At 44.8% G+C, this 93009-nt stretch carries 85 protein-coding genes, 1 tRNA gene and 1 pseudogene; 48 read left to right on the forward strand and 39 right to left on the reverse strand.

Annotated elements, in window-relative coordinates:
• Positions 1-92: 92 nt before the first annotated feature.
• A tRNA-Lys gene (locus GL182_RS15590) sits at positions 93-165 on the reverse strand.
• Between the two features lie 108 nt (positions 166-273).
• On the opposite strand from GL182_RS15590, the gene GL182_RS15595 reads away from it, so the two are divergent.
• Positions 274-999 (forward strand): hypothetical protein, encoded by a 726-nt coding sequence (locus tag GL182_RS15595; protein WP_163380702.1) that lies wholly within the window; start codon positions 274-276, stop codon positions 997-999.
• Here GL182_RS15595 and GL182_RS15600 read toward each other — a convergent pair.
• From GL182_RS15600 to GL182_RS15610, 3 genes are all read right to left on the reverse strand, one after another.
• A complete protein-coding gene (locus tag GL182_RS15600; RefSeq protein WP_163380703.1) occupies positions 988-1617 on the reverse strand; it encodes an LON peptidase substrate-binding domain-containing protein in 630 nt (209 codons plus the stop codon). The genes GL182_RS15595 and GL182_RS15600 overlap by 12 nt on opposite strands.
• Positions 1618-1751: 134 nt before the next feature.
• Positions 1752-2390 carry a hypothetical protein gene (locus tag GL182_RS15605; protein WP_240469852.1) on the reverse strand — a complete coding sequence of 213 codons (639 nt, stop codon included), beginning with the start codon at positions 2388-2390 and terminating at the stop codon, positions 1752-1754.
• Positions 2391-2610: 220 nt separating this feature from the next.
• Complete coding sequence (locus GL182_RS15610) at positions 2611-3327, reverse strand: HAD hydrolase-like protein (protein ID WP_163380705.1); 717 nt, start codon at positions 3325-3327, stop codon at positions 2611-2613.
• A 155-nt stretch (positions 3328-3482) separates the two neighbouring features.
• On the opposite strand from GL182_RS15610, the gene GL182_RS15615 reads away from it, so the two are divergent.
• Positions 3483-4061 (forward strand): HD domain-containing protein, encoded by a 579-nt coding sequence (locus tag GL182_RS15615; protein ID WP_163380706.1) that lies wholly within the window; start codon positions 3483-3485, stop codon positions 4059-4061.
• 35 nt (positions 4062-4096) lie between these two features.
• Here GL182_RS15615 and hemH read toward each other — a convergent pair whose 3' ends face one another.
• Complete coding sequence (hemH, locus tag GL182_RS15620) at positions 4097-5128, reverse strand: ferrochelatase (protein WP_163380707.1); 1032 nt, start codon at positions 5126-5128, stop codon at positions 4097-4099.
• 320 nt (positions 5129-5448) lie between these two features.
• On the opposite strand from hemH, the gene GL182_RS15625 reads away from it, so the two are divergent.
• Together GL182_RS15625 and GL182_RS15630 are read left to right on the forward strand one after the other, a co-directional pair.
• Complete coding sequence (locus GL182_RS15625) at positions 5449-5673, forward strand: hypothetical protein (protein ID WP_163380708.1); 225 nt, start codon at positions 5449-5451, stop codon at positions 5671-5673.
• Positions 5674-5697: 24 nt separating this feature from the next.
• A complete protein-coding gene (locus tag GL182_RS15630) occupies positions 5698-6282 on the forward strand; it encodes a flavodoxin family protein (protein ID WP_163380709.1) in 585 nt (194 codons plus the stop codon).
• Positions 6283-6466: 184 nt separating this feature from the next.
• Here GL182_RS15630 and GL182_RS15635 read toward each other — a convergent pair whose 3' ends face one another.
• The 12 genes from GL182_RS15635 to GL182_RS15690 all read right to left on the reverse strand — a co-directional run bounded on the left by GL182_RS15635 (position 6467) and on the right by GL182_RS15690 (position 16482).
• Positions 6467-7063: a hypothetical protein gene (locus GL182_RS15635; RefSeq protein ID WP_163380710.1), complete on the reverse strand. Its 597-nt coding sequence runs from the start codon at positions 7061-7063 to the stop codon at positions 6467-6469.
• Positions 7064-7172: 109 nt separating this feature from the next.
• On the reverse strand, positions 7173-7556 hold the full coding sequence (locus GL182_RS15640; RefSeq protein ID WP_163380711.1) for a hypothetical protein: 384 nt from the start codon (positions 7554-7556) through the stop codon (positions 7173-7175).
• A gap of 87 nt (positions 7557-7643) precedes the next feature.
• Positions 7644-8222: an OmpH family outer membrane protein gene (locus tag GL182_RS15645; RefSeq protein WP_163380712.1), complete on the reverse strand. Its 579-nt coding sequence runs from the start codon at positions 8220-8222 to the stop codon at positions 7644-7646.
• 21 nt (positions 8223-8243) lie between these two features.
• Positions 8244-8768: an OmpH family outer membrane protein gene (locus GL182_RS15650; protein WP_163380713.1), complete on the reverse strand. Its 525-nt coding sequence runs from the start codon at positions 8766-8768 to the stop codon at positions 8244-8246.
• A gap of 2 nt (positions 8769-8770) precedes the next feature.
• A complete protein-coding gene (locus GL182_RS15655) occupies positions 8771-11482 on the reverse strand; it encodes an outer membrane protein assembly factor (RefSeq protein ID WP_163380714.1) in 2712 nt (903 codons plus the stop codon).
• 84 nt (positions 11483-11566) lie between these two features.
• Entirely contained in the window at positions 11567-12310 is a 744-nt protein-coding gene (locus GL182_RS15660; protein WP_163380715.1) for an isoprenyl transferase, read from the reverse strand.
• 71 nt (positions 12311-12381) lie between these two features.
• Positions 12382-13146 carry a DUF6089 family protein gene (locus GL182_RS15665; protein WP_163380716.1) on the reverse strand — a complete coding sequence of 255 codons (765 nt, stop codon included), beginning with the start codon at positions 13144-13146 and terminating at the stop codon, positions 12382-12384.
• Positions 13147-13220: 74 nt separating this feature from the next.
• Positions 13221-14096, reverse strand: a complete 876-nt coding sequence (locus GL182_RS15670) for an NAD kinase (RefSeq protein WP_163380717.1) — start codon at positions 14094-14096, stop codon at positions 13221-13223.
• 6 nt (positions 14097-14102) lie between these two features.
• Positions 14103-14768 (reverse strand): CBS domain-containing protein, encoded by a 666-nt coding sequence (locus GL182_RS15675; RefSeq protein ID WP_163380718.1) that lies wholly within the window; start codon positions 14766-14768, stop codon positions 14103-14105.
• 129 nt (positions 14769-14897) lie between these two features.
• Positions 14898-15491, reverse strand: coding sequence for an anthranilate synthase component II (locus tag GL182_RS15680; protein WP_163380719.1), 594 nt, complete (start codon positions 15489-15491; stop codon positions 14898-14900).
• A complete protein-coding gene (locus tag GL182_RS15685; RefSeq protein WP_163380720.1) occupies positions 15475-16020 on the reverse strand; it encodes a CvpA family protein in 546 nt (181 codons plus the stop codon). Before GL182_RS15685 ends, GL182_RS15680 begins: the two co-directional genes overlap by 17 nt.
• 12 nt (positions 16021-16032) lie before the next feature.
• The gene (locus tag GL182_RS15690; protein WP_163380721.1) at positions 16033-16482 is read right to left on the reverse strand and encodes a GatB/YqeY domain-containing protein; all 450 of its coding nucleotides are present in this window, start codon (positions 16480-16482) and stop codon (positions 16033-16035) included.
• Between the two features lie 136 nt (positions 16483-16618).
• On the opposite strand from GL182_RS15690, the gene GL182_RS15695 reads away from it, so the two are divergent.
• The 3 genes from GL182_RS15695 (at position 16619) to GL182_RS15705 (ending at position 18857) form a co-directional block, all read left to right on the forward strand.
• Positions 16619-17341, forward strand: a complete 723-nt coding sequence (locus GL182_RS15695) for a pyridoxine 5'-phosphate synthase (protein ID WP_163380722.1) — start codon at positions 16619-16621, stop codon at positions 17339-17341.
• A 6-nt stretch (positions 17342-17347) separates the two neighbouring features.
• Complete coding sequence (locus GL182_RS15700; RefSeq protein WP_163380723.1) at positions 17348-18109, forward strand: alpha/beta fold hydrolase; 762 nt, start codon at positions 17348-17350, stop codon at positions 18107-18109.
• Between the two features lie 448 nt (positions 18110-18557).
• Positions 18558-18857 carry a hypothetical protein gene (locus GL182_RS15705; protein ID WP_163380724.1) on the forward strand — a complete coding sequence of 100 codons (300 nt, stop codon included), beginning with the start codon at positions 18558-18560 and terminating at the stop codon, positions 18855-18857.
• 699 nt (positions 18858-19556) lie between these two features.
• On the opposite strand, the gene GL182_RS15710 is transcribed toward GL182_RS15705, so the two are convergent.
• Positions 19557-19778: a DUF2905 domain-containing protein gene (locus GL182_RS15710; RefSeq protein ID WP_163380725.1), complete on the reverse strand. Its 222-nt coding sequence runs from the start codon at positions 19776-19778 to the stop codon at positions 19557-19559.
• A gap of 23 nt (positions 19779-19801) precedes the next feature.
• On the opposite strand from GL182_RS15710, the gene GL182_RS15715 reads away from it, so the two are divergent.
• Positions 19802-20515 (forward strand): SAM-dependent methyltransferase, encoded by a 714-nt coding sequence (locus GL182_RS15715; RefSeq protein ID WP_163380726.1) that lies wholly within the window; start codon positions 19802-19804, stop codon positions 20513-20515.
• A 49-nt stretch (positions 20516-20564) separates the two neighbouring features.
• On the opposite strand, the pseudogene GL182_RS24510 reads toward GL182_RS15715, so the two are convergent.
• The 9 genes and pseudogenes from GL182_RS24510 to GL182_RS15760 all read right to left on the reverse strand — a co-directional run.
• Positions 20565-20888: pseudogene (locus GL182_RS24510) on the reverse strand (type II toxin-antitoxin system VapC family toxin); the annotation flags it as partial.
• On the reverse strand, positions 20878-21045 hold the full coding sequence (locus GL182_RS15725; RefSeq protein ID WP_163380728.1) for a hypothetical protein: 168 nt from the start codon (positions 21043-21045) through the stop codon (positions 20878-20880). The gene GL182_RS15725 and the pseudogene GL182_RS24510, both read right to left, overlap by 11 nt.
• Positions 21046-21668: 623 nt before the next feature.
• On the reverse strand, positions 21669-22169 hold the full coding sequence (locus GL182_RS15730) for a hypothetical protein (protein ID WP_163380729.1): 501 nt from the start codon (positions 22167-22169) through the stop codon (positions 21669-21671).
• On the reverse strand, positions 22166-23305 hold the full coding sequence (locus tag GL182_RS15735) for a 6-bladed beta-propeller (RefSeq protein WP_163380730.1): 1140 nt from the start codon (positions 23303-23305) through the stop codon (positions 22166-22168). Before GL182_RS15735 ends, GL182_RS15730 begins: the two co-directional genes overlap by 4 nt.
• 488 nt (positions 23306-23793) lie before the next feature.
• A complete protein-coding gene (locus GL182_RS15740; protein ID WP_163380731.1) occupies positions 23794-24354 on the reverse strand; it encodes a hypothetical protein in 561 nt (186 codons plus the stop codon).
• A 420-nt stretch (positions 24355-24774) separates the two neighbouring features.
• Positions 24775-25926 (reverse strand): ATP-binding protein, encoded by a 1152-nt coding sequence (locus tag GL182_RS15745; protein WP_163380732.1) that lies wholly within the window; start codon positions 25924-25926, stop codon positions 24775-24777.
• A 198-nt stretch (positions 25927-26124) separates the two neighbouring features.
• On the reverse strand, positions 26125-27147 hold the full coding sequence (locus GL182_RS15750) for a BF3164 family lipoprotein (protein ID WP_163380733.1): 1023 nt from the start codon (positions 27145-27147) through the stop codon (positions 26125-26127).
• Positions 27148-27288: 141 nt separating this feature from the next.
• A complete protein-coding gene (locus GL182_RS15755; protein WP_163380734.1) occupies positions 27289-28002 on the reverse strand; it encodes a hypothetical protein in 714 nt (237 codons plus the stop codon).
• On the reverse strand, positions 28003-29100 hold the full coding sequence (locus GL182_RS15760) for a BF3164 family lipoprotein (protein ID WP_163380735.1): 1098 nt from the start codon (positions 29098-29100) through the stop codon (positions 28003-28005).
• A 399-nt stretch (positions 29101-29499) separates the two neighbouring features.
• Between GL182_RS15760 and GL182_RS15765 the strand changes: the two genes are divergently transcribed.
• The 4 genes from GL182_RS15765 (at position 29500) to GL182_RS15780 (ending at position 33688) form a co-directional block, all read left to right on the forward strand.
• On the forward strand, positions 29500-30612 hold the full coding sequence (locus tag GL182_RS15765; protein ID WP_205603667.1) for a Fic family protein: 1113 nt from the start codon (positions 29500-29502) through the stop codon (positions 30610-30612).
• A gap of 382 nt (positions 30613-30994) precedes the next feature.
• Positions 30995-31723: a (Fe-S)-binding protein gene (locus GL182_RS15770; RefSeq protein WP_163380736.1), complete on the forward strand. Its 729-nt coding sequence runs from the start codon at positions 30995-30997 to the stop codon at positions 31721-31723.
• Positions 31724-31736: 13 nt separating this feature from the next.
• Positions 31737-33113: a lactate utilization protein B gene (locus tag GL182_RS15775; protein WP_163380737.1), complete on the forward strand. Its 1377-nt coding sequence runs from the start codon at positions 31737-31739 to the stop codon at positions 33111-33113.
• The gene (locus tag GL182_RS15780; protein ID WP_163380738.1) at positions 33110-33688 is read left to right on the forward strand and encodes a lactate utilization protein C; all 579 of its coding nucleotides are present in this window, start codon (positions 33110-33112) and stop codon (positions 33686-33688) included. Before GL182_RS15775 ends, GL182_RS15780 begins: the two co-directional genes overlap by 4 nt.
• On the opposite strand, the gene GL182_RS15785 is transcribed toward GL182_RS15780, so the two are convergent.
• The 5 genes from GL182_RS15785 to GL182_RS15805 all read right to left on the reverse strand — a co-directional run bounded on the left by GL182_RS15785 (position 33685) and on the right by GL182_RS15805 (position 38753).
• Positions 33685-34638 (reverse strand): sugar phosphate isomerase/epimerase family protein, encoded by a 954-nt coding sequence (locus tag GL182_RS15785; RefSeq protein WP_163380739.1) that lies wholly within the window; start codon positions 34636-34638, stop codon positions 33685-33687. The genes GL182_RS15780 and GL182_RS15785 overlap by 4 nt on opposite strands.
• Positions 34639-34725: 87 nt before the next feature.
• Positions 34726-35298, reverse strand: coding sequence for a pyridoxamine 5'-phosphate oxidase family protein (locus GL182_RS15790; RefSeq protein ID WP_163380740.1), 573 nt, complete (start codon positions 35296-35298; stop codon positions 34726-34728).
• A 12-nt stretch (positions 35299-35310) separates the two neighbouring features.
• On the reverse strand, positions 35311-37245 hold the full coding sequence (locus GL182_RS15795; RefSeq protein ID WP_163380741.1) for a heavy metal translocating P-type ATPase: 1935 nt from the start codon (positions 37243-37245) through the stop codon (positions 35311-35313).
• A gap of 90 nt (positions 37246-37335) precedes the next feature.
• Positions 37336-38004 carry a glycosyltransferase family 2 protein gene (locus GL182_RS15800; RefSeq protein ID WP_163380742.1) on the reverse strand — a complete coding sequence of 223 codons (669 nt, stop codon included), beginning with the start codon at positions 38002-38004 and terminating at the stop codon, positions 37336-37338.
• A gap of 119 nt (positions 38005-38123) precedes the next feature.
• Positions 38124-38753 (reverse strand): peroxiredoxin, encoded by a 630-nt coding sequence (locus GL182_RS15805; RefSeq protein ID WP_163380743.1) that lies wholly within the window; start codon positions 38751-38753, stop codon positions 38124-38126.
• A 271-nt stretch (positions 38754-39024) separates the two neighbouring features.
• Here GL182_RS15805 and GL182_RS15810 point away from each other — a divergent pair, with 271 nt between their 5' ends.
• Positions 39025-39516 carry a low molecular weight protein-tyrosine-phosphatase gene (locus tag GL182_RS15810; protein ID WP_163380744.1) on the forward strand — a complete coding sequence of 164 codons (492 nt, stop codon included), beginning with the start codon at positions 39025-39027 and terminating at the stop codon, positions 39514-39516.
• A complete protein-coding gene (locus GL182_RS15815) occupies positions 39503-40378 on the forward strand; it encodes a fructosamine kinase family protein (protein WP_163380745.1) in 876 nt (291 codons plus the stop codon). The genes GL182_RS15810 and GL182_RS15815 overlap by 14 nt, the downstream gene beginning before the upstream one ends.
• Here the strand turns inward: GL182_RS15815 and GL182_RS15820 are convergent.
• On the reverse strand, positions 40375-41658 hold the full coding sequence (locus GL182_RS15820) for an aspartate kinase (protein WP_163380746.1): 1284 nt from the start codon (positions 41656-41658) through the stop codon (positions 40375-40377). The two genes, GL182_RS15815 and GL182_RS15820, sit on opposite strands and share 4 nt — an antisense overlap.
• A 55-nt stretch (positions 41659-41713) precedes the next feature.
• Here GL182_RS15820 and fbp point away from each other — a divergent pair, with 55 nt between their 5' ends.
• Positions 41714-42730: a class 1 fructose-bisphosphatase gene (gene fbp, locus GL182_RS15825; RefSeq protein ID WP_163380747.1), complete on the forward strand. Its 1017-nt coding sequence runs from the start codon at positions 41714-41716 to the stop codon at positions 42728-42730.
• A 6-nt stretch (positions 42731-42736) separates the two neighbouring features.
• Here the strand turns inward: fbp and GL182_RS15830 are convergent, their stop codons facing one another.
• The 3 genes from GL182_RS15830 to yihA are packed head-to-tail and all read right to left on the reverse strand — an operon-like array spanning position 42737 to position 44169.
• Positions 42737-43060: a hypothetical protein gene (locus GL182_RS15830; RefSeq protein WP_240469853.1), complete on the reverse strand. Its 324-nt coding sequence runs from the start codon at positions 43058-43060 to the stop codon at positions 42737-42739.
• Positions 43057-43503 (reverse strand): DUF5606 domain-containing protein, encoded by a 447-nt coding sequence (locus GL182_RS15835; RefSeq protein ID WP_163380748.1) that lies wholly within the window; start codon positions 43501-43503, stop codon positions 43057-43059. Before GL182_RS15835 ends, GL182_RS15830 begins: the two co-directional genes overlap by 4 nt.
• Before the next feature lie 60 nt (positions 43504-43563).
• Complete coding sequence (gene yihA / locus GL182_RS15840; protein ID WP_163380749.1) at positions 43564-44169, reverse strand: ribosome biogenesis GTP-binding protein YihA/YsxC; 606 nt, start codon at positions 44167-44169, stop codon at positions 43564-43566.
• Between the two features lie 116 nt (positions 44170-44285).
• On the opposite strand from yihA, the gene ubiE reads away from it, so the two are divergent.
• Genes ubiE through GL182_RS15865 form a run of 5 tightly spaced genes read left to right on the forward strand, consistent with a single transcriptional unit; the run spans position 44286 to position 48132 of the window.
• Positions 44286-45008: a bifunctional demethylmenaquinone methyltransferase/2-methoxy-6-polyprenyl-1,4-benzoquinol methylase UbiE gene (gene ubiE, locus GL182_RS15845; protein ID WP_163380750.1), complete on the forward strand. Its 723-nt coding sequence runs from the start codon at positions 44286-44288 to the stop codon at positions 45006-45008.
• On the forward strand, positions 44957-45736 hold the full coding sequence (locus GL182_RS15850) for an outer membrane beta-barrel protein (RefSeq protein WP_163380751.1): 780 nt from the start codon (positions 44957-44959) through the stop codon (positions 45734-45736). Before ubiE ends, GL182_RS15850 begins: the two co-directional genes overlap by 52 nt.
• Before the next feature lie 60 nt (positions 45737-45796).
• Complete coding sequence (locus GL182_RS15855; RefSeq protein ID WP_163380752.1) at positions 45797-46558, forward strand: SDR family NAD(P)-dependent oxidoreductase; 762 nt, start codon at positions 45797-45799, stop codon at positions 46556-46558.
• A complete protein-coding gene (locus GL182_RS15860) occupies positions 46555-47322 on the forward strand; it encodes a M15 family metallopeptidase (protein ID WP_163380753.1) in 768 nt (255 codons plus the stop codon). Before GL182_RS15855 ends, GL182_RS15860 begins: the two co-directional genes overlap by 4 nt.
• Positions 47323-47361: 39 nt before the next feature.
• On the forward strand, positions 47362-48132 hold the full coding sequence (locus GL182_RS15865; RefSeq protein WP_163380754.1) for a ThuA domain-containing protein: 771 nt from the start codon (positions 47362-47364) through the stop codon (positions 48130-48132).
• A gap of 218 nt (positions 48133-48350) precedes the next feature.
• On the opposite strand, the gene GL182_RS15870 is transcribed toward GL182_RS15865, so the two are convergent.
• Complete coding sequence (locus GL182_RS15870) at positions 48351-49490, reverse strand: amidohydrolase family protein (RefSeq protein WP_410492716.1); 1140 nt, start codon at positions 49488-49490, stop codon at positions 48351-48353.
• 229 nt (positions 49491-49719) lie between these two features.
• On the opposite strand from GL182_RS15870, the gene rnhA reads away from it, so the two are divergent.
• From rnhA to GL182_RS15985, 23 genes are all read left to right on the forward strand, one after another.
• Positions 49720-50181 carry a ribonuclease HI gene (gene rnhA, locus GL182_RS15875; RefSeq protein ID WP_163380755.1) on the forward strand — a complete coding sequence of 154 codons (462 nt, stop codon included), beginning with the start codon at positions 49720-49722 and terminating at the stop codon, positions 50179-50181.
• A 1-nt stretch (position 50182) separates the two neighbouring features.
• The gene (locus tag GL182_RS15880) at positions 50183-50902 is read left to right on the forward strand and encodes a tRNA1(Val) (adenine(37)-N6)-methyltransferase (RefSeq protein WP_163380756.1); all 720 of its coding nucleotides are present in this window, start codon (positions 50183-50185) and stop codon (positions 50900-50902) included.
• Positions 50903-51152: 250 nt separating this feature from the next.
• Positions 51153-53435: a glycosyltransferase family 4 protein gene (locus GL182_RS15885; protein WP_163380757.1), complete on the forward strand. Its 2283-nt coding sequence runs from the start codon at positions 51153-51155 to the stop codon at positions 53433-53435.
• Positions 53436-53464: 29 nt separating this feature from the next.
• Positions 53465-54484, forward strand: a complete 1020-nt coding sequence (locus GL182_RS15890) for a glycosyltransferase family 4 protein (RefSeq protein ID WP_163380758.1) — start codon at positions 53465-53467, stop codon at positions 54482-54484.
• Positions 54485-54530: 46 nt separating this feature from the next.
• Positions 54531-56000 (forward strand): glycoside hydrolase family 130 protein, encoded by a 1470-nt coding sequence (locus GL182_RS15895; protein WP_163380759.1) that lies wholly within the window; start codon positions 54531-54533, stop codon positions 55998-56000.
• Positions 56001-56207: 207 nt separating this feature from the next.
• Positions 56208-57173 carry a bestrophin family protein gene (locus GL182_RS15900; protein ID WP_163380760.1) on the forward strand — a complete coding sequence of 322 codons (966 nt, stop codon included), beginning with the start codon at positions 56208-56210 and terminating at the stop codon, positions 57171-57173.
• 132 nt (positions 57174-57305) lie between these two features.
• Complete coding sequence (locus GL182_RS15905; protein WP_163380761.1) at positions 57306-57875, forward strand: hypothetical protein; 570 nt, start codon at positions 57306-57308, stop codon at positions 57873-57875.
• 32 nt (positions 57876-57907) lie between these two features.
• The gene (gene pncA / locus GL182_RS15910; RefSeq protein ID WP_163380762.1) at positions 57908-58528 is read left to right on the forward strand and encodes a bifunctional nicotinamidase/pyrazinamidase; all 621 of its coding nucleotides are present in this window, start codon (positions 57908-57910) and stop codon (positions 58526-58528) included.
• A gap of 160 nt (positions 58529-58688) precedes the next feature.
• On the forward strand, positions 58689-62045 hold the full coding sequence (locus GL182_RS15915) for a BTAD domain-containing putative transcriptional regulator (protein ID WP_163380763.1): 3357 nt from the start codon (positions 58689-58691) through the stop codon (positions 62043-62045).
• A 112-nt stretch (positions 62046-62157) separates the two neighbouring features.
• Positions 62158-62943, forward strand: coding sequence for a methyltransferase domain-containing protein (locus tag GL182_RS15920; protein WP_163380764.1), 786 nt, complete (start codon positions 62158-62160; stop codon positions 62941-62943).
• A gap of 87 nt (positions 62944-63030) precedes the next feature.
• Positions 63031-63420, forward strand: a complete 390-nt coding sequence (locus GL182_RS15925; RefSeq protein ID WP_163380765.1) for a group I truncated hemoglobin — start codon at positions 63031-63033, stop codon at positions 63418-63420.
• A gap of 39 nt (positions 63421-63459) precedes the next feature.
• On the forward strand, positions 63460-64863 hold the full coding sequence (locus tag GL182_RS15930; protein ID WP_163380766.1) for an FAD-binding oxidoreductase: 1404 nt from the start codon (positions 63460-63462) through the stop codon (positions 64861-64863).
• A gap of 148 nt (positions 64864-65011) precedes the next feature.
• On the forward strand, positions 65012-67753 hold the full coding sequence (locus GL182_RS15935; RefSeq protein ID WP_163380767.1) for a hypothetical protein: 2742 nt from the start codon (positions 65012-65014) through the stop codon (positions 67751-67753).
• Positions 67754-67777: 24 nt separating this feature from the next.
• Positions 67778-68746: a hypothetical protein gene (locus tag GL182_RS15940; RefSeq protein ID WP_163380768.1), complete on the forward strand. Its 969-nt coding sequence runs from the start codon at positions 67778-67780 to the stop codon at positions 68744-68746.
• Positions 68747-68861: 115 nt separating this feature from the next.
• A complete protein-coding gene (locus GL182_RS15945) occupies positions 68862-69437 on the forward strand; it encodes a peroxiredoxin family protein (protein WP_163380769.1) in 576 nt (191 codons plus the stop codon).
• Between the two features lie 19 nt (positions 69438-69456).
• Positions 69457-69903: a protein-disulfide reductase DsbD domain-containing protein gene (locus tag GL182_RS15950; RefSeq protein ID WP_163380770.1), complete on the forward strand. Its 447-nt coding sequence runs from the start codon at positions 69457-69459 to the stop codon at positions 69901-69903.
• Positions 69904-70006: 103 nt separating this feature from the next.
• The gene (locus tag GL182_RS15955) at positions 70007-71074 is read left to right on the forward strand and encodes a hypothetical protein (protein ID WP_163380771.1); all 1068 of its coding nucleotides are present in this window, start codon (positions 70007-70009) and stop codon (positions 71072-71074) included.
• A 289-nt stretch (positions 71075-71363) separates the two neighbouring features.
• Positions 71364-76169, forward strand: coding sequence for a RecQ family ATP-dependent DNA helicase (locus GL182_RS15960; protein WP_163380772.1), 4806 nt, complete (start codon positions 71364-71366; stop codon positions 76167-76169).
• Positions 76170-76205: 36 nt separating this feature from the next.
• Positions 76206-77291 carry a nickel-binding protein gene (locus GL182_RS15965; protein ID WP_163380773.1) on the forward strand — a complete coding sequence of 362 codons (1086 nt, stop codon included), beginning with the start codon at positions 76206-76208 and terminating at the stop codon, positions 77289-77291.
• Between the two features lie 116 nt (positions 77292-77407).
• Positions 77408-77794, forward strand: coding sequence for a group I truncated hemoglobin (locus tag GL182_RS15970; protein ID WP_163380774.1), 387 nt, complete (start codon positions 77408-77410; stop codon positions 77792-77794).
• A 259-nt stretch (positions 77795-78053) separates the two neighbouring features.
• Positions 78054-79481, forward strand: a complete 1428-nt coding sequence (locus GL182_RS15975; RefSeq protein WP_163380775.1) for an SDR family oxidoreductase — start codon at positions 78054-78056, stop codon at positions 79479-79481.
• Positions 79482-79665: 184 nt separating this feature from the next.
• The gene (locus GL182_RS15980) at positions 79666-80445 is read left to right on the forward strand and encodes an SDR family NAD(P)-dependent oxidoreductase (protein WP_163380776.1); all 780 of its coding nucleotides are present in this window, start codon (positions 79666-79668) and stop codon (positions 80443-80445) included.
• 211 nt (positions 80446-80656) lie between these two features.
• Positions 80657-82582 (forward strand): methyltransferase domain-containing protein, encoded by a 1926-nt coding sequence (locus GL182_RS15985; protein WP_163380777.1) that lies wholly within the window; start codon positions 80657-80659, stop codon positions 82580-82582.
• A gap of 3 nt (positions 82583-82585) precedes the next feature.
• Here the strand turns inward: GL182_RS15985 and GL182_RS15990 are convergent, their stop codons facing one another.
• A complete protein-coding gene (locus GL182_RS15990; protein ID WP_240469854.1) occupies positions 82586-84685 on the reverse strand; it encodes a S9 family peptidase in 2100 nt (699 codons plus the stop codon).
• A gap of 11 nt (positions 84686-84696) precedes the next feature.
• A complete protein-coding gene (locus GL182_RS15995) occupies positions 84697-86004 on the reverse strand; it encodes a D-alanyl-D-alanine carboxypeptidase (protein ID WP_163380778.1) in 1308 nt (435 codons plus the stop codon).
• Between the two features lie 391 nt (positions 86005-86395).
• Between GL182_RS15995 and GL182_RS16000 the strand changes: the two genes are divergently transcribed.
• The 5 genes from GL182_RS16000 to GL182_RS16020 all read left to right on the forward strand — a co-directional run.
• Positions 86396-88333 carry a pyrroloquinoline quinone-dependent dehydrogenase gene (locus GL182_RS16000; protein ID WP_240469855.1) on the forward strand — a complete coding sequence of 646 codons (1938 nt, stop codon included), beginning with the start codon at positions 86396-86398 and terminating at the stop codon, positions 88331-88333.
• 558 nt (positions 88334-88891) lie between these two features.
• Complete coding sequence (locus GL182_RS16005) at positions 88892-89857, forward strand: DUF4249 family protein (RefSeq protein ID WP_163380779.1); 966 nt, start codon at positions 88892-88894, stop codon at positions 89855-89857.
• Positions 89844-92240 (forward strand): TonB-dependent receptor, encoded by a 2397-nt coding sequence (locus GL182_RS16010; protein ID WP_163380780.1) that lies wholly within the window; start codon positions 89844-89846, stop codon positions 92238-92240. Before GL182_RS16005 ends, GL182_RS16010 begins: the two co-directional genes overlap by 14 nt.
• Positions 92241-92244: 4 nt before the next feature.
• Positions 92245-92688, forward strand: coding sequence for a hypothetical protein (locus GL182_RS16015; RefSeq protein ID WP_163380781.1), 444 nt, complete (start codon positions 92245-92247; stop codon positions 92686-92688).
• Positions 92689-92884: 196 nt separating this feature from the next.
• Positions 92885-93009 (forward strand): DUF2281 domain-containing protein (locus GL182_RS16020; protein ID WP_163380782.1); only part of this gene is annotated, 125 nt, incomplete at its 3' end.

Raw genomic sequence — 93009 nt, forward strand, 5'->3', positions numbered from 1 at the left:
ACAGGCAGCGCTGCTTCGGGATAAACTTCTCGCCCATTAAAGTGCATAAACCAAGAAAACCTTGCTCCAAAGAACAAGGTTTCTCTTTTTTGTGATCCCGCTGGGGCTCGAACCCAGGACCCTAACATTAAAAGTGTTATGCTCTACCAGCTGAGCTACGGAATCAGAACTTAAACTTAACAAGTAAAACCTGCTGATTATTTCCAAAGAAAACTTGGTTTTGCGCCTCGCTTTCCCGTAATTGGACTGCAAATTTAACGGACTAGATTGATAATGCCAAATCTTAGATGGATCTTTATTGTTTTTTTGTTGCCTTTTTCCCTGCTTTCGTCTTATCAAGCTGAATGTCAGGCTCAAGAGCCCATGACCCTTCAAAATGCGGATAGCCTGTTTTCTCAAAAGAAATACCAGGAAGCCTTGGGAATCTATGAACATATACTTTATGAAGAAGGTACCTATTCTCCAGCCATGCTCCTGAAAATGGGGTTTATAGCCGACGGAATTGGTGATTTCGGGCAAGCATCCCTTTATTTGTCCAAATACTACGAACACAACCCCAACCCAGCTGTCATCGAAAAAATCAAATCCCTGACCAATCAATCCAGGCTGGAAGGTTATGAAGTATCAGATCAGGACCGGTTTTTAAGCATTTTGGTGGCCTATAAAACCGAGATTACGGCTTCCTTTGCCTTATTGCTTGTGTTTTCCCTAATCATGGTCTTTGTCATGCCACAAAAAAGATCTGTATTCTATATTCCCGCCCTGATTTTTATGGTCCTGGCTTTTATCAGCAATAATTTTATTGAAAAGCCCGAAACGGCCATCATTACGGGAACCACGGTGCTGATCATGGACCAACCATCCGCTGCCGGCAAACTGGTAAAAAGGGTACAAGCCGGTCACCGCATTACCATTGCTTCCTCGCAAGACATGTGGTACCAGATCGAATGGAACAAGCGCAAAGCCTTTATCAGAAAAACAGACGTTTCAAAAATTTAGCGGATCCAGGTATTTAAAATGCCCGTTCATCTTGATTTTGTGTTTGGAAGATGCTATTTCTTTCAAAAGCGGAATGATTTTTTGGAAGTGCTCCAATAAGAAATCCAGACGGTCCTCTTCTTTGGCTATGGTCAAAAGTGTATATTCTTCAACGGGCTTCAATCCGATTTTATGGGCAAAGGTAAATGAGTTCAAGCCGTTTAGTTCTTCTGGCTTCATTGGCTGCTCCATGAGGTTAAAAAGAATTTCCAGGTTTTTGCTAAACGCTGTCTTTTTTTCGATAGAAGCCCTATTGTCCAAAGCCATAAATTCCACCTTGCCCCCAGCGTAGAGCTTTCCCTGCATGGGATTGTAGAAATCCAGAATTTTAAACGTTTTCAGTCCTTTTGATTTGATATCCATCCTGCCGTCCTCATACTTTTTGCTCACTTCCACCAGCCTCATTTCCGTTCCCAGAGGCATCAGTTTATCCAAATAGGTAGATATACCAAAAGTCTGCCCTTTTTCCAGACAATCATTGATAAGTTGCTTGTAGCGTGGCTCAAATATATGGAGGTGCAGGTCTTCTTTAGGAAAAGCAACTAATTTCAGGGGAAAAAGAGCCAATTCTTGCATCATTATCAAATCGGTTAATACTGCCATTCATGTGATTATTCGATTAAATAACCCGGGATTCTCGGGATGGTTTATGAATAGCCTAAATTTGCCTGGGGATTAACCGATAAAGCAAAAAGTAATTCAAATGGTTACATTTACTCACTACCTTCCTCTTCTTCCGCATCTACCATAGAAAGTATCTCTCCGGGAGACATATACAAGGTTTCTATTTTTCTTTTATAATCTTCAGGCAGTTTTTCGTGATTTAAGACAAAGTTTTTGGTAGCAATGATCTTTTCTCCCAGACCAAAAGCTACGGCATAGCTGTCAGCGGCAATTTCGGCTTCGCTGACAAAAGTTTTTGAAAGGTAATATTTGACTCCGAAACCCAGCATATCCAGGGTATTTCGCTCCAGGTAATCCTGTATGTGCCCGAGCTCATGCCCTATCCAGCCCAATAAGACTTCCTTTGGGAGGTTTTCTATGGGAATGGCCTCATCCTCCAAAGCGAGGTAGCGGCTGATCTTGATCCGGTAGCCGCGTTTCGCCTTACCTGAAAATAGCAGGGAACCGATTTTTGGTTGTGCCTGCATGACAGATCCATGAATATTTTTCTTGAATTGGAAGTCTATTTCCGTTTGAAATAGATCCGGAAAATGGGACAATGCTTCCAGGGTAATGTCCCGTATTTCAAGCGGAATGCTTTTATTGGTAGCAAAACGTTCTAAATCATCATTAGAAGCCGCATCAGCTACTGCTTTGACCACAGGTTCTTTTTTGCTGAATACTTCCATAGAATTGTAAATCAACAAAAAGTTTATAGAAAAAAGCGCATTAAATATTAAATATGTCATGTTATTTCCTTCTTTATTCTTCTTAAAATACATATATGACGAATCATATCCAAAAATGTTAGTAAAAAAATAGTCGTTTTGGTTGCAAGCACCTGCGTAAAGCGTAGTATAGAACCCAAACCTACTTCAAATTTCTTGCATCAACTTATTGATTACATGGTTAATCCTGCTTTGCGGCCATCTCCTGCTCCACCAATGGCAGGATTTCACTTAGTCGCTGTACAATTTGGGTGGGGCTATGGGACTTTAGTTGCTCCTCGGTATGAGCCCCGGTGGTCACGGCAATGCTCATCAGGCAGCCTGAATTCAAACCTTCCTGTATATCCAAAGCTGTATCTCCAACTTTTATTACTTCAAGTGGGCTCCCTATTCCCAGTGCGGCCATCATTTTTAATATCATGTCAGGATAGGGACGTCCCTTTTTAACCTCATCGCTACAAACGGTAATGTCGATCAGGGGATGTCCGTTCCAGCCAATCCTATCGAGAATCGCCTCGGTGATATCTCTGCTGAAACTGGTATCCAGGCCTACCTTTATGCCCATTTGTTGCAAGGATTCAAACACTTCCAGGGCATCCTCCATAGGTCTGATGTCAGGATTTTGCTGGTAAAATTGTATCATTTCGGCCACAAAACTCTTATGAATCTTATCTAACATCGCCGCTGTAACCGCTACGCCAGGGCTACTATGGTTTTGCAGCATCTCCCGAATGGCCTGTGGTTTGGGATAACCCATTCTTTCATTGGCCTCTTCCAGGCTAACATTTTCATAGCCTTGCTTAGAAAAAGCCTTTTGAAAAGCCTGTGCCACATAGCTTTGGTCCTTAATGGTGGTTCCGGCCATGTCAAAGACGGCCAGCTTGATGGGATTCTTCATAAATAATACAGTGGTATGGCTACAATTTTGTGGTCAAAATACCTAAAAATTACCGGATTATAAAGCTCCGGAACATCAAGCTTCCGTTAATTTTTTACTCACCCGCAATAGGCTTTCATGTAGAAACTGATTATTTTCAGGAAAAATATGTTACCATGACCCAGTTCTCCTCTCAGGCCAAAATTGATGCCGTATTTGGCTTGTATGAATCTTATGGCAATGCCGATTATATCGGCGAACCGGTATCCCAAATGGAACACATGTGTCAGGCCGCCCAGTTGGCGGAGCAAGAAGGATATGGGGTGGAGGTAATTTTGGCGGCTTTTTTCCATGATTTGGGGCACCTGTTTGCCCAGCAGCAGGAGTTGGATGAAATGGATGGTTTTGGGGTACTGAACCACGAAAAACTGGGGGCGGAGTATTTAAGGGAGCTCGGATTTCCTGAACTGATCGCCTTTCTGGTGGAAAGCCATGTGGCGGCCAAACGCTACCTGACTTACAAAGACCCGGCATATTATAGCAAATTATCTGAAGCCAGCAAACAAACCCTCAAGTTTCAGGGGGGTGTCATGACAGCAGCCGAGGCAAAGGCTTTTGAAACGGATACCAACCACAAACTCGTTTTGAAATTGCGGGAATGGGATGAAAAGGCCAAAATCACGGGCCTTCCCCTGCCTGACCTGGAAAAATACAGGGAAATGGCAAGAGTCCTTTTGGAGAGGTATGCAGGCTGATTTGTTTCCGGAATAAGGAAAGATTCTGCTTTGGATTATTTATTGCTACTGACCATATCCTTGACACATTGCACCCAGGTATCCCGGGAGTTTAAGCTTGGTACCAGATCCCATTGCTCCCCTCCCAACTCCATAAACTGCTCCTTGTACTCTTCTCCGACTTCTACGGTGGTCTCCAGGCAATCTGCTACAAAGGCCGGAGAAAAAACCAACACTTTTTTTACTCCCTTGCGGGCCATTTCCTTTACTAAATCTTCCGTGTAGGGCTTGATCCAGGGATCCTTACCCAGGCGGGACTGGAAGCAGGTGACAACTTTTTCGGGAGGAAGGTTCAATTTTTCCGTGATCAGCCGGGTAGTATAAAAACACTGAGCCCGGTAGCAAAATTGGTTCTTCTTCGTGTAATTGGCACAGCAATCACCCAATTGACAATATCCATCTACAGATCCTTTTTTAATCTGCCTTTCGGGCAAACCGTGATAGGAGAAAAGGAAACGGTCGTATTCGCCCTTTGCGATCATTTCCCTGCCAAGTTCGGCCCATGCTTCCAGGAATAAGGGATGATCTACAAAATTGCTGATAAAACGAATATTGGGTATGATCTGCCATTCTCTGGCAAGCTCCATTACCCTGTCGATTACTGAGCCATTGGTGGCTGAGGCATACTGGGGAAAAAGGGGCAAGACGATAATCTCTTTGACGTTGGCCTTGTTTAGTGCTTTTAATCCATCCGCTATGGATGGTGACTGATAGCGCATGGCCATTTCCACCTGGTATTGGCTACTGTCCAGCATGGGGATCAATTTTTCCTTTAAATCTACGGTATGAAACAAGAGGGGTGATCCCCTTTCCGTCCACAATTTGCGGTATTCCCCCGCCGACTTGGGTGCCCGGAAGGGGGCAATGATCAGGTTTACCAGCATCCAGCGGGGTATCAGGGGAATATCGATCACCCTGCCATCCATTAAAAATTCCCTGAGGTACTTGCGAACATCAGCGGTGGCCGTGCTATCTGGTGTACCCAAATTGACTAATAAAATACCTGTTTTGGCTTTATTTTTATTCATGAGTTGTTGCTAACCATAATTGTAAATCTCTAAACCGAAATTACAAGCTTATGTTAGAAAAAACCAGTAGAAGTTGGCATTTTAGGATATTTCCGCCGTTCCGCTCCGCGGGATTTGCAATCCCGTGGTCCAGATATAAGGGGATTTGCAATCCCCATAACGTTTGCGTTCCAGCAGGATTGCAAATCCTGCATTATCTGTGGTCCGACATTGCAAATGTCGAACAGCACAGCTCCTCGGGATTTGAAATCTCCATAACGTGAACTTACATCATCCAGAACATTTTTTATTCCTATATTGCTTAAGTGTAAGACTTTTAAATGATGAAACTAGACAAAAAAGCTTTTGCCATCCAAAGTTTCGGGGAAGCTGCGGATCATCAAAAACATTATAAAAACCTTTCGGAAGAAGAAAAGAGGAATGTCTTTCTTCACCTGATGCAAGCTGCCTATGGATTTGTTGGCAATGACTGGCCTAAGGTGGTTAAGGATCATTTTGAGGTAAGAAACCTGATCAAAGCTGGAAAAAAACATACTTTAAATTAGATGATCTTGAAAATTTAATTGGCCATGAAGAATAAAAACCTCGGGCATCACCTGATTTTATTTTTTTTAATGATCCTTGGCGGAGATGTAATGGCACAGGAGTTTCCAAGCGTCCTTATTGCTTATTACTCCGGTTCGGGCAATACCCAAGCCATGGCGGAGGCTGTGGCGATGGGAGTGGAACAGGTCGAAAATGTCAACTACGTCATCAAATCCGTTGAGGAGGTGAGCGAGGAGGAGGTCTTGAATGCCTCCGCCATCATTTTGGGTTCCCCGGTGTACAATGCCAATATGGCCCCTCAGGTGCAGGAGTTTATCAACAGCTGGCCATTTGAAGGCAGGCCCTTAAAGAATAAGATCGGTGCTGTATTTGTCACGGGTGGCGGCTTTTCCCTTGGGGAAGAATCGGTGATGTTCGGCATGATACGTGCCATGCTGGTTCACGGGATGCTGATCACAGGTGGAGCCGAAACAGAGGCAGCATTTGGAGCTTCGGCCATTACCGGGGAAGGTGATTATACGGGGAAAGAAGTGGATACCTTGTTTTTGAAGAAAGCAGAAGGACTGGGAAGAAGAGTGGCAGAAGTGGTATTGAAAATGCAAATGTAGTCCCGAATGGATTCAGCTCCGGTGGATTTTCATTAGCCGTGGCGTGGACGTCAGCAGGATTACAAACCCTGCATTATCTGTCGTCCGACATGGCAAATGTCTAACAGCACAGCTCCTCGGGATTTGTAATCCGGTGGCCCAGATAAAGGGGATTTGTAATCCCCGGAAACTGAATTACCCTCCCTTATGGCAGATCAACGATCAGCTTCATGCGAAATGATCCTTCTGTAATCTTTAACTCGGTATCGCCTCGACCCGTGGTAGGGGTAATGGGACCATAGAGGGTAGCTTCAAATGTACCTTCAATCAGATCATTCCCTATATGGGTCAAAGTCAGACTGCCATTGTCAGGAATACTTATGGTTGGATAATTTTGCTGCAGCAGAGCTGCATTGTACATGTTGCCTTGCAAATCAGACCGGGTAAAAATCAGGCTGGGCAAATACGAGTTTTCGTAAGCCCTGACCCCTTCCTGCATCTGATAGGTTTTTTCTTCAAACACTTCTTCGCTCCACAGGGTAATGCTGAAAAAATCGCTGGTGCCGGTACTTCCTTCTCCCAGTGCCTGGATCAGTGAAGCGTATATTCCTCCATTGGCATCATAACTGAAAACCACGGAATGATAATCCATCACTTTGTATTCTACCCAGTCCCCATTGATTTTAAATTTCATAAAAAATTCCCTGGATGGGCTGGGTGCTTCACTTTTACTGCAGGAGCAGAGCAGGGAGAATGTGGCCAGAAAGAAGGCGAAATAAATTTTTCTTGAAATCCTGTGCATCGTTTTTCAGGAAAAATAGACAGGATTTATCAGTGGAAAAAGTAATAATGATTGAATGAGGGTTTCTATTGATTATTCGCTTCCCATCCACCATTAGCTGTGAAATGGTTTAAAGAATAATTTCCCCCTTCAGCTGATTATTGCTTTTATCGGCATCTTTGGTATGGATGATCAACCTGTATTTGAGTTTCTTTCCGGGTTGGTTGGCAGGGATTTTTTCACCTGAAGTATAGATCAGGGATTTTCCTGCTTCGAGTGCAGAGGTCTCTATTTCAAAACTCTGCATCTTGCCATTGACTTTAAAAAACACCCGGTAGCTTCCCGCTGGTGCTGTACTTTTCCCCAGGTTTTTAATGGTAAATTTAAATTCCCTGAACCCTTCTTTTTCGGCATCCAGGTACACTTCAGAGGCGCTTATGTCGAAATTTGGATCTTCTTGCGCATGAGCAGCAAATAGGGTAAAAAACGAAAAAACAAATGACCTTAAAAACATAACTTTTGACATTAATTGGCTTAAATATAGAAAAAGCCCGGCTGTTAAAACAACCGGGCTTAAAATTTTTTAAAGGAATTTAACCACTTACTGTCCGGATGGCGGAGTAGCACTTGGCATGGAAGGTTCTGGTTGCCCTGCGGCAGGTGCTTCCAGCCCCAACTTGCTCAATACCAAATCTGTGAACGGATCATCGTCTTTGGTGTAAAGCAGTACAGGAGCCTGTCCGGCCGACTCAGAGAAAACGTGGGTATAGTTGTTTTCCGCTGCTACAGTGTTGATGGCATTGTACACCTTGGTCTGTACTGGCTCCAACAATTCCTGTAGCTTCCGCTGATAGGAAGATTCCGCATCTTGCTGAAACTTTTGCATCTCCTGCTGCAATTGCTGCAGTTCTTGTTCCTTGGTGGCACGGGCCTCTTCTGTCATGGTTTGGGCCGACTGTTGGTAAGTTTGTACCTGCTGTTGGAAACTCTGATTTTTGGTCTGGATTTGCTGCCCCAACTGATTACTATAATCTTGGATATCAGCATCTATTTGCTCCATCTCCGGCATCAGGCTCATGATGTATTCTACATTGGTATAACCGATCTTGACGTCTTGTGCATTGCCTACAAAACCAAAGCATAAGATGGCTATTGCTGATAGGATGATTCTTGCTTTCATAATTGTTAAACTTTGTTAATTTTAATTGTTTTCTTCTAAACCTAATTCTTCTATAATAAAATCCGAGTAATCATGTCTTGGGTCTGTGTAAATGATTGACGTAGGACTTGATGCCTTGTCAAACAAAATAGCCAGCCCGTTTCTTTTGGAAACCCGGTCAATTGCATCATATATGGTCGATTGCAGGGGTTGAAGCAATTCGGATTGTTTTTGATAAAGCTGCCCGTTTTCTCCAAAAATCCTGTTGTTGAAGGCCCTGGCCTCTTTTTGCTTCTCTCTGATCAATTCCAGTCTTTCCTGGTACATTTCATCGGTCAGCAATACCTGCTCTCCCTGAAGGTCGCTATACATCTGCTGTATTTCTTCTTCCAAATTTTGTGCCTCTTTTCTCCACTCCAGACTAAGGGCTTCCATTTCATCCTGTATCTTCTTGTAGTCGGGATGTTTATTGAGGATATATTCGGTATCCACGTAACCCATTTTCTGTCCCATGAGGGCTAAAGGAAAAAGGGAAAGCAAAAGTAACAATTTCAGTGATTTTTCCATAATTATCTGAATTGTTGCCCGATGGTAAAGTGGAACATGCCACCGCTAGGTCCTGGGTTCGGATTGCTCATGGTTGGGATTTCGTCAAATCCATAGCCCCAATCTATCCCGAGTAAACCAAAGGCAGGCATAAATATCCTGGCACCAAAGCCTGCCGATTTCTTCAGGTCGTAAGGATTGTAATCGGCATAGTTGCCCCAGTTGTTGCCGGCTTCGGCAAAGCCCAGGAGGAATATGGTAGCTGAGGGATTCGGAGATACCAGAAACCGCAACTCCATCACATGCTTGTTATACACGACTCCACCATAGGGAATGGGTGCGTTGGCTTGTCCCCTGAACTCTCTGCCCGGTGTGATGGATTGGTTTTCGTAGCCTCTCAAGCCAACGATTTCCTGACCCAGGGCAAAGTTGTTCATGTTCATGCCATCTCCACCCAGCACAAAGCGTTCCAGGGGTATGATACCGATTCGGTCGCCATAGGAGCCTACAAAGCCCAGGTGCGTCCGCGCACTCAAGACCAGCTTATTCGATCCGAATACCGGGGTATACAGGGAGGCATCAAACATCCACTTGTGGTATTCCAGCCATTGATATTTTTCCTCATCCGGAGACTCCTGATTGAGTTCCCGATTCATGGAGGTATAGGGAGGCGTCAGGGAGGCACTCAAAGTAATGTTGGAGCCAAATCTGGGATAAATGGGATTATCTATATTGTTTCTGGCAATGGTGGTATTGAGGGCAATACTTCTCGCAGTACCTGTATTGTAGCTCAGGCCAAAGAAATTACCGTATTCATCAAAATCATATACCTGAAACTGCAGGCTGTTACTGACCTGAAAGTAATCGTCCGGCCAGGTTACCCTTTTGGCCAGGCCTATGGTAGCCCCGGTAATCTTAAATGCTCCCAGCTCCTGTCCGAAATTATTTCTGTTGAAGAAATCAATTTGCCGCTGTACAGAATGGTTAAAGCTAAAGCTCAAAGCGTTGGGCTTCTTCCCTCCAAACCAGGGTTCGGTAAATGACATGCTGTAATTCTGAAAGCTACGCCCGTTAGCCTGCACCCTGAGGGATACCTTCTGCCCGTCGCCTACCGGCAGGGGCCTCCACTTGGAGAAATCCTTGATATTCTTGATGGAAAAGTTGTTGAATGTCAATCCCACGGTACCCACAAAACCAAACAAACCACCCCATCCTCCGGAAAGTTCGATCTGGTCATTGGGTCTTTCTTCAAGCTTGAAGGTGATATCCACAGTGGCATCTTCAAAATTTGGCCGCATATCGGGTTCGATATTTTCCGGGTTGAAATAGCCGATTTGGGAAAGTTCCCGAATGGTTCTTACCAAAGCACTGCGGTCAAACTTCTGACCGGGGAGGATCCTGATTTCCCGCATGACCACATGGTCGCTGGTCCTTTCGTTCCCTTCGATGGCAACGCTGTTTACCGTAACCTGAGGGCCCTCGAAAATCCGCATTTCAATATCGATGGAATCGGCCTGCACATTTACTTCTACCGGGTCGATGGTAAAAAACAGGTAACCGTTGTCCTGATAGAGCGAACTGACATCATCTCCTTGTTGGGGATCGTAGTTCAGCCTTTTGTCCAGTTTTTCTTTATTATAGATATCCCCTTCAAAAATGCCCAGTTTGGCTTGCAGTTCTTCATCGGTATGTATGTAGTTTCCGGAAAAGGTGATGTTTCGGTAGTAGTATTGCCGTCCCTCTTCTATTTCAATGTCTATATTGATCCGGCTATCATCAAAGCGGTAGATGCTGTCAGAGAGGATTTCTGCATCCCTGTAGCCCCTACTGTTGTAAAAATCAACCACCGAATTCTTATCGTCCCGGTAGTCACTTCGGACAAACTTGGAGCCGTTAAAGAAATTGAGTTTGAAATTTTTGTTGATGTATTCCCTGATTTGATCCTCCGTCACCGGATTTCTTTTGGCGATGGCATTTCCCAGGTTTTTGCTATTGAGATTGAGGATGCGGGATACCAGGTCTTTAAAAATATACACCCTGGCATGTTCATTGGTCCCCTTCATCTTTTTCTTGATTCTCGGGGCGGTAATGTTTTCATTTCCTGCAATGCGGATTTCGTTGATCCTTACCTTGCTTTTTTTCTCAACATCAAAACGCAGTTTTACACTGTTGGGCAGCGTGGTATCTCTTTCCTGTACGACTTTTACTTCTGCGTTTAGGAAGCCTTTGTCCACGAAATAGTCCTTGATATTTCTCTGGGCATTGTTGAGTACATCATCCCTGACTACCCTTCCCCGGATATTGACCTTGTCTTTGAGTTCACCTTCCTGGGTTTTGTTGATGCCGGAAAATTCCACCCGGCTAAAACGGGGCCTTTCTGTCAGGTCCAGCAGCAGGTAAATGTCATCACCTTCAATTTTGGTCACCAGGATTTTTACATCTCCGATGATACCCTGAGCCCAAAGTTTCTTCAATGCTCCGGAGATCGCATCCCCAGGGACGGTAATTTCATCATCCAAGCGCAATCCTGCCAGCGAAATGATGGCAGTTTCGTCCAAGGTACTTAGCCCAATGGCTTCGATTCCGGCGATCCGGTAAGTTTTGGGATTGGAATAATCCAGATCTATAATATCTACCGGCTCTTGACGGGTATACCGGCTTTGTCCCAGTCTGATTTGGGCCTCTGCTACTCCGGTTAACAGCAGCAAGTAGATAATCAATATATGTTTTCTCATTTCAAACGATAAATTTTAATCCATTGTCCTCGGGACTTTTGGATTGAACTAACCCGGTAACCTGGGGTTTACTGGTGCCTGACTCTAAGGAGAGGGTCTTATTTGGGCTCCGGTTTTGCCAAATCGTCTTTCCCTTTTCTGAAAAGCCAATATGGCTTCGTGCAGATCCTTTTTCCGAAAATCAGGCCACAATACTTCTGTAAAATACAACTCAGTATAGGCCAACTGCCACAACATAAAGTTACTGATCCTGACTTCACCACTGGTGCGGATCAACAGCTCAGGATCAGGCATTCCTGCAGTGTTGAGACAGGAAGCAATCATTTCCTGGTTCACATCTTTTTCGGAAATTTCACCCTTGACTACTTTTCTGACAATTTTCCTGACGGCCTGACTGATTTCCCAGCGGCCACTATAGCTTAATGCCAGCACGACTGTCATACCGGTATTGGCTTTGGTCTCCTCCTTGCCCATTCTCAGGTGCTCCCTGCAGCTTGGGGGAAGGCTTTCGGTATCTCCTATGGTATCCAGGCGAATATTATTTTTCATCATGGTGGGTACTTCATCCGTGATGGCCTGTACCAGAATTTCCATGAGTGCATCTACTTCTTCCTTTGGTCTGGACCAATTTTCCGTAGAAAACGCATACAGGCTGATGTATTCTACCCCCAGCTCGGCCGACCCCTCTATGGCATCTCTCACCGCAGCAATGGCATTCCGGTGGCCAAAGATCCGCATGGCACCTTTTTTCTGGGCCCAGCGTCCGTTGCCATCCATGATTACTGCAATATGTTTGGGAATGTTACCCTTATCAATCGCTTCCTTCATTCAAATGTATTCTACTGATTGGAATTGAATTACAAAAATGACACTTCTTTTTCAAAAATTCTATCCTGAGGTCAATTATTAAAGGGATAGCATTTTACCTGGTGGAAGGAATAGCTTACTGTAAAGCCTAAAAAATAGTACCAATCCCGGTCGGAATGGTTGCCAAAGTTGATGGCAGAGGGATCCAGGGTCTGTTCCCCGGTGCCCGGATCTGTCCTGTACCGCTGGAAATAGTTGGCATCAGCACTGATTTTGTCCAGGTTGTCCGTGAAGGTAGCCTTGGCTCCACCTTCCAGAGAGATAAACAGGCGTTCCTTCAATTTGTATTTGACCCCGAAACCAAAAGGGATCAGTGCCGTGCCCACGGAATAACTACCTGGCTGAGGATCTGCCGTGTAGGACTGACCATTGCCGAAAAACATCCCATATCCCAAGCCAAAAAACCCAAAAGGGGAAAAGCGGGTGTTGGACTGGTGGCTCAGGTAATCCAGAAAATGGAATTCCATGGTTGCCCCCAACTCTACCATGGTGCCATTGAAATGGGCATCTCTGGCCAGAGCTACCGGGTCTATGGGTCGGATGCTGTCCGCTCCATTGAGTCGTGCTATGGAAATGCCTGCCCTTAAGCTCCAGGCATTGTCAAAATTTCGTCTGCCAAATAACGTTCCCTGAATTCCCAGTTGGGTCGGATCTATGGTCCGGATGATATCTCCGGTGTAGGATCCTGCTCCCAATCCGAGTCCTACCTCGTACTGCTGGGCATTAGAGGTGTTTACTACACCCAAAATGACCAAAATTACGGAAAGACATCCTGTATAAAACCTGGTTTTGTTCAAGTCGCTGCAATTTATAAACTACCCAACGAATAAAAAACCCATGACAGTATATGCTGGGTTAAATATTGTTAAAACTAATTTCTCATGTCATATCCCCAGTTCAATTTCTGTCTCAGGGTATCAAAAAAGCTGTAATTGTGAAACTTTACCAATTTGGCAACAAATTTTTCCTTTTTCACTTTTAAGGTTACTGAGGCATCTATGGGGGTGGACCTGGAATCTAAAGATACCAGGAATTTTTCACTTCGCCCTTCTATTTTAAAGGAGATTTCACTATCGTCAGATACCACTATGGGCCGCACATTAAGGTTGTGCGGACTTACCGGGGTGATGACAAAATTTTTGGCCAGTGGGGAGATCAGGGGTCCTCCACAACTCAGGGAATACCCCGTAGAACCCGTAGGGGTGGATACTATCAGGCCATCCGCCCAATAACTGTTGAGGTAATCACCATCGATATAGGTATGTACCGTAATCATGGAGGAGGTGTCCCGCTTGTGAATGGTAAATTCATTGAGCCCGAAATTCATCCCGTCAAAAAGGGGAATACTGGATTCCAGACAAACCAGGCTCCTGTCCTCCAGCGAATACTTGTCAGCCAGCAGGTCATTTACTGCCAATTCGATTTCTTCTTTTGCAATGGTTGCCAAAAATCCCATCCTACCGGTATTGATGCCCAATATTGGGGTTTGATGGGCTCCTATCAGGGAAATGGTATCCAGCAGGGTTCCATCTCCCCCAATGGAAAGGACAAAATCAAGGGAATCCAAGGGCGTATTTGAAGTTAGTAGGCTGGGCAATGCATGTTTTTTTGAATCTTTTCCCATGCATTGGTAAAGACTTTTGGTCATCAGCACCCTGACTCCTTGCTTTTCGAAAATTTGGATTAACTGTTGGATGTAGTTTTGAAACTCCGGTAGGATATTGATGCCGTGAAGTAAAACGTTCATGTAGATTTAAATATCTAAAAATCGTAACAAGTTACCCAGCCGGTCTTGCTCGCTATTGATGCCCCCCTCTTCTTCATAGTGGTCAATAATTTTATACCCGAAGCGCTCCAGAGTGGCTTTAATATGCCTCAATTCCTGCTGGTCTATTTTAAGGGTGACTTTAATTTTGCTGTCATCCAGGGGATCATTGGAAATAAAACTGCTCAGGACCTTGGCATTCTCCGATTCCACCACCCGGGCAATGTCATACAGACTGTAGTCTGTCATAAACATGGACAGGATCAATACCCCTCCGGGAGATTGGATGGAAATGGTATCGGTGAAGGCTGTGATTGCATCCTCTTCTGAGACTACTCCAAGGTACTTCAGGTCCTTATCCAATATGGCCACCATGCTCACCTGATTTTCCGAGGATATCCTCAAAACCTCATAGATATGCTTGTCCATCTGAACCACGCAAGAGCTGGCCAGCAATTCTACTTCTGCTATGCTCAGGTCCGGATTGTTGATTTCATATATGATTTCATCTGTGATAAAACCTTTAAAGGTTCCTTTTTCCACCACCGGCAAAATGTTGGTCCTGATTTCCTCCATCCAGGAAAGCGCCAGTTTGACCCTGTCCGTAAATTTCAGGGGGGGAATCAGATTGTTGATAAAGTCATTTGCCCGCATATAGCTAAAGGTATTAAAAGGATTCGTAAAATAAAACGCCTTTGCGCCTTCCTTTGTTCAATAAGTAAAAAATCAACCCGATATTTGGGGAAAAGGAAGCAATTTTTCTCCCGGACCAACTTATATTTCTTATTCCGCCAGTATTTTTGTGATTTTTTCCCGTGCATACAGGTCTACCCAATTACCTATGATTTTTTCTCCGCATGAGGTGAGATGGGCTTCAGGATGGAATTGCAGTCCTATCACCGGTAGGTTTTGGTGACACATGGCCATGATCTCTCCCTGTTCCGTTTCCAAAACCACTTCAAGCTCAGGGGGGAGTCCTTTCAGTTCAAGGGAATGGTAGCGGGTAACCTGAAACTGATCCGGTACGCCCTTCAGAAAAGCCTGCCTGGAGCTTTGCTTTACCCAGGATACCTTACCATGCATGGGACGGCTGCTTCGCTGCAACCGGGCGCCCAAATGAATCCCCAGGGCCTGATGCCCCAGACAAACTCCCAATACAGGTACCTTGTCAAAATAGCGGGCCACAATTGGCATCAGGTTGCCGGCACTTTCAGGTCTTCCAGGTCCCGGAGACAGTACCAGAGCAGCAAAATCCAGCTCCGACAAGGCATCCGGGGAAACATCATTCCTAAGCACCATTACTTCTTCCCCGGATCTTCTGAAATAATCTGCCAGGATATGCGAAAAAGAATCAAAATTGTCAATTAGAAGGATCACTACCGGTATTGTTTACAAGTTCTTTAATGGTAGCAATGGCAGCATCAATTACAGGGGTATAATCATCCAGAAAAGCTACCAGGTTAGGTGCTACCGGCACGATCAGCGGATACACCACTGCCCCCTCCCGCATTTCTTCGGGGACATCAAATTCAAAGGAATGGGCCACCCAAATCAACAAGCTGATCATGATAGACCATTTGGCAATGCCCAGAATACTTCCCGCAAAGCTATCAAAGGTGCCCAGGATGGTCAGGTTCAGGGCTTTTTTTACCAGGTAGGCCAGAATTCGTATGGTGATGGTGACGGCCAAAAATATCAAAATAAAGGCCACGAAAGGAAGCATAAAGGTCAGGCTTTCTACTCTTTCGGCTAAAATTTCGGCTCCCCAATGCATGAAGCGAAAAGCCAGAATGATGCCAATAAAGAAGGCCAGAATAGACAACAACCCAATAAACAGCCCCTGCCGGTAGCCGCTGAACGCCCCTACAGCGAGCATGCCCAATATGATGATGTCTATGGTGCTCAAAATAACTCCTCCTTAGCTTAACATTGCCTTTACTTTTTGGGAAATGACTTTTCCGTCTGCTTTGCCTGCCAGTTTTTTGGTAGCGGCACCCATGACTTTACCCATGTCTTTCGGGCCATCAGCTCCTGTCTCTGCAATAATGGCTTTCAATTCGGCTTCCAGCTCTGCTTCACTCAGCTGTTGGGGAAGAAATTCCTGAATGACCTGTAGCTCTGAATTTTCCAAAGCGGCCAGATCCTTGCGGTCCTGTTTTTCAAAAATTTCTATGGAGTCCTTGCGTTGCTTGGCTGCCTTGGTCAGCAGCTGTATTTCTTCCGATTCAGTCAAACCCTTTTCTCCGCTTCCCTTGGTTTCTTCCAGCAAGATCAGGGACTTAATCGCACGGAGCGCGCGCAATCTGTCCTTATCCTTGGCCAGCATGGCCTGCTTGATGTCTTTTTCTATGTTGATTTTTAAACTCATGGCTTTGAAATTTAGCTTTTTGATACCTTTACCTCCCTGATTTCAATATAAAATTAAAAACGCCTTAACTTTAACCGTATTACCAATGTTGCAGCAATATATTTAATTTAGTGCAAAATTAGCTGATATTTGGAACATGACGAAATTAAGTGTAAACATAAATAAAATTGCAACCCTCAGAAATGCCCGCGGCGCCAACAACCCGGACCTGGTAAAAGTCGCTCTGGATGCCGAGCGCTTCGGTGCACAGGGGATCACCGTTCATCCCAGGCCGGATGAAAGACACATCCGGTACGTTGATGTGATGGAACTGAAAGACAAGGTACAAACAGAATTCAATATCGAAGGCTATCCCGATCAGCGCTACATGGAGATTATCCGCCTGGCCCGCCCGGCACAGGCCACCCTGGTGCCCGATCCGCCCGAAGCCCTTACTTCCAATACCGGCTGGGATACGATCAAACACCAGGAAATGCTACAGGATATCATCGCTGAATTGCATGAATACGGAGTCAGGACCTCCATTTTCATTAATCCGGAAACCAAATACTTTGAAGCGGCCAAAGCTACCGGCACCGACCGGGTGGAATTATACACCGAGCCCTATGCCAGCAGATATCCTCAGGATAGGGAAAAGGCAGTGGCCCCTTATGTGGAGGTGGCTAAACTGGCCCGTGAACTCGGACTGGGACTAAATGCCGGACACGACCTGGACCTGCACAACCTGAAATACCTGAAAGAAAATATTCCCTATCTGGACGAGGTGTCTATTGGCCATGCCCTGATATGTGATGCCCTGTACTACGGCCTGGAAAACACCATACAGATGTACCGCAGGCAATTGGAAATTGAAAACTAAACACCAATGAAACTTAACTTTAAAAAAAGCGGAAAAGGAAAGCCACTGATCATCCTTCATGGGCTGTTTGGCTCTGCGGATAACTGGATGGGAATTGCCAAAAGCCTGGAAGAAAACTATACCCTGTACCTCATCGACCTCCGCAACCACGGCGACTCTCCGCATTCCGATGAATGGAACTACCAGGCAATGGCGGAGGATCTCAGGGAATTGCTGGATGCAGAAGGACTGGATAGCGTGTACCTGCTGGGTCACTCCATGGGGGGGAAAGCAGCCATGAAACTGGCCCTGTTGTACCCGGATCGGGTGGATAAACTGATTGTAGCCGACATTGCGCCCAGGCCCTACCCCGTCCACCACCAGCACATCCTGGAAGCACTAAACGCCGTGGACCTGGATAGCACCGATTCCCGGAAGGCAGCAGAAGCACAATTGGCCGAATACATTGATGAAAAAGGTATCCGGCAGTTTCTATTAAAAAACCTGACCCGCAAGGAAGGTAAGTTTGCCTGGAAGATCAACCTGCCGGTGATTACCGAAAAGATAGAAAATGTGGGAGAGGCGATCGAATCGGAAAAGCCATTTGAGAAGCCAGTCCTCTTTATGGGAGGGGCCAATTCGGATTACATCAAAAGCAGCGATAAGGATGCCATAGAAAACCTTTTTCCGGACAATCGCATCATCCACCTCAAAGATGCCGGGCACTGGCTTCATGCGGAACAACCGGATGCGGTAGTGGCTACTTTGAAAGCCTTTCTTGACGCTTAAGTAATCTCGCCATTGAAAAAAGCAGAAAGATGGGAAATGGGCCTCCGTGTCCGTTCACCTGCCCCAACCCCCTCCTGTTTTCAGGAGGGGAGACAGGGGGTGGTAAAAATACGTCATCGGTAGACCTACCGTCATCGCGAGCACAGCGAAGCGATCTGAATCGGAGCGGCGGCATTAATCCATCGGGAAATGGGAATAGGATCCAAAGGTCGTCCACATACCCCTTCAGACTGCCGCGGGTGCATAGCTATTTTCGATTCCTTTTTATTCCCGTATGCACCCTCGCAGTGACGACCAAACCCGTCATCGGTAGACCTAACATTTTTTTAAACGCAGAAATCGGGATGACGAAGAGTTTTCTGTGGTATATGCGAATCCTCCAGGCGGATATATTTTTAATTCCTTATCAATTGGTTACTTTTAAAATATTCGCAAAAAAAAAAGAACCATGAACGGCTTTATTAAAACCAGGGAACAGCTTAAGAATTGGAACATTCGTAGCAGTACCCTAACCCTGGCCATCTACATACTTTATGGAGTATTTTATCGCTTGGATCTGCCTTCATGGTACGAGTACTCCCTGATTGCCATTACCCTTTTTAACCTGGTGCTGGTAGGTGTACTTCTTTACATTAGTTTGGTAAAAAGGCAGCTGGTGGATCATTTAAAAACGGCTGTGTTTTTAGGTATTTTTAGATTGGCCATCAATCTGGTATTGTTGATGCTGATTGTGAATAATAGCTACTAAGCTGAGTTCTTTCAGTGACAAAAGGCCCCGTCGTTGCAGGAATTAACTTTTTAAAAAACGCAGAAATCGGGATGACGAAATATATATATCTATTTAAACTTCAACATATTATAAAATAAGTCATCGGTACACCTACCGTCATTGCGAGCCCAGCGAAGCGATCTGAATCGGAGCGGCGGCATTAATTTATCGGGAAATTGGAATAGGATCGAAAGGTCGTCCACATACCCCCTCAGACTGCCGCGGGTGCATGGTTATTTTCGATTCCTTTTTATTCCCGTCTGCACCCTCGCAGTGACGACAAGACCCGTCATTGCGAGCCCCGCGAAGCAATCTGAACCGAAGCGGGTCCATAAGTTTATCGAAAAATGACAGTAAAATCGAAATAGCGGTTACCTATCCCTAAAGACTGCCGCGGGTACCAAGGCGTTTGGTCCATCCGATTGAATCTACGTCTGCACCCTCGCAGTGACGACAAGACCCGTCATTGCGAGCCCCACGAAGCAATCTAAACCGGAGTGCTCACATAAGTTCATCCAAGAAAGACAGTAAAATCGGAAAATTTCCTGGCCTACGTTAATAACAGATGCCAAAGCGGGTAAAAGTGCAGGTTTTTTCTGGGTGCGAGTTTTCCAGGGTCAGAAGAAGGTCATTTTTTTTATGAAGTATTCATTCAGGCTCATACTGTTCTTTAACCCATTATCCTCCGAATTTTCTCCACAAATAAAGCAATAAGGTCAAGAGCAAACTGATGAGAATGCTTGTTCCCAGAGGAAAATAGAAGGTGAAATTTTCTTTTTTAAATACCATGTCTCCGGGCATCCCCTTGAAGCTGGAGAATCTGGGCAGCCACCAAAGCAGCAATCCGGTAATCAGTAGCAGCAGTCCGATAATAATAAGTATTTTTGCAATCGAAGGCATTCCATTTTCCATATCCAAAAATAATGAAAGCTAAGGGAATACTATACCTGATACCAAATGTATTGGCACTGGAAACCGGCCCTGATATCATGGGCCCGGTAGTGAAAAACGTAATTTCGGCCACCTCCCATTTCCTGGTGGAGGATTTCCGAACGGCCCGCAGGTACATCAGCAGCCTGAAATTGGGGATCAACCTGGAGGAGGTGCACATGGAAAAGCTGGACAAAAGTACCCCGGACCCGCAGGTAAGAAAACTCCTTGAACCGGCACTTCATGGGCAGGATCTGGGGATCCTTTCCGATGCCGGTTGCCCGGGGATCGCAGATCCGGGAGCCAGGGCGGTGGCCTGGGCGCACCGGCTGGGCATACGGGTGGTCCCTTTGCCGGGCCCCTCGTCCATGTTCCTGGCTCTGATGGCTTCCGGTTTTAACGGACAGTCCTTTACATTCAGTGGCTATCTGCCCATTGAGCGGAAGGATCGGATCAAGGCCATCAAAGCACTGGAAACCAAAGTGATCGGGGAAAACACCACACAACTGTTTATGGAAACGCCCTTTAGAAATAACCGCCTGCTGGAAGACCTGCTGGAGCAGTTGAATCCGCAGACCCTGCTTTGCATTGCCAGTGAGCTGACAGGAGAAGGGGAGAACATACAAACCAAAAAGGTAGCGGACTGGCGTAAGGAAAAACCGGATTTGCACAAGATACCGGCGGTTTTTTTGATTGGGTTGTCTTAAATAAAAACCAAAAATCGACCAAAATGAGATTCAGTTCCTCTATTTTTACCAACCCTTTGTCCGCACTCACCAATGGAAGATGGTAAGCAACAGCTGTGGAGGCAATAATGGCATCCGGTAATTTGAGATTATATTTTCTTTTGAGATTTATGGCAATTTCTTTTAGGTTTGAATTCAAGGAAAATTCAAAACAATCTTGAATTAGGGATCTTAGCTTGCTTTCCTCATCATCTGTAATATCCGGGTAGCCTAATAATTCGATTTCGGAGATAAAAGAAATCCCGAAATTGTACTTTAAGAACGGCTCAATTGTTTTGTTGCCTTCGTGTTCATTGATTAAAATATTTGTGTCTGCAATCAAATCAATCCTCATTTTCCCTGATCGCTGTTTGGTAGTTCATACCATCGATATTTCTTTTCAGTTTTCCAAAATGATCTTTTAAATTTCCATTTTTCTGGGTTTTATTCAGCTTTTCAGAAAGAATTTTTGGGATGTTTTTAGCATTTTTTTTATCAATAACCACTGCCATTTTTTACCGAATTTAATTTTTTCAAATTTACGCATTTAACTTTACTTTCGTAAATGGCTGCCCGGATTATCACTTTTTTCTCCAGGTGGAGGGAAAGCTAATAAATTGGTACAAAAAACTTTTGAAAAAATCTTGGAGCTATCGCTTATCCACATGCAAAGAACCGGGGAAAAATACCATGACGTCTGTTATAGAATTATAGTTTTTGTTGACGGCAAAGGATTGGCCATTGCAAATGGCCTTTTGGAAAGTAATTTCTGTTTACAATTTCGAAAATATAGGGCGATCATGGTTCCTTGTTGTTGCTACAACCCCCTTGCAAACCTGTCAAATGAACATTTTTTTTAACGGGTACTCCTGGTTATTCCAGCTGTCTTTTCAGAACGAATACCCAGCTATGTGCCCTATGTTTCTATGTGGTAAAAAATGACTTTCCTTTTTGAATTGGTGAAGAGGAACCACATAGTGCATATAGAACACATAGTTTTAAGGTAGTTGAATCACTGTGCCTGTACCGATTTGGTCCTGGAGCAGCCCAGCCAGGCCTTCGCTCAGCGTTTATGGTAAAAAGTAAAGAGGTCCCGCCAAGAGGGAAAAGTCGATTTGATAGCTTATCAGAAGGGCTATTTCTTTGCTAAAACAAGCTCCAGTTCTTCTATAAACTGCTGCCCCAACCCGATTTCTGCGCGTTTTATCGGATTGCCTTCTTTCAGATGAAAGGAATGTAGCACATCATATTTGGCAGTTACTGTGTCCAACTGATTTGCATGGTAAAAGCGAAAATCCGGATCGTGAAATGCAGGAAAGGGAAAATCCAGCTCCTTTAACTCATGAACCAATTTGTTCCGATCCTCTCCGGAAAAGTAGAATAAAAAGCCCACTTCGGGAAATTCTTCACGGAATTCTGCCCAACGAAACTTACTCGAAAACACAAAAAAGGAAGATTTGTCAAAATCATGGAAGACCACCACCTGGTGTGAGCAGGAAATACAAACACTGTCCTGTTCGGAACCCTGGTTTACAAGTTCCAGGTCGGCAGGTAAACTCATTTTTTCTAAGCGAGGACTGCAGGCAAGGCTTAGCGAGAGGGAGATAAAACACCCTAAGATTACTGATTTTTTCATGTGGGTTCTTTTACGCTGACCTGGATAATGACCGGATAATCGTACTCTTCCTCAGGAAGTTGATCCATTGGAAAAGCACCTGGAAATTGTTGGACATGGGCTTCTAAAATGGATCGGTAGGTGGTGAAATGTATGCGATCTTCCTGGTGTATGCCAATGGGAAAATAAAACAAACTTTTTTCATCCCGGTCGGCCCTGACTTTATACCTGTTTTCACCCTGTTGAATCAGCACTTGTTTAAAGACTTCGGTTCCCTTTTGGAACAGCACATCTGCGACCATCAGGGAATCCTGCCGGTAAATGGAACCAAAATTGGCAAAACCCTGCTCATTGATCATCCCGAAACCTTCCATGATGTCCATTTCCCAAAATGCAGCCGGCAGGGCATAGTTGCCAAAATCGGCGCGAAGGACGCGGGACAGGGTGTCGCCCTGAAACAGGTAGATTTCAGGGTTAAAGGATTCCACCAATAAAACACCCGAATTTGCGGGATAAAAATTTCTCTCGGTCATGGGCAGCATCTGGTTTTCGTAGTCGTTTTCCAGAAATTGGCGGATGATCTTCCCCTTCGGGTCCGTTTCTATCAGCCGATGGGTGACAAAGGGAAGGTTATAGCTTCCGTAAAACAAAAAACCATTTTCTTCCAGTCTGGCGAAGGAAAACGCGATGTAGGGCAATTCAAACAGTTTGGAAAGGCTCCCATTCAGTGAGACTTCGTAGACCGAGGTTTTATCGCCTACTGTGGAAAGCACCTGGATTTCATTTCCATTTACTGGTTCAAAGTCCTCCAGGGATGGAAGCATGCCGGGCCCTTCCCCTACCTCGGCCAACATGGTCTGGTAGTTTCCGGAACGATCAAACACATGGATTCCTTTTTTGGTGGATTCGTCCATAACAAAAGTCAGGCTATCACTGTACTTGACCCGTAAGTCTAATCCCACCAGGTTTTCCTCCACCGTTTCCAGTGGAACCCACCGGTCAATAGACAGGTCTTGGAATTCCAGGCTTTCGTAATCATCCAATCTGATCGGATTCTGGGAGCGGGTGCTTTGGTTGCTGGATTCGGTACAGGCGGCTATAAAAAACGGCAACGCGAGAAAAACGGCGACTATGGGATAGATGGGTTGTCTACTCATTTCTTGGGGATTTTTAGGGAAATAGGCATGACTAAAAGTAAATAATAAAACCCAAACGAAAAAGAAAATATTAGTTTAATTACAGATTTAAATTCTACCTGGCACTTTATGGAATGGCTTTCTCCCATAGGGGCTGGCTTACGCTCGAGACCGAAAAGATGGCTTCACTGCAAATAGAAGGTTGAAGTGGCATCGTTCACTTAGGCTGGGATAAAATTTTACATCCAGGATAGGGAAGTGGTTATTACTTTTTTTTGTTTGAAGCACTTGTATTGCTTCGGACAGTGGATTTTATTAGTTGACAAAAGGCCATTTATTCCAATTTTCCGCAGTTAACGAAAGTAGGCCAAAAATCAGGGAAGCAAAGGCCTTTTGGATCAGGTATACTAGCATTCCAACAATTCCTACCTACGGAAAAAGTTCCGGATAACCAGACAGAAGGAATTGCTCCGTAGGTTAATTTTCTTTTTCACTATAAAGAAATTTTATTAAAAACTCTTCCCTAAACTTATTCCTCCCCAAAGCGGAAGAAATTTTCGGTATCCTTCATTATTGAAGTCAAGCGAAATAAAGGGTGTATAGCCTACCCTGAAAAAGAAGCCTCCCTCAGGTTTTTGGTACCTGTAGCCTACCCTCAGGGGTACCACCGCATCCAACGTAACTTTATCTCTGAATTGTGAAGTATTCTGATCTTGTTCACCGATTACCGTTAAATAGGTCATAATGCCAGTACCTATTTCCAAATGATGGGAGGACCTGCCAAATAGGGCGGTAATTTCTAACGGTAGTGTGGGAAGCCAATGGACCGATTTGGATGTATTGTAAGGCAGCTCCGATCGGTCGTCTCGCCACATCGAAAAGCCAGCACTGGCTGACAATTTAAGTTTTCCTTTTTGGTGTAAGATACGGGCATAACTGGCCGCATACCTTCCCGCATTTCCTCCTACCTCGAGATAAACCGCATTTTTGGCGGTAAAGGCCTTGGAATCGGCTTGGGGAAAGCCTTCAACGACAGAGGCAAGTGTTAGCAATAGGAGAAAAAGTCGCATTTTGGATTTAACAAGACGAAAATTAGCCCCCCTCCGCATAGCCTTGAGCTTTTTCTGAATTCACTGTGTAAACTTGCTTCATAATGAGTCTATTAGTCAAATTAAAACGTTAATCCTAAAGTAAAACTAAAAATACCGTAAAACAAATGAATTGACTAATTTTTCAATCATATTATAAAAATACCAAAGATATGTATTATTGTTTCATCCAAAATAGGATTTTTATGTTTTTTAATTCAGGGAAAATGTATTCATTCCAATAATTTCAATTTTCTGAGATCACCCTGTTTTACAACTGATTATTGTGGTTCGATATAAGTTTTAGGCCCTTGCAAATGCCTTTCGGTAGGTGCCGTCAGGATGGCATCACCGAAAATCAGGAGTGAAGAGGCATACTACCCAGGAGGGGTAGCGAGAGCATTACGCTGTAAGTTTTTTCAAAAATCCCTGTACGCCAATTACCTGCGCTTTCGAATCATACGCATACTTGTCCACACCAGGTGTGATGATATACAGCTGATCGATACCCAGGTCTTCCATTGCGATATAGGTACCTTTGGTTAGTTTGGGAGAGAGGCTTAATTTTATTTCTGCTGCAGCAAACCAGCGATTTTCCCTTCTGATCAACAAGTCGATTTCCGCACCATCCTGAGTGCGGTAATAATATATCCCATCATCCGGAAGAAGTACTGACTTGACCTGGTGAATCACAAAGGCCTCCCAGGAATTTCCAATTGAAATGTTGCCATATAGCCCCCCCATACTTTTAATACCCAAAAGGTAATGAAGCATCCCTGTATCGCGAAAATAGATTTTAGGAGATTTAACCAAGCGCTTTTTAGCATTTAAATGCCAGGGGGACAATTCGGTAATCAAAAAGGCATTAACAAAATACCCCATATAGGTTTTGACAGTCGGCATACTTATCCCAAGTGACTTTGCCAACATGCTGTAATTTAGCGTGGCCCCATTAAGGGATGCCAACATCATTAGTAGCTGCCTTATCGTATTCGGATTCGCAGAGAGCCCCAAGGATGGAAGGTCTCTATAGATATAGCTTTGGATAAAACTTCCATACCAGGCTTGTTTGTATTTATTACTCTCATTTAAGGCAGGCTCAGGAAATCCACCCTGAAGCCACAAATCCGCCAATGAAATCCGTTCTTCCACTTCCAATAAATTCAATGGAAACATTTCGAGGTAATTAATTCTCCCAGCCAGGCTTTCCGAAGACTGTTTCAATAATTCGGGTGAGGCAGATCCCAAGATCACAAACCTTCCCGGAATGCGGCGCTCATCCACAAGCGATCGGATTAGCGGAAAAAGTGCCGGTTTATGCTGGATTTCATCCAATACGATCGTATGATCTGGGATGGAAGTAAAGAACAGTTCCGGATCGTTCAATTTGTTCAGGTCGGAGTCTTTTTCAAGGTCAAGGTATACAAGAGGCATGTTGTACGCAAATGATTTTGCAAAGGTAGATTTACCAACTTGCCTTGGTCCAATAAGTCCAGTGACGGGAAAATGTGTCACGGAAAACAAAAATTCTGAATATATGGCTCGCTTTAACATCCCTGCAAATTTAAAAATAAATTTTAAATTTGCAGGGATGAATGTAATTTCCAACCACTTTTTAAGGGGCCTATCAAACTATTTCCCTTTCCGGGCTAAACCGGCATTTAATTTCAGCGATTCAAAGGCTTTTCGAACTACCTCCTTGTACCGCTCAAAAAATTCACAACTGGTAAAGCTGGTTTCAATTATCCTACCTTATTTTAAATCATACTCGAACAGCACATCCTCCTTAAAAAAAGAAATACCATACAATTTTTTGAATTCCTCAGCGTACGTAAAGGTAGTGATAGGCTGGTCCAGCCTAAAACGGTCCAGTAAATTCCCCTCCCAATCCCAGACTTCCAGGTGGGGTCGGAAGGTCTGAGAATTCTCTTCCACTTCCTTTTTGGGCATTCCTATATATAGCACATAAATGCGTTCGCTGCTGGCAATGGGATCCGCCCGGTAAATCCACATTTCCTCATCGGATGCGCTCTTGGAGGAGCTCTTCACCTCTATTTCCTGAAGAAGTTCCCCATCTGCACCATACAGTCTGATTTGATTTTGGAACAAGTAGAATGCCGCCAACCTTCCATCTTCGGGGTTGGCAACCGTTCTTTTCCCATAATCTCGGAACAGGTTTGCCTGATCCCTATTTTCCCATGCGGCGGGCTCGGGGTATTCACCGAATCGGACCAATTCCTCATTTCGTCCCAGATGGACCAAGCGGTGCTCCGGTGCTCCCGGTTTTGCATCCCCGATATCAGCAACATATACAGAGTCATTGACCAGGTGCAGCCCGTTAATCGGCCCACCGGTATCGGAAATCAATGTATGTTGCTCTTCCCAGGTTGCTTTTTCGGCATGCAGTTTTATTTTGATCAACTGTGTACCCGAAAGCACCACGAGGTGCTCCCCATGGATTTTCAACGAATTTCCATTCACATACTGGAACTCATCTGGGCCCTCACCGATATTGCCAAAGGCGTACTGGAAGGAAAAATCAGGCAGGTCATAGACTTTGAATAGATTTTCTTTCCCCTGGTCTAAGACCACGGCTTTGTCAGCAGACACGACGATTTTATAAGGCATAAGTGCCGCATTGGCCAGGCCTACTTCTCTGGATTTCAGGGTTCCTGATTCCGGAATTTGGCTGATTATTTTTTTGCCTTCCTCCTGGGGCTGGCATGAAAAAAGAGCGAGGATAAAAATTGAGGTAATGGTGTGGAGTTTTATCATATGACAAGAATAGGCTGTAAGCGCTTTAAAATCAAATATATGTGACGAAATAGGTATTATTTGTGATAAAACCGGTACATTCCTTGCCGGGAACCCCATGTGCCTTCGCAGGGCTTCTTCGCGGGCAGGAATTCGTAGCGGTTATGGATGTCGGTTGACCAGGCGAATGGTGTCGGAAAGCGGCGAGGTGCCGGGAACCCATTTTTTGGAGCGAATTCCCGTATCGGCCTGCTTTTTTGGTATTACTTCGCCTTTTTCAGTTACATAGACCGGATCATTGGCATAAAACCATTTTATCCCTCTCTCAGTATGCTCAACGATCACCCCTCCTACAGCCCCTTCCATCCCCATTTCCAAGGTCCGTTTGTACACCTCGCTCCGATAGCGGTTAAAGGGATCGGTATTGATAGGACTGCTCCCAGACAGGATGATGGCGTTTTTGTCATCCAATAGCAAGGTCTGCCCGGGACTTCCTTCCGATAAGCCATTCGCTTTAATCACCTTTTTCTCGGTGTCGTAATAAAAGGGATAGTCCATGTTCCGGTCGGAAAACCAATACTGCTTGAACCGCTCTTTATCGTCTGTGTCCCGCACCAGAAAAATATAACCGATGGAATCCCTATCCATACTGCCCATTAAGGCATTCCAAACCTCCAGTTCACGGTCTATTGAGCTGGCTTTCGGATTTAATACTGTTACCAGCTTTAGGGGTTTAACCAGGGGATTGACTTTGGTACTGCCGCTAACCTTTAGCGCATTCGTTGGTAGTTGGAATAGTATGGACCCGGTGGCTTCCTGGGCATAGGTAAAATGGGATAGCCCAAAGACTACTACAAGGAAATAAAATCGTATCATTTAAGGTTTGTTTAATGGATAGGCGATTAAACCGGGTTCTTTCGCAAAAGAAGCAGCATACAGTATTTTGGCTTGATCATCTACCGCGATGGAGCGGACAGGCTGATCCAGTAGGTATCTTTTTACAGGCTTTCCTTCCCAATCCAACACAAATACCTCATTGGAAAGACCTGATTGGATGATGGTTTCCCGGGAAGTTTCATCGATGGTCTTCCCATTGTACAGGAAATAAATATGGTCGGCTGTCACCGCCACAGCTGTGTATTCAAAGGTAGACCCTTCCTTATCCACGAAATGCATGCCCGTCGGGCCATGTTGCACATCCATTGGCGTATCTCCCCAAGCATATTTATTGACTTCGATGGTATCCCGTAAAACGGTAAGAATTCCAAACTCGGGCACCCTTGACATGCCGTATACTGCCAAATTCTTTGTGGGGTGGTTCATAAAAAATGACTGGTTGGCCATCGCCATGGAGGGCCCTCCCGGATACTCTCCCACTTCGATAAATTCCCCGCTTTCAATATTGTAGGCACAAAATCGTTTGTGATGCATGCTGCCTACGATGTATCCATCCACATGGACGGTACTCCCCATAAAGCGCCTTTCCTGTTGATCGATGGTAAACTTCGCTGCGGGTTCATCCATGCCGCTTATCAAGTCATCGATGTCATGGATGTAATAGTGCACCTGGTCTGTCAGATAGAGCCGATTTTCTTTCCGGTCCACCGAGAAATAAAAAGCATCGCTTAACAACTGGTTGGGTCCCTCTCCTTTTTTTCCAAACGGCCTGACAGACTTATCTCTCAAATCAATTAGTTTGTAGGTATACTCCCGATCCGGAAATTCATTGACCAGTATCAGGCTGTCAAAAAAAGTCATATTGAATAGGTAACTCAGCGGCTTTTCTCCTTCGGTCAAAGCTACCGTTTCTCCACTCAACGCTACTACTTCCGTTTTCGAAAAGTACTCCCTGAAGTTTGCGCCAAGTGGGGGTTCCGAGCATGCGGTAAATAAGGCGATGCCAACAATAAAGGAGGGCAAGCCTGCCTGGGTTTTATGGACGGTCCAATTCAGAAGTCGGCTAATGGTATACACTTGGAGTATGATTTAGCGTTAGGCTAAGCGGCTGATAGGGAGCAGAATAGATTCTTGCTCAATATATAACTAAATCATTATAAATCAATTGTAATGGGTGGAAAGGGGCTTTTCTTACTATGGGTTTTCGTATCGTTCGCTGAAAATGAGCTGCTGCTACTGGTTGAAGTAGGTCACTTCACCCTGCTATCTTCGGTAACATAAAGGGATGAGACCCGCCCAAGAGCCATTTGTAATGGCTAAACGTAAATTTTTCCGGGATTGGCCAGTAGTATCGGGTATTTGACAGAAAACCAAGATCATTACAAAAATGGCAAGACAATGAACTAACGAGAGTAGTTTTTACCCATATCAGTAAAACAAGTGTAAAATTTGTGTATTTTTACCCTTATTGGATGTATGAGCGTAAAACTTACCCTTGATAAAATGGGCGAATTTGACAGAGAAATACCATACAATGACCTGCCGCTGCTACCGCCAAAAGCAGACATTGAAACCAAAACAATACTTCGAAAGACTATTTCTGCAGGGAGAGCACTGGCAATGCTGAACGGAACATTGATGAATTTGCCCAACCCTACTTTGTTTTTAGATACAATATACTTACAGGAGGCAAAGGCAAGTTCTGAGGTGGAGAATATTATTACCACCAATGACGAACTTTACAAATCGATGGTAGCGGACAAAAAAGTGGGAAACGCTGCAACTAAAGAAGTGCTGAGTTACAAAGAGGCACTTTGGTTGGGTCTGGAACAGCTCAAAAAAAAGCCATTTATTACGACAAACCTTTGTATAAAAATAGTCCAGTGCGTTAAAGGAAATAAAGCTTCTATACGTGTTACACCAGGAACAACATTGAGCAACACGCAAGGGGAAGTGATCTATACTCCGCCAAATGGGAAAACCGTTATCCGTGATAAATTAGCGAATCTGGAAAAATTTATCAACGAGGATAACAGCATTGACCCTTTAATAAAAATGGCTTTAATGCACTATCAATTTGAAGCTATACACCCTTTTTCTGATGGTAACGGAAGAGCAGGACGTATTTTATTACTGCTATATCTCAAATTATCAGGTTTATTGGACACACCAGCCATATATTTGAGTGGATATATCATCAAAAATAAAACGGAATACTATCAAAGATTGCAGGATGTCACCGAAAATGGCGAATGGGAAGTCTACCTTTTATATATGTTGGATATGATTGAAGAGACAGCAAGGAAAGGCTTGGAAAGATTGAATAAAATCATAACAACAATGGATGCAATTGGAAGCGAAATCAAAATGAAACTACCAAAAATATATTCCAAAGATTTAATAGAGATTTTATTTCGTTTACCATACACCAAACGTCAACATTTGATTGACGAAAAACTAGGTAATCCGAAAACAGTTGGGAATTACTTGCTAGCATTGGAGAAAAACGGATTTTTACAATCAGTGAGGGTTGGTAAAGAAAAATTATACCTTAACAATCACTTGCTGAAAATATTGGAAGAAAAATAACAGCCGGTAATAACACCTATACGCAATGCCCTTCGGGACACTGCGCATAGCCAAGCCAGACAGCGTTGAGCTAATCCTCCCAAAACGGCATGCAACAACGAAAGATTGCATTCATTCAGGTAAGGCAGACTCCGGATTCCAAAAGATCCCTGCTTCCGCCCTTTCAATCAGCACAGTGCAGGATGGTTCCTTTTTTGTTCCATCGTACTTTTAAAATGAGTTTAAATTAACACAGGTTTACCTTCCCGGTAAGCCGCCCAGCATCAGAAGGGAAAAGTTTGGTATGAAAATACTGGCGAATTACCTTCTGATGCTTATCTTTATCTGATGTTGCCAACAATGGCAGCCTTATTTTGTTAGATAGCCAAAACACCTGCCCTAAATGAAAGTCGGATTATTTATTCCCTGTTACGTAGAGCAATTTTACCCCAAAGCGGCCATTGCCAGCTTACAGGTACTGGAAAAAGCCGGCGTACAGGTGGAATACCCCCTGGAACAAACCTGTTGTGGCCAGCCCATGGCCAACTCGGGCTACCAGCAGTATGGAGAGGGTGCTGCCCAATTGTTTCGTAAGAATTTTGAAGCCTACGATTATGTGGTTTGCCCTTCCGGTAGCTGTACCCTGCATGCCAAGGAACACATTCTTTCGGACAATGGGGAGGGACCCAAAATATATGAGTTGTGCGAATTTCTTACCGATGTATTGCAGGTAAAAAGCCTGGATGCCAGCTTTCCTTTCCGGGTGGGTTTACATGCCAGTTGCCATGGTTTAAGGGGCCTGCACCTGGCCAAGCCTTCCGAATTGATGATACCGGAATTTAACAAGCCGCTGGGTTTGCTGGAGATGGTAAAGGACATAGACCTGGTTCAACTGACAAGAAAGGACGAATGCTGTGGCTTCGGCGGTACATTTGCCGTATTTGAAGAAGCCGTATCAGTGGACATGGGCAGGGACCGCATCAAAGACCACGAGCAACAAGGGGTGCAGGTAATTACCGGTGCAGACATGTCCTGCCTCATGCACCTGGAAGGCCTGCTTCGCAGAGAAAAAAAGCCCATCAGGGTCATGCATATTGCAGAGATATTGAATGGGCATACACCCGAAAATTAAAGACCAATACCAAATGAAACTCCCTCAGACACATGCTGATGCTGCAGCAGAATTCCTAAAAGACACTGACAGGAGTCATTGGCACGATGATACCCTCTGGCATGTCAGAAGTAAAAGAGACGCCTCTGCGCAGAAAATTCCGGAATGGGAACAACTGCGTACCCTGGCCTCCCAGATCAAAGACCATGTCCTGTCCAATCTGGATAACCTGCTGCTTCAATTTGAGAAAAATGCCCAGGCCAATGGCATCGAAGTATTGTGGGCCAAAGATGCTCAGGAACACAACGAACACGTACTCCGTATTCTGGAAGAAAACCAGGTGAAGCAACTGGTAAAAAGCAAATCCATCCTGACAGAGGAATGTGGCTTGAACCATTTCCTGGAGGATAAAGGCTACGATGTGGTCGACACCGATCTGGGAGAGCGCATCATTCAGTTTAACAAGCAGGTGCCCAGCCACATTGTGATGCCAGCCATTCACCTGAAGAAAAAAGAAATAGGGGATATCTTTCACGAGCACCTGGGTACCGAGGCAGGTGCGGATGATCCGCAATACCTGACGGAAGCGGCCCGGCAGCACCTGAGGCAAAAATTCATTCAGGCCCATGCCGCCATTACGGGTGTAAACTTCGGGATTGCCGAAACGGGGGGCTTTGTGGTCTGCACCAATGAAGGCAATGCCGATATGGGGACCCACCTGGCCGATATCCACATTGCCTGCATGGGCATCGAGAAATTGATACCCAGGGCAGCGGATCTGGGGGTGTTTTTACGGCTTTTGGCAAGGAGTGCCACCGGACAGAGCATCACCAACTACAACTCGCATTTTCACCGTCCCAGGAAAGATAAAAAAATGTACCTGATCCTGGTGGATAACGGGAGAACCAAACAGTTGGGCAGGGAGGATTTCAGAAATTCCCTTAAATGTATCCGTTGTGGGGCTTGCATGAATACCTGCCCCATTTACCGCAGGAGTAGTGGATTCAGCTACAACTCCACTGTTCCGGGACCGATAGGCTCCATTCTATCCCCTGGCATGGACTTAAAGAAACACAGTACCCTGCCTTTTGCTTCTACCCTCTGTGGATCCTGTTCGGATGTGTGTCCGGTAAAAATCAATATACACGAACAGCTGTACAAATGGCGGCAGGTCATCACCAAGGAAGGCCCTTCCCAGCCATCGAAAAAATGGGCCATGCGCTTTGGAGGAAAGGTCATGTCCAAGCCCAAATTGTTTGACCTGATGGGTAGAATGGCCCGAAAGTCGCTTTCCATCAGCCCCAGAGGTTTTGTCTACAACAGTTTCAACGCCTGGGGCAAACACCGGGAGCTACCGGAAGTTCCGAAAGAAAGCTTCAAGGATTGGTACAAGAAAAACAGGAACAAATGAGCAGTAAAGAAAGCATTTTAGCAGCCATACAAAAAAATAAACCCGATCTGCTTCCCCTGCCGGAGCATCCGGAGTTTCCCGTTGAAGGCGATCTGGTGGAACAGTATAAAAGCAGCATCAAATCCAATGGGGGCCAGGCCCTGGAAGCAAAGGGTCCTGAAGACATCCGCAGTTACCTGGACATTCATTTTCAGGACAGCCAAATGATGCTGTCGCTTTCTACAGTCGTTGAGGGTAATTTTGATATTGCCCTGGCAGAAGATCCTCATGACCTGGAGCATGTAGACCTGGCCATATTGGAGGGAGAATGGGGAGTAGCGGAAAATGCGGCCATCTGGCTTCCTGAAGAGCGGCTGAAGCACCGGGCTCTCCCATTTATTGCCCAGCACCTGATCGTTTTGTTGAAAAAGGACAGGTTACTGGGCAATATGCATGAGGTATATCAACTGATCAATGTATCGGACTCCGGCTATGGGGTATTTATCGCCGGGCCTTCCAAGACCGCCGATATCGAACAGTCTCTGGTGATCGGAGCACATGGTCCCCGCAGCATGACTGTTTTTTTACTGGATTAAGCGGAAAAGGAACCCTGCAGTGCCTTCTCAGTGGCTTCTAATTGTTCCCTTACTTCCACGATGCTTTCCCATTCCCTGCCGGCTTCTCCGTATTCGATGCCACACCAGGAGCGATAGCCTGCTTTCAGGACAATGCGCATCATTTTCTCATAGTCCAGTGGGTATTGATTGCCTTTTCCATCCCAAACGGTGGTTTTGACACTTACGCCCTGGGCATAGGGCATCAATTCTTTAACCCCTTGGTACGAATCGTAGGATATGGGATCACCGTCGTTGGGGCTGATCTGGAAATTGCCAAAATCCGGCAAGGTACCTGCCCTGGGATGGTCGGCAGCCTTCATTACCCCGGATAGCCATTTGCCGTTACTGGAAAAGCCACCGTGATTTTCTATGGTGACGCCGATATCCATGGTATCGGCAAATTCACAGAGTTGCCTCAAACCATCTGCCACCAGTTTCTGGGATTCGCTGAAAGCTTTTCTGTCCTGACTATACTCAACCGAAGAGTATCCATTTACCCGAATGGCATGACAGCCCAGAAATTTGGCTGCTTCCACCCATTTCTTGTGGTTTTCTACGGTTTCCATACGCTCAGCAGCATCAGCAGCCCCTAGCTGCCCTTCCCGGTCGCACATGATCAATACGGAGGTTACACCTTCCCCTTCAGCCCTGGTTTTCATTTCCTGAAGGTAGCTCATGTCTTTGGCCTTGTCCATAAAAAACTGGTTGACGTATTCCACGGCCTCAATGCCATGTTTTTTGGCCAGCACCGGAAAATCCAGGTGGTTCATTTTTTCGGAAAAAAGGAGCTTGTTGACCGACCATTCGGCCAGTGATATTTTGTACAGGGAAGCTCTGGGTAACTGGGAAAATGCCTGATTTCCCAAGCCTAAACCTAAAAAAGCGGAAGCGATTCCGGCCTTTTTGATAAAATCTCTTCTGTTATGCATGTTTTTTGAATAAAATGATATTACAGGGAGTCAAGATACTACATTTATTTTTCAACAACAATGCCAAGCCAGAAGAACGACACCTCTTTAAGGAGCCAGCCATTGGGCTGTCCAGGAATTTCCCTCCAATTTGAAAACAGCCCTCAGGTGGCTGAGACCATTCAGCTGCAGGCAGTCTACCGTTTTGGGCTGAATTTCGAGGACCACGAAGTGATCGTCACCCTGTTCTGCCTCCCAGCTATGAGCTTCTGTTGGGCCATCGATTTCTTCACCTGGATGGAGGGAGGCCTGGTAAGCCTTTTGTGCCTCTCCCTGTACTTTATCCCAATGCCTTCGGCTTAGTTTGTTCTGTTGATGGATGTTTGCGGTTCCCTGTACCTTCACCTGACAGCGTTTTTTGGGATGGTAAAACAATAGGCTAAGCGCTGGATTTTCCCTGAGTTGAACGATTTTTTGGCTGCGGCTATCGGTATAGCAGTAGAAACGATGCTGCTCATCCATTTCACGCAATACCAGGTAACGCACATCGGGTTGATCTCCGGATAAAGTCGCCAGGCTGACAAAACGAAAGGGGTGTTTGTGATCCAGGGTAGCCCGATGCCATTCATGCCTCACCGCAGCCCAAACATCCCTTAATGCATCCGAGTCTTTAAAAAGCATGTGTATGTTGATTCATTGGTAAATGTTATTGATTCGGATGGCATTCAGAATGGCCAGCAGCGCCACGCCTACATCCGCAAATACGGCTTCCCACATACCAGCCATTCCTGCTGCTCCCAGGGTTAAAACCAGCAATTTAACCCCAAAGGCAAGGGCAATGTTTTGCCAGACGATATGGCGGGTGGTTTTTCCTATGCGGATGGCCAGGGCTACTTTTGAAGGTTGATCGGTTTGGATCACCACATCTGCTGTTTCTATGGCCAGATCGCTGCCCATACCCCCCATGGCAATGCCCAAATCCGCAACCGCAAGGGCCGGGGCATCATTGATGCCATCTCCTACAAAGGCAATTACTTTGCCTGGAGTATGCTTTAATTTTTCCAGGTAGTTTAGTTTTTCTTCCGGCAGTAGTCCTCCAATGGCCCGACTAGCCGACAGGGTATGTCCCAATACGTCAACCACTTCCTGTTTGTCTCCGGAAAGTATAATCAGCTCCCCGATACCCATATGCTTTAAGGCCTCAAAAGCTTCCGGCGCATCTGTTTTGGTTTCGTCTGTCAAAGCAAAAAAACCGCAAAGCATGTCTTCAACAGCACAAAATATCAGGGTTCCCTCCGCTTTTGGCACGCGGGACATGCCTTTTATTTGCCGGCCCTCCATGAAGACCTGGTTGCCTACCATAACCTTTTTTCCATCCACCCATCCCAGGAGACCCTTTCCGGCATGTTCTTTCAATTCGGCAACCGGGTACAGTTCGCCACCCACAAAATCCACCAGGGTACGGGCTATGGGGTGGTTGGACTTTGCTTCCAGGGAGGCCGCAAGTTTTTTCCAGTCTTTATCCGCTCCAGCCATTTCTTCCACCTTGCTTACAGAGAAAACTCCCCTGGTCAGTGTGCCGGTTTTGTCAAAAACCACCGCATTGACCCGGGTGATCAGGTCCAGGTAGTTAGACCCTTTGAAGAGGATACCTTTTCTGGAAGCTGCTCCAATACCCCCAAAGTAGCCCAGCGGTATGGAAATCACCAAAGCACACGGGCAGGAGATGACCAGAAATACCAAAGCCCGGTACAGCCAGTCGCTGAATTGGTAATCGGTTACAAAAAAGTACGGGAGTACTACCAATGCCAGTGCCAAGTAGCTCACAATTGGGGTATACACCTTGGCAAACTTGCGGATAAACTGTTCCGTCTTGGCCTTTTTTGCGGTAGCCTGCTGTACGGTCCGGATGATTTTGGATAGGGAGCTGTCCTGAAAAGAGCGGGATACCGCTATGGTCAATAAATTTTCAAGATTGACCATGCCCGCCAAAACCTCCTCTCCCTGTTTCAAATCTGCCGGCATACTTTCCCCGGTAATCGCAGCAGTATTAAAGCTGCCAGTTCCCTGCTGCAGGATCCCATCCAAAGGTACCCTTTCACCGGCCTGGATTTCCAGGATTTCTCCTACTTTTACCCGCTCAGGCTTTTCCCAGACCCGCTCACCATTCCTGATAATCCTGGCCTTGTCCGGGCGGATGTCCAATAAGGCCTGTATATTTCCCTTGGCTTTACTTACTGCCTGGTGTTGAAGTAATTCTCCAATGGTGTAAAACAGCATGACGGCCACCGCTTCCGGAAATTCTCCGATTGCGAAAGCCCCAATCGTAGCGATACCCATCAGAAAGAACTCCGTAAAAACCTCTCCCTGACGTATCAGTGTCCATCCTTTTTTGAGCACGGGCAAGCCCACCAGGCCATAGGATAACAAGTATACAAGTATCCATAAGCTGAAACCGGCAAGTCGGGCAGGTAAAAAATATTCTCCCATAACGGCCAGAAGCAAGGTGGCCAGACTTAATAGACTGCTTCCCCAAATGCGCCGTAGGTTGGACCATTTGTCAGGCCTTTTTTGTTTTTTCGCCGGCGGTAAATCGCTGCAGCAAACAGCTGAAGAAGAAGCTCCCATTGTCTTCGAATTTTATGGTTGGCCAAATGTACAATTAAAAACCATGCACGGAAATTGCAAAAAAGAAAGCGGCAAGAGAAAGCCGTCGTATTATTTGATTTGAGGGGAATTACTTTTTTTCCCCAATTTTACCTTTAGTTGTTCACAGGTACTTTCAGGATTGTTTCGGTAATAGCGGTAAGTTCTTAAATCCACCTTGCCTACCCGGTAATGGTATTTTGCCCAATCGTAAAAGTCTGCATCGGCCGCATAGCCATCTATAAATTTGCGCCTGGTAAAGACTTCCCTTTTCCCAAAAAGGGTTGCAAATAGAATACAATCATCCACATGGATCAACTGGTCCGGATGGTGGCGGTCCAATACAAAGTAATCCTCCGGCTGATCTACAATGGTTTGGGTGGTGGAGGCGATCAAATCGTATGCTGCCATTTGTTCCCTGGAGGACTGAAGATGCTGAGGGAGGTATTCATCATCTGCATCCAGAATGGACAGGTAGTACCCCTGGCTTTTGGAAACCGCCAGGTTGATGGCACTGGACTGGCCTTTGTTTTCCTGCCGGAAAAGCCGGATGCGATTCGCCTGTTGCTCGCAGAAGGCATCAAGCCTTCCGCCGGGGTCATTGGTAGATCCGTCATCTACCAACACAATTTCAAAATTCTGAAAGGTTTGGTTAATGACAGAGCGAATGGCCCGTTGGAGTTGCTGAAACGGTGTATTGTAGGTGGCCACCAATACAGAAATTTCTGGTTTGCTCGACATAATCTCTAAATTAACCATCCATTCCAAAAAAAAGTTGTTTCAGGTTCATTTTTATCCCGTGAAAATAAAAAAAGCCCTGCCGTTGGGCAGGGCTTCGGGTTTTATACATCAATCCCGGATTAATTCTTTGCCAGGTAAGAAGCAACGCCCTCTCTGCTGGCAGTCATGGCTTCTTTTCCTTCTTCCCAGTTTGCGGGGCAAACTTCTCCGAATTTTTCCACATGTCTCAAGGCATCGATTAGCCTGAGCATTTCGTCAATGTTTCTCCCCAGGGGCAGGTCATTTACGGTTTCATGTCTGATGGTGCCTTCCTTGTCAATAAGAAAGGTGGCTCTGTAGGCTACCGGAAGTCCTTCATAAGTCAACTCTCCTTCTTCATTGTAGTTCCAGTCCCCGGCCAGGACTCCGAAGTTATGAGCAATGGTCTTTACAGGATCAGCTACAATCGGATAGGTTACACCCTGGATACCACCTTCTTCCTTTGGCGTGTTTAACCAAGCCAGGTGAGATTCTTCAGTATCGCAGGAAGCCCCAACTACAGCCACTCCTCTTTTTTCAAATGCTTCCAGTTTTTCCTGGAAAGCAAGAATTTCAGTGGGGCATACAAACGTAAAATCCTTCGGGTAGAAAAAGAAAATAACATCTTTATTTCCAATGTATTGCTCCAGGGAGAAATTTTCTACGATTTCCTCTCCGTCTACTACAGCAGGGGCATTAAATAAAGGTGCTTTTTTTCCAACTAATGACATAAAATAGATTTTAATTGTTTACAGATAATTTAACTCTTGATTTTAGAAAATTATTTTGTTTTTTCTCTAATTACCAATGATACTTCCTTAACTTCAAAGCCTGAAATTTGGTTCTCTTCGATCGGAAATATTTAAAGTTATTTCAAACCGCAAAATTAAGGAATAATTAAGGAGATTCATATGGATAGTGCTTTCATTTTTATAAATTAACATTTTTATAACTGTGTCGGTCTGAAAAAAGTATCGGTAACAGGGAAATTGCGGAAATTATATGATTAGGGTTTTATTTATATGCTTGGGAAACATCTGCCGATCGCCTTTGGCTGAGGCCTTATTCATCCATAAAATTTCTCATAAAAGTTACAAAGACCTGATTACAGCAGACAGTTGTGGTACCTCAGATTACCACATTGGGGAATTGCCCGATGAGAGGGCCTTGGCTTGTGCTAAAAAGAACGGGATTTTTATGGAACACCGCGGAAGACAGCTTCACCGAACAGATTTTAGAGACTTTGATTATTTGGTGGCCATGGACCATTCCAACCTGGAGAACATTAAAAAACTTTCCATGCAGGTCAAACTGGCACCAAAGAATCTTCATTTGATGAGGGAATTTCAACAGGATGCTGAGTTTCCAGAGGTACCGGATCCATATTATGGCGGAGAGGAGGGTTTTCAAAAGGTATTTGAAATTCTGGATGAATCCCTGGATGGGTTGATCCTGGAATTGGAAAGCAGACATCAGTTCAATGGAATCTCCTGATGGACTATTCGACCATATTTGCCTGACTGTATTCGGTGGAGCCAACAGCATCCTGAACTATCGCCTGGTAGCTGCAGGCAACATGAATCAAGCCATTTACCTGAATACAGAAAAGGGAACCTTTTTTTTAAAGAGTAATTTCGAGCAGGAAGCAGATATCTTTCCCAGAGAAAGGGAAGGTCTGGCCTGGTTACGGGAGAATTGTAACCTTTATGTTCCCGAAACGGTGGCAGTGGGCCAGTATGAGGACAGGCATTACCTGCTGATGGATTGGATAAGGAGTTCATTTCCCAAAAAGGGTTATTCCAGCAGGTTGGGAGAAGGGCTGGCGGAACTGCACATGTGCACCAAAATGGAATTTGGGCTGGACAAAGACAATTATATTGCAGTTCTTCCTCAAAAAAACACCTGGAATGCCTCCTGGACAGCATTTTTTATAGAAAACAGGTTGGAACCCCAACTGCAGTTGGCCTTCTACAATGGGCTGATAGATCAGGAGTTTGTTCAATATTTTCGATCTATTTATGATGCATTGCAAAACTTTTTCCCGCCGGAAAAACCTGCCCTGCTTCACGGTGACTTCTGGTCCGGAAATATTATGGTAGATGCCAACGGATTACCTGCCCTGATCGACCCTGCGGTATATTTTGGCAACAGGGAAATGGATTTGGCCTTTTCACACCTCTTTGGTGGATTCACGGATGGGTTTTATGAGGCCTATCAGGAGGTTTTTCCACTAGAACCCGGTTTTGAAGAAAGAGTGCCTGTGTACAACCTGTACCCTTTACTGGTCCATCTCAATCTTTTTGGCAAAGCCTACCTGTCTGGCATAAAACAGACATTGAAACGATTTGCAGGTTAAGCATTTGGAACTGATTCCTCATATACCCACTGAATCAATTCCGGACCGTTTTGCTCCAGGAAAAGCTTTTCGGTCACTTGCCGGTAGTGGCTGCGCTCAGCATCGGTAGGATTTTTTACCGTGATCATTTTCAGGCCTGATTTGCTCTTTACCTTAAAAACCTCCCTGAGGGGCCTGGCAAGTTGCTCTGCCGTATAAGGCATGTCATTGATAAGTATGGAGATGTGAGCTGCTGAAGCCTGCATCAGTTGTATGCGCCAATTCATCCTTTTGGCCACCTCGTATATCAGTTCAAAATGAAATCCCCCGATCATGGACAGGTCCAGAATGCGCAATTCGATCAGGGTGAGTTTGCTTTTAAAAATGGTGATCGGAATCCTGGGGGCCTGCCCAAAGGAGCCGATGACCGTTCCGGCCGCATCGGGATTCACAAAGGACTTGACATACAAAGGAATACCGTGCTTGGCCAGGGGTTTGATGGTTTTGGGGTGGATCACCTTTGCCCCATAATAGGTCATTTCGGCAGCCTCTTCAAAGTCCAGGTATTCAAATTTGACCGCCTCGGGAAAGATATCCGGATCTCCATTGAGTATACCGGCCACATCTTTCCAAATGGTAACCGAGGAAGCCCCAAGGCTAACCCCCATGATGGCGGCAGTAAAGTCGGAGCCTTCCCTGCCCAGGGTGGTGGTGTTTCCCAGTAGATCGGTGCCAATAAAGCCTTGCGTTACCACAGGAAATTTTTCCAGTTTGGGAAACAATGCCCGCCGGCAATATTGCATGGTCAGGGCCCAGTCTACCTTGGCCATTTTGGTTTGTGAGTCGGTTCGGACCAGTTCACGGGCATCCTGCCAAAGACAGGCACAACCGGATTCGCAAAGGTATTCCTGTACGATACGGGTAGAAATAAGTTCTCCATATCCGATTACCTGGTCATAAAAGAAGCCTTCATCTTCCTTAATGGACAGGTTTTCCAATGTTCTCCGCAATTGGGCAAAATGGTTGTCTACCCGGGCAAAAATGCCATGCTCCGGGTGAAAAAGTCCCCGACAGATGTCCTCATGGTAATCCAGCAATTGGATGAGCTCCTTATCAAAACTTTTTTGTTGAAATGCCAATTCGATCAGGTGTTCCAACCGGTCGGTGGTGTCGCCGGCAGCAGAAACTACCAGGACCAGGCCATTGGTCCAGCGCTTTTTAACCAAAGCAACGATGTTTTTGATGGCGGCGGCATCCTTGATAGAGGCCCCGCCAAATTTGTAAACAAGGGGTTGAATCATGAAAAATGCTTAGGAAAAGGGAATAAATTGAAGATTATGAATTATATTCAAAGGTATGAAGACACAGCCTTACAAACAAGACACCGGAAACCTGGCCTACAAAGTTGGGGTAACCCTGGACAGATTTATTAAAAGTAAGCAGGCTGATTTTCCCTATGCTACAGGTGAACTTTCACAGATTTTAAGAGATATAGCCCTGGCTTCTAAAATAGTATCCCGCGAAATTAGTCGGGCGGGACTATCGGATGTTACCGGTGCTTTCGGACAGACCAACGTGCAGGGGGAAGAGCAGCAAAAGCTGGATGTGGTGGCCAATGTGCGCTTTACCCGTGCTTTGACCAAGGGCGGAGAGGTCTGTGCGGTCGTGTCAGAAGAGGAGGACCTGGTCATTGACCTGCATAACAGCAAGGGAAAATACGTGGTCGCCATTGATCCGCTGGACGGTTCGTCAAACATCGACGTGAATGTTTCCATTGGGACCATCTTTTCCATTTACCGGAGAAAGACCCCCAACGGGTCCCCAATACAGGAGCAGGACGTGTTGCAGAAGGGTTCCGAGCAGGTGGCTGCTGGATATGTTCTGTATGGCTCATCTACCATGCTGGTGTATTCCACCGGCAATGGTGCCAACGGTTTCACCTATGAAAGATCCCTGGGGGAGTTTTTTCTATCCCATCCTGAAATGCGCATGCCCGAAGAAGGAGCCATCTATACCATCAATGAAGGCCTCACCCCGCATATCAACCCCAATATCCTTTCCTACCTGGAAGCTTGTAAGCGACAGGGAGCCTCGGCCCGGTACATAGGGAGTCTGGTAGCTGATTTTCACCGGAACCTGTTGAAAGGGGGGATTTACCTGTACCCAGCTACAACTCAGGCAAAAGAAGGTAAAATCAGGTTGATGTACGAAGCCAATGCCCTGGCCTTTATTGCCGAACAGGTGGGGGGAGCCGCTTCAGATGGCAGTCAGCGGATAATGGACATTGAACCTAACAGCCTGCACCAGCGCACCCCGCTATTTATCGGGTCAAAAAACATGGTGAGCCGGCTGGAGGAAGCCTTGGGCAGCTGAACGCAATTACACAGAACGGTATTTATTCCGGAAATATACTTTTAGCAATTGTCGGTCGACCATGGCCGTAGAAAGCCGCAGGCTTACCTCCTCCGGTGGGCTTTCGGTAAGGATATGTTGTAGTTTTTGTTCCCCCAGATCCAGCCGGTAACACAACTGTAGCAATTTCTCAAAATTCTTGTTGAGCATTTGGCTCACGTATGGGGAAATGGCCTGCGCCAGGCTTTGCCTGCTGGTGACCTGTGGAAGGGAGGGCAATTCCAGTAGCTTTTCCAGGTCTGCTGCCCCTGATTGTATACTCGCTAAATCGGTATTATCCGGATCAATCACGGCTTGTCCCCCTCCGGTTCATTGCCTTTATCAGCCCCTTCCTCTGCTTTGTCTTCCAGTACTTCAGGACATTCTTTCCGAATGATATGGTACCAGCTGATCAACTTTTTAACATCGGAGGCGTAAACCCGGTCTGCATCAAATTCCGGCAGAATGTGTTTCATAAAGGCCTGATACTCGTCCTTTTCTGCCCCTTCCAACCCGGTATCTCCTTCAAATTCTTTTTCGATTTTGATCAGTACATCTTTTAGGGGAGTGGCTCCTTCCTCAGTAAGTGTATAGATGGAAATTTCACTTAGCAGGGAGACCCTTTGGGCTGCTCCTACTACCAGCTTCCCCTTTTTTTCGTCCAGGGACTCCAAAATCACACCGGTACGGCTGGGCTTCAATATTTTATATAAACCGGGTTTTCCGGAAACGGTAGCAATATCTTTAAATTCCATGATCACTTTAATTTTTTTCAGGCTGCAAATATAAGGTTTCCCCAGGATTGGCCAAGCAGCTTAGCCAGCTTCGTAATATTCGGTTACATTTTCTTCAATAAACCGGATCAACTCTTCCCTGCCCTCAAAGGTGACGGCAGAAGTCACAAAAAACTCCGGTACTTCCACAAATAGCCTTTCCATTTCATCGAGAAACTGGTGGACATTTGCCGAGGTTCTGGAATGGGATTGCTTGTCTGCCTTGGTAAAGAGCAGCACTACCGGTAGCTGTAGCTCTCCGCACCATTGTATAAATTCCAGGTCAATCTTCTGTGGGCTTAGCCTGCTGTCGATCAACACAAACACGGCGGCCAGGTTTTCCCTTTCGGTCAGGTAAGCACGAATCATCTTATCCCAATCCGTTTTCAGCTTTTTGTTTACTTTGGCAAAACCATAACCGGGTAGATCCACCATGTACCAACGACCGTCAATGTCAAAATGATTGATCAGCTGGGTTTTTCCGGGTTTTCCCGAAATTTTAGCCAGGTGCTTGTGATTGGTCAGCATGTTGATCAGGGAGCTCTTGCCTACATTTGACCGCCCAATAAAGGCAAATTCCGGCTTGTTTGCCGGAGGGCATTTTTTATGGTCGGTATTACTGGTTAAAAAGCGTGCATTTTTCAACATGGCCCATTTTTTTTACAAAGGTAAGCAAATTCCACAAACAGCTAGCTACCAATAAATCATTAACAATTTTCCATTGCTCAGGTTTACTTAGTAATATTGTAGCGAAAATAAAAGCCATGTCCGTAATCCCATACAAAGACCAAAAAGAAGGCAAAAAGCAGCAGGTTGCCAGCATGTTTGACAATATCAGCAAAAAGTACGACCTGCTGAACCATCTCCTGAGCCTGGGAATAGACATTATATGGAGAAAGAAAGCCATCCGCATGCTGAAGAAAGATCAGCCTGCGCTGATTCTGGACATTGCTACCGGAACGGGCGATTTTGCCATTGAAGCCCTTGCCCTCAAGCCGGAAAAGGTCATCGGAGTGGATATTTCCGAAGGCATGCTCCATGAAGGCAGAAAGAAAATGAAGCAAAAAAAGCTGGACCACCTCATAGAACTCCAACTGGGTGATTCAGAAAAGTTGCTCTTCGAAGAAAATAAGTTTGATGCTGTGATCGTTTCTTTTGGTGTCAGGAATTTTGAAAACCTGGAAAAAGGATTGAAAGACATGCACCGTGTATTGAAGCCTGGTGGCAAAACAGTCATTCTGGAGTTTTCCAAACCAAAAAAATTCCCGATGAAGCAAGCTTATTCCTTTTATTTTAGATATATTTTGCCCCAAATAGGTAAACTCATTTCTAAAGACCAATCGGCCTATACCTATTTGCCCGAATCGGTAAAGGCTTTTCCGGATGGAAGGGATTTTCTTGACATTCTGGAAAAGGTAGGTTTCAAACAAACGCAATGCAAAACACTCACATTTGGCATCAGTTCCATTTACACTGGCATAAAGTAAGCCTGCTTGCCTTACTTTTGCTGTTGACCCATGTTTTTCAACTGCAGGCCCAGCAAAAAAGCCTGATTTTTAATAAATCTGGCAGTGATGACCAATCCTTATCCTATGGATTTTTTCTGGCCGCCCACAACAGCAGCCTGAGGATCAAATATTCTGAAAATTTTATGGATCCCGCCTACCAGGGTTTGGATAATGTGCGGGCGATCATGCCGGTTTTCTCACCTGGATTTGCACTGGGTTTTCTGGTTACGGGCAGGCTGCACGATCAGGTCAATTTGATGTTTACACCCAAAGTAGGCTTTTATGAATACCGTACCGAGCTGCAGCTTTTTACAGATGACGGCAATGCCGCCAATGGAATTGGGGTCAATACCGTTCCTTTGCTTACTGAAGAGACCTTGGTAGAATTCCCCTTACTCGTTAAGTACAAATCCGAGCGTTTCAACAATACCCGCATGTTTTTTGTTGGGGGGCTGAACGGTCAGATTCGTACCAAAAATCAGGAAGAAGCCAACGAGGATCCGGTGGTGTTGAAAGGCAGAGACCTGGCGGTAGAAATGGGGTTGGGTTTTGACTTGTATTTCCAGTATTTTAAATTTTCGCCTGAGATCCGTTTTTCTCATGGCCTGATGAACCTGTACCAACCCGGATACTCCGATGAAAGAATAGCAGGGGCCATCAGTGATATCCGCCGCAAATCTATTACCCTCTACCTGAATTTCCAATAAAACCTGCCTGATGAAGGCCTGCTGGCTTTTAATCCCCGGGGAAAAATTTTATATTCCCCCATGGAAAAGAAAATAGCATTCATTACCGGAGCTACTTCTGGAATAGGTAAAGCATGTGCCCGGTACCTGGCTGGGGAAGGCTTTGCCATCATTGCCTGTGGCCGGAGGAAAGAAAGACTGGAACAACTGAAAAAGGATTTACCAGCCGACACCCCCTACCAATACCTGGTGTTTGATGTTCGGGATAAGGAAGGGGTATACGCAGCGGTGGATTCCCTTCCGGAGGAATGGCAGGCCATCGACGTGCTGATCAATAATGCAGGCAATGCCCATGGCCTGGACCCCATTCATGAGGGAAGCGAAGAAGACTGGGATGCCATGATGGATATCAATGTAAAAGGACTGCTTTATGTGTCCAAAAAGATCATTCCCGGCATGGTAACCAGGAAAAGCGGTCAAATCATCAATATCGGCTCTACCGCAGGGAAGGAAGTATATCCCAAAGGCAATGTGTACTGTGGCTCAAAGCATGCCGTAGATGCCATTACCAAAGGCATGCGCCTGGACCTAAACCCCTACGGCATCAAAGTCATGGCCATCAATCCGGGATTGGTGGATACGGAGTTTTCACTGGTCCGCTTCAAGGGTGATGACCAAAAGGCGGCAAATGTGTACAAGGGTTTTCAGCCGCTCATGGCAGAGGATATTGCGGATGTGGTCCGTTTTGCGGTAACCCGGCCGCCACATGTGGTCCTGGCCGATGTCACCGTTTTACCCACCGCCCAGGCCAGCACTACCCTGCTCAACAAAAACGAATCATGAAAACCAAACTGGTTTGTTTGCTACTACTTCCGGTGCTGGCTTGTGGCGCAGGCAAAGGTGAAAAGGAAGTGGAAAAGCTAGCTGAAACAGATCTGCAAACAGTACTGTCAGATACGGCTGTAGCGGGATTTTCAGCGGTTCTTCAGGATACCGGTCAATTGGAAAAGCGGCTGATAGCTGCTGGTTTGGTCGATATTCAGGAAATCATTCCTGAAGTGCAGGTCATATTAAAATATTCTACGGAGGACAACTTTTTTGGCAAGGATGTTTACGGAGAGCTCAGCCGCTGCTACATGCAACCGGAGGTGGCAGAAATGCTGAAGATGGCTTTCAGGGAGCTGAAGGCCAGGGATCCTGACCTTACCTTTTTGATCTATGATGCCGTGAGACCGCAATCGGTGCAGCAGATTCTCTGGGATGAGCTGGACAAACCCGATAGCCTCAAACCCCTTTATGTAGCGGATCCACAAAAGGGTAGCCTGCATAATTTTGGGGTTGCGGTGGACCTGACCCTGGCACATGCGGCTACGGGTGAGCCATTGGATATGGGTACCGGCTACGATTTTTTTGGCTATGAAGCGTACCCCGACAGGGAGGAAGAGATGTTGGCAGCCGGCAGGATTAGCCGGGAGCAGGTAGCGAACAGAGCGCTTTTAAGGGAAGTCATGCAGGCAGCCGGATTTACAGGAATAGGGTCTGAATGGTGGCACTTTAATGCCTTTAGCAGAAAAGTTGCCGGAGAGAAATTCGACATTGTGAAATAATAATTGTATAATCGTCCTTTAAAATAATTTACATAACCTATGCATTTAATAAACAATAAACTCAAATCCTTAAGCATCATTGCTTTGGGTTTGGCCCTGATCTTGTTGCCTGCCCTAAGCCAGGCCCAGCAATTCCGGGCTTTGGTGATCAGCAAGACATCTGGTTTCCGTCACCAGTCTATTCCGGAAGGAGTGGCAGCCATTAAAAAACTGGGGCAGAAACACCGTTTTCAGGTTTATGCCACAGAAGATGCCGGTCAGGTCAATGACAAAAACCTGGAAAGTTACGATGTGATCATCCTGATGAGCACCACCGGTACCATTTTCAATGCCGAGGAAAAAGCTGCTTTTGAGCGCTTTGTGCAAAGTGGTAAGGGTGTGGTTGGTGTGCACAGTGCCACCGATACAGAGTATGACTGGCCCTGGTATACCAAGCTGATCGGGGGTCAGTTCAATCACCATCCCCAGCAACAAACCGCAAGGATGCAGGTGGTCAACCGGGATCATCCCGCCACCTACCACCTGAATGACAAGTGGCTGCGTACCGATGAGTGGTATGAGTTTAAAAACTTCAATGAGGATGTCAATATCCTGGTACAGCTGGATGAGACTTCCTACGAAGTAGGGGAGCGGAACGGCAACAAGATGGGTATGGGAGCCGTACACCCCATTTCCTGGTACCATGAGTACGATGGCGGACGGGTTTTTTACACTGGCCTGGGCCATGTGGAAGAAGCCTTTGAAGATGCCGATTTCCTGGATCACCTGTATGGAGGGATCTGGTATGCGGCTTTGGGTAAGCCTTTTTGAAAAGAGATTGGCATAAAAACAAATAAAGGAACCCTCGAAAGAGGGTTTTTTTTATTCGTAGGTTTGGAAAGATATGTAATAGCGGGATCGTCCATTCAGTCTAATTTACATTTTGCACTGACTTGGCCCGGAATCATAAATTATATCCGCCGGGATTATTGTTAGAGGACTAAAAAAATTCTTTCCCTAATTTATCAAGACAATAAATTTCAACCATATCACTCCGGAAATAAACTGGCATCCATATTAGGAATGATACGCAGGGCATTTTTGTAATACACTTTTTTCAGCACCTCGTCCGGAAGGTCCAGTCCGTACATGCGCCAGAAGGCATGGTATTTCTTGTAATAGGGAAAGTACTCATCGGCTGTTTCCAAAACCCTGAAATAGGTATAAAACTCTTCCTTGTTATAGGCATCTTTTCCAAAGAGGATCCTGTCCTGGTAGTCGATAAAAAATTGCCTGGCCATCCTGGGCTGCCGGCCAAACTCGGCAATCACTGCTCCTATGCCGAAATTTACATTGGGATATTCTTCCAGGTGTTTTCCGGCTTTGGCCAGGTCATTGGCCATCCAGCCCATGTGGGCATTGATAAAAGTGGTGCCGGGATGCTTGCGGAAGACATGGTGCTGTTCAGCAATGATCTGCTCAAAAGGAGCCGGATTATCTGCTCCCCTTTTCCGGTTAGGATTGATTTTCAGCTCCAGCCAGCGCTCGTTATTGGCATCCATGGGCTCCCAGAAGGGGGCCGGATCGGCAGCATGGATCAGAACGGGTATTCCCAGTTCACCACATTTGGCCCAAATGGGATCCAGGTCGGGATGATTGATCGGTACCCGATTGCCATTTATGTCATTTACAGAGAGCCCCAGACTTTTGTATATCTTCAATCCATTGGCACCGTTTTGCACGTCGGTTTCCAGTTCTGCCACTGCCTTTTCCACCCAATCTTCGCCTCCAAAACCTTCAAACCCCAGATTGGTAAATACGATAAAACGACCGGGTGCTACTCCATTAAACCGGCGAATCATGGAATTCAGGTATTCCTGCGCATTGATTTCTTCCCGGCTGCGGGCAAAGCCCTTTCCGCTGAGATTGACCATGGTGGCCATATTCAATTCATCCATTTCCCTAACCAATCTCTGGATCAGCTCCTGGGTGACGTTCCACTGGTGACTATGGATATCCACAAAGGGAAATTTGGCACGCATTACCGGATTTTCAGGGACTACCAGGGTAGAAGTTGGGTTGTATTCCTCAAAACCCATTTCCTGGGCATTTAAGCCCTGGTAGTTGGCGGATAGGAAAAGGAAGAAACATACCTTTAATGCAAAGCAGTGGGTAAATTTTATCATCATGAAAAACAATATGTAATTAAAGCCTTTAAATTAACATGGAATTCTGTAAATATTCTGAATTTAAAAATTAAGGTATTAAATTATTTTCTACCAACCTGCAAACTGATGCATGCGGTTAAGTTTTATCCCAAAGGAATAATTCATGATATTTGCCCTGATTTAGAGGAAAGGGATAGGTGAGTATGACCCAAAAGGGAACAAGGAATTAGTCCTTCACAATTGAAAGCTTATGATAAAAATATATACAGACGGCGCAGCCAAAGGCAACCCGGGAAACGGTGGTTATGGAGTGGTGTTGCTCTATAAGGACTTAAGAAAAGAACTATCTGAGGGATACAGGTTGACTACTAATAATCGCATGGAGCTGCTGGCCGTGATCAGAAGTCTGGAAGCCCTGAAAGTGGAGGGCCTGCCCGTAAACATTTATTCTGATAGCAAGTATGTGGTTGATGCCATTCAGAAAGGATGGATCTGGAACTGGCAGAAAAAAGGTTTCAAGGACAAAAAAAATGTGGATCTGTGGAAAAAATACATTCCGCTTCATATCAAATATAAGCCTAAGTTTCATTGGGTAAAAGGGCACGATGGCAACAGGGAAAATGAGCGTTGTGATGAGTTGGCTGTAGCTGCAGCCAACTCATCACAACTGAAGGTGGATCAGGGGTACGAGGCTGAAAAAAGTCAATGCTAAAATGGGTAACAGTCATTTTCAATTCAAGCAGTTTAGTATCCAGCAGGACCGTTGTGCCATGAAAATGAGCACTGATGCTGTTTTGCTCGGCGCATTGGCCCATCAGGACAATGCAGCATTGATCCTGGATGTTGGAACCGGTACCGGAGTCATCGGACTGATGCTGGCTCAGAGGTTCCCGGGAGCCCGGGTACATGGAGTTGAAATTGATGAGCAGGCCCATATTCAGGCGGCACAAAATTTCCAGGCCAGTCCTTGGAAAGATCGTATGGAAGGCTATCATGCCGCTTTTCAGGATTATGTGCAAAGCCATGCAAAGACAAAATATGATTTGATCGTCAGCAATCCTCCGTATTTTTCCAATCAGCTGAAATCTCCAAATATTCGTAAAAATTGGGCCCGACACGATGATCAATTATCCTTGAAGGACCTGCTGCAGGGGGTGAAACAGCTTTTAAGCCAGGAGGGATTGTTTTGGTTGATTCTGCCCCTGAAGGAAATGAACCTATTTAAAAATATGGCGGTAGGTGCAGATTTTTCCCTGCGGCATGAATATCAGGTCTGCGATCAACCTGGAGTTCATCCTCACAGGGAAATCTGTTCTTTTGGAAAAGGGGAATTCTTTGAAAGGGTGTCTGCTGAAATCATGTTAAAAGAAGCGTCCGGAGAAGCGGGCAGGACATACAGCGATCTGGTGAAAGACTTCCTGCTTCATTTTTAATTAATTTTTTATTTTCTTCTCCATTACGGCAATTTTTACATTTGGCATAAACAATCAGGGGATAATGTAGGCCTTGCTCCTGGAATCGGTAACAAGTGGGTCGGTGGATCCCAATGAGCGCTGATAAAAATCCAAAAAATATGTAAATAAAATTTATAAATATAAAATAATTAAAACTTATTTAGAGATATTTGCAGTTGATACTTTGTTGATAACTTAGGAAGGCCTAATTTTTGCTGTATGTTGGCCTATGAAAATTGTATATATCGGAACTTACCCCCCTCGAGAATGCGGCATTGGAATTTTCACCCATAGCCTTTACCAATCCATGGTAAGGGATCAGGGGTCTTCTAATGGCAACGATTCGGTAGGGGACCCTGCTGTAGAAGGATTTGTAGTCGCCATGAATGATCATGACCTGACCTATCACTATCCTGAAGAAGTTAAACTAACTATCCGGCAGGAGCACCAGCGGGACTATTTGAAAGCGGTGAAATTCATCAACCTCAGTGATGCAAATGTTTGCATTTTAGAACACGAGTTTGGCATATTTGGTGGGCAGAATGGCATGTACATTCTCCCCTTGCTGCACCGGCTGGAAATCCCCCTGATCGTCACCCTTCACACCCTGCTGGAAAAACCCTCCTATAATGAAAAGGCGGTTTTGGAGCAAATTTGCAAAATGGCCCATAAGGTAGTGGTGATGAGTCGCAAGGCCATTGAGTTTCTCCACACAGTGTATGACGTGGATAGCAATAAGGTGGTACTTATAGAACATGGTGTGCCTGAAATCAAATTTGATCAGGAGCAGTCCAAAAAGAGGTTTAAGCTGGAGAACAAGAAATTTTTACTCACCTTCGGTATTATCAGCAGGAACAAGGGCATAGAAACCGTCATCAAGGCCTTGCCCAAAGTGATTGAAAAACATCCGGAGGTGGTGTATATGGTATTGGGAAAAACCCATCCCAATGTACTTCATCATTCGGGTGAAGAATATAGAAACTACCTCCATCTTTTGGTAAAGACCCTGAATCTGGAAGATCACGTCGTATTCCTGAATGAGTTTATCGCCCAAAATGAATTGTTTAAATATTTATCTGCCTCTGATATCTACATCACGCCCTACCTGAATGAAGCACAAATTACCAGTGGCACCCTTTCCTACGCAGTTGGAGTAGGTTCAGCCGTCATTTCTACCCCTTATTGGCATGCTACAGAACTGTTGGATGAAGGCAGGGGCAGGCTCTTTAACTTCAATGATTCGGAGCAGCTTTCAGGTATCCTGATGGAGCTGCTGGATGATCCGGCAGCTTTAAACGACATTCGTAAAAAAGCCCATGATTATGGGAAAACGATTACCTGGTCCAAATCAGGTGAGAAGTACGTGGCACTTGCAAAAGAGGCAGCTACAAGTCACCCGCAGGTTATTTCCCGGTCTGAAACTCTGATTGACCCCCTTTTGTTGCCAGCGTTTTCTTTGGATCATATCAAACGGCTTACGGATGATACCGGGATTATCCAGCACGCCAAGTTTGGTATCCCTAACCTGAAGGAAGGTTATTGCCTGGACGATAATGCCCGGGCTTTGTTGATGGTACTGATGGATTACAAACAAACCAAGGATAAACAAGCCTTGAATTTGGCCCCCATTTATCTGAGCTATATTCATTACATGCAAAATGAAGATGGCACATTCAGGAATTTCCTCAGTTTCAGCCGGCAATTTCTGGATGAAGTGGGTTCGGAGGATTCCTTTGGAAGAACCATCTGGGCCCTGGGATACCTCCTGGGCAATGCGCCCAATGATGCTTACTACCAGACAGGCAAACTGGTATTCTTCGATGCTGCGCCAAATTTCGAAAAAATACAGTCGATCAGAGGTATTGCCAACACCATGCTCGGAATCAGTTATTACCTGGAAGCCAATCCTGCCGATGAATCTATGGTGGAGCGTCTACGCAATCTTGCAGGCAAGCTGGTCAAACATTATGAAGCTAACAGATCCAAAGATTGGCATTGGTATGAACCCTTGCTGGCCTATGATAATGGTATCCTGCCTCTTGCGCTGTTACATGCGGCAGAGATACTCCATGAGGAAAGGATAACCCAGGTAGCCCTGGAAAGCATGGATTTTCTTACATCACTGACCCTAAAGGATGGGTACCTATCGATTATCGGCAATGAAAACTGGTACGAAAAAGAAGGAGAACGGTCCATGTTTGCCCAGCAACCCATAGATGCCCTTGCCATGATTTTAATGTATCAGCAGGCTTTTCATCTTACGAAGGACAAGGTATACCTTGAAAAGCTATTCTCCAGTTTTATGTGGTTTCTGGGAGAAAATGACCTTCGAATGAGTCTGTTTGATTTCGAAACCAAGGGATGCTGTGATGGCTTTGAAAGCTACGGTATCAACCGAAACCAGGGTGCAGAAAGCTCCCTTGCCTATTTAATCTCCTATTTAATTGTATTACAGGCTTTTGAAGAATTTGAAGAGCTTGAAGAAAAAGGCTTGGTCCATTTATCTGCCTGATAGCCTGTTTTACCGGTCAATTTGTAAAAATGAAAATAGCTATTCTTTCACCCATTGCATGGAGAACACCCCCCCTCAAATATGGGCCCTGGGAGCAGGTAGCTGCCAACCTGACGGAGGGATTGATCGACAAAAACATGGAGGTCACCTTATTTGCTACTGGGGATTCCATTACAAGGGCTAAGTTGGAGCATGTTACAGAAACGGCTTACGCCGAGAATCCGGACATGGACCCTAAGGTTTGGGAATGCCTGCACATCAGTCATTTGATGGAGCAGGCAGCCCATTTCGATTTGATTCATAACCATTTTGATTTTCTTCCGCTTACTTATTCCCGCTTGATTTCCACACCGATGCTTACTACCATTCATGGGTTTTCTTCTCTCAAAATACTTCCGGTATTTAAGAAATATAACGAAAACAGTTTTTATGTATCCATCAGCGAATCTGACCGACATCCAGACCTAAACTATGTAGCCACTGTTTACAATGGAATTGATCCGAAAGGTTTTACCTTTCGAAAGGAAACCAAGGATTACTTGTTGTTTTTTGGAAGGATTCACCCAGAAAAAGGTACCTTCGAATCCATTCAGATTGCCAGGCAATCCGGGAGAAAATTAATCATTTCCGGCCTGATTCAGGATCAGGAGTACTTTGATCTCAAAGTCAGGCCTTTTCTGAATGACGAAGATATTGTTTATGTAGGCAATTCCGGGCCTTTGGAAAGGGATAAACTGATGGGTGAAGCCTTTGCTTTACTCCATCCCATCAGCTTTAATGAACCATTTGGTTTGAGTGTGGCTGAAGCCATGCTTTGCGGAACACCCGTTATTGCTTTTGATCGGGGCTCCATGCCTGAATTGATTAAAGAGGGAAAAACGGGATTTTTGGTGAAAACCGTCGGAGAAGCTGTGGCAGCAGTGGATAGCATCGAATCTATCGACAGGAGATATTGCAGGGAATGGGCACTTTCAAATTTCAGCCGGGAAAGAATGACAGAAAGTTACCTTCAGGTTTACCACAAAATCCTGGAAGGCGGTAGTGAATGATCATTTTTATATCAAATAGCAGCGATTTACAGCAACAAAACAGAACATGTACAAAAGGACATTAAGTAGACCAAAGGTCAAAAGAAACAGGATAAAAATCGTCCGTAACAGCTCCCGTGTCATTACCCGGGCACATATTCCCGATATTTCCCGCATACCTAAAATAATTGGCAGGGTGCTGAAGCTGTCGGAAGAAAGCGCTGAAGATTTGCTGTTGCATATCAACCATCATTTTCTAGCTCGTCACAAGGACATTGAAAGCATTTTTACAAGAAACTACGGTAAAGTGTGCCAATATATTCCTGAGCAACCGGAGTTGAGCAAAACCAAAAAATTGCTGATAGGAGCTTTTTTTACCATGGAATACTCTATTGAATCAGCCGCCCTGTTCAATCCTTCCATTGTACCCCATCCCAACCAGGAAGGCCTTCCTGAAGGAGCCATTCGCTTTGTGATGAGTCTCCGGGCTACAGGAGAAGGACACATTTCCTCCATTGTCTTTAGAAGCGGTACCATTAAGGCAGATCATACCTTTTTAATCAACCAGGTAAGTGAATATGTAGATACACCCCGAATCAGACATGATCAGTCCTACGATAGGCATTTATTTCAGCTCAAACTTGAGAGCATGCATGCCTGGAATGAAACAAGTATCATGGTTTTTGAAAATTTAGAAACTGCCTTCACCTTTGAAGAGTTAAAAAGCTGTATTGTAGCTCTTCAGGTGAATACTGAAAATACCATTGATAAAGAAGCCATTAAAAATATTTATTGGCTTGCCGATTCCAATTATTTTATTAGGTTTGAACCCGATCATGATATTTCCGAACATGTGATTTTCCCTTTATCGGAGAATGAAATCAGGGGAATAGAAGATGCCCGGTTTGTGAAATTTGTAGACGAAAAGGGTAAGATCACCTATTATGCGACCTACACCGCATACAATGGGGTTTGCATACTGCCCCAGCTTCTGGAAACGAAAGATTTTATAAATTTTGACATCATCACTTTAAATGGCAAAGCCGCTCAAAACAAGGGTATGGCGCTCTTTCCACGTAAAGTCAATGGAAAATATGCCATGCTATCCAGAATAGATGGAGAAAACAATTATATCATGTTTTCAGATCATTTGCATTTTTGGGATGAAGCGATAATTATTCAGCAGCCTGCCATGCCCTGGGAATTCTTTCAGATTGGAAATTGCGGATCTCCTTTGGAATTAGATGAAGGCTGGCTGGTACTTACCCATGGTGTAGGCGCCATGAGGCAGTATTTCATAGGAGCCATTTTACTTGATCTGGAAGATCCAACGAAAATCATTTCCCGATTGGAGGAGCCCTTGCTCACGCCAAACGAGGAAGAGCGCGAGGGCTATGTGCCCAATGTGGTTTATTCCTGCGGAGCCATGATCCACAATGACCGCCTGATTGTTCCCTATGCCATGTCCGACATCACTTCTGGGATTGCAACGGTCGGCATAAGCGAGTTGTTGGCTTACATGAAACCCTGCTCTTGAAGGTGCCTGGGGTAATGGTTTTGAGCCAAAGGCTGCCAGGTTGAAGGGTAATGGATTAAATACCAGGCAAATCCAAACATAACCCTCCTCGGGCCTTTTCCTGGGATGAATAAGAATAAATATTTAAAGAATTTTAAGCGCCACTTTCTAAAGGGTATGATTATTGGGTATTGATTCGGCATTAAAAACTCACTTTGTGCTAACCTCATGATCGTCAGAAGAAACCTCAAACTCAGTTCCATTCTTTTTTATACCTGGAGGCAATTACTGTACTATCTGCTACTTTCGTCTAGCATTTACATTTTGCATTACAAATTCCAGGTGTTGTTTTTTGATATTCCCTCATACACCATTACAGCCCTGGGAACTGCCCTGGCCATCTTTTTGGGTTTCAAAAACAACAATGCTTATGATCGCTGGTGGGAAGCCAGGAAAATCTGGGGTCTGATGGTCAATTACAGCAGGGCATGGACCAGGCAAGTGAAAACCTTCATCATTTCCAAGGCACAGGATGATTTAAAGGAAGTAAATGATTTTCAGCAACAAATGGCTTACCGGCACATCGCTTTTGTAAAAGCGCTGAGGGTATTCCTGCGCCAAAAGCATGATTATAACCACACCGGTCAAAAGGAACTGGTCAAGGACAACAACACCTTTTTGGATGTCAAACCATTTTTGTCGCGAAATGAATACCAGGAATTTATCAGCAAAGATAATCCACCCAATTTCTTGATCCATCAGCAAGGTGAAGCCCTCCGGACGGCGTACCAGAAAGGATGGCTTTCTGATTACCGCTTTGTAAAAATGGAGGAGACATTGGTGGATTTTAATGACATACAAGGAAAATGCGAGCGGATTAAAAATACGCCTCTCCCCAGACAATATTCATTTTTTTCCAGGGTTTTTGTGATGATACATTGTACCTTATTACCAATGGTGTTTATCAGCGAATTGGGTTGGAAAACCATCCCCATAGCCGTGACAGTTTCATTTGTATTTTTAGCCCTTGACTTGATTGGAGATCGTACGGAAGATCCCTTTGAAAACCGACTGGAAGATACCCCCCTGACTTCCCTGGGCATCACCATAGAGACAAACGTGAGGGAGCAACTCAAGGAAGATCCTGATAAATTTCCCCAAAAATATGTGGTTGAAAACGGAGTGGTACTTTAAAGTAGATCCCAATGAACGAATAGGCATATCCATTTTTATGGAGTTTATTTTAGCTCCTTGAATCCCTGCCGAAGATTTGATCAAAAAGAAATTCTTTTAATATTTCAGGAGGATTTTTGTAATTTGTCCCTCATGAATTACCTAGGCAGCTGCTTCCTGACCGGCCTGATTACCTTATCAGGTTTATTTGCTTTTAATTCACTTTCAAGAGATGAATTGACCATCGTTAATTTGAACATCCGCTATGACAATCCGGAAGATGGCAAAAACAAATGGGAAAACAGGACACCTATAGTTCGTTCCTTTTTTAACCAATCTACTCCTGACCTTATCGGTTTTCAGGAAGTGACCCACCGGCAGCTAAAAAACCTGGAAACCATGTTACCAGCTTATGGATGGGTGGGTAGAGGCAGAAAGGAAGGGCTAATGGGAGGTGAGTACAATCCCATTTTTTACCGTAAAGATCGGTTTAAGCTGTTGGAAAATGTGGAATTTGTAGCGGAAAATGTGATTTCTGCAGGGGCTACTGGTAATGGATTTGAAGAAAACTGGAAGGAAAGACCCCCCGATGCTGTGGATTATATTTTTGTCAATCCCCAATTTAAAGTCAGAATTTACCAGGTGGATAAAATCATCGAGAAGGGTGTTTTCATTGCTGACCATTGGCCTGTTGTCGCTAAAATGGCATTTTCTAGCCCATAGATGAATTGAATAAACGATTTAAAAACAATGATATGAATAGAATGGATGCATTACTGATTATTGATGTTCAAAATGACTTTATTCCGGGTGGTTCATTGGCTGTGCCTGGTGGAGATGAAATCGTGCCGGTGATTAATGGCCTGATGGACAGGTTTGAGCTGGTGGTGGCCACCCAGGACTGGCACCCTAAGGACCACATAAGTTTTGCTTCCAACCACCAAGGCAAAAAGCCCTTCGAACAAATAGTACATCTGGGCCTGGATCAAATCCTCTGGCCGGACCATTGTGTGCAGGGAACACCAGGAGCAGGCTTTCATCCAGAGTTGAATGTCAATCCCATTGAGGCCATCATCCGGAAAGGAATGGATCCGGATATTGACAGCTACAGCGGATTTTACGACAATGGCCACAAAAAAAGTACGGGCCTTACAGGATATTTGAAAGAAAAGGGCAGTCCGGTGCTTTATTGTTGTGGATTGGCGGCGGATGTATGTGTTTATTTTACCATAAAAGATGCTTTGAAAGCAGGCTTTCAGGTTAAATTAATCGCTGATGCCACCCGGGCTTTGGATAATGAGAAGTTTTCCAAAATGAAAAAAGAACTGATGGAGCTGGGGATGGAATCGGTGGAAAATACAGACCTCACCTTTTAGGCGGGTTCCAGGTCCAGCTGTGCCCGAAATCGGTTCACTTTACATTAAAATGTCTAAACTGCGCCGGATTGACAATGAGCCTATTTTTTGTTACATTGGGTTAATCGGTTGATTATCATCGTCTTCATCCTAAGGTTGAATTCAGCAAAAAGATCGGGTCATGACTTCACCAGCAGCACTTTTATCTCCTACCTTAAAAATAAAACTCCTTGGTGGGTTTGCAGTTCATATTGAGGGGCAAATGCTTTCCAGTTCGGCCATCAAGGGCAGAAAAGCCAGGTCCTTACTTAAGCTGCTGGCACACCAACGGCAATATCAGATGGTAAGGGATCATGCCGTAGATATTTTATGGCCTGAATTGGAAGCGGATGCAGCCAATGCACAATTGTATAAAGCCCTTTACCATATTCGAAAAGCCTTTGCAAAACACCATAAAGATGCGGGAAATTGGATTGGGATTACCGATGAACTCATAAAGGTCTCTCCTCCAGGGGGATTGGTTACTGATACAGCACTTTTCACCCAATCAGCTCGAATAGGACTAAGGGATAAAAATACAGCTGAACTGGAAAATGCTTTGTCATATTATTCCGGTGACTTTCTTCCCATGGACCGCTATTCGGATTGGGCTTCCTTTCCTCGGGAGCATTATCGTCAACTTTACCTGGATGTGCTTACCTCCTTGGCAGAAGCCTATGAAAATCAAGGCGACCTTTCTGAAGCTGCTGAATTGATGCGTCTTGCCTTGGATAAAGAGCCGACATTGGAAACCGCCCATGGTCAGTTGATGCGAATTTTTGTTAAGATGGAGCAGCCGACCCGAGCTTTTCGTCAATATGAAGTTTGCCGGCAGACCCTTCGGGATGAACTGGGCATTAGCCCTTCACCAAATACCAGGAAAATCCTGGATGATGTGGCCGAAGTAAAACTCCGGGAAAAGAAGGAAGCAAGTTCAAATGGAACTTCCGGTTCTAGTTCCTCCTCACCCCTTATCGGACGGGCTGAAGCCTGTGCCGCCTTAGATCAAAGTCTTGAAGACTTAAGCAAAGGAGTGGGCGGATGCATGGCCATATGCGGAGGAGCAGGTCTGGGTAAAACCCGTTTGGTCGAGGAATTCCTCCTGCAAGCCCGGGAAAAAAGATTAAATGTCTTTATGGGAAGTACCCATTCTGACCGGGGGAATAGGCTATACGGACCCTTCATTGATTTGTTCGAAGAGATTATCAGCCATCAATCTGGATTGAAAAATATTCTCCCCAATGAATTGGGACGCCTTATACCAGGTTTCGCCGGAAGGACCCAAACTTTAGCCCTAGGAGACAAACGGGCTACTAAAGGATATCTCTTTGCCCAGGTGCACCGGTTTTTTTGCCAACTTTCGCTGGCAGGTCCTGTTATCATCATTTTGGAAGACCTGCATGCTGCCGACCGTGCGAGCAATGATCTGTTGGCTTATTTGATTGAGCACCGGGGTCGGATGCCCCTCCTTTATGTCCTGACTTTCCGAAATGAAAGAGGGCAGCCTTTATCCGGCCTGTTAGCTGATTTGCAGGGTCATTTAGGAGAGTTAATCGAACTTGGTCCATTTACCTATGAAGAACACATCCAATTGCTCCAATCCCAGGATGAAAATGGAACTTTACCTAAGGAATTGGCCGATATTATTTATCAACTTGCCGAAGGAAATCCTTTTTATGCCCTGGAGCTTTTTTTTCATTACAGGGGAAATGGCAATAGGTTCCTTTCCGAAAAGTTGGAAGGCCATGAATTACCATCCGCTGCAGCAGGTACCCAAAAAATTCCACCCTCCATTTCCAAAATTCTTAAGCAGAAGCTGGAGAGTCACTCGCCTGCCGCCCGGCAATTGCTGTTTATTGCGGCAGTATTAGGGCGACAGGTACCTTACAAAATGCTGTCATCGATGTGGAAGGTCGAAAATAACGATGGCCTATTTAATGCGCTTGAGGAGGTCCTCCGGTCCAGGATATTGGAAGAGAACGGTCTTGATTATACTTTTAGGCATGCTCTGGATCAGGAAACCATCTATGCATCCATTGGTGAGGCCCATCGGCAAATGTTACATCAAAGAGTAGCGGAAATGATTGTTGAAATGTCATCTGATACCACTGAATCACCTGCTGAATTAATTGCCTGGCATTATCTGGGGGCCAAAGATTGGATGGAGGCCGCCCACTATCTATTAGCTGCCGGAAGACGTGCCGATAATGTTTATGCCCATGAAAATGCACTTCAGCGTTACAGGGAAGCCTACGATGTAATCAATAAAGAAATTCAGGCCTGCGGGAACAAGGTCGGGGATGCCAAAGCATTGAAGGCTGAAATAATGGAGCGTACCGGTGATGTTTACCGTGCCTCGGGCCAGCTTGGGAAGAGTTACGAAGCTTATGAAGAAGCCCTTTCCCTTGACGAATGCGTACCCATACAAGACCAGGAATTACAGGAACTTCATCGGAAAATGGCCGTCGCTGCGATTTTTCGGAAGGATAGTAAAACCTCAAAAAAGCATTTGGACAAAGCATGCGCACTTCAGACAAATGAGCCCGGCACTCAGGAACGCCTGTTGATTACCAAAGCGCTTTATCTATGGAACGTCAACCGATTGGATGAAGCTTATGGTATGGCCCAAAAAGCATTTTGGGGGGCTAAAGAAGCGGGTATGGAGGCAGAAGCCTCGCAAGCCTGCGAGATCCTGGCGATGACATGTCTTCCGCTTCGCCGTTTTAAGGAAGGCTTAAAATATGAAGAGGAACTTGAAATCCTTGGCTGGTCCCCGGAAATTCTTCTGGCAAACGATTTGCACCGGTGCTTGGGGGAGTTTCATATTGACACAAATCAACCTTTACAGAAACCACAATCATTATCTGAGCGGGTTTCTTTTCAGGTGGACGGTTTACGGTCCGTTTCTTTTAAAAAAATGACTGCGCAGGAAGGTTCTCCAGCAAGGATGGCCTATTCACATGCCCGGAAAGGTGTACTTCTTACCTTGACAGGAAACAAAGCATTGGGTTGGCAAACCGTACAGGACGGCTTTGTTTATGCCATGCAGGCCGGGGTGGGAGATCATTGCCTGCGAAGGCTTTATGCCATTGGAATCTGGAACAGAGTGGAAGCCCATGACCTTGAACAGGTGGGGGTATTGATTGAAAACACGGAAAAACTGCTGGCCCAATCAGCACCCTGCCCAGCCTGTATTTTGGAACTCTATCCCTGGTTTTCCTATTATTTTTTACAAATAAGGGAGTTGGGGAAGGCCCAGGAATGTTGTAAAGCCATCGCTGAACACTCAAAAAAGACAAGTAATCCCACTGGCAGAGCGATGACAGCGATGATCAAATCCAGCTTTTGTGCAGCCCAAATGAATTGGGAGCAAGCAGGGGAATTCAAGAAAAAATCCCGAAGGATTTTGGAAAATGAAGTTCCGGAAGCCGTTAAACCTGCGATCGCAGACTACCTTAAACTAATGGCTGAACAACAGCGAACCCTTCAACCGATTTAGGAATTTTTCAGAAATCCGGGTTGCTACATTTTTCATCATTCAAACCGGAAGAAAACCGGAAGATTTGATTGGTAGTTTTGGGGAAAATCAAAAATCCATAAAACTACTAGTTATGCCTATTTCAAATACAAAATTAGATGAAGCATCGGTGTTTCATGCCGTAAAAGAAATGTATGAGGAAGTAGCCGTAAAACCTGAAAAGGGCTTTCATTTCCCAACGGGAAGAAACTCCTGCCTTTTCCTGGGCTATCCGGAGGAGGTGCTGAACGCCATTCCAGACACTGCCATAGAATCTTTTGCGGGTGTTGGCTATCCATTTATGGCCGATGTAATCCGACAGGGACAAACTGTAGCCGATATTGGTTCCGGTTCTGGTACCGATGTGCTGATTGCAGCCCTCAAAACGGGACCGGATGGTCAGGTTTTCGGCTTAGATATGACTGATGAAATGATTGCCAAGGCACAGAAAAACATCAAAAATGCCGGTATCCGCCAGGCCAAAATTATCAAAGGCCGGGCCGACAAGGTGCCTTTGGAGGAGGCATCTGTAGATGTGGTAATCAGTAACGGTGTGTTCAATTTGGTACCTGATAAAGAAAAGGCCTTCCGCGAAGCCTTTCGAATCCTGAAGCCGGGAGGCCAGCTTCAAATTGCAGACATCGTCCTTTCTAAACCGGTTTCCGAGACGTCGAAATCCAATCCCCAGCTCTGGGCAGAGTGTATTGTCGGCGCTGAACCGGTAGATCGCTATTTGGAAATTATCCGGTCGGCAGGGTTCGGGAATGTAACCGTAATCGACCGTTTAGACTATTTCGACCGCAGTTCCAACGAAGGAACAAAAAAAGCCGCAAAAGGACTTGGAGCACATACTATCGTACTGACCGGAGAAAAAAATTAAATCTTGACAGTATCTATCAGACAGAACGATTGGGTGCCCCATTCAGACCGAAAAAACCTATTATTTTAAAATTAAAATTAGATAATTATGGAACCGAACACAAAGAACCAATCTCTATACGAGAGATTGGGAAAAGCCCAGGGCATTTCAGCATTGGTTGATGATATTATAAAGGCACATATGGCTAACGCTGAAATAAAAGCTCGCTTTTTACCCTACAAGGAAGACCCTGATAATTTGGAAGAAATCAAAAGCCACCTGGCAAATTTTCTTTGTGCCGGAAGTGGTGGCCCGGAACAATACACGGGCAGGGACATGCCTGCTGCCCATAAGGGAATGAACATCAGCGAAGCTGAATATTTAGCTGCAACGGATGATATTATGATGGTATTAAAACAACATGGGATATATGAGGAATCCCAAAAGGAGGTGCTTGCAGTAGTTTATTCCCTTAAGGAGGAAATTGTCAGGCTTTAATTACGGAAAGGAATTTTAGGATCAGTGAAAAAACCAACCATGAATACTCAGAAAATCAATGAAGAACAAGTTATCGAACTAAAATCTCAAACTAGGGGCGAAGTAATTTTGCCGGAGGATGCCCAATATGACGAAGTGCGTGCCCTATACAATGGGATGATCGATAAATGCCCTGCGATGATTGTGCGGTGCAAAAATTCCGGAGATGTCATCTATTCAGTGAATTTCGCCCGAGAACATGAATTATTGTTGGCCATCCGTAGTGGAGGGCACAACGGTCCCGGTCTTGGTACCTGTGATGGCGGAATGATGATTGACCTTTCCTTGATGACAGGGATTCAGGTTGACCCTGAAGATCGTACTGCCACCGTAGAAGCCGGGTGTACCTGGGGGGATGTGGACCATGCGACTCATGCTTTTGGATTGGCCACGGTCAGCGGGGTAATCTCCACCACGGGCGTAGGCGGGCTTACCCTTGGGGGAGGGCACGGTTATTTGACCCGGCAATATGGGCTGACCATTGACAACTTGTTGGAAGCGGATGTGGTCCTCGCTGATGGGCGTTTTGTGAAAGCTAGCGAAGATAGAAACGAAGACTTGTTTTGGGCCCTTCGTGGTGGAGGGGGTAATTTTGGGATTGTAACCTCCTTTAAATTCAAATTACATCCGGTAGATACGGTCATTGCAGGGCCTTTATTCTGGCCGCTAGACCAACTGGAAACCACCCTAAAATGGTACAGGGATTGGCTGCCCAAGGCGCCGGAAGCTATCGGCTCATTCTTTTTGGTGGCTGAAATTCCTTCGGCACCTCCTTTCCCTGAATCGGTACAGGGCAAGAAAGTATGTGGGCTGATGTGGTGCCATACGGGCTCATTGGAAGAAAGCGAACGGGCGATTCAGGAAGCCCGGGAGGTGGCCGAGCCTCTATTCGAGCACACGGGTCCCATGCCTTATCCCGCCTTACAAAGCTTGTTCGATGTATTCTATCCTAAGGGTGACCAATGGTACTGGAAAGGCGATTATGTCAACGAAATAAGCGATGAAGCCATTGCCGAACACCTGCGTTTTGCAGAAGTACCGACTCCGCAATCCTGCATGCACCTCTATCCCATTAATGGAGCTGTACACCGGATGGATAAGCATGAAACAGCTTGGAGTAAGCGGGATGCCAATTGGTCGATGGTGATTGTTGGGGTGGATGCTGACCCTAAAAACAAAAAAAGAATAGCCAATTGGGCCCGGGATTATTGGGAAGCCCTGCATCCGCATTCGGCCGGAGGTTCCTACATCAACTTCCTGATGGAAGAAGGAGAAGAACGGATTCGTGGCACCTATGGTGATAATTATAACCGACTGGTGGAGATAAAAAACAAATACGATCCCGGGAATTTCTTTAGGGTAAACCAAAACATTCAACCAAAACCAGTGGAGTTAGACCGCTAAAGGTTTTCGAATTTTTTGAATTCCCGGTTTTCTTTTCCGGAGTCCCTGAAACGGACATGAATAAATAGATTCACTATAATGATTGAGCGAGATGAAGACAAAATTTTATTTTCCCAGTTGTTCAATATTGTTCGTTTTGATAGGCTGTATGCTCCAATCTTTAAATGCGCAGGAACGGATGCCGGTACAGCATTCCTTTCAAACCCTCCAACTTCTACTTCCTGAGCAGGAAAACCGACTTACCCAGGAGGAAGAGAAGTTACTTATCGAACAGTTAGTGGATAGGATGGAATACTGGAATGATCTTTCCAGAGAAAACGATTCTGGATGGAAAAAGGAGGCGCTGAAACACTTGGTTAGTTTTGGGGTGGAGGAAGTGGCAGGCTTTGCGGCCGGATCATCAATGCTGGGAAGGTACTCACGTTTAAGAGAACCTGTAGAGAGAGCAGGAGGCTGGCTTAGTGACAAAGTAACAACCCATCTTTTTGAAAAGGATGCTCAGGAATATGTCCGACAAAGGGATTTTAAAGTTCGGCAAACCTTTGAACTTACGGCCAATGCCATTGTGAAAGACCATTGTTCGGGGGACGTAGATTGTATGGATGCGGTTTTTAGGCAGGTTTTAGATGATCCCGATGTGCAGGAGCAAATTCTTGAAGCGGACGCGTTGGGAGCCTTTGATGAGGCCCAAACAAGGGCATACGTGAAAAATGCTCAGGAAAATTCGTTAAATAATTATGATGGGGCTATCATGGAAATTGACAACCTGTCGTCAACGGTCAATGCTGCGGTGTCTGATGTAAAGGCAACCGTGGTCACTAATTTTCAGGAGTTGATCCAAAACCAGGAACATTTTATCCATACCGCGGCCGAAATCATGCATTCCCAACAGGAAAATACCATTGCCCTGGCAAATCTTCAGGAGATTGTAACCAACAACCTGGAAAATATCGATACCAAAGTGGATAATATCACCGTAACACAGCAGGAAATCTTATTTATCTCCGAAGCGATTCAGGATGGAATAGTAGAAATCGATAGCAGAGTCATTGCCCTTTCCGAATCTTTTGAAGCTATGCGGAAGGAAGAAAAGATTGAAGAAATCCATCAAATTTTCGAGAATTCACCGATCAACAAAAAGATTGAGGCATTGGACAATGAAAACAGTGCCATCAGTATGCTTCTGGGAGAGGAGAAAAGACAAACCGTTCTAGAGAATTTAAGGAAAGTCAAAAAGGAGCAAGATATAATTAAAGCTACCGAGATTATCGGTAAGGCTGGAACAGTGGGCCGGGAGGCACTCAGTGTTTTTTGCCAGAGCCGGGACTGCCACCCTGAAATTGAAAAGAGCATCGACCTGGGTTTGGCACTTACCGATATCGTAGGCAATTTCACTGCTGGAAACTGGGCCAAGGCCAGCTTAACGGCCCTGGGCATATTTAAAGAACCGCAACCAGGTCCCGAATTAAAAATGCTCAACCAAATTAGTAAGCAATTGGAAGGTTTAGAGGCCAATATGAACCAGGGTTTTAAGAATGTGCATGAACACCTGTTTGCCCTTGAGGATAATCTGGGACAACGTCTTGATATCATTGATATAAAATTAGATCAGCTTTCCAGGGAATTGATCCAAACCCGCCAGGATATCTTACAAAGCCTGGGCCGTGTGGATACAAAATTAAACTATATTGTCAACCAAAATGAATGCATCAAGGACCTTATTCTGGAGGTAACCCTGGAGCAAAATCAAGACCTCTGCAGGTCCCCGGCAGAGACTTTTACCAAAAGGATCGCAAACGAAGAAATCTCGGATTATCAGGATCTGGAAAATTTCTTTCGGGGTGGATCCTGTGGAAGTTGTATTGCAGCGCTGTTAAAGGTAAAGGAACAGCCTCTTTCTCCTTTTTTCCGATATGTTGGGTGTAATCCGGAAGGAGAAAATAACAAAGCAGCCCCCAACCGGATATATGATTATGCCTTTAACAAACTCCTGGACGGAACAGGGACGAATAAAAATACGGTCCATTCACTTCTATTTGTTCCGAAAAATTTAAGGTTACTGGATTCATTGAAAAATGCGTTAAAACCTCTTGAAGACAGCATTACATTTGATCTAAAGAAAGAAGACAGCCATTATCGCAATTATGGCGCTGTTTTGGATTATGCCCAATATGTACTTACTCTATTTCCCTTTTTAGAGCTTTATGACGGTGGGAATTTGTTGCGCCCGGAGCAGATCCGTGAAAATCCCGGATTTTCTAAAGAACGTAGCCGGTTTTTGATCAGCAAGCTGGAAGGAACATTGGATCTTATTAATCATACCATTTTCCAGCAATCGCTGATGGCAGGCAACGGGGTATTGACTACCGTTGATCGCATGTTGGAGGAGGGTTCTTCCAGTTTTGATGAAAGTGGCGTTTACACCCTTCAGGATCTATTTTCCTATAATCCCTATTTTAGAAAAAATTATGCCGCTCATCTGCTTGACCAGGTAGTAGGTCTGGAGACAATAAAGGATATGCTTGATCATAACCGGATAAAAAAATCAGGCCAGAGACTAGTCATGAACGGATACAATATCCGGATCTTTGAAGAGGACAATGATTTGTTGTTTACCGTCAGTCTCACCAATTACGAGGAACCGGAACAACATATCACGTTATTCGACGGCTACCTTCCTGTAGCTGACGGCAAGATCGATGAGGAGACCTATCAAAGAAATCTGGAATTTGCTTACCCCTCTTCCATCACCGAACTATCCGAAATGAAAAACCTGGTAATCGATAGGTTGGGAGAAATGCGGATGGTTACCTCGTCAGACCTTGATCAGGAAAACATTGAACTTTCCCGAGCAGAATTAGCTGATTTGATTGTATTATTCAGGCAATGAAATAAGCCTTCAATACCTAAAATAATGACGAAAATGATGTTGATGCCGATAAATTTCTTTTATCTATGCCTATTGGTATTTGGATTGTCCATACCCTGGAATTCAGCCTCCTTCTTTGAGGACGGCATTAAGCTTTTTCCAGAGAAGGTTCCCCAGGAAATTTCGTCCAAAGAAACCAAACTGACCCTGGATCAGGACATGGCAGATTACATTAATACCCAGGCAAAGTTGGATAATGCCGATCAGGTAATCCTCATTGCAGATTCTATCTTAGCTACCCAGAAAGTAACTATTAGGGAAGTAGATTTAATCATGGTTTCCAATTATTTCAGTACCGATGGAAACCAGGTAGAAATCCTTCCCGCCCCAACAAATACAGAACGAAGTGGAATTTCAGGTAAAAATGGCAAGGAGGTTCAAATTATAGCCAAACATATCGGGGAGGCCGAATTTCACCTGCCCGGCATGGACGGAACAGATGGTAGGGATGGCAGCAATGGAAAAAGCGGAAAGAAAAGTGAAGTGAAGAAACATGGAGATGTAAGTAAAGGCACTGCAGGTAAAGACGGGCAGGACGGAGGAAATGGTGGGAAAGGTGGCCAATTGATCCTGCATGCCGGGAATGAGGATTATACGGTACGTTTGACCGCACCAGGGGGGAGTGCTGGGGCAGGAGGTAGAGGAGGTACAGGGGGGACCACCTTCATTTGGGCGTTTACAAAACCACCAAAGAAATCCAAAAATCCAGATCCCGGACGGCCTGACCCCGGAGGGGGTGTTCAGATTCAAAGCCAAAATAACCGGTCAGCCATTAAAGGCACGAAGGAAAAGGATGGGCAAAATGGCAAAAGAGGAAGAAACGGATTGGATGGAGAAAAGGAAATAGAGGTGCTGTCCGATCAACAATTTGCAGGAATGGTCCGCAGATATTATCATTTTGATTGGCAAAATTTAGATCGGACAGGCTGGCAAATTATTTTCAGAAAAAAGTAAGAAATCCTAATAATACCAAGGCAATTCAATATTCCATAAAGGGTTGATAACTGGAACTTTATAAATTTATTGTGTACATTTATTATAGCTTTCAATTCCATAAAGACATATAATTATGACTTTAAGAATAATTTCCATTTCGTTGGTTGTCTTGTTATTCGCCTCAGCCGGTTTGGTAGATAATGGCGCAATAGCACAAGGCAAAGAAGAGGTATCGGTGGATGGAAGCAGTGCCCCTGAATTCAGCCTCCCAGACCTGAAAGGGGAGCAAGTAAGCTCAGATGATTACAAGGGGAAATACGTGGTGATCCATATCGCCACGACCTGGTGCCCTTTTTGTAATGCGGAAGCCCCCCATTTGGAACAACTCAATCAGGATTACGAGGATAAGAACGTCAAAGTACTGATCATTGACGTCAAAGAACCCAAAGATTTAGTGAAAACCAAGTTGAAAGATCGTTTTAACCTCTCTTTTCCGGTGCTATTGGATTCTGACGGGTCTGTGGCGGCAAGTTTTGCTCCTGAAGGTGTGCTTCCCGATTTGGCCCGTGATGAGGTCATGCTGGCATCCAATATTTTGATCGATCCCGATGGAAAAATTCAATTCTTTTCCCTCTTGGACTCCCAAAACTTTGATGCGAAATTGGTGGATTTAAAGGCCAAACTCGATGAATTACTTGCCTCGGAATAACATCCTTATATTTTATTTTTTGATTTTACCTTTTACTGCTTTTGCACAAGTTGAGGAACGCAGGTTTGTGGAATTAAAATCCGAGCCGGAACTAAGGTTGGCACCGGGTGAGCAAAACCAATTGATAGTTTCCTTTCTTATCAAAGAGGGTTACCATATTCAGGCAAACCGGGTTAAAGATGAAAACCTTATTCCTACTAAATTATCCTTTGAATCGGCTGAAGGTTTACGTATTGGGGATCCAGTTTATCCTCAAGCTGATGAATTCAGGATGGAAGGTGTCAAAGAACCTCTGGCTGTATTTGGAGACACCTTGAAAATCCAGCTTCCGGTCAAATTAATAAATACGATGGGGAAGCAGCGGTTCCTTATCAAGGGGCAATTTTATTACCAGCCTTGTGATGCTTCCAAATGTTATTATCCCCGTGAGTTTGATTTTAACCTGAGTATACGGGTGAAGCAATGAGGATAATTTTGCCATAATAGTAGTAAAGGAAATGGTCATCCCCTTCCCTATAAAGATATTCTATCCACCTTATGATATCGATTATTTGTGATACCTTTTGACTATGAACAAGTTATTTTGGTTGCTTCAGTTGATGATCCATTGTACTGCCTATTCGCAAGGAATCCATAAAGGCAGCTTTGTCAAAGGGATCTATGGCAATCCGGAAAGGATCCTTGAGGCAGGCTACGCGTTTGACGAATTGGGGGTGAATGCCGTTTTTGTCAGAAGGTCCTCATTAAATCAGGAATTTTATCAACAAGCCAAAGCCCAAGGATGTAAGGTATTCGTGGAATTCCCTACACTTAATGGCAAGGGCTACATCGAAGGCCATCCTGAAGCCTGGCCCATCAATGAAAAGGGTGAGCAGGCCGCTCCAGCCGATTGGTTTATGGGGGTTTGTCCGACCGACCCCGGTTTCCAGACCTACAGGGCCCAACAGCTCAGGGAAACCCTCGGTAACTATATGGTAGATGGTGTTTTTCTAGATTACCTGCATTGGCATGCCCAATTCGAAACGGAGGAGCCCCTGCTGCCAGAAACCTGTTTTTGTGACCGATGTACCCGATTATTTGAAAAGGCCAGTGGCATTCATATTCCAGCAGAAGAAATAGCAAACAGGGCCCAATGGATTCTGGCCAATCAGGAATCCGCCTGGAGGGACTGGCGAAATGGTATTTTGAATGGGTGGGTGACCGATATGGGTAAAATCCTGAAGGAAAACCAACCCGAAGCACTTTTAGGAGCCTTTTATTGTGCCTGGTTTCCGGAAGACCATGGAGCGGCTTTGTTCAACACCCTGGGCATTGATGTGACTTCTTTGGCCAAACGGGTGGATGTATTGGCTCCCATGCTTTTTCACCGGATGTATGGCCGGCCGGTATCCTGGGCGGGAGATTACCTGGAATGGCTGGACAAGATCATGGATTCGCCAAGGCCACTGGTCTGGCCCATAGTCCAGGCGCACAACAAACCCGGTGTCGTAACTCCCAAGGAATTTGAAAAGGCCCTGCGAGAAGGATCCCGGGCACCTGCCTCCGGTATCATGATGTTTTCCGAACAGTCGCTCTTGGAAAATCCTGCAAAATTAAAGGTGATGCAGGACTATTACCGGAACAAAGGGCGTCAGTAGGAAATGCAATTTAAAAAAAGTAGGGTTAGACCGGTACTTTTTTGCGACCGTTGTACCGATAACTTGATGAGGAAAATCTTAGGAATTTAAAGCTGAGGCAGAAATTAAACAATGATAAAAATACAAATACCAAACAGGGGTTTTTCGTCATTTTCCCTGTACCTTCAACGAAAATTACTTTAAAACACCTAATTTTATTCCACTTTTTTTTATACTTGGAAAATCATTCTAATTATCCGGAGGGCATGAAACGTAGGCCAGTCCAATAAACACTTTTCCCTTGTAATGAATGGAACCGATCACTTTTATAGATGCTGAAATTGATCCTGTAACCCATAAAATATTTGATTTGGGGGCAGTTGATGAAAAAGGTGCCTTATTTCATGATCCTTCCATTAATGCCTTTATTTCATTTATTCAAAATTCCAGATTCATCTGTGGCCATAATATCTTCAAACACGACATTGCCTACTTCAAAAAAGCAGGCTACCTTTCCTGGCTGAAAGAAGATCGGGTAATCGATACCCTTTACTTTTCACCTTTATTATTTCCATCCAGGCCCTATCATGCTTTGCTCAAAGATGATAAGCTGCAGACAGACGAGCTGAACAACCCCTTAAGTGATGCCCTGAAAGCAAAGGACCTTTTTTATTACGAAGTTACTGCTTTCCAAAAACTGGACCCCTTAATTCAGGAACTGTATTTCTTGTTGTTAAAGGATCAAAAATATTTTGCAGCGTTCTTTCACTTCGTTTCCTTCAGCAAGCAAGATAATGATGTTGAAAAAATAATCCGGCAGGTTTGCTATTCAAAAATTTGTGAAAATAGCAGCCTTATAAAGTTAATTTCGGAGTACCCCATCGAATTGGCTTATTGTCTGGCACTGATACAGGCAAAAAACAGATTTTCGATCACGCCCCCATGGGTACTTAAAAATTATCCGGAGGTACATCGAATCATGTTCTTACTCAGAAGTAAACCATGTCTGAGGGGTTGTGCCTACTGCGACCAATCTTTGGATATCCATCGGGGCCTAAAGAGGTATTTTGGATATGATAGCTACCGAAAGTTCGGGGGAGAGCCCTTGCAGGAAAGGGCAGTTCAAGCAGCAATTGACAATAAGTCCATCCTCGCTGTGTTTCCTACCGGTGGGGGAAAATCCATTACTTTTCAGGTTCCTGCATTGATGTCAGGAGAAAGCACCAAGGGCTTGACGGTGGTCATATCACCCCTGCAATCCCTGATGAAAGATCAGGTGGATAATTTGGATAAATCCGGCATAACCGAAGCAGTGACCATCAATGGTCTATTGGATCCTATCGAAAGGGCCAATTCCTTTGAGCGTGTGGAGGATGGTTCTGCCTCACTTCTGTACATTTCTCCGGAATCCCTTCGCTCCAAAACGATCGAACGGCTACTCCTGGGAAGGAACGTGGTGCGCTTTGTCATAGATGAAGCCCACTGCTTTTCTTCCTGGGGCCAGGACTTTCGGGTAGACTATTTGTATATCGGTGATTTTATCAAAAACCTCCAGGACAAAAAATACCTGGAGGATGGTATACCCGTTTCCTGTTTTACGGCTACGGCAAAACGGCAGGTCATTCAGGATATTCGTGATTATTTCCGGGAAAAACTGTCTCTGGACCTCGTTTTGTTTCAATCCCATGCTTCGCGGACCAATCTTCACTACAAGGTATATCCCAGGCAAAGTGAAGAAGAAAAATACCAAACGCTCAGGGATCTAATTGAAGAGAAAAATTGTCCGACCATTGTCTACGTTGCCCGTACCCGAAGGGCTTATTTATTGGCGCAAAGGCTTAGCGAGGATGGCTTTTCTGCCCGTCCCTACCATGGGAGAATGGAAAAAACAGAGAAATCGGCCAATCAGGATGCGTTCATCAGGGGAGAGATTCCCACAATGGTGGCAACCTCTGCCTTCGGGATGGGAGTAGATAAAAAGGATGTGGGCATGGTGATTCATTACGACATTTCTGATTCCCTGGAAAATTATGTGCAAGAAGCCGGTCGGGCGGGGAGAGATGAGCAAATAACAGCTGATTGTTATGTTTTATTTGATGAGGATGATTTGAGCAAACATTTCATTCTGCTCAATCAAACAAAACTTAGCCTGAAGGAAATACAGCAAATATGGAAAGCCATCAAGGACATCACCCGGTTCCGTTCCGTTGCCTCCCAATCTGCACTGGAAATTGCCAGGAAGGCTGGCTGGGATGATAACATTCGCGAATTGGAAACCAGGGTTACCACTGCCATAGCAGCCCTGGAAGATGCCGGCTATCTCAAAAGGGGCCAAAATATGCCCCGGATATTTGCCAATAGCATCCTTTCCAAAAATGCCAACGAGGCCATTGAAAAGATCAATGCTTCAGACAGATTCCGGGAAAAGGAAAAGGAGGGAGGGATACGCATCATCAAAAAGTTGTTTTCCAGTAAAAGCAGAAAAGAAAGCCAGGACGAAGTAGGTGAATCGAGAGTTGATTATATTTCCGAACATTTGGGCATTGTAAAGGAGGAAGTAATCAATATCATCAACCTGCTTCGGGAAGAAAACATTCTGGCCGATGCTAAGGATCTTCAGGCTTTCATCAAAAAAGGGGAGAATAAAAACCGTTCTCTGGACATTTTGGAATCTTTCGGAAAGCTGGAGAATTTCTTGTTGGATGAATTGGAGGAAACCGAAAAAACCTTTCACCTGAAGGCATTGAATGAAGGTGCTGAAGCAGCGGAAATCAAAGATGTTTCTCTTCAGAAAATAAAAACAATTCTGAATTTCTGGGTGATCAAGCACTGGATAAAAAAGAAGCAACACTATACTTCCAAAAATCACCTTGCCCTCATTTGCATACAGTCGGTAGAAGTTCTAAAAGATAAATTGAAGCAGCGGCATGAGCTCAGCAGGTTCATTATTGATTACCTGTTTGACAAAAGCAATCTGGCTGTGGAAAAAGGCCCAAAAGAAGGGCAGGAGACATTGGTGGAGTTTTCTGTACAGGAATTGAAAAGGCAATTTGAAACTGCCCCGAGTCTTTTTCATAAAGAGGTTTCCAGTTTAGAGGTGGAAGATGCCCTGTTTTATCTTTCCAGAATTGAGGCCATAAAAATTGAGGGGGGCTTTTTGGTGATTTACAACCGGCTGAATATCGAACGACTGGAGCAGGACAATAAAAGACGTTACAAAATCGAAGATTATCAAAAACTGCAAAATTTTTACCAAAGCAAAATAGAGCAAATCCACATTGTAGGCGAGTATGCCAAAAAAATGATAGTGGATTACAAAGATGCACTGCAGTTTGTTGAAGATTATTTTCAACTGAATTACCCCATCTTTTTGCAGAAGTATTTCAAGGGAAGCAGGCAGAAGGAGATCAAAAAAAACATCACTCCAGCCAAATTCCGGCAACTTTTTGGACAGCTTTCCCCTTCCCAACTGAGCATCATAAATGACAATAAAAACCAATATATTGCGGTAACCGCAGGCCCCGGAAGCGGCAAAACCAGGGTATTGGTGCACAAACTGGCCTCCCTGGTACTCATGGAAGACATAAAGTACGATCAGCTGTTGATGTTGACTTTTTCAAGAGCAGCAGCCACAGAGTTTAAGCAAAGACTTTTTGACCTGCTCGGAAATGCAGCCAATTATATCGCCATCAAAACCTTCCATTCCTTTTGCTTTGACCTTTTGGGAAAGGTGGGAAACCTGGAAAAATCCGACCAGATCCTCCCATTGACGGTTAATAAAATTAAAAAAGGAGAGGTGGAGCCCAGTGGGATAAGTAAAGCCGTTTTGGTGATTGATGAAGCTCAGGACATGGATAAGGATGAATTTGCCTTGATTCAGGCCCTGATGGAAGAAAATGAAGAAATGAGGGTGATCGCTGTGGGAGACGATGACCAAAACATCTACGAATTCCGGGGCTCAAGCGGAAAATATCTTGAAAATTTTATCAAGTCCAAAATGGCTGCTCAATATGAATTGATTGAAAACTACCGGAGCAAACCCAATCTGGTGGCATTCACCAATGCATTCGTCAAAAAAATACAAGTCCGGTTGAAGCAGACACCAATTATAGCGACGCAATCTGATCCCGGGAAAATTCAACTGGTTAAATACCAAAGCGATCAACTGGTACTTCCTTTGGCAAATGCCCTTCAGGAAATGGGATTGTCTGGAAGCACTTGCGTCTTGACAAGGACCAATGAGGAAGCCCTTCAAATAGCGGGCTCACTGACCAACAACGGAATTCCATGCAGGCTTATTCAGAGCAATGAAGGCTTTGATTTATACCAGCTTTTTGAAATCAGGCATTTCTTTGACCTGTTGGATTTAAGGGATGACACTTTTCTTATCGATGATCAGACATGGGGCGAGGCCAAAAGGACTTGGGATAAAAAATTCAGCTCAAGTGCTAAGTTTTCTATCATAAAGCAACTGTTCCATGATTTTGAAAGAAGCCATCCGGTAAAAAAATACTTATCCGATCTGTTGGTTTTCATCCGGGAATCCAGATTAGAGGATTTCTACAAGGAGTATGGGGATGTAATTTTTGTTTCCACCATTCACAAAGCGAAAGGAAAAGAGTTTGACCATGTATTTTTGATGCTGTCAAATTTCAATCCCCGGACAGACGCCATGAAGCGGCTGCTGTATGTGGCCATGACCCGTGCGAAAAATTTTCTTGGGGTACTCCTGAACGCGGACTTTCTGGACGACATTCATGTAGAAAGATTGGAAAAAATCAATGATCCCAGTATTTATGGCCCACCAAAAAAATTGTCCATGCAATTGTCATTCAAAGATGTTTGGCTGGATTATTACCTAAAGCGACAAAATTTGCTGGTAAAGCTGCAGAGTGGTGACCCGCTCCGGGTAAATGGGAATCAATGTTTGAATTCGGCAGGGAAACCCGTATTGACCTTTTCCAAATTGTTTGTTGCCCAATTGGAAAACCTGGCCAAAATGGGTTACCTACTGGATTCCGGAAAGGTAAATCACCTGGTCTACTGGAAAAAGGAAGGCTTGGAAAATGAAGCCCTGATTATTTTACCTGAATTGATTTTGATAAAAGCAAATTAATATTAATATGGTGTTTTGAACCAAATCTGATGCGATATGCCAATTTTCATGGATCGTCATGACATACCGGGAGTTTCAGCAGAAGATGTGGCAGAAGCCCATCAAAAAGACTTGTTGATACAGGAAAAGTATGATTGCAGGGCATTGACTTATTGGTTTGATGAAGAAAAGGGCATGGCCTTTTGTTTAATTGAGGCTCCGAATAAACAGGCGGTGCAAAATCTCCATGATCGTGCCCATGGGTTAATTCCCAATCAGGTAATAGAAGTTGAACCAGATTTGGTAGCATCATTTTTGGGTAGAATAGAGGATCCCGTTAAAAAGGGGTTATCCAGATCCGGTATCATCAATGATCCTGCATTCAGGTGCGTAATGGTCATATTTATAGATGGATCAGCGATTTTTGAGTTTGGTCATCACATAGTTAACATCAAAACAAAAATCCGAAACGAGTTTAAACGGCACATGGGTCTGGAGGTAATTCCGGAGGGTGACGGCTTTTTGGCCTCTTTTGAATCCATAGATGATGCTGTGCGCTGCGGATTATTTTTCCAGGACTACTTTGATTCATCCAAAATTTCCATCAAAAATCCATTGCAAATAGGTTTGGCAGCTGGAATGCCAGTATCAAGTGATAAGAAATTTTTTGGGCCTACCATAAAATTGGCAAAAAGATTAGGGATGATGGCCAAACCTGGTCAAGTCATTTCTTCTGCAATTGTAGGTGAGCGGTTTGCCGGTAAGGCTGTCGACTTTAACAGCCGGCCTGAAGGCAATATTGTAACGCTAAACCCTGAGCAGGAGGAATTTTTTAATCTGTTCATGGAAATCCTTGAGGAGGATGGCTGTGACGCCGAATTTGGTATCAATGCTTTTGCCAAAAAGGCAGGAATGAGTAAGTCCAAGCTATACCGAAAAATTACAGGCCTTACCGGTTATTCGCCCAATGATTTCATCAAAGAATACCGATTGAAAATGGCTGTAAGGTTCATCAAAAAACAAGATAGTAATATTTCTGAAATTGCTTATGCATCCGGTTTTAGCAGTCTTTCCTATTTTTCAAGGTGCTTCCAGGACAGGTTTGGAATTCTTCCTTCCATTTACGCCAATGCCATTGCCTGAAGCCAACGAAAGATGAATCAGGATTGAAAATTTTTGAATGAAATGTTTTAAATCCCTTACTGCTATCCCTTTACATTTGATTCAAAATGAAATTTATAACAAAACCCAATGTAATCATGGATACAGTAGCACAGAAAACATTGTATGAAAGGCTGGGAGGAAAAAAAGGAATTACCTCACTGGTGAATGATATTGTAGAAGCCCATATGCAAAATCCGGTCATTAAGGTAAGGTTCCTTCCCTACAAGGAAGACCCGGAAAACCTGGAAAAAATCAAAGGTCACCTGGTAGACTTTTTCTCTGCTGGAAGTGGGGGAAATGTTGCCTACAATGGCCGGGATATGGAAACTACCCACAAAGGAATGAATATCAGTGAGGAAGAGTATATGGCAGCAACAGATGATATTATGAACACGTTGGAGAAGCATGGTATTGATGAAGAATCCCAAAAGGATGTGCTAGCAATTGCCTATTCCCTGAAAGATCAGATTATGAGGCTTTGATTTGCTTATAATCCTGGAAAAATCAAAAAGCGAGATTAGCTATGGCTTTGGTTAACAGTAATTTTCAACCAAAGCCATTTTTTTTTGGGAAGATCTTTTTTTACCTTTAATGGCGGATTATATTAATTTGATCATTAATAAAGGCTAATTATTGTTTAAAACAACGATTGGGTTTTACAATTTCCAGACCAAACAAAAGACACTATCTTTTGTTGAAGGTTGATAACAAGAGCATCAATAAAAATCAAGAAAAAACAATTTGAAAATACTATTAACAGGTGCAACCGGTTACATTGCCCAACGTTTACTGCCCGTGTTGCTACAGGAGGGCCATCAGGTAATTTGTTGTGTCCGGGACGCAAACAGGTTTAATGCCACCCAATTTCCTACTGCCAATCTATCTGTGGTGGAGGTTGATTTTTTAGCCGAAAAAACCCTTCAAAATATCCCCGATGACATCGATCTGGCTTATTACCTTATCCATTCCATGTCTGCTCAAAATGGGAAATTTGAAGAAATGGAGGCCACTTGTGCCATCAACTTTAAAAAACGGGTTCAGGAGACCAAAGCGGAACAGGTCATTTACCTGAGTGGTATTGTGAATGATGAGGAGTTGTCCAAACATTTATCTTCCCGGAAAAACGTTGAAGAGATTTTATCGGATGCCAGTTTTGCGCTTACCACTTTAAAAGCAGGGATTATTGTAGGGTCCGGCAGTGCTTCTTTTGAAATCATCCGGGACCTGGTGGAGAAATTGCCGGTAATGATTGCTCCCCAATGGCTGAAAACAAAATGCCAACCCATTGCCATAAGGAATGTCGTAGAATTTTTAAAAGGGGTTATCCATAGAAAAGAAACCTACAACCAGAGTTTTGATATTGGGGGACCGGACATCCTCAATTACAAAGAGATGTTGTTGCGTTTTGCGAAAATCCGGGGCTTGAAGCGAAGGATTGGGATTGTGCCTGTCATGACCCCGAAAATTTCATCCTACTGGTTGTATTTTGTTACCTCTACCTCATTTGCCCTGGCTCAGAATCTGGTCAATAGCATGAAGATCGAGGTGATTTGTAGCCCTAATGACCTGGACAAAACCCTGGGTATACAACTCATTGGCTATGATGATGCCATCAGGCTGGCCTTCGATAAAATAGAACAAAATCAGGTCCTTTCCAGCTGGAAGGATGCCCAAACCTCTAATCTGCTGCATAAAGGCCTGACCCAGTACATGGAGGTACCGGTAAACGGTTGCTATGTGGAAGTCCGCAGACTGTCCATTGAAAATGAAGAGCAGGTCTTAAAAAATATTTGGAAAATCGGTGGCAAGCAGGGATGGTATTATGGCAATTGGCTTTGGGAAATCAGGGGCTTTCTGGACCAATTGGCCGGTGGTGTGGGCATGCGAAGGGGCAGAAAGAGCGATACCGAAATAGCGGCCGGTGAGGCCCTGGATTTCTGGCGGGTGCTTATTGCCAGCAAAGAACAAAAAAGACTGCTGCTTTATGCAGAAATGAAACTGCCTGGGGAAGCCTGGCTGGAATTTAAAATTGTGAAAGACGAGTTGGTTCAGACAGCTACATTTAGGCCTTTGGGTTTACTGGGGAGGCTTTATTGGTATTCCGTATTCCCATTTCATGGGTTTATCTTTGGGGGAATGATCAGAAATATCATCAAATACAGCCCCTAAGCTAAAGGCCTATTGATAATTTCGATTATCTGAATAGGAATAGACTTTTAAATTTTGGCTTCTTTTCGGTTCCAATACACCTGCATCTAGCTTTTAGTATTCAATTTTTCTTTCGAAAAAAGAATGATTCTCCCGTTTTAAGGGGTAAATTCAAAAGGTAATAAATTTCTGACAATCAGACCTTATGAAAAAAACAGCCTTGATCACCGGTGCATCGGATGGCATTGGTTTGGAACTCGCAAAAATTCATGCTTCCAAAGGAGATGACCTGGTCCTGGTGGCAAGAACCATATCGAAATTAAATGAACTTAAGTCCGAGCTGGAAAGTGGGTTCGGCATGAAGGTCTATACCATCCAAAAAGACCTGTCAGTCCCCAATGCTGCCAGGGAAGTGTACGATGAAGTGGCAAAAAAGAACATATCTATTCAGTACCTGATCAATAATGCCGGGTTTGGTGATTTTGGATTTTTTCACGAAAGTGACTGGGAGAAGCAAGCACAGATGATAAACCTGAATATCATGGCCTTGACCCAATTCACCAAGCTTTACCTTGTGGATATGATTCGGCAGGGAGGAGGTAAGATCATGAATGTGGCTTCCACAGCTGCTTTCCAGCCAGGTCCGCTGATGGCCGTTTATTTTGCCACGAAGGCTTATGTGCTCCATTTTTCTGAAGCCATCAATAACGAAGTGAAAGAGAAAGGCATCACGGTAACTACTCTTTGCCCCGGTCCTACAGAGAGCGGATTTAAAGCAGGGGCAGAAATGGAAGAGAGCCGTCTAATGAAAGGGAAGAAACTACCATCCTCCAAGGAAGTCGCTCATTTTGGGTACCACAAAATGATGCAGGGTAAAGCAGTGGCCATTCATGGTTTGAAGAATTTCATTTTATCGAATTCGGTACGATTTGCACCCCGATCCCTTTCCGTTAAAATCGCCAGATCAGTGATCAAAGAAAGTTAGTTGAAATGGGTTTAGTTTTCATTTTTTAGGGATTTAATCCGGGTTCAAAAAGAACTGTTGAATAGAGTTAAATAATTCTATGGCTAATGAAAGATTGTGGGCTATTTTTCATCCATTTTTTTTGAAAAAACGTTCATCCCTTCGATTTGACAATTATATTTTCAAAAGAAAAAAGGTTGTAAGAGAAACCAAAAAGTAGCGAAAAATAAGCATGAAAACAAAAACCCCCTTGAAAAAGGGCTCAACAGAAAGGACCGGAAAAACCATGGGTCCCGTAAAAAATCTGGAGTATCACTTGCACCCCGAATGGTGGAAGCGGATTTTTAATGCCACCTACTTGAAAACAGATGCGGATGTGGTGGAAGATGAAAACATCACCAAATCCGAGATCGACCTTTTCCATGAATTGCTGGACATCAAAGAAGGCAATAGTCTCCTGGACCTGGCCTGTGGGCAAGGCAGGCACCTGCTGGAACTTACCAATCGGGGCTCCTACCAACTCTTTGGATTGGACCGCTCCAGGTACCTGACCCAAAGGGCCAAGACCATCGCCAGAAGAAAGGGGGTTTCCATAAATTTTAAAGAAGGAGATGCCCGAAAACTACCCTATGCCAACGACTCCTTCGATTATGTTACCATACTGGGAAATAGTTTTGGTTATTTTGAAACATCCGAAGATGATTTGAAAATCCTAAAAGAAGTGTTCAGGGTATTGAAGCCAGGAGGTCGCCTGTTAATGGATGTAGCAGATGGCTCTTTTCTGAGAGATAACTTTACCCCCAGAAGTTGGGAATGGATTGACAAAAAGCATTTTGTCTGCCGGGAGCGTTCTTTGGCCACCGACAACGAAAGACTCATTTCCAGAGAGGTGGTCACCAACACGGAAAAAGGCGTAATTGTAGATCAGTTTTACGCTGAAAGACTTTATACCAGGGAGATTCTGGCGGACCTGACTGGGAAAGTCGGGTTTAAAGACCTCGCTTTCCATGGAAACCTGGAAGTAGAGTCCCTTCGCAACCAGGACCTGGGCATGATGGCCAATCGTTTTATCCTTACCACCACGGCAAAAAAGGAATGGTCTCCAAAAAAGAAGAAAAAGGACATTAAAAACGTAGTTGTCGTAATGGGTGACCCCGGTTTAAATGATGTGATCAAGCCTGATGCAAAATTTGATAGTGATGATTTTGAAACCATAGAGAAACTCAAAATCGGCTTGAGTAAAATGGACAATTACAAATTCAGCTACTTGAACAACCACCAGAGCCTGGTTGCTGATTTGCAAAAACATAAGGATAGAATCGATCTGGTTTTCAACCTCTGCGACGAAGGATTTGGCAATGATGCCAGAAAGGAGCTCCATATTCCTGCATTGCTGGAAATGATGAATTTGCCGTATACCGGATCCAATCCACAAACGCTGGCCTATTGTTATGATAAATCCCTGATCCGCGGCATTGCCACAGAAATCGGCGTACCGGTGGCCAACGCCTTTGTCATCACGGCAGAGGACAACCTCTTTGAGCTGAATATTCCTTTTCCAGTAATCGCCAAGCCCAATTTCGGCGATTCCAGTTTCGGTATTACTCAGAAAAATGTGGCCAATTCAATAGAGGAATTGGCCGATGCTATTCTCCGGATCCGGGAGCAATTCGGTTATGATAAACCGATATTGGTAGAGGAATTTCTTACCGGTGCAGAAGTTTCAGTTGGCATTATTGGCAATCCGGATAATTACACCATCCTCCCCATTATCGAGGAAGACTACTCTGAATTGCCCGAAGGCTTACCGAAAATATGCGGTTATGAAGCCAAATGGCTGACAGACTCTCCTTACATGCAAACGCTGAGGTCCATCCGGGCCTCCTTGCCGCTGGCATTGGAACAGGAGTTGATCAATCACAGTTTGAAATTGTTTCAACGCCTGGATTGTAAAGACTACTGCCGTTTCGATTGGCGGCTCAACAGTTTAAATGAACCCAAAATGCTGGAAGTAAATCCCAATCCCGGCTGGTGCTGGGACGGACACCTGGCCAAAATGAGTAGCATTGGTGGTATGGATTACACCCAGATGCTGGAAGCCATATTGAATGCGGCCGATACCCGTTACCATCCAATAAATGAGCCGCAGCTGCCCTAATGATTAAGGTTGCAGGTTTTTGTGGAGGAAGTTAACGGTCGCCTCATTCACCTGGACCATGTTCGAAAACTTCATCCAATGGTGCGTATCTCCCGGGATGACCAGATAATCATAGGCTTTTCCCAGTTCATCAAACCTGCGGACCAGGTCTGCGCTGTGGTAAAAACCCACGTTTCGGTCATCGTCCGAATGAATAAACAAAACTGGGGAAGTCCATTGATCCAAATCGGCAATTGGGGATGATTCCCAGGCGATTTGTTTGGCCTCTGCGTAGTCCGGTGCCACTTCAACGCCCTCTGGCAGCTCATACCTGTGATCCATGTCGTGCACGCCGCTGATGTCTACGCCCACCTTGAATAAACCGGAATCCCTGGCCAAAGCCATGGCGGTGAGGTAACCCCCATAAGAACCCCCATAGATGCCGATTCGCTCCGGGTCTACCTGCTCCAGACCGGCCAGGTACTCTCCGGCTGCTTTGATGTCCTGGTACTCGGCAGCGCCCTGGTAATAGGTGCCGGAGGGGCGGTGGAACTCATAGCCATAGCCAATACCCAGTCGGTAATTTACCGACAATACCACAAATCCCATTTCTGCCAGTTTTTGGTTGATGGCATAGGTATTGGAATAATAATCCATATAGCTCCAACCCAGCAACATCTGTCGTTGGGGTCCCCCGTGAACGAAGACCACGGCTGGTTTTGCTGCCGTATTTTCTACCGGTTCAAACAGCTGACCATAGACGGTGGTGCCATCAGCCGCAGGGAATTGCACATGCTTTGGGCTGATCAGCTCAGCCCCTGGGAAATCATCGGGAATCATTTCTTCTCCCAGCAAGCTGATCTCCCCATCTCTAAGGATTGCCGGTAGCAGGGGGCGCTTTGGCGTAGCGGAGAGGAAGGCGATTTCATCATTCAGCCCTGTAAAAACAGGATAAGCCTCAATGCCCTCTCCTGCGGTTTTCCAGTCAAAAGTGCCTGTCGTCAAATCAACCGTAGCCAAATGCCTTCTGTCCAGATCATCCTGCAAATTTCCCCCATTGGCAGCAAAAACCAGGCTTTGTCCATCCGGGTGTAAGCTGAGTTGCTCCACCATAAATTCCCCTGGAGTAAGCAAAGTGGAGGTGTTGGTTTGAAGGTCCCGGGAATAAAGGTGCGGCCAACCGTCCTCATAGGACAGGTACACCAATTGCTCCTGGTTTGGCCAATGCAGGTTGAATCCTCCCTGGGTGGAAGGTGCCGATCCCCGGAGGGTTTCCGGGGCTTTCCATTGCTTTTCTGCTTTTCCTGTTTGAACATCTCCTATCCAAATTTCCCAGGGCACATGCCTTTTTTCCAATAAAGGCAACGCAGCTCCCGAACCGCCCAAGGTCCGTACAAATGCAATGGATGTTCCATCCGGTGACCACCTTGGAGATTGGTCTTTTTGAAAAGAAGGTGCCAGCCATGTTATTGGTTTCTTGGGATCACTATAAATACCGATCAGGGCATGTGTTCCTCTGTTGGCGACGAAGGCTAATTGTCGCCCATCCGGTGAAAAGCTGAGTTCTCCCAGCGAACCCCTGTTTTGAACAATCGCCTTTGGTGCAGTATCCTCATCCAGGTCCTTGGCCCAAATTTCACCGTTTTTGATAAAGGCCAATTGATGGCCCGCTCCCCAGACAGGATAGTCCCCAGAAGTTAATATTTCAGTTTTTCCCGAGGCCAGTTCAATGGTCCATATTTCTACGCTGGTCATTTGGGGCAGATTTTGGGTATTCACGGGTTTGGAGGCATTGCCACCGCCATGGTCCCCGCCACGGACAAATACCAGGTACTGACCATCCCGGCTGAATTGGAGGCTGCTGATTTCCTGACCATCGTCTTCCAGAAAATCGGTTATGCGCCTGGGCTGATATTCAGGTGGCGCTGCAACATACACGTTTCGTTTACCCTGCTCATTCATGGCCCAGGCGATGCTGGATTGGGTAGCGTTGGCCGTAAGACCTGAGGGAAAGGAGAATTTGGAGACCTCCAGGGTACTGAATTCCTGTGCCATTCCTGGATATAAGGGCAGTAAAATGCCAATCAGGACGGCTATCGAAAGAAACATTTTAAGTCTGAGCATGGCAGGGAGTCTTAATAATTGGAATGGATGAAATACAGTATTTTTTGCAGTTCCTCTTTTTGTACATTGGAGCTGCCGGTATAATTGTTAAAAAAAGTACTGAAGATTAGCGTTTTACCGCTTTTGGTAATCAGGTAGCCGCTGAGTGCGGAACTCATGCTTAAGGTGCCGGTCTTGGCATAAATAAAGGCCGGCTCTCCCGGATCGGCCGGATACCAATTCCGTATGGTGCCGGATTCCCCACCTGCCGGGAAGTAAGCCTTGATTTTTTCCATGGGCACCTCTTTCAGGACTTTATCCAGCAGTTTTATTACGGATCGGGGGGTAAACATGTTTTGCGGGGAAAGGCCCGATCCATCTACCCACTGTGGCTCGTCCGGAAGGTCCTGCAGCAGGCTGTCTTTGGCATAATCGATTGCACCAGCCATGTCGATGGAATCAAAAAGGGCATCCGAAACCATTACCATCAGCTGTTCCGCCAGGAAGTTATCACTGATTTTCATCATCTGGGCATAGATGGAATCTGCTTTGGCCGTAGGTAGTTTTTGGGGTTTCAGGCCGGTAATGGCCTGTTCATGGATCAGGGTAATTTTGCGACCCACGGCTTCCTGCAGCAGGTTTTTGGCCAGGTGGGGAGAGGTAATAAAGGGCTTGTCCGTTTCAAAGGTCAAATCAGGCGCTTCCGGATTCAGGGCATAGAAATAAATGTTTTGCCCTATATCCCGTTGAATGGCATAGTTTTCAGGAACGGTTTCGGTTTGCCGTGAAAGGGGTAAAAAAGGAGAATTGGGATAGGCTTTGGCGAGCGGATCCCCTGCTTGTTTGGAGTAACGCAGCACATTGCCATAAACAGGCAAACTGGAGCGCTCAGCAGCAAAATAATAGGGGTACCAGTTCCAGGTCCATCCTCGCCCATACGGGGAAATCTGATCAAAGTTATCCACCATAAACAAGTCTTCCGGCCTTTTTTGCAAAAAATGAATGACGGTACTGTCCTGTAGGTCCGGATGGAGCAGGGAAGGGTCGCCGGTTCCCCAGAATAGCAGGGAGTCTCCTTTTTCCATGTAGTTTAGCCCGTTGACCCGGTCGTCTCCCAGGACCTTGTAGCTGGTATAAAAGGTAAAGATCTTCGTATTGGAGGCCGGGATGAAGTACTTTTTCTCATTCAGGTTGACCAACGTTTTTTCCTTTACGGGATCATAGAGCATAAAGCCCATGTGCCCCTTTTCAAAGACTTCAGAGTCGTAGACGGATTTTTTTATTTTTTGTACCGTACAGGAACAGAACAGGAGGAGTAATAGCCAGTAGGTTTGCTTCATGGTTTAAATTTAAGCTTGGTTGAGTGATAAAAAAGGGAATGGTTAAGAAATGTAGTTGTTTTTAATTCTAGTTTAAAAAAAACCACTTTTATTTTTATGGGTTTGGCTTTCCTAAGGTACTATGAAAAATTCTTTATGGCCATTTATTTTGGCAACAAAGACTAGTCTTAAGAACGCTTCCCCAATCTTATCCCAAACCGGTGAAAAAACAGCTGTATCATTGATTTTTTTAAATCAAGCGAAATATTGGCTGTTTATCTTATACAAAAAAAAGAAATGAATCCTCAGGTTTTTCACGCGATAATCTTACTTGTAGGGGCTTATTATAACACATTGTCATTGTTTTAAATCGTGGAAAATGATTATTTTTCTGAAAGTAATGCCAAACTACATGAAGACAATTGGATGCCTGATAATATTGCTTTCCCTGATACAGCCTGATGCTGTTTTTGGACAGGGAAATGACCGGGAATGGCCAGCCTATGGAGGGGATCCGGGAGGCATGCGGCATGCAGCCCTTTCCCGGATAACCCCAGAAAATGTCAAGCAGCTGAAGGTGGCCTGGACCTACCGTACCGGTGAACTGGAATACTACCGAAACAATGATGCAGCAGAAAAAGCCGCGTTTGAAGCCACTCCTCTAATGGTGGAGGGGGTTTTGTATCTCAGTACCCCCAGTAATAGGGTCATTGCGCTGGATGCTGCAACCGGTGTCGAAAAGTGGACATTCGACCCGGAAGTGAACCTGAAAGACGATTATTCAGAAATCACTTCCAGGGGGGTATCCACCTGGCCGGGACCGGATGTAGCAAGGAAAGATTTGGAACGGAGAATCTACCTGGCCACCATCGATGGCCGATTGATTGCCTTATCGGCGGCAACCGGCAAGCCCATTTCTGATTTCGGCAAAAATTGCTCCATTGACCTGCGAAAGGGTATCGGCCCCATCAGCGTAACCTCACCTCCTGCAATCATTGGTAACACCCTTATTACCGGCTCTTCCATGGGAGATAACCAACGGCTGGATTATGAACGAGGAGTGGTGAGGGCTTATGATGTAATGAGCGGAAAGTTGAAATGGAGTTGGGACCCCATACCCAGAACGGCAGGAGATCCGGCAAAAGCGACCTGGATCGGAAAAAAGACAGCCCAGACCGGAGCCGCCAACGCCTGGTCCATTCTTTCGGTTGATCCGGCAAGGGACCTGGTGTTTATCCCTACCACGAGTCCCAGTCCGGATTATTACGGGGGAGAACGCATTGGTAAGAATGAATACGCCAGCTCAATCGTAGCCCTCCGTGCCAGTACGGGTGAGCTGGTCTGGCATTTCCAGACCGTTCACCACGATCTCTGGGATTACGACAACGCTGCCCAACCGGCTTTGATATCGGTAAAGCGGGATGGTGTGGAGGTTCCTGCAGTGGCGGTCGGTACCAAGATGGGACATATTTTCCTTTTGCACCGGGAGACCGGAAAGCCCTTATTTCCGGTCGAAGAACGGCCCGTTCCGCTGAGCCAGGTGCCCGGAGAGCAGGCCTATCCTACCCAGCCCTTTCCGGTTATGCCCGGTCCGGTAGGCCCACAGCGCATCGGTACAGCGGATGCCTGGGGATTAACGGAAGCCGATAGGGAAATTGCAGAAAGGCGAATCGCATCCTTAAGGAATGAAGGACCATTTACGCCTCCGAGCCTTCAGGGTACGATGGTGGCCCCCTCCAATGCCGGTGGAGTGCATTGGGGAGGGGTCTCCTACGATCCGGCCCGAAATCTGCTGATCACCAACATCAACCGCCTGGTAGCTGTTGTCCGCCTGATCCCCCGTGAAGACCTGCAAGAGGAGGAAAGTAAAAACGAGGCCCTGTTGCGGGCAGAAACAGGACTTCAGGAGGGCACGCCCTATGTGCTGAAACGAGATTATCTGTTTACAAGAAATGAGCAAGGATTGAAAATGCAGACAAAACCGCCCTGGGGAACCTTGCTGGCCATTGACATGAATTCGGGTGAACTCAAATGGGAAGTGCCCCTGGGTTTTATGTACGACCCTCAAACCTATCCGGAGGCACTGAATTGGGGTTCTATTAACTTCGGAGGTGCCTTGACCACAGCTGGCGGACTTACTTTTGTAGCCGCCTCACTGGATGGTTTTTTCAGGGCCTTTGATACAGAAACCGGTGAGTTGCTATGGCAAAGCCAGCTTCCCGCCGGTGGCCAATCAACGCCCATGTCCTATCAGCTGGCTGGAAAACAATATGTGGTGATTTCAGCCGGAGGGCATGGCAAGCTGGGTACTCCGCTGGGGGATTATGTAGTGGCGTATGCCTTGGAGTAAGTGATGCTGAATGTAGGTGCAATCTCACCTGGTAGTAATGAAGGAGAGGAAACCGCCGATAGCACAGGTCAACACAGATCAATCAATGATAATGGGCCGAAAAACCTGTAAAATCCATGTAAATCGTTGGCGATAAGCAGTAACACCACGATATGGGCCAATAAGGTAAGGCTAGTAACCCAAAATCGGTTTTACCATTGAGATTAGCCCGGCCATTGTAAAGGGCCTTTTTGGTCCGTATTTTCTGTTTACAATTTCGAAAATAGTTGGGCGAAGTTACAAGGTTCGTCCATCGAGAGCTGTATCATTGATTTTTTTAGTCAAGCGAAATATGGGCTGTCTATCTTATCCCAAAAAAGAATCCCTTAAGGCTCAGAAAAACCTTGTCGAGATTTTTAGAATAAAGACTATTTTTAAAGATCCATTATTTCGAAATCCCGATTTTACATAAAATTAGACTGAATAAACTGTATTTTTTTTATTTAAAACAAAGAATGAATTAAAATACTGGCTACCTATTATATTTTAACTAAAAAAGATTTTATATTAAAACTTTAATTGACATTAATCTTAGTTTTGATGTTTATGAGGAGGTTTGTTTTCTACTTTACAATAAGCTTCTTGTTTTCGGGCTGTATCACCGATTATGAGCTGAAGTATCTAGATAATCGTGAGAAAGCATACAGCATTAGTAGCCTGATTAGGCCGGAGGAACCAGCCGAGCTGTATTTGACCAGGGTTGGAGATGTAGGTGATCTGTCTCCAATTACCGATCCGGAAGCTTTCAAAGTATGGATTGCCTGGAATTCAAATGGAGAAAGAAATTCCGATACCCTTGCTTATTCCGATGGACGCTTTATCGGTAGTCATTTGCTTCAACATTCCTTGGAATATTCCTTATCCGTAAAAACCCCGGATGAAAAAATAATTAGTGCCAAAACTGTTATACCCCCGCCAGTGGCCCCATTTGGTGTTCACCTACAATTTCCAGCCGGATTCATTCAATTAGAAAACGTAACCGGGCCCTTTAGCCGGTTTAAGCTGACGTTACCGAATGTTTCATCGGGGATAACCTATTACGAATCCATGGTCATAGAAGTCCGGGAAAATAATGGCATAAATACCTATAGAATTATAAAGAGTCTGAACGGTGATACAGAGGTGCTTTCTGAAAACCTACCATCCAACTACCTTCCTTATTTTCTATTTCAATCTGGTTCAAAAGAGGAGGAGCTTGTGCTCAATTTTGATGCTATTCAGGGCAATGCCTTATTAAGTGATTTCCTGTTTCGCCTCACATCGGTCTCTGAGGATTACTTTTTATATAAAAAATCCTTATATCGCCATTTAGATGCGCTGGAGTTCAGCAGTGAAATGGAGGCATCATCCCTTTTTTTCCCAGACATATTCAAACAAATTCAAACGGTTCATTCTAATATTGAAGGCGGAGTTGGAATCTTTGCGGGTTACAACCCAACGGATTATCCAGTAACCTGTAACCTATCGGACTATGCTTGCATTTAAAAAATGTGGGCTATTTGTGGCCTTTCTTCTTCTGACTTTAGTGTGCCTTGCCCAGGATTCTGTGGTGGAAGGTAGGGTATTAGATTCGGAAAGTGGAGAGGCTTTGATAGGTGCTACCATATATGCTTCAAATTCAAATACCGGAACGTACAGCAACGACTTCGGATACTTTAAATTGCGTCGAACACAACAGCAAGAAATGGTCATTCGGGTGAGTTTTGTAGGCTATGAGTCGAAAGAACTAAAATGGGATGATATAGATAATGGGGATGTCGTGATAGTAAATTTAGAACCTTTGAAGCTCGATGAGTTTGTGGTTCAATCTGAACTGTTAATAGCAACGAAGTCAGGGACCGAAATTACGATCAATCACCCTTCAGAGCTTTTTCTGCCAACACTAAAACCGGAGATTGATATCATCAATGTAATTCAGCAGCAACCTGGTGTACAACGTACCCTGGAGGGATCAACCGGATACTCAGTGCGTGGTGGTAATCCCGATCAAAACCTGGTGGTTATGGACGGGATTCCTGTCTATAATTCCGGGCATTTCGGTGGATTTGTATCGATTTTTGATCCATTTACCGTTAGTAAAATGACCTTTTACAAGGGAGGTTTCCCTGCAAAGTTTGGAGGAAGGGCTTCCTCAGTACTTGATGTTCACCTTAAGCAGGGCAACCTCAATTCTTTTCACGGCGAATTTAAGTTCGGGCCATTATTTAGCAAACTATCGATAGAGGGTCCGATTGAAAAGGATCGGTCATCGTTTCTATTGTCTTTCCGTAGGTCTAATATGGATTTGTTATTAAACGGTGCTTATCTGTTCAGTAGACCCGAACAACGTTATGGGCTTAAATTTCATGACCTTACCTTAAAGGTAAGCCATCGTTTTGATGATAGGAATACCATTTATTTTTCATTTTACCAGGGCAGGGATAGAATTTCGGAACGAAATGAAAGGACCCATTTTTCAGGAGAGCAGCTATCCGAATTTTCCTTTCAACGCGATAATTCCTGGGGTAACCTTTTCGCCAACCTCAGGATGGGAAGCGAATTGGGATCAAAGCTCCACCTCAACACTTCGGTTGCTATTTCAAGTTTTGACTATGATTATGCCAGACAAGACCATACCATTCGGGACGGGAATACCTTCGCCAAAAACACCAATACCCATCAGGTCCATGTAAAAGATTACCTGATTAAAACGGAGCTTGCATACCTACTAGGGAAAAGGACGCAATTGGATTTCGGAGGGCAACTGATCATTCATGATTTTATGCCTGTGGATGCTTATGGGTATCGATTTGAAGAATTCGGTCTCGGTGAAACAAATACAAAGACGGAGGTTAGGCTTAATGCATTTGAAGCTTTTGGCTATGTACAGGCATCCATTCAAAACAGCAAAGGAACGGTGCGCTTTAAACCAGGTTTGAGATTTGGCATGTATTCAATAGAATCCACCAATTTCTATTCTTTACAGCCACGTTTATTATTTACTTATCAGTTAAAAGAGGATCTGGGAATTCAAGTTGACTATAGTAAATCATTTCAGCCGGTTCATTCCCTAAATTCTTCCGGAACCTCCCTGACTCCCGATATATGGGTACCTGCTACCCGCAGGTTGGCACCTGTAGAAAGTCATACCTCCTCGCTGTCAATTACCCAAAATAAAGAAAATTGGACCATCAGCGGGGGAACCTACTATAGAGATTTTAGCAACCTGGTAGAAATGGACAGAAATAACGGTTTTGCCGTTGCGAAAGAAGATTGGGAATCCGCCATATTGGGTGCCGGAAAAGGAACTGCCTATGGTTTTGAAATTAGTGGTGACAGGCGGTATCGAAAAATTAAAATCTCTGGCAACTATACCTTCAGCAGATCCTTTAGGGAATTCGATGCCATCAATAATGGAGAAAGTTTCCCCTTTAATTTTGATAGACCCCATTCATTTAACTTGGCGGCCAACTTGAGGATTACCGAAAAGTCAAGCTTGTCATTTTTTGGAGAAATTCAGTCCGGTCAACCATTTACCGTATCCAGCCAAAGTAATTATGCGATCACCAATGCAATTTTTAGTAAGGATTTGCAAGCCTCCAATTCCAATTGGGGATTGGACACAGCCTATCCCGTGTTTTTCCAGGAAACCCTTTTGCCCGAAAAAGTCAATGGTTTTAGAATGCCAGTCTATCATCGAATGGACCTGGCATTCGCCAATAGGAAGCGATGGAAAAACGGTATTCTAAGGGAATGGAATTTCTCCATTTACAATGTTTTAAACCGGAAAAATGCTTACTTTATTTACTTAAATACCAATAATGGCAACTTTGAACAATTTACACTCATGCCCTTTTTGCCCTCATTCAGCTATAATTTAAAATTCTGATCTCATGAAAAAGGTGCGTTTCCAATCCCTGATTCTTTCGGTCCCCATACTTTTAATATGCCTATCAGGTTGTAAAGAAGATATAGAACCTACGGTGATGAAAAACCCGGATTTAATAGTTTTCCCTTCCGAAGAGAGGCAACATGCTATTGTGGGACAGATTATCAATTTTGAGGTGCTCTTATCGGGGGAAGGAGCCACGTTTACCTCCCTAAATGTCATTCAATCATATGGGTCAAATAATGAAGTCTTCGAACTCATTGACAATCCTTCCTCAGAATTATTGTCTCCCCCTCTTAGTGAAACATTTGATTTTGAGGCTTCCCAGAGTATGGCAGGAAAAGATGTAAGCTTAACTTTTATATACCAAAATACCCAAAGTACAAATTCAGGTGGGACGATCCAGAATTCAGGACAGAAAGTAATAAAAATAATGGTTTCGGAATAATATGAGTCAATACAGACCATTTTTTGAGTGACCAAATAAAGTCTCGGTTTTAAATCAATTAAAAATTTGAAATGCTGGAAAAAATCCCCCAGCCCTCCGCCACGACGGAGGTATTTGGACTCGTATCCTAATTTACTCTTTTTCGTAATGAATTTAGCTCCTTAAATTTTATAGAATAAATTGTTAAATTAGAGGAATGGATAATTCAACCCTACATAGCAAAATTAATTCTCTTCCTGAAAACCTAAAAAAGGAGGTTCAGGATTTTGTGGATTTTCTTCTAACTAAAACAAAAATGGAGGATGAAAAAAAGGTTCGTGT

Source organism: Cyclobacterium sp. SYSU L10401, from assembly GCF_010993705.1.
In the GTDB taxonomy this organism is placed as follows: Bacteria; Bacteroidota; Bacteroidia; order Cytophagales; family Cyclobacteriaceae; genus Cyclobacterium.

Coding starts and splice junctions, on each gene's coding strand:
- GL182_RS15595 (WP_163380702.1), top strand. CDS start 274: ATGCCAAATCTTAGATGGATCTTTATTGTTTTTTTGTTGCCTTTTTCC.
- GL182_RS15600 (WP_163380703.1), bottom strand. CDS start 1,617: ATGATGCAAGAATTGGCTCTTTTTCCCCTGAAATTAGTTGCTTTTCCT.
- GL182_RS15605 (WP_240469852.1), bottom strand. CDS start 2,390: ATGGAAGTATTCAGCAAAAAAGAACCTGTGGTCAAAGCAGTAGCTGAT.
- GL182_RS15610 (WP_163380705.1), bottom strand. CDS start 3,327: ATGAAGAATCCCATCAAGCTGGCCGTCTTTGACATGGCCGGAACCACC.
- GL182_RS15615 (WP_163380706.1), top strand. CDS start 3,483: ATGACCCAGTTCTCCTCTCAGGCCAAAATTGATGCCGTATTTGGCTTG.
- hemH (WP_163380707.1), bottom strand. CDS start 5,128: ATGAATAAAAATAAAGCCAAAACAGGTATTTTATTAGTCAATTTGGGT.
- GL182_RS15625 (WP_163380708.1), top strand. CDS start 5,449: ATGATGAAACTAGACAAAAAAGCTTTTGCCATCCAAAGTTTCGGGGAA.
- GL182_RS15630 (WP_163380709.1), top strand. CDS start 5,698: ATGAAGAATAAAAACCTCGGGCATCACCTGATTTTATTTTTTTTAATG.
- GL182_RS15635 (WP_163380710.1), bottom strand. CDS start 7,063: ATGCACAGGATTTCAAGAAAAATTTATTTCGCCTTCTTTCTGGCCACA.
- GL182_RS15640 (WP_163380711.1), bottom strand. CDS start 7,556: ATGTTTTTAAGGTCATTTGTTTTTTCGTTTTTTACCCTATTTGCTGCT.
- GL182_RS15645 (WP_163380712.1), bottom strand. CDS start 8,222: ATGAAAGCAAGAATCATCCTATCAGCAATAGCCATCTTATGCTTTGGT.
- GL182_RS15650 (WP_163380713.1), bottom strand. CDS start 8,768: ATGGAAAAATCACTGAAATTGTTACTTTTGCTTTCCCTTTTTCCTTTA.
- GL182_RS15655 (WP_163380714.1), bottom strand. CDS start 11,482: ATGAGAAAACATATATTGATTATCTACTTGCTGCTGTTAACCGGAGTA.
- GL182_RS15660 (WP_163380715.1), bottom strand. CDS start 12,310: ATGAAGGAAGCGATTGATAAGGGTAACATTCCCAAACATATTGCAGTA.
- GL182_RS15670 (WP_163380717.1), bottom strand. CDS start 14,096: ATGAACGTTTTACTTCACGGCATCAATATCCTACCGGAGTTTCAAAAC.
- GL182_RS15675 (WP_163380718.1), bottom strand. CDS start 14,768: ATGCGGGCAAATGACTTTATCAACAATCTGATTCCCCCCCTGAAATTT.
- GL182_RS15690 (WP_163380721.1), bottom strand. CDS start 16,482: ATGAGTTTAAAAATCAACATAGAAAAAGACATCAAGCAGGCCATGCTG.
- GL182_RS15695 (WP_163380722.1), top strand. CDS start 16,619: ATGACGAAATTAAGTGTAAACATAAATAAAATTGCAACCCTCAGAAAT.
- GL182_RS15700 (WP_163380723.1), top strand. CDS start 17,348: ATGAAACTTAACTTTAAAAAAAGCGGAAAAGGAAAGCCACTGATCATC.
- GL182_RS15705 (WP_163380724.1), top strand. CDS start 18,558: ATGAACGGCTTTATTAAAACCAGGGAACAGCTTAAGAATTGGAACATT.
- GL182_RS15710 (WP_163380725.1), bottom strand. CDS start 19,778: ATGCCTTCGATTGCAAAAATACTTATTATTATCGGACTGCTGCTACTG.
- GL182_RS15715 (WP_163380726.1), top strand. CDS start 19,802: ATGAAAGCTAAGGGAATACTATACCTGATACCAAATGTATTGGCACTG.
- GL182_RS15725 (WP_163380728.1), bottom strand. CDS start 21,045: ATGGCAGTGGTTATTGATAAAAAAAATGCTAAAAACATCCCAAAAATT.
- GL182_RS15730 (WP_163380729.1), bottom strand. CDS start 22,169: ATGAAAAAATCAGTAATCTTAGGGTGTTTTATCTCCCTCTCGCTAAGC.
- GL182_RS15735 (WP_163380730.1), bottom strand. CDS start 23,305: ATGAGTAGACAACCCATCTATCCCATAGTCGCCGTTTTTCTCGCGTTG.
- GL182_RS15740 (WP_163380731.1), bottom strand. CDS start 24,354: ATGCGACTTTTTCTCCTATTGCTAACACTTGCCTCTGTCGTTGAAGGC.
- GL182_RS15745 (WP_163380732.1), bottom strand. CDS start 25,926: ATGTTAAAGCGAGCCATATATTCAGAATTTTTGTTTTCCGTGACACAT.
- GL182_RS15750 (WP_163380733.1), bottom strand. CDS start 27,147: ATGATAAAACTCCACACCATTACCTCAATTTTTATCCTCGCTCTTTTT.
- GL182_RS15755 (WP_163380734.1), bottom strand. CDS start 28,002: ATGATACGATTTTATTTCCTTGTAGTAGTCTTTGGGCTATCCCATTTT.
- GL182_RS15765 (WP_205603667.1), top strand. CDS start 29,500: ATGAGCGTAAAACTTACCCTTGATAAAATGGGCGAATTTGACAGAGAA.
- GL182_RS15770 (WP_163380736.1), top strand. CDS start 30,995: ATGAAAGTCGGATTATTTATTCCCTGTTACGTAGAGCAATTTTACCCC.
- GL182_RS15775 (WP_163380737.1), top strand. CDS start 31,737: ATGAAACTCCCTCAGACACATGCTGATGCTGCAGCAGAATTCCTAAAA.
- GL182_RS15780 (WP_163380738.1), top strand. CDS start 33,110: ATGAGCAGTAAAGAAAGCATTTTAGCAGCCATACAAAAAAATAAACCC.
- GL182_RS15785 (WP_163380739.1), bottom strand. CDS start 34,638: ATGCATAACAGAAGAGATTTTATCAAAAAGGCCGGAATCGCTTCCGCT.
- GL182_RS15790 (WP_163380740.1), bottom strand. CDS start 35,298: ATGCTTTTTAAAGACTCGGATGCATTAAGGGATGTTTGGGCTGCGGTG.
- GL182_RS15795 (WP_163380741.1), bottom strand. CDS start 37,245: ATGGGAGCTTCTTCTTCAGCTGTTTGCTGCAGCGATTTACCGCCGGCG.
- GL182_RS15800 (WP_163380742.1), bottom strand. CDS start 38,004: ATGTCGAGCAAACCAGAAATTTCTGTATTGGTGGCCACCTACAATACA.
- GL182_RS15805 (WP_163380743.1), bottom strand. CDS start 38,753: ATGTCATTAGTTGGAAAAAAAGCACCTTTATTTAATGCCCCTGCTGTA.
- GL182_RS15810 (WP_163380744.1), top strand. CDS start 39,025: ATGATTAGGGTTTTATTTATATGCTTGGGAAACATCTGCCGATCGCCT.
- GL182_RS15815 (WP_163380745.1), top strand. CDS start 39,503: ATGGAATCTCCTGATGGACTATTCGACCATATTTGCCTGACTGTATTC.
- GL182_RS15820 (WP_163380746.1), bottom strand. CDS start 41,658: ATGATTCAACCCCTTGTTTACAAATTTGGCGGGGCCTCTATCAAGGAT.
- fbp (WP_163380747.1), top strand. CDS start 41,714: ATGAAGACACAGCCTTACAAACAAGACACCGGAAACCTGGCCTACAAA.
- GL182_RS15835 (WP_163380748.1), bottom strand. CDS start 43,503: ATGGAATTTAAAGATATTGCTACCGTTTCCGGAAAACCCGGTTTATAT.
- yihA (WP_163380749.1), bottom strand. CDS start 44,169: ATGTTGAAAAATGCACGCTTTTTAACCAGTAATACCGACCATAAAAAA.
- ubiE (WP_163380750.1), top strand. CDS start 44,286: ATGTCCGTAATCCCATACAAAGACCAAAAAGAAGGCAAAAAGCAGCAG.
- GL182_RS15850 (WP_163380751.1), top strand. CDS start 44,957: ATGCAAAACACTCACATTTGGCATCAGTTCCATTTACACTGGCATAAA.
- GL182_RS15855 (WP_163380752.1), top strand. CDS start 45,797: ATGGAAAAGAAAATAGCATTCATTACCGGAGCTACTTCTGGAATAGGT.
- GL182_RS15860 (WP_163380753.1), top strand. CDS start 46,555: ATGAAAACCAAACTGGTTTGTTTGCTACTACTTCCGGTGCTGGCTTGT.
- GL182_RS15865 (WP_163380754.1), top strand. CDS start 47,362: ATGCATTTAATAAACAATAAACTCAAATCCTTAAGCATCATTGCTTTG.
- GL182_RS15870 (WP_410492716.1), bottom strand. CDS start 49,490: ATGATGATAAAATTTACCCACTGCTTTGCATTAAAGGTATGTTTCTTC.
- rnhA (WP_163380755.1), top strand. CDS start 49,720: ATGATAAAAATATATACAGACGGCGCAGCCAAAGGCAACCCGGGAAAC.
- GL182_RS15880 (WP_163380756.1), top strand. CDS start 50,183: ATGGGTAACAGTCATTTTCAATTCAAGCAGTTTAGTATCCAGCAGGAC.
- GL182_RS15885 (WP_163380757.1), top strand. CDS start 51,153: ATGAAAATTGTATATATCGGAACTTACCCCCCTCGAGAATGCGGCATT.
- GL182_RS15890 (WP_163380758.1), top strand. CDS start 53,465: ATGAAAATAGCTATTCTTTCACCCATTGCATGGAGAACACCCCCCCTC.
- GL182_RS15895 (WP_163380759.1), top strand. CDS start 54,531: ATGTACAAAAGGACATTAAGTAGACCAAAGGTCAAAAGAAACAGGATA.
- GL182_RS15900 (WP_163380760.1), top strand. CDS start 56,208: ATGATCGTCAGAAGAAACCTCAAACTCAGTTCCATTCTTTTTTATACC.
- GL182_RS15905 (WP_163380761.1), top strand. CDS start 57,306: ATGAATTACCTAGGCAGCTGCTTCCTGACCGGCCTGATTACCTTATCA.
- pncA (WP_163380762.1), top strand. CDS start 57,908: ATGAATAGAATGGATGCATTACTGATTATTGATGTTCAAAATGACTTT.
- GL182_RS15915 (WP_163380763.1), top strand. CDS start 58,689: ATGACTTCACCAGCAGCACTTTTATCTCCTACCTTAAAAATAAAACTC.
- GL182_RS15920 (WP_163380764.1), top strand. CDS start 62,158: ATGCCTATTTCAAATACAAAATTAGATGAAGCATCGGTGTTTCATGCC.
- GL182_RS15925 (WP_163380765.1), top strand. CDS start 63,031: ATGGAACCGAACACAAAGAACCAATCTCTATACGAGAGATTGGGAAAA.
- GL182_RS15930 (WP_163380766.1), top strand. CDS start 63,460: ATGAATACTCAGAAAATCAATGAAGAACAAGTTATCGAACTAAAATCT.
- GL182_RS15935 (WP_163380767.1), top strand. CDS start 65,012: ATGCTCCAATCTTTAAATGCGCAGGAACGGATGCCGGTACAGCATTCC.
- GL182_RS15940 (WP_163380768.1), top strand. CDS start 67,778: ATGACGAAAATGATGTTGATGCCGATAAATTTCTTTTATCTATGCCTA.
- GL182_RS15945 (WP_163380769.1), top strand. CDS start 68,862: ATGACTTTAAGAATAATTTCCATTTCGTTGGTTGTCTTGTTATTCGCC.
- GL182_RS15955 (WP_163380771.1), top strand. CDS start 70,007: ATGAACAAGTTATTTTGGTTGCTTCAGTTGATGATCCATTGTACTGCC.
- GL182_RS15960 (WP_163380772.1), top strand. CDS start 71,364: ATGGAACCGATCACTTTTATAGATGCTGAAATTGATCCTGTAACCCAT.
- GL182_RS15965 (WP_163380773.1), top strand. CDS start 76,206: ATGCCAATTTTCATGGATCGTCATGACATACCGGGAGTTTCAGCAGAA.
- GL182_RS15970 (WP_163380774.1), top strand. CDS start 77,408: ATGGATACAGTAGCACAGAAAACATTGTATGAAAGGCTGGGAGGAAAA.
- GL182_RS15980 (WP_163380776.1), top strand. CDS start 79,666: ATGAAAAAAACAGCCTTGATCACCGGTGCATCGGATGGCATTGGTTTG.
- GL182_RS15985 (WP_163380777.1), top strand. CDS start 80,657: ATGAAAACAAAAACCCCCTTGAAAAAGGGCTCAACAGAAAGGACCGGA.
- GL182_RS15990 (WP_240469854.1), bottom strand. CDS start 84,685: ATGCTCAGACTTAAAATGTTTCTTTCGATAGCCGTCCTGATTGGCATT.
- GL182_RS15995 (WP_163380778.1), bottom strand. CDS start 86,004: ATGAAGCAAACCTACTGGCTATTACTCCTCCTGTTCTGTTCCTGTACG.
- GL182_RS16000 (WP_240469855.1), top strand. CDS start 86,396: ATGAAGACAATTGGATGCCTGATAATATTGCTTTCCCTGATACAGCCT.
- GL182_RS16010 (WP_163380780.1), top strand. CDS start 89,844: ATGCTTGCATTTAAAAAATGTGGGCTATTTGTGGCCTTTCTTCTTCTG.
- GL182_RS16015 (WP_163380781.1), top strand. CDS start 92,245: ATGAAAAAGGTGCGTTTCCAATCCCTGATTCTTTCGGTCCCCATACTT.